The organism is Paenibacillus sp. DP01 (assembly GCF_044784315.1).
In the GTDB taxonomy this organism is placed as follows: Bacteria; Bacillota; Bacilli; order Paenibacillales; family Paenibacillaceae; genus Paenibacillus; species Paenibacillus polymyxa.
Genome location: NZ_CP173059.1, coordinates 3,244,045 through 3,359,387, shown reverse-complemented (window position 1 = coordinate 3,359,387; position 115,343 = coordinate 3,244,045). Strand labels below are relative to the sequence as shown.

The following is a 115,343-nucleotide window of genomic DNA, read 5'->3' as shown; positions in this document are numbered from 1 at the left end:
TGATTCAGGACCCGAAAAACCCGTGGGTGGCTTCAGCAGCCGTAGATCCAACAGATATCGGGCGCGTACAAGTGCGCTATGCATACCAGAAGTTGCATGGGGATAACCCTGAGGAGAAAGTTGTGCTGAAGGCAGTATATGTACAGCGCGAAGAGTTGCCAGATAAGCAAATTTCCACATCCGAGTTGTCTCAATTTGTGAAAGGATGGGGCAAGAGTGAGCAGGGCTACAAGGATTGGATGAAGGAATATGAAACGTCCAAATAAAATGGATGCATAACGCAAATGCAAAGGCGCGCTTCGGCGCGCTTTTATCATAAGCGGGAGTGAGGGGACATTCATGAGTACACAAGTATATACATTGGAGATGAAGAAGATCAGCAAACGGTTTGCTGGTGTAGATGCGCTGAGAGCCGTGGATTTTACGGTGCAGGGTGGCGAAATTCACGCTCTGCTAGGTGCCAACGGGGCAGGGAAGAGCACATTAATGAAAATCTTGTCAGGTGCGTATCGTTTCGATCAGGGAGCGATCGTTGTGGATGGCAAGGAGCTGATTATTCGTTCACCGTGGGAAGCCAAAAGAGCCGGAATTCACTGCGTGTATCAAGAAGTCGATTCGGCACTTGTGCCTCAGTTAACCGTCGCGGAAAATATTGTAATGGACGATTTGTCTGTACCTGATGGTCGATGGTGGGCTGCACCAGCGTCCATGCGCAGGCGAGCACGTGAGGCATTAGCGCGTCTGGAGGTTGATATAGATGTACGACGATACGTGTCAGAATTGACGTTGGCAGAAAAGCAGCTTGTACTCATCGCACGGATTTTGACACAGCAGGCGAATACTATCATTTTTGACGAGCCAACGGCACCGCTGAGCGAGGAAGAAACGAGGCGTTTGTTCCGCACCATTCATACCCTCAAGGATGAGGGAGTAGCATGTATTCTCATTACGCACCGATTGCCGGAGGTCATCGCGCACAGTGACCGTATTACGGTGATGCGTGATGGTGAGCGCGTGTTCTCGGGACCTGCTTCTGATTTAAATGTAGGCGACATTATCACGTATATGCTTGGGAAAACATTTGATGAGGAATTTCCGAAAACAGAGGTACCTATTGGTGAAACGGTATTGGAAGCAAAAGGACTCCGTAAGGGATTGCGGGTTCACGGCGTTGATTTGCAGGTCAGACGTGGCGAAATTCTGTCTATTGTGGGTTTGGTCGGTGCGGGCAAGACGGAACTGTCACGACTTCTTACGGGGGCAGACAAGCCTGATGTGGGGGAGCTGACCTTCAAGGGGCGCTTCATTCGTATGCGTGAGCCAGCGGACGCGGTAGCTCAAGGAATTGTGTCCATACCCGAGGAGCGGCGTAAGCAGGGGGTCTTGATTGAGGAGAGCGTGGAACGAAACCTTAGTCTTCCGCTCTTGGGCAAGCTGAGTGTCCTGGGTTTCATCAGTCGGCATAAAGAACGTAATAACGGTAATGGGGTTGTCGCCTCTCTTGGTATTAAGACGCCTTCACTGCGCCAGAATGTTAAGTATTTGAGCGGTGGGAATCAGCAAAAGGTTGCGATAGGAAAATGGCTTCATTCCGGTGCGGATGTATTCGTTTTTGACGAGCCAACCAAGGGTGTGGATATAGGGGCAAAAAGCGATATTTTCCGTATCATCGGAGAATTGGCTGCACAAGGAAAAGCAATCATTTATCTTACCTGTGAATTCGCGGAAGGTATAGGCATTGGTGATCGGATAGCAGTCATGTATGACGGTAAAATAATAAGGGAATTTGCGCGAGGCGAAGTCGAACAGGAACAGCTTCTGTTGTACGCCAGCGGTGGTGAAGAGGTGCATTCATGAAGGAAAAATGGTTAAATGTCTCGTTTCGTTACGGTGCTGTAGTTGTCATTATAGGTGTGTTGGCGTTTTTCTCAGCCACATGACCTTATTTCTGGACGTATGATAATTTGATGGATATTCTTGGCTCCATTGCGATTGTGACTTTCGTGGCCATTGGTGTGACTTTATCACTTATTGTAGACGGTTTTGACCTGTCGGTTGGTGCAACGGTATCCTTGACGACGGTCGTCTCAGCCTCGTTGATGGTCTGGTATGAACAGCCTGTTGCAGTGGTTATTATTGTATCTCTGATTGTTGGAGCTTTGGTTGGGCTGTTGAATTCACTTTTGATTATTAAACTGCGTATCCCCGATTTGCTCGCAACTCTAGCCATTATGTATATCGTTAGCGGGATTCACCAAACATACGCACAAGGCTATACCATCTACAATCATATGCAGTTTCCTGATGGCAGCAAGGCGCCAGGCGAGATATCTCCAGCATTTCTTTTACTGGGGCAGGGTAAATGGTTGGGTATCCCGATTTCGGTTATTTTACTGTTGCTAGCTGTGGCAGCGGTGCATGTTTTCTTGACCTACACAAAGCACGGGCGTCAAATGTATGTAACTGGCGGGAATGAGGAGGCTGCTCGTCTGTCAGGTATACGGGTAAAAAAGGTCCGTACACTGGCCTATATTGCTTCAGGCATATTTGCGGCAATTGCCGGTATTTTATATGCCTCGCGTGTAGGCTCGGGTCAAATTGACGCTGGCTCTCCCTTACTTATGGAGGCGGTAGCTGCAGTATTCGTCGGTTTTTCAGTGTTTGGTGCGGGTAAACCCAATGTTATTGGTACATTTATTGGTGCAGTGTTAATCGGCGTATTAGTTAATGGACTGACCATGATGAATGTGCAATATTTTGCCCATGACATTGTCAAAGGAGTAGTGCTGGTGCTTGCGCTGGCTGTTACTTTTTACGTACTGAACCGTCGTCGTACTTGAAATTGTCTGTCGACTGTATTACTATAAACCTTGTTCCACGCAAGAAGGGTGCCATAAAACGCCAGTTTCGGCCTATATGGCGGTGGTTAGGTATATTCTATGTATATTTAACGACGAAACGGAAACAGATGATAACATTATGGAAGGCAGTATGCCGCCCGGGTTATTTTATACAGGCGACTTCATTATCGGTGGAGCACACCGATAACCTTAATGCTGGACTACACTTGAATTGGGAGGTGAATATGTTGAATAAAACGGATTTGATCAATCAGGTTTCTGAGAGCACTGAATTGTCCAAAAAGGACGTAACCAAAGCAATCGATGCAGTATTTGAAGCGATCGCTGGAGCACTGCAAAACGGAGACAAGGTACAACTGGTAGGTTTCGGGAACTTTGAGGTTCGTGAACGTTCCGCACGTAAAGGACGTAACCCGCAAACAGGAGAAGAAATCGAAATCCCTGCGAGCAAAATTCCGGCATTCAAACCGGGTAAAGCGCTCAAAGACGGAATTAAATAAGATTTCTTACATATTCCCAATGCGCTGAAAGGACCGTGAATTTGATTCACGGCCTTTTCTTTTTGTCCTATTTACTTTGTGGTAGAGGTGCTATGGACTGAAGAAGAGGAAGGTGTCTTGCCGTTTCGCGAGGCATAAGCAATCAGCACCAGGGGTTTACCTGTCAGCTCGGCAAATTCATGTTCCAGCCGTTGAAGCTGCTCTATCTGAGCAGGACTGAGATTGGCGGGACGATAGTTTTCCATCCGATCCGTTCCTTTCGTTAATAGATGGGACTGCACAGATAGTATGGCACAGGAAGCACTAATTGTTGCAGGCAGCGTGGGAAGCAGGTAGTTGACAAAACAAGCTTAAATCTCCATCATAAAAATATAGCTTCGGCTCTCAGGGAGGAAAAGGACATGGAAGATAATGTGACGGGCAGCAGTGAGTACGTCGTAATTAAAGCAAAAAGCAATGGATGCCAGGTTTTTGGTCTGACGAGAGGTCAGGATACACGCCTGCATCACTCAGAAAAATTGGACAAGGGCGAGGTGATGATCGTTCAATTTACGGATCATACTTCTGCCATCAAAATTCGCGGCAAGGCCGTGGTGATGACCAAGCACGGTGTTGTAGATACGGAGGAGTAAAATGCAGGCATAGCCTGCTTTTTTTTGTTGTACAATGAGAGTGAGGACCTTTACCGTAGCAAACCCACATTATGGGGTAGGGGTCAGGGGAGGCTCTGATGAAACCTTGGATTGTACTCGGTGGTTCCATTCTCATAACCACCGCAGCAGCAATATTGCTGCCGTCCTTACAGATGCTGGACTCGGGTACCGCAGCAGTTCGTGAAACACAGGCGACAATTTCGCCCCAGCAACGAGTACTGCTGACGGATGACAATCTGGTAGACACACTGAATGAGCTTCCATTAACCACACCGATTACAAGTGTAAGCTGGGAACATTCAGTCCTGACCATCGATGTTAAGCTGTCCAAGGAAGAAACCACACCACTGGAGATTTATCAAAACATGGCGGAGCTTGCCGCCTTTAGCTTTTACGGAACGACGAATGTACGGCAATTGCTGTTGCGGGTGGTGACGCAGGACGAATGGTCAGGAGAACGCCATTTGCTGCTGGCATCCGATATACGCCGGAACGAGTGGACGAACGAGGCATTGGAACAACTTAGAAATCGGGAAGGCGCTGAACTGCCAGAAGATTTGAAATCTCGTTTCCGCATTACAGTAACGCCTATGTGGCAAAACAGGTTTAGCGGTGTATATACAAACTAGATGTTTCTACCGCTGGACCTACAGTACTTTAGTCGCGAATCATTTTAAATTGTGATATAATATAAGGCATTGCAATTATTTGAGTATACCAGAAAGTCATGGCTCGGAGGCTTAGGATGAAACCGTATCGCGTACCTCAATTAGCAAGGAAATATGTGGAATACGACATGATTCAACAACATACGGAAATGCCGGCTTTTCCTGACAGCCGTACCCGTTTGCTGTTTGAGTTTTTGAACCGGAATGCGCAAGGGCTGCATGCCAGTGAGGATGAACTGTACGCTTTGGTTACATCACTTGTGCAGATGGGACTGGATACGCATGATATGATTGATACTTTATCCGGTATACGAAGTCCGGAAGAGATGCGTTCCAGACAGCTGAAAGTGTTAGCCGGTGACTACTTCAGTAGCCGTTTTTATCAGCTACTCGCAATGGCAGGCCGAATCGAGGCTATTTCGAAGCTGAGTGATGCTGTATGTGAAGTGAACGCAGGGAAAATGAGCTTGTACTGGGAGATGAAGCATTTTCGATTGAATGCCGCTCAGTATTTATCTCAGATGGTTTGCTTCAAACAGGAGCTTTTTTTATCATTGACTTCCCTTATTGCAGAACAGGATCAGGAAGTCTGGAAGCAGCTTCTTAATGAATTCGCTGTCTGTGAAACGCTGGTGGAGGAATGGGAGAAACGGGCAGAACCAGACAAGTCCCGTTTCGGATATATGTTCTGGCATATTTACGGTAACGGAGACCAGCATGAGCAGGCACTGCTTTCAGAGGGTGGTACTGAAACAGCAGTTTGGCGTAAGCTTATGCTGAAATACAAAGCCGAGGATGCGATACTGGACAAGCTTCGCACGGCTGTTACACACATCCGGCAGACCCTGTCAGATGAACAAAACACGGGGATTGAGGAATTTGAATGCATGCTTGAGCCTTTCCTGAAGCTGCTAAACAGTTCGCACCCGGTTGTGAGGGAAGGTTAGGTGAACGTCATGGGATCAAGCGACACCAAGCCGAAAGAGCAATTCGTTCATGGCGTGTTTGAAAGTATAGCCGGTAAATACGATTTGATGAACGATATACTGAGCTTTCGCAGACATAAGGCTTGGCGGAAATTTACAATGAAAAAAATGAACATGCATCACGGCGATACGGCAATCGACCTTTGTTGTGGGACATGTGACTGGACGCTTGCGATGGCGCGTGCAAGTGAAAGTGGTCACATCGTAGGATTGGATTTTAGCCAGAACATGCTAAATGTTGGCGAGCGCAAGATTACATCAGAATCCCGCGAAAAGCAAATCAAGCTTGTACGAGGCAACGCGATGGATCTACCTTTTGAAGACAATTCATTTGATTATGCGACGATTGGTTTCGGTCTACGCAATGTACCTGATCTGCGCCGCGTGTTGCAGGAAATGCAACGAGTCGTCAAACCTGGTGGGCAGGTTGTATGTCTAGAGTTGTCCAAACCTACTTGGCAGCCGTTCAAGGGAATTTACTACGCATATTTTCAGCACATCTTGCCCATGCTCGGCAAATTGTTCGCCAAACGTTATGAGCAGTACAAATGGCTCCCTGATTCGTTGGCGCTTTTTCCAGGAAGGGATGAACTGGCTGACATCTTTCGTGAAGTCGGATTGAAGGATGTTCAGGCTCATTCTCTCACCGGAGGCATTGCGGCATTGCATATTGGAATCAAGGAGAGTCAGCATGTTTAAGAAAATTGCCATTTTTTTGGAAATGATTAAAATTGAACATACTTTATTTGCGCTCCCATTTGCATTTATGGGGGCTGTATTGGGGTCAGTTGTCGTGACGGACAACCTTCCCTCATGGCCGCAGATCGGTTGGATCTTGCTGGCTATGGTTGGCGCACGTAGCGCAGCCTTCGGCTTCAATCGTATGATTGACCGTGTGATTGACGGGAAAAATCCGCGTACAGCAGGACGCGCTATTCCGGCAGGGCTGCTCAAATCGAGCGAAGTGGTGATTTTCATCATCGTTAGCTTGTTGTTGTTATTTTGGGCCTCATTCAAGTTAAGTCCGCTGGCGTTCAAGCTGTTCCCGCTGGCCTTTTTTATGCTTGTTTTTTACTCTTACACCAAGCGTTTTACTTGGCTGTGCCACTTTGTACTCGGTTTGACCATTGGTTTGGCGCCGCTAGGCGCGTGGGTTGCAGTGACGGGACAAATGGATTTAACTGCTATCGTACTTTATCTCACGATTGCATTTTGGACCGCTGGCTTTGATGTTATTTATGCTTGTCAGGATATTGATTTTGACCAGAGCGAAGGGGTTTATTCTATTCCTGCCCGTTTTGGTGTAGCAGGTGCTCTGAACATCGCCCGTGTGTTCCATGTCATTACGGCGATCGGATTTATTGTGCTGTTCTTTATCGCAGATTTAAGCTGGTGGTATCTGGCGGGCATGATTATTTCATACATTATTTTATTTTATGAGCACTATATCGTATCTCCAAAAGATTTGAGTCGTTTGCAGACAGCATTCTTTACTATGAACGGTGTACTTAGCATTGTCGTATTTGCTTTTACACTGATTGATTTGGTGGTGCGTCAATACTAATGAATAATCAGGTGAGCAACCATCAAGGCAAACGAATCGTTATTGGCATTACAGGTGCGAGCGGAAGCATTTATGGTGTACGACTAGTAGAGACACTGCTGGACTTGCAGTATACAGTTCACCTGATTGTTTCTAATGCTGGCTGGCGGGTATTGAAAGAGGAGCTGGGCTGGAATGTGACCGACCGGGAAGGAGCTTTGAATGAACAATTCGGAGGCCGTCCCGGTTCTCTTGTATACCATCCGTTCACAGATATTGGAGCTTCAATAGCGAGTGGCTCTTATTTAGTAGATGCCATGATTATCATGCCGTGCTCGATGGGGACGTTGTCAGCGGTAGCCCACGGTTCGTCTGATAATCTCATGGCACGTGCAGCAGATGTGATGATGAAGGAAGGTCGTCCGCTAATCCTTGTGCCTCGTGAGACACCGCTGCATGCTATTCATTTGGAAAATATGCTTAAGCTTGCGAGACTCGGCGTCAAAATGATTCCGGCCATGCCAGCTTTTTATTTTCATCCAAAGACGCTGGATGATATTGTACTGTTCCTCGTAGGCAAAGTATTAGACAGCTTGCGTATAGAACATCAACTGTTTACGAGATGGGGGGATTCCGATGCCGATACCGGACACCAAGACAATCACAATCGGAAAAATTAAATATACAAACGCCTGGCCTATTTTTCATTACTTTAATCCTTCAGAGCTTCTCCATTCGGCGGAGATGGTTTCCAAAGTTCCGGCTGAATTGAATCGAGGCATGCTGAAAGGGAGTTTGGATATGAGTGCGATGTCCTCCTTTGCGTATGCATCAGGTGCTGAGGAAATGCTGCTGTTGCCCGATTTATCCGTTAGTGCAGACGGTCCAGTCCAATCCATTTTACTATTTTCACGCAAGCCGCTAAATGAAATCATTAACGGCACCATTGCACTGACGAATACTTCAGCCACATCGGTGAACTTGTTGAAAATTTTGATGCAAAAGGCATGGGAAGGTCAGCCTACTTACTTTGATTGTGAACCGGATCTTGATTTGATGCTGAAACAGGCAGATGCAGGGCTGCTGATTGGAGATCACGCGATCAAGGCTTCCTGGCGAAGTGAGGGCCTGTACGTAACCGACCTCGGGGAAGAGTGGAAACGCTGGACGGGCTATAGTATGACCTTTGCTGTATGGGCAGTTCGACGTGCTGTTGCTGCTCAGAATCCCGCTGCAGTGGCTGAAATTGCGAGTGCGTTCCGCGTAAGCAAACAGCGTAGTCTGTCTGACCTGACACCTGTTATTTCTGAAGCTTGCAAGGAAATTGGAGGTTCAGAAGATTATTGGGAGCGCTACTTTACGAATCTGTGTTATGATTTTGGAGAGAAGCAACAACAAGGTTTAGAGCTTTATTTTAAGTATGCATATGAACTGGGGCTGCTTGACCGACGAGTGAAGCCGCTTCTCTGGAGTGACAATACGCTGACACGGGTGAAAGAATGAAACGATTGGATTTGTTCGGTTTATTAAAAAAGGATATGAACTTCATAGAAGAAGAGCTGTACCGCAGCATTGACAGTAGGGAGCCGTTGATTAATGATACGTCGCTTCATCTACTTAAAGCAGGGGGCAAGCGTTTGCGTCCCGTATTTGTATTGCTGGGGGGCAAGTTTGGAGAATATGATCTGGACAAGCTCAAGCGCATAGCGGTACCTCTGGAACTGATTCATTCTGCCTCTCTCGTTCACGATGATGTGATTGACGATGCGGAAATGAGACGCGGCCAACCCACCGTGAAGTCCAAATGGGACAATCGGGTGGCTATGTACACCGGAGACTACATATATGCACGCGCACTATCTATTGCTGCTGGGCTGCCGAATCCTGATATTCACCGAGTGCTGTCTAAGGCGTTGGTGCAGATGTCGATTGGTGAAATGGAACAAATACGTGATTTTTTTAATGTGGATCAGAGTGTACGCAATTACTTGCTTCGCATACGGCGCAAAACAGCATTGTTGATTGCGGTCAGCTGCCAGTTGGGAGCTATGGCTGCAGGAGCACGGGAAAGAGTCAACTCACTGTTGTACAGCTATGGCTATAACGTAGGTATGGCTTTTCAAATTCAGGATGATTTGCTTGATCTGTGTGGAACAGAAAAAAAGATCGGCAAGCCGCCAGGCAGTGATATGAGACAGGGCAATATTACACTTCCGGTCATTTATGCGCTTGAACAACCCGAACTGCGGAATGATCTGCTGGCTGAAATTCGGCGAATTCAGGATGGGGACGGGCAAGGAGACGCCCGTAAAGCGGTGGATATGATCAAAAAAAGTGAAGGAATCACTAAAGCTGAAATTCTCGCCGACCGATATATTAATAAAGCGCTGAACGCGCTGGACTTACTACCAGATGTCAAAACAAAAAAGACGCTGCGCGATATTGCTCATTTTGTAACACGCCGTTCCTACTAAAGTTGTATTTTAGGTTTGCTGTGACAAAATACTTTAACCGTTTCCAATCTTTCTGTTACAATACAGATTAGTACTGTATAAATACATTAGATTGGATTGGGAGTGAGCCGATGGATCGTACGTTTTTGATGGTTAAACCGGATGGTGTACAACGCGGACTGATTGGACGTATTGTCAGTCGTTTGGAAGACAAGGGCTTCAAAATGGCGGCTGGCAAGCTTGTGCAGGTATCTAGAGAACAAGCAGAGCGGCATTATGCGGAGCATGTGGGCAAGCCTTTTTTTGAAGAGCTTGTAGGCTTTATCACATCAGGACCTGTATTTGCCATGGTTTGGGAAGGGGATAACATTGTTACGCTTTCCCGCTTGCTGATTGGTAAAACACAAGTAACAGAGGCTCTTCCGGGCACCATTCGTGGAGACTTTGCTGCACATACACCGTTTAACCTCATTCATGGTTCAGATTCACCGGAGAGCGCAGAGCGCGAGATTGCAAATTTTTTCACACCAGAAGAATTGGTTCGGTATGAAAAAACTGTAGCGACCTGGGTGTAAGTTTAATTACGTATGAAGAAGGATGGTAGCATGACGGATCTGGAACTGGGTCAGACGGACCCCGATTACACAGCGTTTATCCGCAAAATCAAGGACAGCACAGGTATTGATCTTGCACAATACAAAGAAGCACAGATGAAAAGGCGGTTAACGACGCTTCGCAACAAAAACGGGTTTCCCAGTTTTGTTTCTTTTTATGATGCCATGATGAAGGAAAAACCTCTATTCTATGAATTCTTGGATCGTATGACGATCAATGTTTCCGAGTTTTGGCGAAATCCCAATCGGTGGGAAGTGCTACGGGATATCATTTTGCCACAGCTGCTTGTAGGAAAGCAGAAGCTTAAGCTGTGGAGTGCGGCCTGCTCGACTGGTGAAGAGCCCTATAGCCTGGCTATGGTTCTCGACGGTAAAGGAATTTTAGGAAATTGCTCTATTACAGCTTCCGACATTGATGATGGTGCATTGGCTAAAGCCAAGGAAGGTAAATATTTGGAGCGTTCGCTCAAGGATGTGCCTGAGCAGGTAGCTAGCAAATATTTTAAACCAGATGGTGCCATGTATCGGATTGATGACCGTCTAAAACAGGCTGTGAAATTTCAAAAGCAAAACTTGCTGCTGGATCGGTTTGAGGATGGGTATGATCTCATTATCTGTCGAAATGTTATGATTTATTTTACAGAAGAGGCCAAACATGCGTTGTATCAAAAGTTTGCTGCCAGCCTTCGTCCCGGCGGTGTTTTATTTGTCGGCAGTACCGAGCAAATCTTTTCTCCTAACCAATATGGGCTGGAATCGACTGAAACCTTTTTTTATCGCAAAAAAGCATAAGCCTGTACATATCATCCATCGTTTCGTAGGAACTTATTTCTATTCTTAAGTAATGGATGGTTGGCTTATCAACAGTGCACGTCCTTTAGCTCTTCTGGCTGAGGGACGTGTTTTTTTGTTTATCTGCCTCAGACGTGGCTTTTCTTGTCAAAGAAAGGTGCGTATACTATAATGAAGCACAGTTAAAGATTTTAGCGATGCACAGTTTAACAGTTTAAAGGGGGAACGCGTCATGAGTTTACGTTATTTAACCGCGGGGGAAACGCATGGTCCCCAGCTAACTGCCATTGTAGAGGGTATGCCGAGTAATTTGAAATTGGATTTTGAAGAATTGAATTTTCAGTTGCACCGTCGTCAGAAAGGATATGGACGGGGGCGGCGTATGCAGATTGAAAAAGATACGGCGAAGATTGCTGGTGGCGTACGTCACGGATATACCACAGGTGCACCAATTGCACTAGTTGTGGAAAATAACGATTGGAAGCACTGGCAGAATATTATGAATATTGAGCCTATTGAAGGCAGTGATGAAGAAAAGCGTCGGGTTCATCGGCCGCGTCCGGGTCATGCGGATTTGAATGGCGGAATGAAATACAACCTGAAGGATCTTCGTAACGTGTTGGAACGCTCCAGTGCACGGGAAACAGCAATTCGTGTGGCATGTGGCGGGTTGGCTCGTCAATTGCTGGCTGAGTTCGGGATCAAGGTGGCAGGTCAGGTCATCCGCATTGGTGAAATCGAAGCTCCTTATCGCGATTTGCCGATTGATGAACTGATTGCCGTAACAGAAGCTTCTTCGGTAAGAGTAACCGATCCAGAAACGGAGAAGAAAATGGAAGCCTACATTGACCTGATCAAGCAAGAAGGTGACTCCGTCGGTGGTGTAGTGGAATGTATCGTGGAAGGTGTTCCGATTGGTCTGGGCAGTCATGTACAGTATGATCGGAAGTTGGATGCACGTATCGCACAAGGCGTCATGTCGATCAATGCATTTAAAGGTGTGGAAATCGGCATTGGGTTTGAAGCAGGAGAATTGCGCGGTTCACAGGTGCATGACGAGATTTTATATGATGAGGAACGTGGATATCACCGTCGTACGAATCGTTTGGGTGGTTTTGAGGGTGGCATGACCAACGGAATGCCAGTGGTGGTTCGTGGCGTTATGAAGCCAATTCCCACACTTTATAAGCCGCTGCAAAGCGTCGACATTGATACGAAAGAAGCGTTCACTGCACAGGTTGAGCGTTCGGATGCATGTGCGGTACCAGCGGCAAGCGTAGTCATGGAGCATGTGGTAGCTTGGGAGATAGCCAAAGCTTTACTAGAGAAATTCGGCGGGGATTCAATTGAAGAAATCCGCGCGAATATTGCATCCTATGAACAACAACTGGAGCAATACTAAGATGAGTACGCTGACGGTACAGCTTGGCGAACGTTCTTATCCTATTCTTATCGGACGTGGGTTGCTGCATCAAGCCGGAGAGTCGTTGAAGGAACGAGGAATTGCACAAAAAAGCCCATTATTGATTGTTTCAGACGAAAATGTAGCGGGATTCTACTTGGCAACATTGGAAAGCAATCTTCAAGAGGCGGGGTACAAAACGGTATCATTTGTCGTTAAGCCAGGTGAAACATCCAAGTCGCTTGCTGTATTTGAGCGGGGTATAACAGCAGCCATTGAGGGCGGTTTGGATCGCAATTCAGCTGTTATCGCTCTTGGTGGTGGTGTGGTGGGTGATTTGGCTGGATTTGTGGCGGCATCTTTTATGAGAGGCATCAAGTTCGTACAGGTTCCAACTACTATCCTTGCCCATGACAGCAGCGTGGGTGGTAAGGTCGGCATCAATCATCCTTTGGCGAAAAATATGATAGGAGCCTTTCATCAACCGGAACTCGTACTGTATGACGTAGATACGTTGTCAACATTACCTCCTCGCGAGGTATCTGCAGGGCTTGCTGAAATGATCAAGCATGGCTTGATCTGGGATGCTGATTTTGCTCAGTGGTGCCGTGAACATTCGACGGATTTGCTCGGACTGGATGCGACGGCACTGGAGTACGGGCTGGAGAAGGGATGCTCCATTAAAGCCGAAATTGTGTCGCGTGATGAACGAGAAAATGATTTGCGCGCTATTTTAAACTTAGGCCATACGATTGGGCATGCGATTGAAGCGATTGCGGGATATGGTGAGTTTTTACACGGGGAAGCCATTTCTATTGGTATGGTTGGCTCGGCACTACTGGGTGTGAAGCTGGGGGCTGATCCTTCTTTGGTAAACGAAACGAAGGATATGCTGTCATCGCTGCGCTTACCGACTTCTCTTCCGTCACATCTCGATACAGATCAACTGCTCGAAGCGATGATGCATGACAAAAAATTCAAAGAAGGCAGTATTACTTTCGTTGTCCCACGCAGTATTGGGCGTGTGGAGGTTGTGAAGGATATTTCCGTCTCTTACATCCGGGAAGTCATTGAACAGTTAAAAGAGGAGGCGTAACGATGTACAATCGTGGAATTCGTGGCGCGACGACCGTGACGAATAATGAAGCAAACGAAATTTTGGAAGCAACAAGCCAACTACTGGAGGAAATCGTATCCTACAATGAAATTCAGCCGGAGGATATTAGTAATGTATGGATAACGGTGACCCATGACCTGGATGCTGCCTTTCCAGCCATGGCCATCCGTCAGCTTGACGGCTGGGACATGGTTCCGCTCATGTGTGCATTAGAAATTCCTGTAGCTGGTAGCTTGCCCAAGTGCATCCGTTTGATGGTACAGGTGAATACCGATAAATCTCAGCGTGAAATGAAACATGTATATTTGAACGGAGCACAGATGTTAAGACCAGATCTGGCTTCCCAAGGGAAATAATCGTCCATTTTTTAAGTTGATGGTTGCCAAAGTAACATTCCATGAGATATAGTGTGTGTAGCAGAGTTGAGTAGAGTAGAGTTAGCCAGAGCAGAGTTGAGATGAGAAGAGTGTAGTCTAGCCAATTCCATATGAGATTACAGAGACCAGCGGTAGCGGGTAAGCTTTTGTCCGTGAAGAGACCTTCTTCATAAAGAGAAGCTTATTTGAGGTAACCTGCGCGGTTATGCAAAAGGGATAAGTGTATGCTTTTCTATTTGCTGTGATCATTTTACATATGGAGCATTCTTATAATTTCAATAACTGACAGCCTCTACCTTACGGGTAGAGGCTTTTTTATTCTCTCCATTGGGTTCTGCGCCAATTTGGAAAGGAAGTGATCTCATGTTAACGCCGCATGTGGAGCAAGTGATAGCGATGGCGAATGAATTTAACCTGATTCCTGTGTACAAAAAAGTGCTGGCTGATATGGAGACGCCGATTCGGATTTTCCGTCGGTATGCTGAGCGGGACCGTGCCTTTCTGCTGGAGAGTGTAGAGGGAGGCGAGCAGTGGGCGCGACATTCCTTCATCGGAACAGACCCATTTCTGATGGTCTCAGGTAAAAAAGGTCGATTGATTTTGGAACAACACGGTAAACGGCAAATATTAAGTGACAAGCCGATTGAAGCGCTCAAAGCATTACTTCGTAAATACCGTAGTCCGAAACTGAAAGACATGCCTCCATTTACAGGCGGGGCTATCGGATTTTTTGGATATGACCTGCTTCAATACTACGAAAAGCTGCCAGAGCACTCGGTAGATGATTTGAATATGGATGATATTCGTTTTATGTTTTGCGATCAAGTCATTGTCTTTGATCATGTGAAACAGCAAATTTTGCTGGTTGGCAATGTTCATATAGGTGAAGGGTTCCGCGAGGAGGACATTCGTGCTGCTTATGCAGATGTGGAACGCAAGTTGGAGAACACGGCGCAGTATCTGCGCAAGCAGTCCCCACCAGAGCGATTAGGCTCTGCCTCCATTCCTGATGATGTGGAACTGGGTGAGATCCAATCCAATGTGACAAAGGAACAATTTATATCAAACGTGGAGCAGGCAAAGGAGTATATCCGCTCCGGTGATATTTTTCAGGTTGTACTGTCCCAGCGTTTTCACATCGATACAGAGGCCTCTCCACTACAGGTATACCGCGTGCTGCGCACGATGAACCCGTCGCCATATATGTATTATCTGAAAATGGATGACGAGATCATCGTAGGCACTTCGCCGGAGGCACTCGTCAAGGTGGAAAACGGCCGTGTAGAGACCCGACCGATTGCAGGAACGAGACCGCGTGGCGTAACGGAAACCGAAGATGCGGCGCTTGCTGAAGAATTGTTGAAGGATGAAAAAGAACGTGCAGAGCATCTGATGTTGGTAGATCTGGGAAGAAATGATCTGGGACGTGTATCCCAGTTTGGCACCGTAAAATGCGATACATTCATGGAGATTGAACGCTATTCCCACGTGATGCACATTGTATCGAATGTGTCGGGCGAACTGCGTGAGGACAAAGATTTCTTCGATGCTTTCCTGTCTTGCCTGCCGGCCGGCACCGTATCCGGAGCTCCAAAGCTACGGGCGATGGAGATTATTGCTGAGCTGGAGCGGGAAGCACGCGGAACCTATGCAGGAGCAATTGGATATTTGGGCTTCTCAGGCAATATGGATGCTTGCATTACGATTCGCACAATTGTGTTTAAAAAGAACCGGGCCTATGTCCAGGCAGGGGCTGGAATTGTGTGGGACTCGGTACCGGAAAGCGAGTATCAGGAGACGGTGAACAAAGCAAAGGCACTGCTCAAAGCAATCCGCACGGCGGAAGCGATGTTTCCAGCAACGACACAGCCTTACAACAGCGTCATCAACCAAGATTATTTGTACACTCCGTAACACAAAAATCTGATTCTGAGGAGGAGACGACAATGGAACGACATGACATGATACAAGTAGGGTTAAGCCGGATCATTGAAGGACAGCATCTTTCGCGTACGGAGGCCCGTAGCGTGATGGAACAGATTATGAGTGGGAGTGCTACACAGGCGCAAATCGGCGGGCTCCTGACGGCTCTTCGCCTCAAGGGAGAGACGGTAGATGAAATCACCGGTTTTGCCGAAGCAATGCGCAATTACGCTAGTCCAGTGCAAGCTGGGGAGGGGAACAGTCGTCTACTGGATACATGCGGCACCGGGGGTTCGGGTATTCACAAGTTTAATATTTCCACCATTTCCGCTATTATCGCGGCTTCGGTTTCTGTACGGGTAGCCAAGCACGGCAACCGCTCTGCAAGTGGCCGTGCCGGGAGCGCTGATGTCCTGGAGGCACTCGGAGTCAACATTCATTTGACAAGTGATCAGGCTCGCTCGTGTCTGGACCGCATCGGGATCTGCTTTTTATTCGCACAGCTGTATCATCCGTCTATGAAGCATGCCGCAGCACCGCGCCGCGAGCTAGGTGTGCGGACGGTATTCAATATGCTCGGTCCATTGACGAATCCGGCTGGTGCGGATCGGCAGTTGCTGGGTATTTATGATGCTGGCAAAACGGAAGTGATTGCCGAGGTATTGAACCAGCTTGGCTCCAAACGAGCCATGGTCGTCAGCAGTTTGGATGGGCTAGATGAAATTAGTATTTCGGCCGCCACACGAGTATCCGAGCTCAAGGACGGCAAGGTTCACACGTTCGAGCTTCATCCGTCCGATCTGGGCTTGCAGACACATTCTCTCGATCAGGTGTTGGGCGGCGATGCACAGGTTAACGCAGAGATCATACGGCGAATTTTGAACGGAGAGCATGGAGCTTATCGTGATGTTGTGCTAGCGAATGCAGGAGCGTGTATTTATGTCTCAGGCGCAGCAGCTACCTTAACAGACGGAGTAGCGCGAGCGGCAGAAGCCATCGACTCTGGATTGGCTCTTTCCAAGCTGGATCAATTAATACAGGCAACGGGGGAATATCAATATGTATCTTGATAAAATTGTGGTGACGAAGCGACAAGAAGTGGAGCAGCTTAAGCAGCATTTTGAGATTAATAAAGCCGAACGCTTAATTGCAGATTTACCTGTGACGAGAGGATTTGAAAATGCGATCGCTAGCGGACGCAACCGTCCGCTCGGGCTGATTGCTGAAGTAAAGAAGGCTTCTCCGTCCAAAGGGTTGATTCGACCCAATTTCCATCCGGTGGATATTGCGCGTGCATATGAGGGAGCAGGAGCCGATTGCATTTCTGTACTGACAGATATTACGTATTTTCAGGGGAGTCCTGAATATTTACAGCAAATTCGCGATCAAGTGAAAATTCCGCTGCTGCGAAAAGATTTTATCATTGATGAACGGCAAATCTATGAAGCTCGTCTATTGGGAGCGGATGCGGTACTGTTGATTGCCGCGATATTGGAACCCCATGTTTTAGGGTCATTCTTGCAAATCGCCAAGGATCTTGGGCTGGATGCGTTGGTAGAGGTGCATGACAGTGAGGAACTTAAAGCAGTGCTGGATCTGGGTACAGCGACCTTAGTTGGTGTGAACAATCGCAATCTTCGGACATTTGAGACCCGTCTCCAGACGACAGAGGAGCTGATCTCACTGATCCCAAAAGGGGTTACATTCATCAGCGAAAGCGGCATTGCAGGACCGGAAGATGTTAAGTATCTGCATTCGGTAGGTGCGCACGGCATTCTTGTAGGGGAGCATCTGATGCGTAAGGAAGATGTAGGACAGGCTGTAGTCGAATTGATGGACGGGGTTAAAGCATGAACAAAACGGGCGTAAAAATTTGTGGACTTCAAAGCGTTGAAGTGCTAAAATCTATGGTAAACTTACCGGTCGATTATATAGGTTTTGTGTTTGCTGACAGCAAGCGCCGGATTGACGGCGCACATGCTGGAGAGTTGCTTCGCGTATTGGATGAATGGGCCTCGGGCAGCAGACCGCGCAGCGTGGGCGTATTTGTGAACCCTGACGATGCACTGTTAAACGATGTGATGGAGAAAGCACCATTGGATGTCATTCAGTTGCATGGACAGGAGAGTCCGCAGCGTTGCCGGGAGCTTAAGGAACATTTCGGCATACAGGTATTCAAGGCTTGGTCTGTGCACAATCAAGAGCAGACGGTGAAGGGCCAGGCAGAACGCCGGGCGGACGAACTGGAGGCCTACGTTGGGACGATTGATGCTTTACTGCTGGATACCTATGATCCCCTGTATGGTGGCGGTTCTGGAAAAACGTTTGCGTGGGATCGAATTCCCGCCTATCAGGCTTGGACTCATCAACACGGAATCCCTCTGTTTGTAGCTGGGGGGCTGACTGCCGATAACGCAGAAAAACTGATTAGCGAGTATCATCCCGACGGGCTGGATGTTTCCAGCGGTGTAGAGACGAACGGAGTCAAGGACATTGCAAAAATCACAGCATTCGTAGAAAGGGTGAAGCAGGCATGACACAATTACCTGATAACAACGGACGTTTTGGAACATTTGGCGGACGTTTTGTACCGGAAACGTTGATGAACGCACTGATTGAATTGGAGGAATCCTACCGAAAATACGCGGATGATCCTGAATTTAAGGCAGAGTTGAACGGACTCCTGAAAGACTATTCGGGTCGGGAAACGCCGCTTTATCATGCGGAGCGTCTGAGTCAACATCTGGGCGGGGCTAAAATTTACTTGAAGCGCGAGGATTTAAACCATACTGGCGCCCACAAAATTAATAATGCATTGGCTCAGGGATTGCTGGCGAAGCGTATGGGAAAACAGAAGGTCATTGCCGAAACAGGTGCAGGACAGCATGGTGTCGCAACGGCTACCGTAGCTGCATTGCTCGGATTGGAATGCAAAGTGTTTATGGGCGAAGAGGATACGGTTCGCCAGCAGTTGAACGTATTTCGGATGCAGCTTTTGGGTGCGGAAGTGATTCCGGTGACATCGGGTACACGTACACTTAAGGATGCCGGGAATGAAGCTTTACGTTATTGGGTGAGCCATGTTCATGACACGTTCTATATTTTGGGTTCGGCTGTCGGTCCGCATCCGTATCCGATGATGGTGCGGGATTTCCAGCGTGTGATAGGCGATGAAACACGCCGTCAGATCTTGGAGAAGGAAGGCAGACTTCCGGATGTTGTTGTGGCAGCGATCGGTGGCGGAAGCAATGCTATCGGTATGTTTTATCCTTTCATAGAGGATCAAGGTGTTGCTTTGATTGGCGTGGAGGCTGCTGGTAAAGGCGTCGAGACGGAATTCCATGCAGCTACCATGAGCAAGGGGACGCAAGGAGTCTTCCAAGGCTCTATGAGTTATCTGCTTCAGGATGAGTACGGACAAGTGCAACCTGCGCATTCCATCTCGGCTGGACTGGATTATCCAGGTGTTGGACCGGAGCATTCATACCTAAAAGATATTGAGCGGGCCCAATATGTCCCGATTACTGATCAGGAAGCGCTGGATGCACTTCAGCTCCTTTGCCGTACCGAAGGAATACTGCCTGCATTAGAGTCGGCACATGCCGTTGCACAGGTCGCCAAGCTGGCACCTACGTTGACTTCAGATGATATTATCGTTATTTGTTTGTCTGGGCGTGGGGATAAAGATGTGGACTCCATTATCAAGTATTTAGGGGGAAATCCGTCATGAACTTAATTGATCAGGCGTTTGAACGCCTTAAACATGAAGGCAAAACGGCATTAATTCCTTTTCTGACGGTAGGCGACCCGGATGTGGATACCACGATAGAGATCATTCGGCAGTTAGAGTCAGCCGGAGCCGATATATTGGAACTAGGCGTACCTTATTCGGACCCGTTGGCTGACGGCCCTGTGATTCAGCGTGCGTCTGAACGTGCACTGAAACGGCAAATTTCAATCCGCACCTGTATGGAGACAGCGTCTCTGGCTAGGGCGGCAGGTTCAAGCCTGCCTTTTATTCTGTTCACGTATTATAATCCTGTATTGCAAATGGGGATGGATGCTTTCTTTGCAGGCTTGCAGGAGCACGGTATCAGTGGTCTGATTATTCCGGATCTTCCGCTTGAAGAAGCAGAGGAGCTGGGAGGACGGGCAGCAGAGGTAGGTGTGCATCTGATTCCGCTGGTAGCCCCAACGTCTGAACAACGGATCGAACGAATTGCCCGTCAGGCCCGAGGATTTGTGTACTGTGTATCTTCGCTGGGTGTAACCGGAGAAAGAGCTTCTTTTTTTGAAGGTATAGAGGGCTTTATCGCGCAGGTCAAACGGCATACGGATGTTCCGGTGGCGATAGGCTTTGGTATTTCAAATCGTGAGCAGGTTGTCCGGTTTTCAGACATTTGCGATGGAGTTGTGGTTGGCAGTGCCATTGTGCGACAGGTGGAGGAAGCCATTCCATTGCTGGAGGATTCTGCACGCAGAGAAGAAGGGCTTTTGCAAATTCGCGATTTTGTGGCACAATTAAAGCAGTAATGGGTGTCAAATATAAAATATTTAATTTAGTTCTGATTGGATAGAGGAGGAAGGGGCATGCAGCCTAAACCGCATATTGTACATTTGCCAGTATATCAGCCCGGTAAACCGATTGAGGATGTGAAACGTGAGCTGGGACTCGATGAAGTAATCAAGCTCGCCTCAAACGAGAATCCGTATGGCAGCTCTCCCAAAGTGTTGCAGGCCATTCAGCAGGAGTTTGCTAACATCAGTGTATATCCTGACGGAAGTGCAGTTGCTCTGACACAGGCACTAGCTAAACGGACGGGATTAAAAGAAGAACAATTTATCTATGGCTGTGGCTCTGACGAAATTATTGCGTTGATTACGCGTGCATTCCTCCTTCCAGGGGAAGAAAGCATCATGGCTGATCAGACATTTTCCGTCTATAAAAGTAACGTGGAAATTGAGGGAGCAGTTGCAGTTGAGGTGCCTTTGCGTGACGGTGTACATGATTTGGATGCCATGCTGTCTCATATCAATGACCGTACAAAAATTATTTGGATCTGTAATCCAAATAATCCGACGGGAACGATTGTACCCGAAGCTGAGCTGATTGCGTTTCTGAACCAAGTGCCAAAGCATATCATGGTGGTGCTGGATGAAGCCTACGCTGAGTTTGTAATAGATCGTTCGTATCCAGACGGCATTCGCTTGTTGTCAGCTTATGAAAATTTGGTTGTACTGCGTACCTTCTCCAAAATCTATGGTCTGGCTTCGCTACGTATCGGATATGGTATGGGAGCCGAGGCAACCATTCGCTTGATCAATCAGGTTCGTGAGCCATTTAATACTTCACGGGTAGCACAGGCTGCGGCCATTGCTGCCTTGGAAGATCAGGAATTTGTTCAGGAATGTCGGGATCGTAATGCAGAGGGTAGAGCTTATTTGCAAAATGAGCTGAAGCGTTTGGGGCTGGAGTCTTTCCCGGCACATGGTAATTTTATTATGCTGGACGTACGTCGTCCATCCGGTGAGGTATTTCAGGAGTTGCTTCGTAAAGGTGTGATTATTCGCGCAGGTCATCACAAATATCCGACATATATTAGGGTGTCGGTTGGATCACAGCCGCAAAATGAGTTGTTTATTCGTGCGCTGGAACAGGTCCTGGGGGCGGAAGCGGCGAAAGTACGCCTATAATTTCCGCAGATGGGATTTGATAATAGATGAAGATTGCCATTTTCGGCGTGGGACTGATTGGCGGGTCCCTCGCACTTTGTTTTAGAGGGAAGCCGGATATTACTGTGGTCGGTCATGCTCATCTTCCTGAACTGATAGAACCGATGCTAAGCCGTGGTGTCGTGGACACCGCGACTCTTTCGGTTGAAGAGGCGGTCAAGGATGCCGATTTTATTTTTTTATGCGTTCCGGTTGGTTTACTGGAGCATTATCTCGAATTGTTAAGCAAGTTACCGCTTAAAGCGGGGTGTATTATTACCGACGTAGGTAGCACGAAATCGGCGATTGCCAAAAAGGCATCAGAAATATCTTTGCACAATGCTTACTTTATCGGGGGTCATCCGATGGCTGGCTCGGAGCGTTCCGGTGTCAGGGCCGCTTCTGCGTTGTTGTTTGAAAATGCATATTATGTGCTTTCCCCTGCAGAGGGTGTGCCTGAGGAAGCTTACAGTTCGCTGGAGCGTTTGTTGAAATATACCGGTGCTCATGTTGTGCGTGTCCAACCTGATATGCATGACGATATTGTCGGTGCGATTAGCCATCTTCCACATATTATTGCAGCAGCGCTGGTGAATCAGGTACGAAAGCACAATGATGAAAATCCGTTGTACCGTACATTGGCTGCTGGTGGGTTTCGTGATATTACACGGATAGCCTCTAGTGATCCGGTTGTGTGGCGGGACATTTTGCTGAGTAATCGTGATGTTTTACTGGGCCTGTTAGAAGAATGGAATGGGCAGATTGAGCGTTTTACTCATTTGCTGAGAACACAAGACGGAGAGGGAATTGCTGACGAATTTTTGACAGCAGGGCATTTCCGTAGTGAACTGCCAGAGCGTCGTAAAGGAGTTATTGTCTCTACGTTTGATCTGTATATTGATGTACCGGACACCCCAGGGATTATCGGAAGAATTGCAATGGAACTAGGAAATCACAGCATTAATCTGAGCAATATGCGAATCATTGAAAGTCGGGAGGATGTTCCTGGCATCATGAGGCTTTCCTTCCGTCAAGAGCAGGACTGGGAGCGTGCCAAAACCTTACTGGATTCGATGGGTTATAAAGTGGTTGTATAGAAGGAAAGTATGAGTGTTCAATAAGGAGGTAGACCGCTCCGCGATTCATTTGATCTTACGATCGCTGTTGCCTGCAGATTTTCTGAATATATGTACAAAGGGGAAAATCCGCAGGCAAAGGCGAACGCTGCGCTTCTCCAGATTCAAATGAATCGCTCCGCTACGGACCGTCTTAAAAGCATCATACTTTCTGGAGTGAAGTAGTAAGAAAAGATTTAAAGCGGGCGAAGGTTCTCTTCCCGCTTTTTTGTTATTTGAAGAGCCGATGGAATAGTCCTTTACTACTTATTAATAAAGAAAAAAAAGACCACCCGGGTAAAGCCCCGGGTGGTAGCTACTTTTAGTAAAGTAGCTGAGTAGGATAGGAGTGGAGAGAAACCATACTGTACTTTTATTATATGTATACGTTTTCATTTTGTCAATATTTTTTTTAAAGCGTTTTCTTTTTGTTTAATTATCCTTATTGGTGCTCTAAATGAAACACTTTGATTGGATTTGTCATTTATCTTGAATAAACTTAAAATCCATTGAAAAGCGGTTTAAATGAATTAGCTGCCAGCGTTAGGGAGCCTTTGTTGGAAATCGTGGGGATTTTGGACTTTTTTACTGGCGGCCATTTTGTGGTACAATGGGTAAGTCCATTTTGGATATTGAATATTGTTGGGGATAGCACCGTTAATGTTGGCACTACATAGGGTAAGAAAATAACAAATGTTCCATGATGCTGTTTCATCCATTTGCGCAGAGGGCGCAACTTTTTTTGGCCTGTTCGGTATATATAGACAGAATCGGACGGGAAAACAGCACATGTATGGGCGAGGAGGGTCTCACTCGGATGATGACAGATTCCCAGATGATTCAGGAAATCAAACAAGGTAATGTTGAGGTTTATTCAGAATTAATGAGGCGGCACCAACGTAAAATTTTAGCTTTTGTTTATCATATGCTGAAAAGTTCGAACCTGGAAATGATTGCTGAGGACTTATGCTCGGAGACGTTTTATAAAGCGTATCGGAGCCTGCATTCTTTTCGCGAGGTAGATGCATCGTTCTCCACTTGGCTATATACAATTGCACGCAATACGGTGCTAAGTGAGCTTCGCAAGCACCGTAGTGGTCAGGTTCCATTGGAAGAGAGCGGTTATGTACCGGTAGCTCCATCGGATGTAATTCCGGAGCAGGCTGTTCTTCGCGGTGAGAAGGTAGAGATGGTTCGTGAAGCAATCAACAGATTGCCTGAGAAGCAGCGATCTGCGCTGATTTTGCGTGAATATGAGCAATTAGATTATCAGGAGATTGCGACTATTTTAGGACAGACGGTCAGTGCGGTGAAGTCATTGCTTTTCCGGGCAAGAACCAGTGTGAAGACGCAGTTGGAGCCTTATTTTTTTGAGCCTCTCTATGAGGAAAACGAAGGGATGAGCAGCCAATGAAATCCAGGGACGCTGAGGATTTGTTCGCTACAGGCAAAAATGTATCGAAACAAGACTCGGAGCGCAGACGGGCCAAAAGCTCGTCTGCCGGGTGGGAGCATGGTTCGGAAGAGAATGATTGGAATTTGTCAAAAGAAAGTCGATCGGCTATTCGTGATATTTCCTTTGAAATAACAGATGATAAGCTAGAGGCAATGAATCGTAGAGTCATGGATCGAATTTATGAAGAATCACCGTGGCTTGTTCCGGGCGAGCATCGACGTGCGCGTGTGAACCCAGCAGCCCGTAAGTATATGTCTGTATGGATCGCCGGCTTCTTGGCCGTATTTTTGTGCAGCTTTTTGTTTTTGAACTGGAATGGAAGCTCCTCTCAGGAAAATCCCCCCCAAGCGGCTCCTGTCATGGACACGGGTATTTTACCGACAGGCCTGCTGGAAACTACAAGTACATCTCCACAGTATCAATACCACATTAAAGATGTGAATAGTGGCATTATGGATCCGCTGGTTGCAAGCATTGTTCCTACTTACCCGCAATACTGGATGTTGTTGTCTGTATTGGCACTTGCGCTTGCTTTATTTTCTCTGGGCTGGATCCATCGGACGAGAAGAGTTAGAAATTAGCTGGCAGATGGGCTCCATATAAAATTCATTATATGCCTGAATAACACAACAGCGGAGGACTGACACAATGCTTATTGGCTTGATCAGACATGGATTGACGGATTGGAATGCGGTAGGTAAAATCCAGGGGCACAGTGATATTCCGTTGAATGAGGAAGGGCGTCGGCAGGCACGCTTGCTGGCAGAACGATTGAAGGAAGAGCCTTATCAATGGAACGGGCTTATTACCAGTAGTCTCTCCAGAGCGAAAGAGACGGGGGATATTATTGCCTCTGCCCTGCATTTGCCATTGCTGGAACCTGATGATCGACTAAGAGAACGTGCTTATGGTCAGGTCGAGGGGATGACACAGGCCGAACGTGAAGAGAAGTGGGGAGTTGACTGGCATCTGCTGGATTTAGGGCAGGAAAGCGATGCAGATCTTCAGCTTCGTGCGATAGCTTTTATGGAGGCTCTTTGGACGGAAAATCGGGACAAGAATCTGTTGATCGTTTCCCACGGCGGTTTTTTGGCTAATTTGTATAAGGCTCTGTATCAGGAAAAATTTACAGAACGAATTGGCAATTTGTCACTAAGTGTACTCCAGCGTGAGGATGCGGACTGGGAACCGCTTTTATATAATTGCACGAAGCATTTGCAAGAGAAAAAGTGACTGCAACTCCAATACTTTGTGAAAGACCACGGCTTCTACTCATCGTAGAGTCGTGGTCTTTTTGTTTTTTAATTATACCTTTGCAAAAAAAGAGGTTTAGAGTCTGAAGATTCCGTCAAAGCTGTGGGTACAACAGGTAAGAATCATTTCCGGATGACAGTCCAGTGACGAGGCGATGGAACAATGAATCTGGCGGATATGCTGACATTTGCGGATATTGTGCATTTGAACAGAATCGCAGTGTATTACGATTGTGACTGCAAACCTAATTCCAAGCATGAGTTGATCCAAGGGATTTTGACAAAGCTCGGCAGTAGTAGTTTTTTTGAGACGCAGGTCAAGGAGCTGAGGTTGTCAGAGGTAAGGTTTTTGAATGCGCTATTGTTCGATGACCGACCTTATTTCAGTATGGAGGAATTGATTGCGATTGCCAAACAGTCTGTCGAGCAGGACGGAGATGTTGGTGAGCGACCACGAGATATTGTGACCCGTCTACGTTCTAGCGGCTGGTTGTTCAATGGTTCAACGCACAATACGAGATATTTGTACCAAATTCCTTCGGATATGAAGGAGCGCTTTCGGCGTGTTATGGTACATGACTTTCAAAACGGAATGATCCGGGTAAGCGAACCGTCGTCGTACCGGGATGAAGGGCATCTACTGGCGGAGGATTTACGGCTTTTCCTTCAATATATGAGGCAGCATGAGGTTCTGCTTAATCCTGAGGGAGCTTGGTACCGTCGCAATCAGCAGCAGCTAATGGAGCATTTGCACATTGCGGAGCCGTTATTGGGTAAAGGAGGATGGCGTTTTGGCTATGGTTCCTCTTTTAAGTTTTATCCGGATCGAATGGCATTACTGTATGATTACGCCCGGCACTCCAAGTATATTGAGGAGAAGGGAGACAGGGTTGAGCTGACCGCAAAAGGGGAGGCACAACAGGAACTCGCAATTGAGGATGAAATGATACAGCTATTCAGGTTTTGGTTAAGATTGTATAAAGGAGCCGTACCCAATCTGCTTTCACTAGTCTACTGGATTGGAGAATGTGCCAGGCCATGGACTTCCTCAGAGTCGCTTTTTGTGCATATCGGCCCACTGATCCGACCGTTTTACTATGATACCTCCCGTTCGGTCTTTGATCAGAGGATTATACGAATGATGCTTCACTTGGGTATGCTTCGACAAGGTGAGCATCCGACAGGACCCTCTGTACAAATGACGGCCTGGGGGCAGATGTTGGCGGGAGAGTGCCGTCTTGGGCGAAACGACTCGGGTGTACAGCTCCATTGACAAGCAGTACACATGTTGATAGAATTTCACCCAAAATATGAGAGGGTGAAGTTGATGCTAATTCACTACAACGGAAACTTGCCACAACTCCATTCATCTGTCTATGTGGCAGAAGGAGCAAAAATTGTCGGAAAAGTAACGATCGGCCAAGATTCCTCCGTATGGTTTAATGCCGTACTGCGCGGGGATATGGCGCCTATCATTATCGGTGAACGCTGCAATATTCAGGACGGTGTCGTGGGACATGTGAACACGAATCAACCCTTGTTGCTGGCGGATGATATTTCGGTAGGACATGCTGCCATTATCCACGGTTGTACGATAGGCAAAGGCACTTTAATTGGTATGGGGGCCATTGTACTCAACGGAGCGGAGCTTGGTGAATATGCTTTAATAGGAGCAGGGTCGGTCGTTACGGAAAATACCAAAATACCACCCTATACTCTTTCTATCGGTACACCTGCCAAAGTGGTGCGCGAATTGACAGATGCAGATTTACAGCGGATGTCACGAACGACACTCAGCTATGTGGCGAAAGGAAAAGAATATAGGATCTCTTAAACTCATGTTGGAGGTGCATCCTATGGATAAAATGAAGGTTACTTATGAGGTAATGTTGGGCCTGTCTGCTGAGATGGTTTTGGACGAGGCATTACGTAAACACCGGAGTGAAAAACTCTACAAGGATATTGATGAGGCGTTAGCCTCCGGAGATGAAGTAGCTTTTCGTCATCTTACGGATGAGCTGAAAGCAATGAGTTAGAACGCTTTTGGTAAGCTTAAGGTGGTCATTTTGACCAAGCGCCAGTTCGAGATTATATCATCAAACCTGACTGTAACGGCGGTCAGGTTTTTTTGATACGCTTGGATATGATATAGTCATTGTAGGATAGTGCCTGTACAAGGCAACTGTCGTATGAACGGAGGATGAAGGACGTGTCGTTATCTTATTTGTGGAGCCGGTCGTTCTTGACGAGCCGGCCCTTTTTGTGGCTGCTGTTCTGGTGTAATTTAGTTGGAACGGTGTATGGGTACATATGGTATGGCGGACAGCTGGAATATACACTGAATTATCACCCGGCGTGGCAGATTGTATTTGTGCCTGATAGTCCGACGGCCAGCCTATTTTTTACGATTTCTATTGCGTTTTTGCTCTATCCTCCGCATCTCAAAAGCTTGAAGGTCATTCGTCAGATCATGGAATCGTTGGCTATCGTTACAAGTGTAAAGTATGGCATTTGGGCTTCGGCTATTATTTTGTGGGGAGTTGCGCAGGGGGGGCCTATGGTGTGGCAGGATTGGATGCTGATAGCATCTCACACAGCAATGGCGGTCGAAGCGTTACTGTTTATACGGTTTTTTAGCTGCAAATGGATTGCTTTATGCTTAGCCGCACTTTGGACATTGTTAAATGATACGATGGATTATACCTATGGCATATACCCTTATCTTCCCAGGACGCTAACGGATGATGTGACGCAAGTGCGTACTTTTACCTACATGCTGACCCTTGTTAGTATTGTAGCGGCATGGCTTGCCATGCTAGCACGCAATCGAAAGGTATCGTCTTATCGTGAACTAGCTTGAATCTTTTGAATGGAGAAATAGAGATGCATATCGTTATAAATCAGAAGGAATATGTATTCCAAAAAGGCATCCGTGATGATCACAAAATAAAAGCAAGTTTTAATTATTTAGCAAAACAGAGTTTTGGTTTTGATTTTGAAACCTGGTTTCAATTGGGGGATTGCAAACTACAGGAATCAAGGTTTGAGTCGGTTTTTAGTAGAGCAAGCGCTGAAAGATTGGCATGGCAATTGTGATGGTATCTATCTGTTTGGAAATGATAGTGTGAAGGATTTTTATCCTAGATTGGGCTTCGCTTCGGCACCTGAGTATCAATGTAGTCGGAAGGCACCTACCAGCAACCTAAACATAAAGATTGATCAATTAAATATGGAAGAAATGCCGGATTTGCAGTTGTTGAAAATGAAGAGTGCTGACTTCAATCCGTATTCACTTTTTTCTGCGGAAAACAATGAGTGGTTAGTTTTATTTTATAGTACGTTATTTTTTAAAGACAAGTTTTGGCACATACCTCAATACGATACGATTGTTGTTGCAGGTTTCGAAGGAGATACGATGAACTGTTACGATATTTTTGGAGCGGGCGACATTCCTTATACTACACTGTTTTATATGACTAAGCACCCAAACAGATGTAATGAAAATCCACTTATGTTTCCTGTTTTGTCCAGAGCATAGCCGGTTTCGAATGATTCACCTAAAGCCAGTTCTAGTCCCGTTAACCTTGCCATACAGTAAGGTGAGGAGGGATGTCCCATGATTAGGGGTCGGGGGGTTCGTATTACGTTACGCTTGGTTTCGAGTATTGTGTTATCCATGGTCCTGCTGTTGTCCGTCTGCGTCCCTCCAGGTATGGCAGAAGCGCGCGATCAGTCAAAACCCGAAGGTAATAGCAAGGAAATTGAAGAACTGGATCATGCAGCTGCGACACTGTACCGTGACGTAATGGACGGGAATATTGAAAAAGCGCGCGCGGATGTAGCCGAGGTGAGCAGATGGTTCAGCACTGGACAGGTGCAGGCAGCGCTATCTGTAGAGGCCATTCATGCTCTATCCGGTAGCATCCTGGAGGTGCAGCAAGCTACACAGTCGGTTCAAGCATCCCCGGATGAGTGGGTGAAGGCAGCGGCCAATTTACGGCTTGCGACAGATGCGATTGCACACCCACGCCAGCCCTTATGGCAGCAGTATTATAAGATTTTAAGAGAAGATGTTAGCGGTTTGAATAACCAGTTTGCAAAAGGGAACATGAAGGGATTCAAAGCTGGTACCGAAGTGCTGGAAGACCACTATGAAACGATTCGTACAGCAGCATTGATCCATGGCAGAACAACCGAGGTCGTGCGGACTGATTCCTGGATTTCCTACGTCAAAGGATTGGGGGATCAGCAAAATGCAGATGCCTCAGCGATTAGAGGAGCACTGGACCAGGGCAACCCGACGTTGAATGCCTTGTTTGGACGTGAAAAAGACGCTACCGCACTGGCACCATTTATCCCGCGTGAGAGTGAGCGCCGGGCTGAATTGGCTATCGGCATGATTGTGCTGTTGGCGCTGGCCTATGCAGGTTATCGTAAATATCGGGCTGGTTTCACTGGGTAATGATGAAAGTTTGAACATTCGCATCGCTGGCTGTGGAGCCATTCATAGATGTCAGCCCATTGCCCGGATTACCGGGCTATTCCTCTTTGAACCCCTCGCCATGTACATCATGCACATCCTGAATGATGATAAACGCCCGTGGATCAACTGATTTAACAATTTGATGCAGTCGTCTTATTTCCTGACGGGACACGACACAATAGGCAACATGCTTGGCCTGTTTGGAAAATGCACCTACAGCCGGAATAATGGTAACTCCGCGATCCATGTCCCTGGTAATAATATCTGCGATATCCATCGTGTGGTCGCTGATAATCATAAAGGCTCTGGCAGAGTACGCCCCTTCTTGTATAAAATCAATAATCTTGGACGCGATGAACACAGCCACTAATGTATATAGAATTTTTTCTTTGGGTATGTAAAGTAGTGAAGCACCGATAATGACAATATCAATGACCAGCAGAATCCTTCCCATACTCCAGCCAAACTTCCGGTTTAAAATACGAGCGATAATATCAGAGCCTCCAGTAGTGCCGCCAAAGCGGAACACAATACCTAACCCGGCCCCAAGCGTAACCCCCGCATATAATGAAGAAAGTATAAAATCGTGTTCAGTCTGAAAGGTCCCCATCCATCCGAGATGAATCATTTTTTCAAACAACCACAAAAAGAATGTGAGCGACCCGATACCAACCCCCGTGTATATAATCTGCTTGCCCCCAAGCATTTTCCATCCAATCAAAAATAATGGAATGTTCAGTAACAAAGTGGAGAGAGAAGGTGAAATCGAAAAAGCATAATTTAGCAGCAGGGTGATCCCTGTAATACCGCCTTCCATCAGTTTACTGGGTATAATAAAATAAAGCAGACCGAATGCATAGATGGCGGTGCCAAATACGATGGGCAAAATCAATTTAAGCTGTTCCATAGACTTGGATATTTTCATATGATCCCTCACAGTAGCAGTTTAAGGCTGTGCGACTACATACAATTTTTTTGCTAAATCGCAGACCCTTATGTTTAGTATACCTTTTTGCGGCATCTTTAAAAGACAGATGACTGCAAGTTGGTATCGCTAGTTCACAATTAAAAAAAATTTGTTTTAAAATGTGCTTTACGATAACATATGAATAAACCTGCACATGGGGGGATTGCGTGTTTCATGGAAAAATCGTTAGATGAAATTCAACGTGAGGTAGACCAGTATATCTCTCAATTTAAGGAAGGGTATTTCAGTCCTTTGGCCATGTTGGCCCGGATGTCCGAGGAAGTCGGTGAACTGGCAAGGGAGGTCAATCACTCCTTTGGTGAGAAGCCGAAAAAAACGGATGAGGCGGACAATTCCATTGAGCTGGAACTGGGGGATATTTTGTTCATCACTGTTTGCTTTGCGAACTCACTGGGTATCAATTTGACTGAGGCACATGATAAGGTTATGCATAAATTTAACACGCGTGACGCGAATCGCTGGACCAAAAAGGACACCGATTAGGCGTTTTGTACATATGCTGTACCAAACCGGTTACCCGGAGGTGCAGTGTCATGAAGGCGGAGGAATACGTTCAGAAAGCTTATCAGTGCATTTTGCAGAACGATTTTGAGCAGGCGGTGGAATGGTTTGAAAAAGCGATTTCAGCCCAGCCTGATCATGCGGAGCATTATTTCCGTTGCTCGGTTACCTATGCTCGCAGTGGACGATTGGAGCAGGCCCTGGCATATGCAGAGCATGCGGTCCGTCTCGCTCCACAGCAGGATGAATATGTTCTCCATCTGCATGCGCAGGAAGCCAGGCAGTATACAGAAAAAGCCAGAAAAATGCTGGAGGTCGACAGAGCTACGCCACAGATGCGCCAGGATGCGATTTTGCTGCTCGAACGGGCAATTTCCCTTGATCCGTTATGTGGTGACGCATTTTTACTGCTCGCTTTGATTTATGACGAATTGAATGAATATAAGCTGGCTGTGCAGGCTGCTCGTGAGGCTGCAGCGCTGTTTCCTCATAATGTGCAGCTTGCCAACCTCATGAAGAAATTATGCCAGCAGATGAATGAACAAATCTAGCACAAATGGATGCATAAGGAGTTGTAGGGATATGTCAGAACCAATAAAAGTGGCTGTCGTTGGAGCAGCAGGACGTATGGGCCGTGAGGTGGTCAAATTGGTTCTTCAGGATGAGGAACTACAGCTTGTAGCCGCAGTGAACAGAACACACGCCGGCAGTGATGCCGGCCTTCTCGTCGGACTACCGGAAGCTGGTATCGCTATTATGGAGGATGTAGAGCAGGCTTTACTGGAGAGTCGAGCCGATGTCATGGTTGACTTTACGGGGCCGCGTTTTGCGTACGCACATACAGCGCTTGCTATTAAGCATGGAGTTCGTCCAGTTATCGGTACGACAGGGTTTACTCCTGAACAAATTGATGAACTGGACAAGCAGTGTCGTGAGCAACAAATTGGTGGTCTGATTGCGCCCAACTTTTCGATCGGCGTCATTTTGATGATGCGGTTTGCGGCTCAGGCAGCGAAGTATTTCCCACATCTGGAAATCATCGAATATCATGGTGACCAAAAATTGGACGCGCCCTCAGGTACAGCCATTAAGACTGCTGAACTGATCGCCGAGCAGCGTCAGGAGCTACGACAAGGCAACCCGGAAGAGGAAGAAACGCTAGAAGGATCGCGTGGCGGTTATTATCAAGGCTTCCGCATTCACAGTGTCCGTCTTCCCGGTGTGTTCGCACAGCAAGAAGTCATATTTGGAGGATTTGGACAATCTCTGAAAATTCGTCAGGATTCATATGAACGGGCTGGATACATGCCTGGTGTTAAAATCGGTATCCAGAAGGTAATGGAGCAGCCGGGGCTTGTATATGGTTTTGAACATTACATTGATTAAGAATATACGAATGAATTGATGAATGGAATTATAGAATGAGGCAGGAGGAATTTCGAATGTTAAAGATTGCATTTATAGCGCATGATCGCAAAAAGGATGAAATGGTTAATTTTATTACGGCATATGAGCATGTTTTTACAGATCACCAATTATATTCAACAGGTACAACAGGTCAGCGCATTATGGAGCAAACCAAGCTTCAAATTCACCGCTTCATGTCTGGGCCGCTTGGTGGAGATCAGCAAATCGGGGCTATGGTTGCGCAAAATGACATGGACTTGATTATATTTTTGCGTGATCCACTCATGGCACAGCCGCATGAGCCGGACATTAGCGCATTATTACGTCTGTGTGATGTACAGGGGATTCCTTTGGCAACCAACGTTGCAACTGCTGAAATACTGGTTAAAGCGTTGGATCGTGGCGATTTTGCTTGGCGTGAGCTGGTACATAAATATAAACCGGGCATTGACCAGCAGGGTGATGTAAAATGACGCTGGACATCCTGATTTTCGGAGCCCATGCCGACGATGCAGAAATAGGAATGGGAGGCACGATTGCCAAGCATACAGCCGCTGGGTTAAAGGTGGGGGTGTGCGATTTGACACGGGCTGAAATGTCATCTAATGGTGATGTGGATACTCGTATGGCAGAAGCTGAACACGCTTCAAAAGTGCTCGGGCTGGCTGTGCGGACGAATTTGGGTCTGCCTGATCGTGGGTTATATGTAACTCCTGAACATGTAGCTGCAGTTACAGCAGAAATCAGACGCCATGCACCAAAAATTGTATTTGCTCCTTATTGGGAGGATCGGCATCCGGATCATGTCATGTGCAGCAAGCTAGTAGAGGAAGCTGTGTTTAACGCCAAGTTGAGACGCTTTATGCCAGAAAGTCCTGCGGTACAGGTAGAGCAATTATATTTTTACTTTATTAATGATATCGGCAGAACGGACTTGATCGTGGACATTACCGAGCATTATGAAGCCAAGGAACAGTCGTTGTTGAGTTATGTTTCGCAATTTCAGGCAGCGCCTGGGAAGGATACGGTATCCACACCACTGAATCAGGGGTATGTGGAACGTGTAAAAGCTCGGGACTCGTTGTTGGGTCAACGTAAACTGATTTCATATGCAGAAGGATTTGCGTCCAAAACGCCATATCTGGTTAAGCTATTCAAATAAGGACTATATACTTACGCATGTTGTAGAATGCTGAAATACATGGGCATACGAGTGATTATGGATGGACGGAAGGAGGCAGCTTAGCTTGAATGACAAACTGAAAATTGGGATTACCTGTTATCCGTCGCTGGGTGGCTCTGGCGTTGTGGCTACAGAGCTGGGCAAGTTGCTGGCAGAAAAAGGGCATGAGGTTCATTTTATTGCCAATAGCATTCCGTTCAGATTAGGCGGGGCGTTCCAGAAGAATATTTTTTATCATGAAGTTGAGGTTAACGATTATTACGTGTTTAGATATCCGCCATATGATTTGTCGCTAGCGACAAAAATGGCCCAGGTGGCTCAAATGAAGAATTTGGATGTACTCCATGTCCATTATGCTGTTCCGCATGCAGTATGCGCATATTTGGCGAAGGAAATGGTGGGCGATCATTTGAAAGTGGTTACCACCCTGCACGGTACAGATATTACAGTGTTGGCACAGGATGAATCATTAAAGGATCTGATTCGACTGGCTATTAACAAAAGTGACGCTGTGACAGCCGTCTCCAAAGATTTGATTCGGGAGACGATTGATGCGTTGGAAATAACACGACCTATTGATTTGACTTACAACTTTGTAGATAAACGAGTATATTATCCACGAGATGCTGCTGCGCTTAGGAGAGATTTTGCCCAACCGCACGAAAAAATTATGATGCATATTTCCAATTTCCGTCCTGTCAAAAGGGTGGGAGATGTGCTGGATATATTCGACAGAGTGCAACAAAAGGTACCTGCGAAGCTACTGTTGGTGGGAGAAGGACCGGATCTTCCGAAAATTCGTTGTAAAATCGAAAGTTTAGGCTTACAGGACAAAGTCTTCTTTTTAGGTAAGCAGGATCAAATCGCAGAAGTGATTTCTATGGCAGATGTGCTGTTGCTTCCGTCGGAGAAAGAAAGTTTTGGTCTAGTTGCGCTGGAAGCCATGGCTTGTGGAGTGCCAACAATCGGTTCTCAGGCAGGAGGAGTACCTGAACTCGTTGTACATGGAAGTACGGGGTATCTGGCTGAAATCGGTAATACAGAGGCGATGGCAGAATATGCTGTAGAACTGTTGTCCGATGAAGCAATGGCGGAACGTTTCCGTGAAGCGTGCCTGACACGCGCACGTACCGTATTCTGTGATAAGCTGATTACTCGTCAATATGAAGAGATTTATTACCGTGTGTTGGGACGCGAGGTGCCGGATCTTAAACCGATCAGCGTTTAAGGGGGCGGACTCGCGTCCGTTTTTTTATTGAATACTTGCAAAGGGGGAAACCCTGTGAATACAAATACTTGGCAACATGCTGACCCAGAGATGGCTCTTCACGGCAGAGAGGTCATACATACACTAACCACAGCAGGCCACGAAGCTTATTGGGTCGGTGGCTGTGTGCGGGATGAGCTATTAGGACGTGCTATTCATGATATGGATCTGACCACCTCGGCTGAACCTGAAGAGGTCTTAGCGCTATTCCCTAATGTTATTCCGACAGGAATCCAGCATGGGACGGTAACGGTCATGCAGGATGGTCATGCGTTCGAGGTGACCACTTTTCGTACGGAAAGCGGTTATACCGATCACCGCCGTCCGACGGAAGTATCCTTTGTGAAGGACATCCGTGAGGATCTGATGCGGCGCGATTTTACGATGAACGCAATCGCGATGGCTGAACATGGGGAGCGAGTGGACCCGTTTGGAGGGGAAGCAGATTTGCGAGCCTCTCTCGTTCGTTGTGTGGGACGAGCTGAGGAACGTTTTGAGGAGGACGGGCTGCGAATGCTGCGCTGCATCCGTTTTGCCTCTGTATTTCGGTTCCGAGTGGCCTACAATACTTGGAAAGGTATGACTCGTCGCAGAGAGGGACTTAGATACATAGCCATGGAACGGGTGCGAGTCGAGTTAGAAAAGATGCTAGCGGGACCTGATCCATTACGTGGGCTGGAGATGCTGGGTCGTAGTGGATTGCTGGGCTGTACGAAGGTTCCGGTTCCCTGGGAACAATGTGACGCACAGGCGCTCCAGGAGATCGTGCAGCTGCCAGCAGAGCTGCGGTGGGGTTTGCTCCTTATGTCTTGTAGACTTAGCTCAGAGGCAGCGGACGAGCTTTTAAGAGCTTGGACTTTCTCCAACGCTGTACGTCTACGTTTGGTTCATTTATTGGAATGGGAGACTGAGCTCATCAGTCATGCTGTTGCCCTAGCTGGCAACTCAGTTTCGAGGGATCCTGATCGTATCAACGATGAGGAATTACGTCGTAGCTGGATTCGATTGTTAATTAAGCTGGGAAAGGACACAGCTTCAGACTGGCTGGAGCTTCACAAGACACTGCCTTCTTCGTTCCGTGGATTACCGCCATGGGTAGAAAAGCATGTGAAGAAAATTGCCGAACTGGCAAACTCGTGGACTCAGCAGGCAGGAGTCGTTCGGATCAAGGATTTAAATATTACTGGAAATGAACTGGTTCAGGCAATGAATCGACCAGGTGGACCTTGGCTGGGACAGATGATGGAACGGCTTTTACAAGCGGTCGCTTGCGGAGATATCCCGAATGAAACAGAAACATTGCTTCAGGAAGTGAAACGGGTGATGAGTAGTGAATAATCATGAAAGATTGTTAGGCATACTGGAGGAAGGTTCATCCGATTACGTATCCGGGGAGGAGATTAGCCGACGACTGTCGGTTAGTCGTACAGCGGTATGGAAGCAGATCAACAAACTGCGTGAGCTGGGTTATAATATCGATGCCTCCTCACGTCGGGGCTATCGGCTGATCTCTCAGCCAGACCGGCTGGAAGTCTCCAAATTGGCAGGTATGTTAACCACTCAATCGTTTGGTCAGCGTATCGTTATTCTGGACTCAACAGTATCCACTCAGCAGGATGCAATGCGTTTGGCAGAAGAGGGTGCGCTGGAGGGAACGTTAGTGCTTGCGGAGGAACAAACGGCAGGTCGGGGACGTCTGGGGCGGAAATGGTATTCCCCTCGCGGCAAAGGTATCTGGATGAGCATTGTATTGCGCCCCACCCAGCCCTTGGCCTTTACCCCCCAGCTAACGCTGTTAACAGGCGTGGCGGTGTGTAGGGCTATTCGCCGACTGACGGGTGTAGAGGCAGGCATCAAATGGCCCAACGATCTGCTGATTCATGGTCGCAAGGTATCCGGTATTCTGCTGGAATCTGCAACAGAGGATCAACGGGTTCGGTACTGCATTGCAGGGATTGGCATTGACGTTAATTTGAATGTAGAAGATTACCCGGAAGAGTTATCCCATGTAGGGACATCTTTGAAAATAGAGGCAGGGCTTGAAATTGACCGTACTGCGCTGATTGCTGCTGTTTTGGAAGAAATGGAGCAGCTAAGCAAGCTATATGCCGATCAGGGGTTCCAGCCTATAGCCATGCTGTGGGAGGCGTTATCCGTGACGATGAACCGCAGCGTACGGGCACATACGGGACAAGGGATGGCGGTAGAAGGTACAGCGGTTGGCTTGGACCCTTCAGGAGCACTTGTAATTGAAACGGACCACGGTGAGCGAATCCAGGTCATATCAGGGGATATACATTTGTAGAAGCGACCCTAGCTGAGCATACGACCACAATCTTTCTGTTTCCTGTGTAAAACTTCACGTGAAAAAGCTGATATTTTTTGTTATACTGTGCAGGAGGCGGCATCGGACGGTCCGAGCTGCACTCCAAGGGCACATGCTCTACTTTAGTAAGTTTGTAAGACCATCATAACTTCATTTGAAGGTTACGTTGGATTCTGCTCTGAGCCGAACAGGACCGAGACAGAAGGGACGATCTCAAAATGAGTGTCTTTTTTGGCTGTTCGGACCTTTTGATGACGCAGATGTACAGGCGTTCATAAAAGGTTATTTTTTGTGCCAAAAAAAGATGGAAGGGAGCCATTCACAATGGCAGGAAAACAAGCACTGAATATTGTAAAAATGAAAAAAATGAAGCAAGAGGGCATTCCGCTCAGTATGCTGACCGCCTATGATTATCCATCGGCAAAAATAGCCGAGGAGGCGGGAATTGATATCATTCTCGTGGGTGATTCGCTGGGTAACGTAGTTCTTGGTTACGATTCGACCATCCCAGTGACCCTGGATGATATGGTGTACCATTCCCGGACAGTGGCAAGAGGCGCCGAGCATACGTTCATCGTAGCGGACATGCCTTTTATGACATATCACGGCAGCATATCTGAAAGTCTTCAAGGCATCCGTCGTCTGATGCAGGAAGGACATGCGCATGCTGTTAAATTGGAGGGCGGAGCTGAAATTGCCGATGTCGTAAAAGCGACTGTTCAGGCAGGTGTACCTGTGCTAGGACATATCGGACTTACTCCGCAATCGGTTAATCAGATTGGCGGTTATCGCATTCAAGGTAAGGACGAAGCAGACGCACGCCGCTTAATGGCTGATGCCAAGGCGTTAGAGCAGGCGGGTGCCTTTGGTATTGTACTGGAATTGGTGACTGAGGAAGTGGCAACGGCGATCTCTAAAGAACTTTCCATTCCAACCATTGGAATCGGTGCAGGACGTGGATGTGACGGTCAGGTACTTGTTTATCACGATCTAATTCAATATGCATCGCCATATTTCAGTAAACGTTTTGTTAAAACCTATGCCGATGTAGGCGGCTTGATCCGCAGCAGCATTGAGCAGTATGTGAGCGATGTGAAAGGGCGGGCATTCCCGGCCGCAGAGCATGTGTTCAGCGCGGATGATCGCGTTGTGGAGTCCCTGGAGTCCTTGTACGGTCAGGCAAAAGGACAAGCGCAGGAACAAGCTAAGGAAAAGGTGGAATCACAGTCATGATCATCGTAAGAGAAGTGGCTCAACTGCGTAAGGTTATTGCCGAGCGTCGGCAGCTTGGGGCCAATGGAGCAAAAATGCTACACGATTCTGCCTCTGTACAACAACATAAAGTCGGCTTTGTACCAACAATGGGATACCTGCACGAAGGGCACGCGAGCTTGATGCAAAAGGCGCGTGAAATGGCAGATACGGTCGTGCTTAGTATTTTCGTTAATCCAATTCAATTTGGACCTACCGAGGATTTGGACAGCTATCCTCGCGATGAAGCTCGTGATCTGGAAGTAGCACGGCGCGAAGGCGTGGATATTGTCTTTTTGCCGACTGTAGCAGAAATGTATCCACAGCCAACTCAAACCAAAATTCGCGTATCCGCTTTGACAGACCGCTTGTGCGGCGCTTCCCGTCCTGGCCATTTTGATGGTGTGACTACAGTGGTAGCCAAGCTGTTTAACATGGTAGGTCCTGATTTGGCCTTCTTTGGCATGAAGGATGCGCAACAGGTTGCTGTGCTTCAACAAATGGTGACTGATCTTAATATGAATGTGACCCTCATACCTTGTCCTATCGTTAGAGAGGCCGATGGTTTGGCCCTTAGCTCCCGTAATGTCTATTTAAGTGCGGAACAGCGAGAGCAGGCGTTAGTGCTGTCCCAGTCACTGCGCAAGGTGCAAGAAGTGAGCGAAGATATTGTACAGAACACCATTACGATTGAGCAGTTGCATCAAATGGTGAAGTCGACCATTACCTCATCTCCTTTGGCAGATATTGACTATATTGAAATATTAACATTTCCTGGCCTGGAGCCCCTTCGCCCTGAGCAGCGCCTATGTGATGTGCAAGAAGACGTCATTGTTGCGCTGGCTGTAAAATTTGGGAATACCCGACTGATTGATAATATAAGAATACAGAAAGTGGAGGTACTTTCCCATGTTTAGAACTATGATGAAATCAAAAATTCACCGCGCGACGGTTACCGAAGCTAACCTGAACTACGTGGGAAGTATTACCATAGATGAGGATTTAATGGAGACATCGGATCTACTGGAGAATGAAAAGGTTCAAATTGTAAACAATAATAATGGAGCTCGACTTGAAACCTATGTGATCCCCGGACCGCGTGGGAGCGGCGTGATTTGTCTCAACGGTGCGGCAGCCCGTCTGGTCCAGCCCGGTGATACAGTCATTATTATTTCCTATGCTTCCATGTCAAATGAAGAGGCCAAAACATACAAACCAACTGTGGTATTTGTGGATGAACATAATAAACCAGCCCAAACGATGAACAAGGAAGTACATGCAACGATCATGTAATGAATGGGAATGCGGATGAAACCCGTCTTTTAAGCGAAAAATGTGAGTGTATTAATCCATCTTTCGTAAGGGCGGGATGCACATGTTCCAGCATGTATTCGCAGAAATGAACAGCATGTTAGATGATATCGTGAAGCATTACCCATCAGCCCAGGGCCCCCGCAGACAGGAGCTGCTACAGCACTGGAGTCTGCTGCGGAGAATGAGTGACGGAATTATGGATGAGTGGCTGGCCTTTGAGGAAAAAATGGTTTACCTGCGTGCAGCAGGATTTTCTGCAGAGGCCGACATGTCTGACGCTGAGCTGCCTGAAAAGGAGCTACCGGCATTTAACAGGGGGCAGGGGTATTATCGCTTACTTATGTACCCGGAGGCAATCCAGCAATTTGAGCAGGTGCTACAGCATTTTCCGAACAGCTGGCAGAGTCACATGTATATGGGAATGGCTCATTTTCAACTGGATGATCCAGCAGAGGCTATAAGCCAGTTTCAAAAGGTGCTGCACCTGACTGAACAGCCAGGGCTAAAAGCGGTCATCTATAATGCGCTGGGTTGTTTGATGGCAAAGCAGGCTGACGTAAAAGAGGCGCAAAAATATTTTGCTCTCGCGCATCAGTTCGATCCAACGTTGCCCGAGCCACTGCACAATATGCAAGCCTGTTTGTCCGGTGTCGAAAAGCTTCGCTACGACAGCTCCATGTTGACCTGGATGTAGTTGTCAGACACCGAGTAAGACGATGCATGCCCACCTCCTTAGGCGGCGTGTGCATCGTCTTTTTTGGCTGTCTTAATTTCCAAACAGGCAATCTTCTGCTATGCTATTATACAGAGTTATTATTATTGTATGTGTCATAAGAAAGGATTAAGCTCGAATGAAATTTGCGGTATTGGATTTTGAAACGACAGGCACCCAGTCCGCGGATGACATCATTCAAGTCGGACTTGCAATTATAGATCATGATAACAGCATTTCCCGTGTTTACGGCTCTTATGTAAACCCTGGCAGATCTATTCCACCTTTTATCACCGGATTGACCGGAATTACAGACGATGACGTCAAGGATGCACCTGCACTCGAAGAAATGATGATGGAGCTCGTGCCTATGCTGGACGATGTCGTACTCGTCGGTCATAACGTGGCGTTTGATTTTAATTTTTTGCAAAGCGCTTTGGACCGGTGTGGATATTTACCTTTTAGCGGTAGGATTTTGGATACGATGGATTTTCTGAAAATTATGTTTCCATCGTTAACTTCTTATCAGTTAGGTTTTGTTTCCTCAGAGTTTGGGCTGGCGCATGACCGCCCTCATCAAGCAGACAGCGACGCGTTGGCTACGGCTGAGGTGTTTTTAAAGTGTCTGGGTGAGCTTCAAGCACTGCCTCTGATAACGATACAGCGGCTTAGCGATTTGTTCGCAGAGGAAGACAGCGACCTGGGTTGGTTTCTTGACGGCATACGAGAAGAGAAAGAGCTAGATCCTATTCAGGATTTGGAGAAACATCAGTTTTTTCGTCAGCTTGCGCTTAAAGTGGAAGATTGGACTGAACTGGCTGCTCCACGCAGAGAAGATGATCCGAATCCACTGTCAGGCGTTTCCTTTGAGCAGTATATGGATGATGTACGGGACAATTTGCGTTCATCCTTGAGCCAATATGAGGAGCGCGAGGCGCAGATACAAATGATTGAGGGTGTAAATCAAGCCCTGAGTCAAGATAAGCATTTGTTGATTGAGGCGGGTACAGGAACAGGGAAGTCCCTGGGCTATTTGCTTCCGTCACTGTATCACAGTGTAAAATATGGGCAGAGGGTCACCGTAAGCACGCATACCATTAATCTGCAGGAGCAATTGCGAGAGCGTGATATTCCGATGCTGACCAAAGTGATTCCGTTCCCGTTCCGGGCTGCCATCTTTAAGGGACGGGGGCATTATTTGTGTCTGCGTAAGTTTGAACATAAAATAAACAGAAGAGACTTCGCGACACCAAAGGAAGACTTGATTACAGCTGCTCAAATGATTGTCTGGCTGACTCTGACAGAAACCGGTGATGATGAGGAACTAAACCTGAGCAACCGTGGAGGGGATTTTTGGGAAACGGTTGCTAGTGATTCCGAGTCCTGTCTTGGTCGTTCTTGTCCATGGTTCCGCAAATGCTACTATCATCGTGCACGTCATGAAGCTGGAACAGCGGATGTGGTTATAACGAATCACTCCAAGCTGTTCACCGACGTCAAAGCAAGTCATCAGTTGCTGCCTAGCTATGAACACTTGGTGATTGATGAGGCACATCATCTAGAGGAAGTAGCTGGTAAGCACCTGGGCATGCATATGAAATATTTCACACTCGTGCATACGCTGACTCGATTGTTCAAGGACAGCAAGAATGGGCAATTGCCTTCGTTACGTCAGCAGTTGGCAAAGTCGGGGCATGAGAAGTCGACGGAATGGGCCTCGGTCATTGATCAGTTGTACCCACTTGTGTTAGAGGTTAAGGAAACTTGGGACCTACTAAGCGATAAGCTGTTTGGCATGTTACCAGAGCGAACTGATGCCACACCAGGTGAAACGGGGCAATTTTCTTCGCGTCTCAAACCGTCAGCCAAGCCTGCAAAGTGGGATCAGGCGGCGGCATTGGAAAATCAGCTTTATGTAACATTGAGCGAAATTTTGCGCAAGGGCGACAAGCTGATGCTGGATGTCAAGGAAGAACATGACGATTATGCGGCGGATAGTCTCATTACAGATATCACGGGTCTGCTTAAGGATTTGGCGGGGATTAGGGAAAATTTGCGCTTCTTTATACGACTCGATGATGAAACAACCGTATATTGGCTTGAAGCGAGTGGACAATTCCGTAGTAAATCATTGCAATTTTATGCGGTGCCCGTCGATGTGAGCCGCCAGTTGAAAGAAATGTTTTTTGACAAAAAAAGAAGTATTATTCTGACATCTGCTACTTTATCGGTAGATAAATCGTTTCAGTACATGACCGATCAACTCGGCTTGCAGGAGGCCGCAGATCAAGGACGATTAATGACGTCACAGCTCCCATCACCCTTTAATTACAGGGATCAGGTGTTGCTGGTCATTCCGCGAGATTTTCCGAGTGTGAAGGGCAGTGTAGGAGATGCACATTTTGTAGAGATGCTCGTTAGCTCTCTAGGAGCGACTGCCCAGGCGACGCGGGGGAGAATGCTCGTTCTGTTTACTTCCTATCGGATGCTCCGGCAAGTGTATGAGCCGCTCAAAGAGGCGTTAGCGTCCAGCGATATTACCGTGTTAGGACAAGGTGTGGACAGTGGGAGTCGCAGCAAGCTAACCCGCCGTTTTCAGGAAGCGAAAGCTTCTGTATTGCTGGGAACCAGTAGCTTCTGGGAAGGCGTCGATATTCCAGGGAAAGCTTTGACTTGTCTGGCTATCGTTCGCTTGCCGTTTCAACCGCCTAACCACCCGTTACTGGAGGCCAAAAGCGAGTTGCTCCAGCAGCAGAAGAAGAATCCATTTATGAAGCTGTCTGTACCACAAGCAGTTATTCGCTTCAAACAGGGTTTTGGGCGATTGGTACGTACAGCGAGCGACCACGGAGTCGTCATCGTTTACGATACGCGTGTGATCGAATCCTATTATGGAAAGCACTTTTTGTACTCGTTACCGGGACCAAAAATGGAGCATATGCCATCGGAGCAAATGGTGCCCCGCATCGCCGAATGGCTCCAATCCGCCCCGGAGACAGAGGCACAACGGACGGACACTTAAAGTCCGTTACAATTAGGGGGAGCAAGTATGAAATCAGATAAAATTTCAGAGGCTGTCGTACGGAGATTACCCGTATATTTACGTTATCTGAATGCACTGCACAAACGGGAGGTGGCTACGGTCTCTTCTCAAGAGCTGGGACAGAGGTTAGATTTGAATCCGGCCCAAATTCGTAAAGATCTTGCCTATTTTGGCGATTTTGGTCGGAAGGGCATCGGTTACGATGTTTCTTATCTAATTGAGAAAATACGCCATATCCTGAAAATCGACCAGCAAATTAATGTAGTATTGGTCGGAGCAGGTAATCTGGGTCAAGCCCTATCGAACTATAATGCTTATTTAAAAGACAATATGAAGATTGTGGCGGTTTTTGATGCGTTCCCGGATAAGGTTGGGACCAGAATCAATACTTTGGTCGTACAGCCGATGGATGAACTGGAAGCGACTGTGAAAGAAAAAAATATACGAATCGGGATTATTACTGTACCTGATTTTGAGGCACAGCACGTAGCTGATAGGCTGATTGAGAGTGGAATTGGAGCGATTTTGAACTTTGCACCTATCATTCTCAAGGCACCGGCTAACATTCGGATACATGCCACAGACTTTACAACTGATTTGCTTAGCCTCGCTTATTATCTGGAGGACGGAAAGGAAGAAGCACAATATGACAGTGAATAAATGGATGATTAAAAACGGCTCGTTTGCCGTGAATGGACCCGAGGCTGGGGTAATCCATGGTTTTATGATTGTGGAGGATAGCCGTATTACTTACATTGGCGAGACTTTGCCTGCGGGTGAGGAAGAGACAGAAGCAATCGACGGCAAGGGGTTATTGTTTTTACCTGGTCTGATCAATACTCATGGTCATGCGGCGATGTCTCTGCTGCGAGGGTATGGAGATGATTTGGCACTTCAAGTGTGGCTTCAGGAAAAAATGTGGCCTATGGAAGCCAAGTTTACATCTACGGATGTGTACTGGGGAACTTCTTTGTCAGTGCTGGAAATGCTGAAAGGTGGAACCACGACTTTCCTGGATATGTACGATCATATGGATGAGGTGGCTCGTGTAGCTGAAGAGTCGGGCATTCGTGCAAGCTTGATGCGTGGAGCCATTGGACTCTGTTCAGAAGAAGAACAGCGGATCAAGCTAGCTGAGGCCGTGACTTTTGCGCGTAACTGGCATGGAAAAGCAGACGGACGTATCACAACAATGATGTCTCCTCATGCCCCATACACATGCCCGCCTGCGTTTATTGAGAAATTTGTTCAAGCAGCACATGATCTCGATTTACCATTGCATACGCACATGTCCGAGACGATCGCCGAAGTTGAACAAAACGTACGCGACTACGGCTTGCGTCCAGTTGCACACTTAGATAAGCTTGGCTTTTTCTCCCGTCCTTCACTTGTTGCCCACGGCGTTCACTTGAACGACGAAGAAATAGCTTTGTTAGCGGAACGAGGTGTGGCGGTATCGCATAATCCAGGCAGCAACTTGAAGCTGGCAAGTGGTGTAGCTAGAGTGCCTGAATTGCTGCGTGCAGGAGTTACTGTTTCACTCGGAACAGATGGTCCTGCCAGCAATAATAACCTGGATATGTTCGAGGAAATGCGTCTGGCGGCACTCATTCACAAGGGAGTATCTGGCGACCCAACGGCAGTTCCTGCAAATGAAGCACTACGTCTGGCAACAGAGTATGGTGCAAAGTCGATTGGTTTAAAAGAGGTAGGAGCGCTGGCAGCAGGCAATAAGGCTGACTTTATCGCGCTAGATCTGGATCAGGCCCATTTCTTGCCGCGTACAGATCTTATTTCTCATGCCGTATACTCTGCAAGTGCCAAAGACGTGGCTCATGTGTGGGTAGACGGTCGTCAGGTTGTGAAAAATGGCGAATGCCTGACGATGGACGAGGAACGTATCAAACATGAGGCACAAGCCGCCTTTGAAGGGCTGCTGTCGCGCTAATTTAGGTGTCACATCCCCTTAGAGAGGAAGCACAGGTTTGAAAAATAAGAAGAAATGGATAGCGGTCGCCATTTTGGCCGTAATACTGATCCTGGTCAGCATTTTCTGGTATTATTCGTATGTTACTCAAGACCAGGTGGCTGAGAAAAATGCCGCTATCATGAAGGCCAAGCAATCAGGTGGTCTGGTTAGCACGACTCAGACATGGAAGTCTGTGTGGGATCAGATATATTGGGTAGTTCAAGGAAAAAACGCACAGAATGAAAATATAATGGTATGGGTTCCTTTTCAAAAAATGGAGGGGAAACCTAACATACCTGCGGCAGATCCAAGCGGTGTTCATACCGAGCTGATGAAAAACGGAGTCGACGAGCAAAAAATGACAGCGATAATTCAGCAGCAACTTCCAAATGCAAAAATTGTAAGGCTCCAACCGAGTGTGTTCAATGGCGAATATGTATGGCAACTGTTTTACGATGATGAAAGCCATCACAACTATACCTTTTACCGTTTCTCAGATGGAGCATCGACGGGGATAAAGTATACTTTGCCTAATTACTAGCGCGATGTTAAGAGTGTGGATCGGTGGCTTGGGAGTACCCAAGAAGCGTTAGGAGCGCTGCGTAGTCCATTTGATCTTACGATCGCTTCGCTTCTGCAGATTCAAGTGTTCCACTCCGCTGGCTGACAGCTATGGGGCCACTCCAAATAACTTTTATACTCAGTCTATATAGCTTGGAATGATTGAAAGTATTAGAAAAAGACGCAAATACGATTTAATTCGTATTTGCGTCTTTTTACTTAATGCTCCGCAAAGCTGGACTAAAAGCCAGAAGCATCTTTTTGCCTTATCACAACTCCTCCACACATTGCCTTCGATATTAGATTTACGTTATGATATACTATATTTTATAAGTGATAGACAAAAATGATAGATAAATGAGTTGCTGATCATTATAAGATCATGCAATTTGGTTGTTTGTTGACATTCGTCCCGTTTCTTCTGGGTTTTACATTTTGAGAGGAGGATGTTGTTTGAAATTGCGTGCAGTTCCTATTGTGGTGGCGGCCGTTTTGGCAGCCTTGTTAATGTTTGGAGGATGGTTCATTTACCGGCAGGTTACAATGCAAAGTCCTCTGGAAAAACTGGTATCTCAATATCCAGGCGTGACAAGCGCTCAAATAGATATTAAACAGGATCAGGTGGTATTGAAACTAGATCTCAAACCGCAGGCGGATGTGGCCGGATTAGTCGATGTGGTTAAGCAAAAAGGGCAATCCATCATTGGCAGCCGCACCATTAAGCTGGATATCGCAGATCGTTCCAATTCAGCACTGAATCAATGGTGGTCTGAGGCTATGTTTCCTGTAGCCGAAGCGATGGAAAATAAAAAGTATACTCAAATTTCATCTACAGTTGAGCAGATGAAAAAGAAAAAGACAGGTATCAAGGCTGATACCGATATGGATTCGAACAATGTCTATATCCGACTCAGCGAAGGCAATGCGACGAAGTTTATCGTTTTGCCACGTCAATCTCAGCAAATGGGGGTATGGCCTAATGCCTAGATGGATCAAGGAAATATTAATCGGTATTGTGCCGGTGGCCATTATATTTCTCGTTTTTATTGGGGTGAATATTATCCCTCTTCTTGTTGCGGGCGTGATGCTCAGTGGCTTGTTAATGCTCATGCATGCTCGTGGCGGCTTGGCCGTAGGTGCCGGGCAAGAGCGCAAACGTAAAAAAAATGGTCCGGACAAGCTGACTTTTGAGGAAATTGGTGGACAAGAAAGCGCTAAACAGGAATTGCGTGAAGCCTTGGATTTTTTGAATCGTCATGATGAAATTTCCAAGTTTGGCATTCGTCCATTGAAAGGCGTTTTGCTTACAGGCCCTCCGGGAACAGGGAAAACGCTGATGGCGAAAGCAGCTGCACACTATACCAATTCAGTGTTTGTTGCAGCTTCAGGCAGTGAATTTGTTGAAATGTACGTAGGTGTTGGTGCAGGTCGTGTCCGTGAGTTGTTTCGGGAGGCTCGCACTCGTGCAGCCAAGGAAAAGAAAGAAAATGCAATCATTTTTATTGACGAGATTGATGTTATTGGCGGTAAGCGTGAGGGTGGACAGCAACGAGAATATGATCAGACTTTGAATCAGTTGCTGACAGAAATGGATGGCATTTATTCGGCAGATACGCCACGGATATTGCTCATTGCGGCAACAAACCGTAAAGAAATGCTGGACAGCGCCTTAACGCGTCCAGGACGTTTTGACCGTCATATTCAAGTAGACTTACCTGATAAAAAGGGTCGTCTTCATATCCTTAAAATTCATGCCAAAAACAAACCGATCCAGGAAGATGCTAATTTGGACAAAATTGCAGAGGAGTCTTACGGTTTTTCCGGTGCACAGTTGGAGAGCGTCATGAATGAAGCGGCTATCTATGCAATGAGACAGGATCGGCAAATGATTGCGCAAAGTCATCTGTCCATGGCGATTGACAAGGTGATGATGGGCGAAAAAACAGACCGAGAATCGACATTCGAAGAGAAAAAACGTGTAGCGATTCACGAGCTGGGACATGCTATTATGGCTGAAATCGTCCGTCCTGGTAGTGTAAGTCAAGTAGCGCTCAGCCCGCGTGGGAAAGCGCTCGGTTACGTGCGTCACAACCCACAGCAAGAGCATTATTTATATACCAAGCAGTACCTGGAGGAGCAAATTATGATCTCGCTTGCAGGTGCTACAGCAGAAGAAATGTACTACGGCGGTCGAAGTACTGGTTCAAGTAATGATTTTGAGCAGGCACTGAACATCGTTCATACGATGATGACTTCCGGTTTAACTTCTCTTGGGATTATTAACATGGAAATGGTTACAAAAGAGGAACTCATGCGGGAAAATGGCGAGATTATGAATGACCTGCATAACCGCACTTTGGAGTTGTTGGAAAAGCATCGTCCTGTGTTCGACAATTCTCTTGACATCTTGATGAAGGAAGAAACGCTGTCCGGAGATCAATTTAGATGTCAATTTAGTGAAAATGCTTTATTACCAGCATAATTTTTTATGCTGGTTATTTTTTTTTACTTTTAGTCCGTGCTAAGATATTATTATCTATTGGGACATAAACATGTATTTTTCGACAAAGAAGGATACAATATATGAGAGTGACCAGGAAAGGGTGGAGTTAAGAACCATGCAATTTAAAAAAATCGGCGTCATTGGCGGCGGCACCATGGGACAAGGTATTTCTGAAATGCTTGCGTCCAAAGGAATCGATGTGCTGCTAGTAGAGCAGACACCAGAAAAACTAGACTACGCTTATAATATGATTGAAACAAGTCTAGATAAGCAACTGGAAAAGTGGGCAATTACCCAAGCAGAGAAAAAACTGATTTTATCTCGTATTGAAAAAGTATCCCATCTGGCGGAGCTCGCTAGCTGTGATATGGTCATTGAAACCATTACAGAGAATCTGGATGAGAAGAAAGTTGTTTTCCAAGAGCTGGATCATGTATGTCCAAGCAACATCATCCTTGCAAGTAATACATCCACGCTGAGCCTGACCGAGCTTGCCAGCTCGACCAAGTATCCAGAGCGTGTTATTGGTATGCACTTTATTTATCCAGTATCCCGTATTGATCTTGTAGAAATTATTCGTGGTTTGAAAACTTCAGACGATACCTTTGAAAACACGAAAATGTTCGTGGAAGAAATCGTGGAGAAAAAAGGAGTCATGATTTATGAATCTCCTGGCTTTGTAACTAGCCGGATTATCTGTCTGCTGATTAACGAAGCAGCTCATGTACTTCAAGAGGGCGTAGCTTCTGCCGAAGATATCGACGATGCTATGCGTATCGGCTACAACTTCCAAAACGGTCCTTTGGAAATGGCTGACCGCTTTGGTCTGGATTCCGTTTTGGCGGCTCTGGAGCGGATGTTCCGTGAATTTGGCGAACTGAAATACCGTCCGTCCATCGTCCTGAAGAAAATGGTACGTGCAGGTAATCTGGGCGTGAAATCGGGCGAAGGCTTCTTTAAGTATGACAAGGATGGTGACCGGATATGAAAATCCTCGTAATCAACGCAGGGAGTTCTTCCCTGAAATACCAATTGTATGATATGACGGACGAGTCCGTTTTGGCAAAAGGATTGGTAGAGCGCATCGGTATGGACTCTTCGATTCTGACGCATAAACCAACCAATAAGGAAGAATACACTGAAGTTAGCGAAATTTTGGAGCATACTACTGCCATCCGTAAAGTACTGAATGCACTCACAGATGCAGAGCATGGTGTTATCTCCAGCATTAGCGAAATTCAGGCTGTGGGCCATCGTGTGGTTCATGGAGGCGAAATTTTCAAGCAGTCAGCGCTCGTAACTCCTGAAGCGAAGAGTGAAATCCGTCGCTTGTTCGACCTGGCTCCACTGCATAACCCAGCATCCATGATGGGGATTAAAGCGGCTGAATTGAATATGCCAGAAGTACCGCAAGTTGTGGTATTTGATACTTCATTCCATCAAACCATGCCAGAAAAAGCTTATATGTACGCCATACCGAGAGTGTTGTACAATAAGTATAAGGTTCGTCGTTACGGTGCACACGGCACTTCCCATGACTTTGTAAGTAAGGAAGCTGCCAAATTTGTCGGCCGTCCTTTGGAAGACTTGAAGATCATCACTTGCCATATCGGTAATGGTGGTAGTGTAACAGCAGTTCAAGGCGGTTTGTCTGTAGATACTTCCATGGGTATGACTCCACTGGAAGGACTTATGATGGGTACTCGTAGTGGTGATTTGGACCCAGCAATCGTGCCTTATGTCATGAACAAAGAAGAATTGACTGTCAATGAAGTCAATTCCATGCTGAACAAGCATAGTGGACTTCTAGCTATTTCTGGTATCAGCAGTGATATGCGTGAAATCACTGAAGGTATGGAAAAAGGCGAAGCTAATTCTACATTGGCATTTGAAATGTATGAATACCGTCTACGTAAGTATATTGGTTCGTATGCTGCCGCAATGAACGGAGTAGACGTAATTGTATTTACAGCAGGCGTAGGCGAGAACTCCATCGTTCTGCGTAAGAGAGTGTTGGAACAACTGACATTCCTCGGTATCGAGCTGGATGAATCATTGAACGCTATTCGTTCTGGCGAGATTCGCCGGATTACAACTGCAAATTCAAAGGTAGAAGTACTGATCATTCCAACAAACGAAGAACTGGTAATTGCCCGTGACACGTTCCGTCTGGTTCAGTAGTTCGGTCCGTAAGTGTAAACTTTATACATGTGGAACTATGGTTTAAGTACCACATGCACCAAACAGCGAGAGCAAACAGCCTAACCCAAGGGGGAGGGCTGTTTGATTTTCGGTTCAAGGAGAGAGACGGTCATGACAAATAAAAGTACGATTGCCCAAGTGGGTCGCCATGTAGGGGAAACGGTTACAATTGGCGCTTGGGTAAACAATAAGCGGTCTAGCGGTAAAATTCAGTTCCTGCAACTACGTGATGGTAGCGGGTATATTCAAGGGGTTATCGTAAAAAGCGAAGTGTCTGAGGATATTTGGAATGATGCCAAATCCTTGACTCAAGAAAGCTCCCTTTATGTAACTGGAATCGTGCGAGAGGAACCGCGCAGTCAATCGGGCTACGAATTGACGGTTACAGGTATTGAAATCATTCATTTGACCGAAAACTACCCGATTACCCCAAAAGAGCACGGTGTAGATTTCCTGATGGATCATCGCCATTTGTGGCTACGTTCCGCCAAGCAACGTGCGGTTCTGATCATACGGGCGGAAATTATCCGTGCTGTACAGGAATTTTTCAACGGCAACGGTTTTACGAAGGTAGACCCGCCTATTTTGACTCCTTCTTCTGCGGAAGGTACAACTGAGTTGTTCCACATCAAATATTTTGACGAGGATGCTTATTTGACACAAAGCGGACAGCTGTACATGGAAGCTGCGGCAATGGCGCTGGGTAAAGTATATTCCTTTGGTCCAACCTTCCGTGCGGAAAAGTCCAAAACACGTCGTCACCTGATTGAGTTCTGGATGATCGAGCCTGAAATGGCTTTTGTGGATCACGAAGAATCCTTGCGCGTTCAGGAGCAGTTTGTAAGCCATATCGTGCAGTCTGTTCTGAAAAATTGTGCGAAGGAGCTTGAAGCCATCGGACGCGATGTTTCGAAGCTGGAGCAAATTCAAGGCGAGTTCCCGCGGATTACGTACGATGAGGCGATTGCCTTCCTTCAAGGTGAAGGATTCGACATCCCGTGGGGAGAAGACTTCGGTGCTCCTCATGAAACAGCTATTGCCGAAAGATATAACAAGCCTGTGTTCATTACGCATTGGCCGACTCACATTAAAGCATTCTATATGAAACCTGACCCATCCCGCCCAGAGGTTGTTCTGTGTGCTGATATGATCGCTCCTGAAGGTTATGGCGAAATTATCGGGGGTTCCCAACGGATTGATGATCCAGCATTGATGGAAGAACGTTTTAACGAGCATAACCTGGCACGTGAAGCCTACCAATGGTATATGGATCTGCGCACCTATGGTACCGTTCCGCATTCTGGCTTTGGATTGGGACTGGAGCGTACAGTAGCATGGATTTGTGGACTCGATCATGTACGTGAAACGATTCCGTTCCCACGTATGCTGTATCGTTTGTATCCATAATCAATGACAGGATCATTTGATAAGACATCAGCGGCAGATTGGGCGGAGGGAGTAGCCTATGCTATGGAAACCGGAATGGTTCAAATTCCCTACGCTTTGCTCAAGCATTATCGGACGCTTCGGCTGACGGATGGTGAAATGCTGCTACTGATGCAGTTACTTGCATTTAAACAAGCGGAACGTAATGAATTTCCGACATGGGAGCAATTGCAGGCTCGAATTGGGTGCACTGCAAACGAAATCGCGCTTTATTTCAGTAAGCTCATGAAAGAAGGGTTTTTGCGAATAGATTCCGTGGAAGACCGCAGTTCATCCGTCCAATTTGAACGTTATAACTTAGCGGGTCTGTATCGCAAGCTGGCTGAATGTATGATCGCCGAGCGTTCGGAGCAGCACGATGAAGATGACATTTTGTTTGCCGGGAAGCCGGATTTACTGAATGGAGTATCGGAATCTCCACTTACAGAAGAACGAAATTTATTCACAATTTTTGAGAAAGAATTCGGCCGACCATTATCACCGATGGAATATGAGACGATCAGCAGTTGGGTAGATCAGGATCGGTATCCGGAGGAGCTTATTTTGCTGGCCCTGAAGGAAGCGGTGTTTGCTGGGAAGGTACATTTCCGGTATATAGATCGTATTCTGCTAGAGTGGAGCCGAAACCGGGTTCGTAATGCACAGGATGCGAAAGAATATGCCCAGCGATTCCGTGGTGGCGGTCGCAATTAAAGTAGCAAACTGAGCCTTTTAGGTAGTAAATTGATGCGCTATGGCTGTCACATTGAAATGGCGATACATGGACAACGCGGAGTATCGCCTGTGCAACATGTAATGTAGGGCAGAAATTTAAAGTGAGCAAGTAGACTTTAATGATAGAGGACACACCCTTCCGATTTGGAGGGTGTGTCCTTTTTAAATTTTTTTTAGAAATATGCAGGGGAAGAAAAATTCCTGGCGTCTATAGTATTGGGAAGGGGGAGAGCGTCATTGATATAGAGAGAATCATTGAACGAATCCGGTCCGGTGATCGGCAGGCGTTCCGTGAGATCGTAGAGCTGTACAGCAAGCATGTATTTCATGTGGCCTATTCGGTACTGCATGACAGCAAGGAAGCAGAGGATGCCGCGCAGGAGGCGTTCGTTCAGGTGTACAAGTCTCTCCCCCAGTACCGGAACGAAGGGTTTAAAACGTGGCTGAGCCGAATTGCGCTTCATAAAGCGCTGGATATCAAGCGCAAACAAGACAGGCGGCCCGCAGAGCTCATAGACGTGGCACAATCCCTTGTGCAGCTCCCTTCCCCGGATGAAGATGTACTGGCCCGTCTCATCCGTGAAGAGCAAACGGTAGAACTATCACAAAAAATCGCCCAGTTGCCCCAGCAGCATCGAGATATTATTCAAGCTTACTATATGCAGGGCAAAACCTACGATCAAATAGCAGAAGAGACGCAGGTAGCTTTAAAAACGGTAGAGTCCAGACTCTATCGGGCACGACTATGGATTCGGAATCACTGGAAGGAGGAGGAATGGCAATGACTGACCAACAGGATAGACCGTGGATGGAAGGGCAAACGAATGACTGGCATGCATACATTACAGGAACTTGTTCGATAGAGGAATCTACCCGACTGGAAAAGCTCTTGTTGGAAGATGAACAAGCGCTGATGCTATATCTTGTCGCACTGGAGCAATTAGAGCCGACATTGGAAGAACACTCTGCCTGGATGGATACGGAGCGCTTCACAGATCAGGTAATGGCCGTTCTTCCTAATATAGAAGCTGAACCGAGTCAAATTATATTCAAAAAACGTCGTTGGTTTGAAAAACCTGTGTTCCACTATGTTATTGCCGCAAGTCTGACGTTGATCTTGCTATCCAGTGGAGCCTTTGACAAAATGATGCCGCAAACAGGCAATAAGCCGGTTCCTTCAAAAGAACGCGTCTCTTACAGTGAAGAAGTCATGCAAGCTACGACAACCTGGCTCGATAAATTAAAGCCCTAAATAAGTTAAGGGTAAGATGAACAAGTTTAAAATCAACCTTCAGTTGGGAATTTTACCAAGATTCCATAAATAGAAAGGAAGTGTAGCGATGCCTTATACGGAACGAAGCAAGCTATTGGCATTTCTATTGAACATCATTCCGGGTGTAGGACACTATTACTGGACCAGAAAAGCCAATGCGTTTGTCTATACGATTTTGTTTTTCGGATGTCTGGCAGGAGGAATATTTTTGTCAGTGATAGCAAGTGACGGAACGCCTTTTTTTGCTAGTATATTTGTTGCTGCCCTTTTATGGGGACTTAGCATGCTGCATATCGTGATTAGCTTGTTACGTTATGATCCTCGTGCTGTCGCTGCTCCATATCCTCCTCATGCAGGTTCTAATCCATATGGCTTCTACTCTCCAAATGGGTCTTATGGACAGACTGGGTTATCAGGAGAGATACCGGAGGGGGCAACAGACACAGGCACCAATACCACGGGGGGAGGTATGGGATCTGGTCCCGGGTATTATCAACAAGGATACTATGGTATGGCAGGATCACCTGCTTTTCAAAAAGGATCGGATAATGAACGATTTTTTACGATTTTGCTGTCATTCATTCCGGGTTTGGGGCACCTTCATTTGGGGCTGATGCAGCGTGGCTTGTCTTTTCTGTTATCCTTCTTTGGCTTTGGCGCGATCCTCATCTTTATTACTAGCATAACGAACGAATCCGGATTTTTGGCGTTTGCAGGCGTGTTGCCGATTATTTGGCTGTATTGCATGTTTGATGCGGTGCAGCATGTACATCGTAAACAAGCTGGAGACATTCTTCAGGACCGGACTTTGTTTGAGGAACTGGAGCATGGAAGAGTTGAGGGACGTCGTAGTAAAATGCTGGCTACCATTTTATCGGTATTTCCCGGTGCCGGACATATGTATATTGGGTTGCAAAAACGTGGACTACAGCTCATGCTACTGTTTTTAGGATTTATCTATATACTGGACGTGCTGCATCTTTCACTCTTTTTGTTTCTAATCCCGGTGGTCTGGTTTTACAGTTTTTTTGATGCATTGCAGCAGGTAAGCCGTTATGGGCAGGAGCAGCTGATCGACAAGCCTGTGATCGGTATGTTTGCTCAATATCATCGCTGGGTAGGCTTGGGACTGCTTCTGCTAGGTGCATACTACATCCTGATTAACGTACTTGTTCCGACACTGGACCGTCTGTTCCCGGATGGACAAATTTACAATTTAGTTGATATGTATTTAAGAACCATTATTGTCTCCCTTCTATTAATTGGCGGCGGTGTTTGGATGATGATCGGTAATTCCAAATTGAAGCGAGCAAAGGAGAAACGATAGAATGGATACTGAATTTTCAAAGAGTGAGGCTTCCTTTAAGGGAGCCCATCACTCTCAGAGCGACGTGACTGGGGCAATAGGTTTATTGGGTACTTCATCCCATAAGAATGGCACCTCCAAGAGCTCAAACGCTCCAACAGGTGTGTGGAAAGTTGGAAGGCTGTCCATGGGGCTTTTTCTGGTACTGCTGGGCGGCGTAACGTTTGCGTCTAAGTTTTGGGGAGCGGGCATACTGGATCAAGCGTTGACGTGGTGGCCTGTCGTGTTTGTTTTGCTGGGACTGGAGATTTTAATGTATACCGCTTGGAAAGGGACACGTGAGCGCATTCGCTATGATCTGTTCAGTATGTTTATTACGGCGATATTGGTTTTTTGTTGTATCGGATTTGCCTTAGTCAGCTCATTGGGCATCACTCCGCAAGTCAGAGAAATGATGAGTTCGGTTCAGGAAACAAGGACTCTCCCAGACTGGCATGAAAAACTCCCTGCCGGAGTGACCAAGGTGATTGTACAGGGAGAAGATCCCTATGCGGTCAAAATTGACGCAACCACCTCACCGGAGGTGCATGTGTTCGGGAATTATATATATACAGGCAATGAGGATGATTTCAAAGGAACGGAGCTGTATCAGACAAAGCAAATTGGAGACACACTATATGTACTTCTCAGCCAGGTTCCCACACGTTTTATGCAGACACATCATCAGCTGGACGTTACCATTGCTGTGCCTGAGGGAATAGCGGTTACTGTGCGTGACAGTCAGGGGAATGTGATTGAAAAATAGAGAGGGCTTCTAGCTTCAGCTTTACATTTTGTATCATTCACGCGATACTTGTTAGGGAAGCCTGAGTTGCACCATGTGACTGGTTATAAATTGTAGTTGCTTACCAGGCGTAACTTGATGATATGCATTCGAAGCGAATGTAGTCGGAAAAGAGGGGAAAAATGATTTCTTTAAATCCTGACACACTTACAGAGCGTGAAAATTATAAGCTGTTGACCGGGAGTATTATCCCAAGGCCAGTAGCGTTTGTAACGACTTTGAGTAGCGAAGGGGTGCTGAATGGTGCTCCGTTCAGTTATTTTTCCATCGTTGCCGCCGAGCCGCCACTGCTGTCTGTATCCGTACAGCGTGTCGATGGAGTTTCTAAAGATACAGCGCGTAATGCGATGGAGCACAATGCTTTTGTCGTACATATTACAGACGAAGACAATGTGGGGGCAGTGAATGTGACGGCTTCTCGTCTGTCGCCGGAGGAGAGTGAGGTTACACTGGCAGGTCTCACCCCAATAAAGAGTACAAAAATTGCAGTTCCCGGTGTGACTGAAGCGAAAATACGTATGGAATGTATTTTGGAGAAGGTGATACCGCTGGGAGGCAAGGAGGACACACCTGCCTGTGACCTATTAATTGGGCGCGTAGTGCAGTATCATTTATCAGAGGAAGCGTACCAAAATACATATGTGATTGCCAAGGAGTTGCGTCCGGTGAGTCGGTTGGCTGGAAACAACTATGCAAAGCTAGGAGAGCAATTCCCGCTGGAACGTCCCCAATAGGGGACGTTGTTTTTTTTACAACATTGAATAAAAGAATTATCAGGCAACGAAATGTTCAGAGAGGATTGTAGGATTTAGAAGAACAATTGTTTAAAAAGAGTCTCTACTTGGTTGGAGTACCCTGATGAAAAAACATTTGCCATTGCCCTTCATTTAATTTCCAAATTGAACTTCTTAATGATTTAATTCCGGTATCATTTGACTCAGTACAGTATGTTGCATGCACAATTTCTGAAGATAACAACCTTATGTTAAAGTCAGTAAGTATAAATGGTATATTGTTCAATGGAGACCTACTCTTTAAAAAGGTTAATTGCATTGACTTGTCGTACTTTCTACCCGACGAACCATACTCAATATAGTCATAAGCTAATAGTTTTTCAAAATCCTCTCTTCGAGCATGCATTAACTGCTTTTCTAAACTTAATATTATATCTTTTAATTCTTTACTCAACTTATCACCCCAGTTGCCTTTTAATTTGCAGTGATACCTTCATGGGATTAAAAAAGTCCATTTGAGAAAAACAGGTTAGTTTTTAGGTAGCCAGTAGAATAGGTTGCTTTTTTTAAAATAAAAAAGAGAACGTTCCGTGCTTTCGCTAGGTACCGTTCTCAATATTCATTCAATGACCACTTTTACCATTCAATGATACGCATCTTTAATATTTATAATTTATTCATTTTGAAGTTTTCAGTAGCAAGGAGCGATAGGTCGTTTCAAACAGAAATTCAAACGCCTCCAGATGCTTTTTAGCTTCAAACACATCACGACCCCATGCATAAATGCCATGATTACGCAATAAAATGCCTGGAACCTGATCATTCAGCACGTCTGGTACCAGCTTGGCAATTGAGGCGATGTCAGCATAATTTGGCAGTACGGGAATCTGAATGGCGGCATTTTCCTCCCAAATGTTAAAAGCCTTAATGAGCTCGATGCCTTGCACAGGTACAAAGCCCTGCTCACCGTAATATTCGGAAATCAGGTTGTTAAACACGGTATGCACATGAAAAACTGCTCCACAGCCTGTCAGGCGGTAAATTTCGCAATGGATGAGCGTCTCTGCACTTGGCTTGAGGTTTGTGGCTTCTGCTGCTTTCCCGTATTGGTCTACGAACAGAAAATCCTCAGGAGTGCGTTTGGTCTTATCCTTGCCGCTAGCGGTGACTGCAAAATAAAATTGTTCTGGGTGAAAATTACCGATTCGGATCGACAGATTACCGCTTGTACCTGGGAACCAGTTGCGAGAGGCGAATAGCTCCTTGACATCAGCGAGTTCTTCCAGTGAACGGCGTTTTTCCTCAAACGAAATGTCTGCCAAGTTAAAACTCATTACAGTACCCCCTGCTCCTGTTTTTGCTTTAAGTCCTCGATAATATCGTCAAATGTCTCAAAGGGTACATGCGGTACGCCAAGCTCTTGACACTTTAATGTCAGATGTGAGCGGGCGTACACAAGGTCGGCAATTTTGGCTCCTTCAAAATCTGTCAGGCTGTCGCCAATCAAAATCCGTTCGTATTGCTCGGGAGGGTATTGACGAATGACGGTCGTTTTGCACATGCCACAGTCATTCTTACACGGTTCCTCACACCGATGCGGCCACGTGATCTGGATGTGATCCCCGGAAAAATCCGCTCCGTTGCAAAAAATGTGATCCTGCGGGATGCCGAACGGTTCTAGCAATGGATCAATAAAAAAATCAATGCCGCCGCTAGTAACGAAAAATTCAATCTGCTGCTCTCGTACAAAGTCCAAAAAGCGTGCAAAGCCCTGACGTATACCCGCTTGTCCAAGTACATATGAGATAACGTCTTCCTTAAGCTTCGAAGGCATCAAGGCGAACATCGCACCTACGCCTTCACGAATGGACATATGCCCGTTCACGATTTGATGCATGATGGGCTCATAGCCCACAGGCTTAAAATGCTTCATAATAGCGACAATATTATCACTGTTCGTAATGGTCCCGTCAAAATCACAAAAAATGACAGGCTTCTTGGCTGTGCTCATCGTTCGCCTCCCCACGTGTCGAGCGCAGATTGCAACTCAGGATGAGTGCGGGCGTATTGGGCCAGCGGGACATTCTGCTGCACCGCCTCAATCGCCTGCACAAAAGCGCGCCCACCAGCTTCCGTACCCAGTGGATGTCCGTGAATACCGCCCCCGGCGTTAACCACCACATCAGTACCAAAGTCGCGTACAATGAGTGGCACCAGACCGGGGTGTATCCCTGCGGAAGGGACAGGCATGCTGGTCTTCAGCGGTAGAGCAGGGGTGATCAGCTCGTCGCGAATCGCCATGTTTTCCTTACGCGGCATTGTCACTGAGCCATAGGGGGAAGGGAAGAGAACGAGATCAGCACCAGCTAGCCGCATAAGCTGACCAAGCAGGACGGACGCCGATATACCATAATGAGGTGATGGGTATGCAGCACCTGCTAATGAAGGATGGGCTGCAATCGGTACCGAAACCGCGGGATCGCTGCTAAGCTCATGCAGCACATCATAACCATAGGCCAGCACGTTAAATAGTAATGCGTTCGCACCTGCGCCGATAGCCTTGAGGGCTTGCGTCTTGAGCTGCGAGGTTGGACCGGTTAAATTAGCGGCATACAGCAGCTTTTTACCAGTTTCACGTTCAGCCGCTTCGGCAGCTCGGATACAGGCTTCGACACGTTTTTCAATCGGCGTCAGCGCATTTTCAAACAAGATCTCATCGTCCTTAATCAGATCAACGCCGCCGAGAGCCTGACGGGTAAACTGTTCACGCAGTTCGTCCAAATTGAGCCCAATTACGGATTTGAAAATGCTCATGAGCAGAGGCCGATCATACACGCCAAGCTGCTCACGCAAGCCGCTGATACCGAATTTCGGACCTGAAAAAGCAGAGAGGAATGCTTCCGAGAAACCCAGCTTCGTCAGCTTAATTCGGCCGTCCATCGAAATTTTGCCGAAGACCGTAACTAACAATGCGGGAATATCACGGCTGAAATTGACATCCGGGTAAGCGATCGTTAAGTCGGCGTACCGCTCACCGGGACCTCCATCGTGAATATCCACAGATTGAACAGAGCCGAGATGCTTCTGCATCGCATCCCGCTTGGCTTGCGGGAGCTCAGTCCAGCTGCCCACCGTCATGCCGATGGCAATAGATTGGGCCTTTTGCTTAAAATCAGCTTTGTCATCGTATATTCGGTAGGTCGCCAGGCAATAGCTCACTCAATTCCCTCCTTAAGTACAGCTCCCATCTCGCGGGATCGTTCAGCGCAGCGCTGCACCGCCGAAATCACCGTTTCGTAGAAGTCACCTTTGTCCAGTGTTTCCAATGCAGCTACCGTGGAGCCATTAGGAGACATGATTTTATGACGAAGGGCAGAAGGCTCCTCTCCGGTTTGCTGGACCATGCGTGCTGCGCCAAGCGCAGTTTGCACTGTTAGTTCATGCGCTTGTTCAGGAGTCAAGCCACCGCGGATTCCCCCGGCAATCATGGCCTCCATTAAGTAGTAGACATAGGCAGGGCCGCTTCCGGAAATGCCGGTCAGTACATCCATTTTCTCTTCCTCTATAACCGTTACTGTACCTACGGATTCGAACATCGTAAGCACGTTTTTACGTTGAGTTTCGCTGATCTCCTTGGAAAAACTGATGCCTGTGGCTCCCAGTCCAATCGAACTGGATGTGTTGGGCATCGTCCGTGCGATTGGCTGTTTGCGACCAAGCAACGTTTGCATGGTACGAATAGACAACCCGGCGATGACCGAAATGATCAGCTGTTCATCTGACAGAAGGGGACCGAGCTGTCCAAGTGCCCCGGCAGCATCTTTAGGCTTCATGGCAAGCACGATCACTGGAGAATGACGCAGCAGTTCCGTTTTGGCTGCATCCTCAGTTTGGAACAATACTCCGTATTGCTGTTGGAGTTCTTCAAGACGAGCCTGATTACTGCGGTTGATGACGGTAATACCGCCACGTTTAACGACAGAACGATTCGTCATCCCACGAATAATAGCCTCAGCCATTGAACCTGCACCGAAAAACGTAATTTGCTCGTTAATTAACACCTTTGTTTGTGATTCACACATGGATTCATACCTCCAAAGATACGGATTGATTTATGATATTATTCCCTGATTTGTCCAGTACCGTACACGCGGTATTTGGTTGAAGTCAAGGCAGGCAATCCCATAGGGCCGCGGGCATGTAATTTTTGTGTGCTGATTCCGATCTCGGCACCAAATCCAAACTCGAAGCCATCCGTGAAGCGGGTGGATGCATTGTGGTACACGGCTGCCGCGTCCACTTCTTGCAGAAAACGCTCAGCATGAGCTTTATTCTCAGTAACAATACACTCTGAATGCATCGTGCCATACCGTGCAATATGCTCCAGCACTTCGTCCAAATTGTTTACGACTTTTACATTCAAAATGTAATCATTGTACTCGGTGCCATAATCCTCTTCCGTGGCAGAGACAGCCCAAGGAGCTAGTTCTCGTGTCCGTGCACATCCGCGCAGCTCAACCCCAGCATCACGAAAACGTTCAGCCAATCCTGTTAAATGTGCTTGAGCATAATCCGAGTGTACGAGCAGTGTTTCCATCGAGTTGCACACGGACGGTCTTTGTACCTTCGCATTGAGTGTAATCGCTTCGGCCATTTCTACATTCGCTGTAGCGTCCAAGAACGTATGGCATACGCCAGCCCCGGTTTCGATGACAGGCACGGTAGCATTCTGAACAACATTTTGAATGAGTGAACGCCCGCCGCGTGGAATAATCACATCCAGCAAGCCGTTCAAGGTGAGCATTTCGTTGACGGAGGCACGGTCTGAATCTTCAATGAGTTGAAGCGCCTCGCGTGGCACGGCTGTTACGTCTAGCGCCTGCTGGAGCACTTCAATAATCTTGCGGTTGGAGGAAAGGGCAGCCGAACCACCACGCAACACAACCGGATTGCCTGTTTTCAAGCACAGACCCGCAGCATCCACGGTCACATTTGGACGCGCTTCATATATGATGCCGATGACACCCAGCGGTACACGTATTTTCTCAATCCGCAGACCGTTCGGACGTTCAATTTGCTCAAGTGTGTCGCCGACCGGATCAGGTAGTGCCGCAATTTGCCGCAATCCTTCAGCAATAGCTCCAATTCGTTCCTCGGTCAGCTTGAGGCGGTCGAGCAGCGATTCCGACGTTCCCAACTCCCGACCACGTTTTAAGTCCATATGATTCGCTGCAATCAGCTCTTCTGCATGGTTTACTAGAGCTTCAGCCATAGCAAGCAATGCTTCGTTTTTTTGTGCTGTAGTCAGTCGGTTCATAACCCCGGCACTTTTTTTCGCGAGACTTGCTTTGGTTCGTACTTCGCTGAACTGGTTATCCTCTGTTATCGCTGTGTTTGTCGTTAAATCACTCATATTATGGCCTCCCTACATACATAATGTAATCCATTCATCCCTGTGGATCACCTCAAGCCGATGGATGGGACCAATTTTGCCCACAACCTCACCGCTAGGTAAACCTTGTACCATTTTAAGCTGTTCATCATCATAATTGACGATGCCGCGTCCTAATACCTTATTTTCCGGTCCCAGTACCTCAACGACATCTCCAGCATGAAAGCTGCCTTCGACACGTCGTACGCCAACCGGAAGCAGACTATGTCCTCCGTGTACTAACGCTTCTTCGGCCCCTTGGTCTACATGCACCGAGCCCAGAGGGGTGGACATAAAGCCAAGCCATTGTTTTTTCATCGGCAGTGAGGAGAGGTGAGTATCAAAATAAGTGCCCGGTCCGTGTCCTTCGACGGCTGCGTCCAGATCACCATTTTCGCTTACCCGTCCCACATATACAGGCACACCGCCGCGTGTAGCCACTTTGGCAGCCTCGATTTTGGATCGCATGCCGCCAGTTCCTACTGCTGATCCAGAACCTCCGGCTAATGCATAAATCTCCTCTGTAATTTCCTCGATACGTTCAAAACGTACAGCGTTTGGATGTTTGCGCGGGTCAGCCGTATATACGCCATCGGTATCCGTAATGATAATCAAATGCTGGGCTTTGACCAGATTGGCAACTAGTGCAGACAGCATATCATTATCGCCGAATTTCAATTCGTCAATCGATACGGTGTCATTTTCGTTAAAAATCGGGATAACCTGCTGGCGCAGCAGTTCTTCTACAGTCATTCCGGCATTGTTCATCCGTTTGCGGCTCAGAAAGTCACTACGGGTCAGCAGAACCTGCGCGATTACGAGGTCAAAATTTTTAAAAGCCTGCTCATAGGCTTGCATGAGAAGAGCTTGGCCGACGGCAGCTGCTGCTTGCTTTTCATGCAGCAGTTTGGGCCGAAAGGGATACCCAATCTCCCGAAATCCGGCAGCTACAGCACCTGATGTAACCAGCAGCACTTCATGGCCTTTTGCACGAAGCAAGCTGATTTCCCTAGCAAAATAAGCGATGGCTTCCCGATTCAGGCCACCTTCCACTCCAGTCAGGGAGCTACTACCGATTTTAATGACGATACGTGTTGACAAGACGTCCACTTCCTTAATTTTACTCTTTTTAATGCAAAAAAACTTCCATCCTTTGTATGCAAAGGACGAAAGTTTGTGCTTCCGCGGTACCACCTTCATTGATGATTCATGATCATCCCACTTAAAACCTGTTAACGGCAGGGACCGCCTGATTGCGCAGGGCGCTCGGGGATAGGAGTTGGGAGAGAGTCCAGGTAAATTCTTGCAGCCTATCGGAATTTACTCTCTGAACAGGACCGAGCCTCTCTTAATAGTCCCTTCAACGCGCTAAATGATATTGGATACAGAATACCACGAAAAGACTAGGTTTGGCAAAGAAGTTGTAGCTGGAAAATACGGCTTAACCAAACAGGTTTAGCTTGCCAATTCGATCAGCCGCCTCGGCCAGTCGAGCTTCTGAGCTCAGAAGCCCTGCTCGCACATATCCTTCGCCGCCGCTACCGAACCCAATCCCTGGAGCGACAGCTACCTTGACTTCACGCAGTAGCAGATCAGCAAAAGAAGCCGAAGTATAGCCCTGCGGCACAGGCAACCAGCTGAAGAAGGAGCCGCTTGGACGCGTCCCCTTCCAGCCTATTTGACCAAGGGCATCATAAAAAGCGTTGCGGCGTGATTCATAGCGAGCAACCAGCTCGGTTACGCATTCCTGTGAGGACGTCAGAGCTGTCGCCGCTGCTGCCTGAATACCTCCAAACAGGCTTACATAAATATGGTCCTGTAGCAAATTAATCAGCGAGATGATCTTGGCATTACCGAGCGCGAAACCAACACGCCAGCCGGCCATGTTGTATGTTTTGGACAAGGTATAGAACTCAATCCCCACATCCTTAGCCCCCTCGGCCTGTAGGAAGCTTACAGGCCGCTTGCCATCGAATCCAATAGCGCCATAGGCAAAATCACTGGCAACCACAATACCGTTACGTAGCGCAAATTCAACCGTATCCTCGTAAAAGGAGAGTGGGGCAGTTGCCGCAGTGGGATTATTCGGATAATTAAGGAACATTAATTTGGCGCGGCGGCGATCTTCTTCGGCAATGGCTTCATAATCAGGCAGAAAACGGTTCTCTTCCTTTAAGGGGAGAAATGACATTTCCGCTTTAGCCAAGGCTACGCCAGACCAGTAATCCGGGTAGCCGGGATCAGGGACGAGACACACATCGCCGGGATTGAGCAAAACTTGCGGTAGCTGAACCAAGCCTGTTTTTCCGCCAAACAGGATGGCGACCTCGCTTTCCGGGTCAAGCGTTACACCGTAATCCTCCTGATAGCGCTGGACGATGGCTTCTTTGAGAAAGCTGTAGCCGCGGAAAGGAGAATATTTATGATACAGCGGGTTATCCGCTGATTCCTGTAAAGCTTTTACAATATGAGATGGAGTAGGAGTATCCGGGTTTCCCTGTCCGAGATTAATGACATCATGCCCTGCTGCAATTTCACGGTTTACATTTTGTACAAGTGTGGCAAAAAATTGAGTGGGTAACTGTTTCATGACGTCAGCCGAGGGAATAGAAAAATGAGTCATCAATGTACACGACCTTTTGGAATAGTTTAAGAAACAATCTATCACGATTTTACCGAGTTGTATAGGGGGAATTGAGCTTGTATGGTTGCGTAATCCAGACTAATCGGGCTATGATGGGAGAAAATACCGGACAATGGGACACGGGAAGTTCCGGCTCATAGAGAGGATGAAGAACTTTGACGTATCAGGAAGCTCAGCCATTCGGTGTGGCACTTATACAAGCTCATATAGAGATAGGAAATCCTCCCGAAAACCACAATCATATCCGTTCTTTAATGGAACAAGCGGTAAAGGTCGAACATAAGCCAGATCTGATTGTTCTACCGGAAATGTGGAATACAGGTTATGCCTTGGATCGCATTCATGAGCTGGCGGACGAAGAAGGCACGGAGACTCGGGCATGGATAGCGGCATTTGCCGCCACTTATCAAGTGAATGTAGTAGCAGGGTCGATCGCAGAGAAAAAAAGCGACGGTCATGTATACAATACGATGCTCGTTTTTGACCGTACAGGCAAAGAGGTGGCGTCGTATTCTAAAATTCATCTGTTCCGACTTATGGATGAAGAGAAATATTTACAGCCTGGCGAGGAGAAAGTTGTATTCGCACTGGATGGCGGAATACAGGCTGGGGCGTCAATTTGTTACGATATCCGTTTTCCTGAGCTGGCTCGCAGTCTGGCCCTGTCTGGCGCAAATTTGCTGATCGTACCTGCAGAATGGCCTCATCCCCGGCTTCACCACTGGCGTACCCTGCTGACCGCACGGGCTATTGAAAATCAGATGTATGTCATTGCTTGTAACCGGGTAGGTCGTAGTGGAGATACCGATTTCTTCGGGCATTCGCTCATCATTGATCCATGGGGAGAAATGATTGCCGAGGGCGGAGAGCAGGAGGAGATTCTCACAGGCTCAATTGAGTCTGCCTTGGTTCAGGACGTGCGTGGGCGTATTCCAGTGTTTGAAGATCGACGTCCCCAGCTGTATGGCCGATAGTCAGTATAGAAAGGATAATCCATGCTTAAGGAACGCATTGAATTTTTGTGTAAAAAGAAAAACCTATCCCGTAAAGAGTTAGTAGACGGATTAGTTACACCTGCACATTTTGCGAATATATTGGCTGACCGTTACCCGCTCGCTGAGGATTTAGCTGAGCAAATTGCTGAACGTCTAGGCGTACAATCTTCCTACCTATTACGCGCATCGGCAGAGGATGAGGAGACGTTGGCTACAGCGGATACGATTTTCACAGAGCTGTCCAAGCTGGCTAATCCCGCTACGGAAAGCTATGTGGATCAGTTGGAGGATCGCAACGATTCGCTCGTGGTGGAAATGACGACTTATTTGATGAAGGCTGTTTATTTCCAGCAGCTAAATGACCCAACAGCTTATGAATATTTGCATCAAACCTATTTGAATTTTTATTTGGAGAGGTTTGGTCGCTCGGATGAGGTGGAGTTGCCCGCACCACTAAAAAAAGCAATTTTATTTTATAAAATTCAATATTTCCGCTCTAAAAATCATTATTATGATGTACTAAATAACGTTACGCAGCTCATCCGCCTGGTGGATGAGGGAACCGAAAACTGGCTGAATGCGCAAAACATTATGATGGAGGCCTGCATTCAGGTCAAGCAATTTGATCAGGCCAAACAGGTGTTTGAGCAAACAATGCGCAGGGTATATGATGATCGGCTCTTTCACCGTCTGACGGGCCTGTACGTGACTTATAGCGGATATTGCTTTGCTATGGGTTCTGTACAGGAAGCACTGTTAACGTTGTCTATGGCGGAGGCGAATTTGGTCTATTTGGAAAATGCGGCAGATATGCTTACGACGATCCTGAACAATCGGATTATTATGTTGACGTCGATTGGCGAGCTGGATAAGGCCTTGGAGGAAGTAGTGCGTTTTGAAGCATTGGTGAGTCGGGAGAGAGAGGAAATGCAACAAATGATGCTGCCCGTTACGCTGATATACCGTTGTGAGATTGCATTTGCCCGAAAAAACTGGGGACTGCTCTCACAGCATCTGGATCAGCTACGTAAAACTAATCTGACAACGGATCAGCAAATGGGGCTTGATTTTTATGAAAGCCAGCTTGCGCTTGCCCAGGGAAAACAGGATGCTTTTTGGACGCATGCTCTGCAATGTTTGCCTTATTTTGAAACTCTCCAGCATCCAGCGCGGCTTGAGCAACTATATGAAACGCTGGCTGTAGTATCGGAGGACAGTCGTCGCTATAAAGAATCATCAGCGTATTATCGTAAACTGGTCTATCTTTTGCGTAAAAAATAGGCTGAATGCACTCGTTTTTCACAAAACATTCAGATGATCGTGCAAAAGAATGCTCTGAAGTGCGCAAAATTTTGTGCAAACCGCCCCAAAGCTCAAAACTAAACCGACAAAAAACAGTTTAAAGCTGCTGTTTTTTCGGTTTTTTTGTATGCGTCAAAACGTATTGTGGTGTTGGATACCGTCTTCTATACTGAATTCATAAGGTACAACAATACAAAATATGAGGTGCAACCACATGATGAACTTTTTCGGTAAGAAGAAAAAACAGCAGGATGCGATAGAACATGCAGATCAACTGATGAATAAGGGCTTGTCCGGATTATTTATGAAAGGTCTGGTCCCCAAAGAGCATCGGGAACAGATCAACCAGAGCTTAAACTCGGCAAGACAAGCTCAAACGGCGGCTAACGGAGGCTTGGCGATGGCAGCAACTGCGGTTGTGATTTCGGTAACAGATACCGGGAAGCTCGTGAATTTTGATCCGATTGTGGTGCTTGTACTAGATGTGACGGAAGTTAGCGGCAATCGCTACCAAAAAACGCTGGAAACGCTCGTATCTAAGCTGCAAATTCCGCGACCTGGAGATGTGGTGGGTCTGGGTAGCAATCCGGCAAATCCATCAGAGCTGATTTATATGGGGCTGGTGACAGCGTAAATGATTGGCGGGCGTTTCACCATTCTTGCGAGCACATTTTTTTAATAAATGATTGAAAAAGGGGTTTTGGAGAATGAAAGGATTTTTGAGTTTGATCGGGGTACTTCTGGTGTTTGGGGTAGGATTTTCGCCTTTTCTGGCTGAATATTTATGGGATGATCCATTTTTAATTATGGACGCCCCGTGGTATCGGCCGTTAATTTATACAGGCTTTGCGCTTATATTTCTACCGGGTATTTTAGGTTTGTTTTTTGGTGGCGGTAAAGTCAAGAAGGGTGTTCCGGGGGTTGGAATCATTACAAGTGTTCAACAAACAGGGACTTATGTAAACAATCAGCCACAGGTAAAGCTCGGGTTGACCGTAACCAAACAGGGTGAAGACAAATATGATACTGCTTTGACGACGATTATTCCTTTGACCTCCATGGCTCAATTTCAGCCAGGCTCGATTATTCCGTTGATCGTATCTGAAAAAGACAAAATGAAGGTAGGTCTTGACCTGAAAGGTCAGGTGTCGCAAATGGATTTGCAAGCGTTAATGAATGAGCAGATGGTCAAGCAGGGCGTATCGCCTGAGCTGATGGAAATTGCCAAAACCGGTGAACAGGCCTATGCAAAGATAATGGATGTCACACCCATGGGTGAAGCGGGGCCCAATAAAATCAAGCTTCAGTTTACACTGACAATAACGAAAAGCAACGGCGAGACATTTAATGTAACCACGCAGAAGGAAGTTTTTTCTTCCCAACTATCCAAACTGCAGCAGGGAAGTATTATAGAGGTGATATATTCGCCTCAAGATCCTTCGAAACTGGTTATTAAAACACAAGTGAGTGAATCCGACGTGCAGCAAGCATTTGGTTCATCCCGATAAAAAAATTGTTGAATCTGTTTCAGATACAGCCCATAGGTGTATTATAATAGTATCCCGACACCAGGAGGTTGATAACGATGGATAACCAAAGTAGATCCGAACTGGCGAATAGGGATGGCCTGTCACGGCCGAGAGGCTTAAATAGACAGGTTGTCGGAAACAACTTTGAAATGGGCTATGATCAGGATAAAAGTCCACCCCATGTAGGGAGACCCTGATCACAACAAGGCGAGGACAGGCACTTTGGGATCACACAGCACATTGGAACTGAGGTAGGACATTCTTGGATACCAAGACTAGAGACCTTAAGGAAAGAAGTGATGCGGGATGGATAAAGTGGAGTTTCCGAGCAAGTGTAGAGTAATCAGGCGAGGCTGACATGGATTTCAAATGAACATGAAATGTGGTTCGTTGAAGACAGAGGGAAGCACTCGCAACAGTGTAATCGAACCCGTGATCTAAATGCCGTATTGAAAGTATAGGGGCGAAGCCCCAGGACCGTCTTCCTCTCTGGCTTGGGCTGGGGAGGAAGACGGTCCTTTTCACGTTCGATGCTACTTTTGAGAAAGTTGCTTGACCGTTTCTCGGAAGGTATCAATAAAAGCTTCGGCAGCTTTAGACAAATAACGTCCGTTCCGGTAAGCAATCGCCAGGGTACGGCTGGGGGTAGGTTCGGCTAGTGGCAGCAATGCTGGAACAAACTCGCTGCTGGCGGCGCGGGCGATAAAACGGGGAACGAGCGTCACTCCCATACCTGTCGCTACGAGCGATTGGAGTGTCTCCATATTGGTGCTTTCAAACACCACATTAGGTTCAAAGCCTGCCTGATGACACAGATCCATCGTCAGCTTGCGGAAGCCTTGCCCTTTTTTCAGGACGACAAAAGGCTCGTCTTTAAGTTCTTCCATGTGCACTGGCTGCGGCTGATTACCGTTTTTACGCAGGGCTAGGAGATGACCTGGAGGAACAGCGAGATCAATCCACTCTTCACCGATGGGTACATAAGAAAGTGTAGGTTCTACTAGGGGAAGAGAGAGCAGGCTGAGATCGGTATCGCCACTTGCCGTTTTTTTCTCCAAATTCATGGATGAATCTTCGACTAACACGATTTCAATGTCTGGATGAGCCCTTTTGAATACAGGCAGCACATGTGGCAGCAAATGGGAGCCCGTGATAGGCATACTGCCAACGACGACCTTCCCTTTTCTCAACTGAGAGATATCGTCCATTTCCTGCCGGAGCTGTTCCACCGCGTCGACTATTTTTTTTGCCTTTTCCACAAAGCTTGCTCCGGCATGTGTTAATTCCACCGTGCTGGTGTTGCGTTGAAATAACAGTACCCCAAGCTCTTTTTCCAGTTTGGACAATTGCTGGCTCAACGAAGGCTGAGCAATGTGCAGTTTTTCTGCTGCGCGTGAGAAGTTTTTTTCCGCTGCAATTTGCAGGGTGTACTGAAGCTGTCTGAATTCCATCGAATTTTATGCTCCTTATCTTATAAGCTTTTCCTATTACATCATAGACTGATTATACAATAATAAAATTAAATGCCCAATCCTAACGGATCTCATGTGTCACAAGTTTTATATAAGATGAAGCGTTTTTTCACAAATAGAGTCTTTTAATATAGATAATTAATTCCCTTAACATTCTCCTGATAAAACATAATTAATCTTAGTTCTGGTTGTACAAAAAAAGGTCTGGGAGGAAAATGAATGCTAAAATGTTGGGGGATACATACGAAAAAATCGGTAGCTGCACTCCTAGCGACGATGATGCTAACCGTAAGCGGCGGGACAGCGATGGCAGTCGAGAAGGACACGACAATTAAAAATGTAATTATTCTGATTCCAGACGGCATGGCTAATGACGCTACTGCATTGGCTAGATGGTACAAAGGATCATCCTTAACGTTAGACAGCATGGCAAGCGGGATGGTGCGTACACATTCTGCGGATGCACCGATTGCCGATTCTGCTCCGGCGGGTACAGCTTTTGCCACAGGACATAAATCACATACTGGGTATGTAGGCGTTCTTCCAGATGAAGCAACGATGCCCGGACAGCAACCGATTGCAGCAGGTGACGCCAAAAAGCCTGTAGCTTCCATTCTGGAGGCTTCCAAGCTAGCAGGGAAATCAACCGGAATTATTGCTACTTCGGAGATTATGCATGCGACACCAGCTGATTTTACCGCACATTATCCTGACCGCAAAAATTATGATGCACTCAGCATGCAACAAGCCTACAACGGAGTTGACGTTGTGTTAGGTGGAGGCGGCAAGTTTTTGGAGCCAGCAGGGCGTAAGGACGGCCAAGATTTAATTGCTCAAATTAAAGACCAGGGCTATGATTTTGTCACAACACCTGAAGGACTGAAAAATTCGACCTCCAGCAAGCTCTGGGGCAGCTTTTCTCCCGAAGCCCTTGCATATGACCTGGATCGCGATGCATCGAAGGAACCTAGTCTGGCAGAAATGACAACGAAAGCCATTGATGTGTTATCCAAAAATGATAAAGGCTTTTTCTTAATGGTAGAAGGCAGTAAAGTGGATTGGGCTGCACATGCTAATGATCCAACGGGAATTATTAGTGATGTGCTTTCATTTGACGAAGCAGTGAAAGTAGCTCTCGATTACGCCAAGCAAAACCAAAATACTGTCGTCGTAGCAGTGACAGACCACGGAAACGGTGGATTGACGATTGGTAGCAGTGATACAACTAGCAATTATGACAAAACGCCTTTAGCTTCTTTTATAGACCCATTGAAAAAAGCAAAGCTGACGGGTGAAGGCTTGGAAGCCAAGCTGAATGCAGATCGCAGCAATATTAAAGAGGTGCTTTCCACGTATTTTGGCATCACCGATTTGTCAGACGAAGAAGTAAAAACAATTAAAGATGCCAAAGAAGGCAGCATGAACTATGCCGTCGGACCAATTATTAGCAAACGCGCCAATATTGGCTGGACCACAGGTGGACACACAGGAGGCGATGTCGTGTTGTACACGTATACGCCGAACGGAGACCGTCCATCCGGTGTCATCGACAATACAGATGTAAATAAGTATATGACACGTGTACTTGGACTGGATTTGGATACAGTCAGCAAGCAACTGTTTGTTCCTGCAAAAGCCGCTTTTGAAGCTAAAGGAGCCAAGTTTACTGCGGACACGAAAGTCATTACGGTGACCAAAGGCAGTAACAAGCTGGAGCTTCCAGTATACAAAAATATTGCTACACTGAATGGTAAAAATTCTACGCTCAACGGTGTAGTCGTATTTAACGGCGTTGATTATTTTGTACCCCAGCAGGCGATTGATTTGATTCAGTGATAAATAGACCTATCGAGAGAAGCTGTTTCTTCCATAACGGAGGAACAGCTTTTTTTGTGTGTAGAGATGAATATGTAGTTTTTAAGGTGAGAATGAAATTGGTTTTCAGAAAATGGGATTTTTTGTGAAACTAGTCACGTTATATTCTCTCTGATGTTGCTAGAATAATACATGTACGATATAAGCCACTGATGATGTAAAGTCCGGATGGACGAGGGAAGAAGGGATGAGTCACGGACGAATTATTACTGCGTCTGGCTGATGGCAAGGAATGGACGCATACGGAAATGACGGAGCTGCTGACACGTCTGGATAGTGAGCCGACGCTACGAGCACAACTGCGCCAACTGGCAGCTCGCACCAAATTGGAGCGTTATGGCAAAGGTGTTTTTTTACGAGGATTAATTGAATTCTCAAGTATATGTCGTCAGGATTGCATGTACTGTGGGCTGCGTGCTTCGAATAAACAGGCAGACCGTTACCGTTTGCAGCCGGAAGAAATTCTGGCCTGCTGCGCGGAGGGGTATGAACTGGGTTATCGGACCTTTGTTTTGCAAAGTGGGGAAGATTACTGGTTTACGGCTGCCCGGCTGACGAAACTAATTCGGGAAATTAAAAGCCGTTTTGCAGATGTGGCGGTTACATTGTCCATCGGTGAACGGGATGACGAAACTTATGAGCAACTATACGAGGCGGGCGCGGACCGTTTTTTGCTCCGGCATGAGACAGCTTCACCCAATTTGTACGCCAAGCTGCATCCGACGATGACGATCGAAAGCAGGCGTAGCCGGCTGCTGGCTTTGCAACGGATCGGCTTTCAGATCGGGGCTGGATGTATGGTGGGATTGCCGGGACAAACGAATAGTGAATTAGCAGACGATTTGGTCTATCTGCATAGCCTGTCGCCAGATATGATCGGGATTGGCCCCTTTTTACCACATAGCAATACGCCGCTTCGTGAGGCCAGCCAAGGGAGCATGGAAAAGGCACTTGATATCATTTCATTATCCCGGTTGGTCGTTCCAGATGCGCTTATTCCGGCATCCACGGCCATGGGAACGATTCATCCCCAGGGAAGGGAGAAGGCGCTTCAGGCGGGAGCGAATGTGGTGATGCCTAATTTGTCGCCACTGGCGGTGAGGCCTAAGTATGCGATTTATGAGAATAAAATATGTTTGGGCGATGAGTCTGCCCAATGTAGACATTGCTTGGAGCTGCGAATCCGTGGAGCGGGATTTGAAGTTGATATGGGGCGCGGCGATAGTTTGAGAGTGCAACGACAGCTTATGAGACAGGGGACCGTGTGAGAACGTGACGGAAACATTGCAGTAACCATAAATAAGGAGATGGGTATACGTGAGTGGAGTACGGGAGAAAGTGTCGGCAGATTTTATTAATGAAGCAGAGATAATGGCCGCAGTGGAGCAGGGGAAACAAGAGGCAACAAATCGACAACGCATTTTGGAAATTTTAGAAAAGGGTAGAGCCTGCCGCGGGCTGAATGCAAGTGAAGCGGCGGCTCTTTTGCATGTAGATGATCCTGAATTATTGGAAGAGATGTTCAAATCTTCGCGGGCCGTCAAAGAGCAGATTTATGGCAACCGGATTGTGCTGTTCGCTCCTTTATATGTAAGCAACCACTGCGTTAATAACTGCGAATATTGTGGGTATAAGCATACCAATGATAGCTTTACGCGTAGCCGCCTGACCCCGGAGGAATTGGTGGAGGAGGTTAGAGTGCTTCAAGAACTGGGACACAAGCGACTTGTATTAGAAGCGGGGGAAGACCCAGTCCATTGTCCCATAGACTATATTGTCGATTGTCTGCGCCAGATCTATGAGGTCAAGGTAGATAACGGCAGCATTCGGCGGATTAATGTGAATATTGCATCCACAACCGAGGAGGACTATCGGAAGCTGGCAGAGGTAGGTATTGGTACGTATATTTTATTTCAGGAAACGTATCATCGGGAGAGCTATCGCAAATTTCATCTGCAGGGACCCAAACGGGATTATGATTGGCACACCACCGCAATGGATCGGGCCATGCGTGCGGGAATAGATGATGTGGGGATCGGTGTGTTGTATGGCTTGTATGATTTCCGCTATGAAACTGTAGCCATGCTGAAACATGCCGAACACTTGGAAGAAACCTTTGGCTGCGGGCCTCACACGGTCTCGGTTCCACGATTGCGTCCGGCTGAAAATGTAGACCTGGAGCGGTATCCGTACCTGGTCAACGATGATGATTTTATGAAAATTGTATCCGTTCTTCGACTGGCTGTCCCTTATGCTGGGATGATCCTGTCTACGCGCGAGGAGCCGGAATATAGAGACCGTGTCATTGGTTTAGGCGTGTCACAGATTAGTGCTGGATCAGCTACAGGCGTAGGCGCCTATGCAAAACAGGAGACGGAAGATAAGCCTCAATTTGAGGTGGGAGACCATCGCTCTCCATCGGAAATTATTAAAAGTTTGTGCCGTGGCGGATATATGCCAAGCTACTGTACAGCTTGCTACCGTGAGGGACGAACCGGAGATCGCTTCATGGAACTTGCCAAATCCGGACAAATTCACAATGTGTGCCAGCCGAATTCGCTGCTGACCTTCCAAGAATATCTACTGGATTATGGGGATGAGGAAGCACGTGAATTGGGAGCTGCTGCTCTACGTGAAAATCTGGAGCGTATACCACGTGAATCAACGCGCCGTTTGACGCTTGACAGACTTGAACGATTGGAAGCAGGCGAGCGCGATTTGTATTTTTAGCAATTGATAATCATAGCCTTTGAAAATAAAAAGCAGTCGCGTTGGAATCAGCGCGGCTGCTTTTGTATGTCTAGAGAAGAGAATATTAATGACGAGATTTTAAGAATAACTTCCTGCTTCAGCGGCTTGCTCCCAGGCCAGTATAGCAGATGGAAAGCATTCAATAGCCCGGGGGAAGACCCCCTGGACATAAGCGATAAACACACCATAGTTCACAATCGGCACGCCGGCCGCTTTCGTTTCAGACATTCGGTGAAGCATTGTACGCCGATTGAGCATACAGGCACCGCAATGAATAACCAATGCATATTCACTCAAATCATCAGGAAAGCTGGAGCCGGATGCATTCTCAATAATGAGGCGTTTACCTATCGTTTGACGGAGCCAACGTGGAATTTTCACTCGACCAATATCGTCAGATTGGCATTGATGAGTACAGGCTTCGGCAATGAGTACACGGTCTCCGTCCTTGAGACGTTCAATGGCTCTTGCACCTCGCACCAGTTCGTCCAGATCGCCTTTGTGACGGGCAAACAGAATGGAGAAAGAGGTAAGTGGTATATCCTTGGGCGTGTCGGCCGCGACTTTCATAAAGACCTGTGAATCGGTAATGACCAGGCTGGGCTTGCGTCCCAGTCGCTCCAGCGTCAAACGTAGCTCATGCTCTTTGGTCACGACAGCGATGGCATCGCTCTCTAGCGTATCACGGATCGTTTGCTGCTGCGGCAGAATCAATCGGCCCTTTGGCGCAGCTTTATCAATGGGAACCACCAGCACGACCAGATCGCCGGGTGACAACAGGTCACCTACGATACGAAAGCGATCTTCGTTTTGGGGGAGTGTATTTGTGATGGCCTTTTTCAGTTCTGCGTCCCCTCGGAGCACAGATGCACTGAAAGGAATCAGTGCGAGATTCAATTCGGTCTCCAGCGTTGCAGCCATTGGATCTGATTCAGCAAGGGTATCTATTTTATTTAGTACACCAATGACAGGAATCTTTTTGGTGCGTAGCTTCTCGAGCAGCTCGTACTCGAATGGTCCGACTCCAACAGTGGCGTCGATGACCAGCAGAGCCAAGTCTGTACTATTAAGTATTTCTAGCGTTTTGTTGCGGCGCAACTCCCCGATCTCACCCTCATCGTCCAGTCCGGCGGTATCCACCAGAACAATGGGACCCGCAGGAAGTAGCTCCATCGGCTTGAAAACGGGGTCCGTAGTCGTTCCTCCTATAGGTGATACCACAGCGGCGGGCTGGCCGGTCAAGGCGTTCAGAATGCTGGATTTGCCTGCATTTCGGCGACCAAGCAGAACGATATGTGGTCGGTTACTTCTTGGGGTATCATTCATTCCCATGGTGAGTTCCTTCTTCCTGCCCCGGAATTCCGGGCTTGGTTACGGTATAGGGATGGCACAATTGGTCAATCCGCGCACGGGTCAGCTGACCGCGATCCTCTGCAATATCCTCTGGTGTGCGACCCTGTGCAATGGCTGCTGATGCAATGGAAGCAGCTTCATCATAGCCAAGCTCAGCGACCAGCGCTGAGGCCATCACAGCTGAGCTGTGCAGATTAGCAGAGCAGCGTTCCTCCTGTACGATCAGACCGCGCACACACCGTTCCTCGAACAGTTGAACGGCATTGGTGAGAATATGCAGCGATTCGAGCAGCGATTCGGCAATCAACGGCAGGAACGCGTTCAGCTCCAGCTGTCCAGAGGCAGCAGCCATCGTGATAGCCGCATCATTGGCCATCACGCGCATCGCTGTCAATCCGGCCATTTCTGCCATCACCGGATTGACCTTGCCTGGCATAATAGAGGAACCAGCTTGGACTGGGGGCAGCAGGTATTCACCGATACCACCGAAAGGACCAGAGGCTAGCAGACGAAAATCGCTAGATATTTTGAGCAGATTTACCGCGGCGGATTTAAGTAGACCTGACACCTCGACGAAGACATCCATATTTTGAATCGGGTCCATGGGGTGGTCACTACGGCATAGCCCTAATCCAGTCTCGTCCGCCAGCTTTTCGACCATTCGGTAGCTGTAAGCCCGAGGCGCATTCATACCTGTGCCAATCGCCGTGCCTCCAATAGGGATTTCTCGTAGCCGCTCTTCGGCTTTATAGAGGCGCCAACGGTCACGCCCTATAGCTTTTGCGTAGGCGCCAAAGCCTTGCCCGGCCATCATAGGCAGGGCATCCATTAGCTGTGTGCGGCCTAGCTTGAGCAGGTCGGCATATTCTATTTCTTTTTGCTGTAAAGCATTTTGTAACGAAGACATCGTGTCACACAAAGGGCGCAGCAGGCGTATCGCTGCAATTCGTAGCGCCGTCGGATATACATCATTCGTAGATTGGCAGCAGTTCACATCATCCAGCGGATGTACAAGCTCATATTGTCCTGGCTGCCCCCCTAGCTGTACAATGGCCAAATTAGCAATGACCTCATTTACGTTCATATGGGTACTGGTGCCTGCGCCGCCTTGCATGGCATCCACGGTAAACATATCTAGATGCCGTCCTGCGAGTAATTCATCGCAGGCATTTACAATGGCAGAGACCCGGTGGGCAGACAACCGGGTCTGGTCACCATTCACTTGAGCGGCGGTTTTTTTTACCAACACAAGAGCGTGAATCAGATTTCTGTTCACGGGCCTGCCGCTGACTGCAAAATTGTTCATCGCACGTGCGGTATGAATACCGTACAAGGCATCCATAGGAATTTTCATGTCTCCTAGTGCATCCCGTTCGGTCCGCATAACTTTGACCAGAGGAGAAGACGGAGTCATGTTATAGACCCGTCGCCGGAATGCGTGTCATATGCAGCAGCTGACGTGCACTTGCAGCTCGTTTTTCCTCAACCCGGGCATGAACCAGATCTGGTTCGACCAGCTTGAGGGCTTGAGTTGGACATTTTCCAATACAGGCCGGTCCGCCGTCCACACCTTCGCACAAATCACATTTGCTGGCAATCATGCGTTCTTTAGGTTGCAAACGACCCGACACATTGGTGTACAGTCCGTCTTGCACGACCGGCTGCCCGTCTCTGTATTGAGGCACCATGGTAATCGCACCGTAAGGGCAGGCGATCATACAGGTTTTACAGCCAATGCAGCTTTCGCTATTAATAAGAATGCAGCCGTCTGCGTTCGTAATGGAGCCGTTCGGACAGGCATTAGCACATGGAGCATCCTCACAGTGACGACACTGAACAGGTGCAGTGACTCCAAATGATTTGATCACCTGAAGGCGAGGGTGAAAATGAAACTCGTCATCTGGCGAGATAAAAGGGTTCTCCGGCGAATGTGCGATAACACAGGCGATTTCACAGGTGCGACAGCCGATACACTGATCGGGATCAGCTAAAACAAAGCGATTCATACAACTCGACTCCTCTCTAACTAACAGCAAAATATAATTTCTAATGATCATACTTATGTGTTGAGCGTACTAATGAATGGAATAATCGTTATGCCCTTTGACGGGCATATCATTGCTACGGCTCTGCTTGCCGGGTCCACGCTTTTGGAAGGTCGTGTGCAGCAGATGGTGCGATACATGACCTAGCGGCTCACCCAGAAATTCATCGTACAGCTTGATGATAAAAGGATTCTCATGCGATTTGCGCACCTGAGATGCAGCATCATGTCCGTAGATGGACGATTTACGCGCACGATAAGCCTCGATTTTTTGTTTTTCCAACATGAGCTTGGGTTGCCCTCCTCCGCTGATACAGCCGGCTGGACAGCCCATGACCTCAATAAAATGATAATCACATTCACCCGCCTGCACACGATCCAGGAGTTGGTAGGCATGTTGGAGTCCAGCAACGACTGCCACCTTGAGCTGCAGCTCGCCCACCTGTACCTCTGCTACTCGAATGCCTTCCTCGCCACGGACAAAATCCAGCTGGAGCTTGGGTAGCTTCTCATTCGTCAGCAGCTCATAGCCTGTGCGGATGGCAGCTTCCATAACTCCCCCAGTTACCCCAAAAATAGTACCTGCTCCTGAATATTGTCCTAGCGGTGCATCAAATTCTTCATCAGGCAGGTTCATAAAATCAATGCCGTGCTGCTTGATCCAGTATGCCAGCTCACGCGTGGTCAGCACCTCATCCACATCACGATAACCGTCGGATTCCATTTCGGGACGATCGCATTCAAATTGTTTACAGGTACATGGCATGATCGCGACGCTGTAAATATTCGCAGGTTCCACCTCATCCAGCTGTGCACCATAGGTCTTGATCAGCGCTCCCACCATTTGCATTGGCGATTTGCAACTGGATAGATGGTCTAGCAGATCGGGGTATTCAATCTCGGCAAAACGGACCCAAGCTGGACAGCAGGATGTGAACATCGGTAACGGTCCACCCTCGGTTACGCGGCGAATCAGCTCAGTGCCTTCTTCCATGATAGTTACGTCAGCTCCGAAATTCGTATCATATACTCGATCGAAGCCGAGACGACGAAGGGCAGCGGCCATTTTGCCGGGCGTCAGGGTACCAAACGGCATACCAAATTCCTCTGCGAGTGACACGCGAATGGCTGGGGCGCACTGCACGATTCGAAGCTGTCCTGGCTTCTTCATCATGTCAGCTACCTTATTCAGGTTATAGCTATAATAGGCAGCAAATAGCGGTTCGCCGATGTCGGCAGGCATATCGCGTTCACGTATACGTTCCTGTCGTCTGATGGCGGCTGCCTGTGGGGATGAATTTGCCCAATCTGAGGCGTACACGCTGCATATTTGCACACATTGACCGCAAATAACACAGCGGTCTGCGTTCACGGTTTGAGGTTCTCCAGGCAGTCCCTCTATGGCATCTACCGGACAAACACCCGCACAGCGTCTGCATCCAGTGCAGAGCGTTGGGTCAATATGAATGACGGGGTCTGTAGAATCAGACGTCCTCATACAAGGAGGCGAAGAGATCTTGTCTGTTGTTGACATGTTTTTCTACCTTTCTGCGGCTGATTTTGACCTTACAGGCGTGGGAAAAAGACTTCCCGCCGAGGCTCTGGAGGCGAGTCGGATATACCATTGGCCAGCCGTAGCACATGATTTGGACAGGCTTCTACACAAGCAGGCTGTCCGTTCTCTGTTTCCGCGCACAAATCGCATTTGCTTGCCGCAGTGCGGGGAAGCGCGGTTCGATTTGCACGGTGAGTCAGGCCGGACTGCGTGATAACGTGCCCGGCTCGATAGACCGGAGACACCTCGATTGCCCCGAAGGGGCAGGCCAAAACACAGGAGGTGCAGCCGATGCATCGTTCCTCATCAATCATGACTACGCCGTCCTCCTGACGAATGGCCTGCACCGGGCAGGCATGTGCACAGGGGGCATTCTCACAATGCCGGCATTGCACTGGCACGTACGTATCCCCAGCTCGCACCACATACACCTTGGGCACTACAGGCACGCTGACGGTTCCGATCGAAGCGCCTATGCCACTCGCCTGACCGTGAACGGCAAAGCACGCCAGTTCGCAGGCTTTGCAGCCAATACATTGCCCGCCATCCGCAACAACGAAAGAGGAGGCAACAGCACTTGCTCTATTGGCTGAACCCATTCTGCTCGTCGAACGGTTCAGCGTGTTTCGTACGCCGCTCATCTTGTCACCTTGTCAGCTAGAACGGCTTCCTGGACGTTCATCTGTCTGCGAATCTTTTGGTACGATTCATGTACATCACGTTCAGCCTGCGCTTGGTCGGCAATCCGTTCCAACCGGATGGCGCAGTATTTCAATTCTGGGGTTTTGGATACCGGATCGAGAAAATCGGCGGTTAACTCGTTACATGCTCCGACCCACCAGTGATAGGTCATGTAGGTCGCACCTTTCTGCACACGGTCACTGATTTGTGCCCGTGCCATAATGCGTCCCCGACGCGAGGAGATAGCCACAATTTCGCCATCTAGAATGTTTAGATCTGCTCCGTCTTCCGGACTAATCTGAATAAATCCAGGCTCATCAGACAACTGGCGCAATGCACGGCAGTTACCAGTCATAGTACGTACGGAGTAATGGCCTACCTCACGTACTGTAGATAAGACAAGCGGGAATTGTGCATCCGGCTGTTCTTGTGGTGGTCGCCATTCGCAGGCGAATAATCGGCCTTTACCACTAGGTGTGGAAAATTGATTGCCTTTGTACAAATACGGTGTACCTGGATGATCCTCTGTAGGGCATGGCCATTGTACGCCGCCTTGTTCCTCCATTTTCTGATAGCTGGCACCAGCGAATAAGGGACTTAGGCTTCGCATTTCATCCCAAATTTCCTCTGTGTTTGCATAGGACATAGGGTAGCCCATAGCGGTAGCAACCTCGCTAATAATAGCCCAGTCTGGCTTTACATCACCCTGAGGCTCGACGGCCTTGCGGATGCGCTGAAAGCCACGGTCTGCCGAAGAATACACCCCGTCATGCTCGCCCCAAGCGGTAGAAGGGAGGATGACATCCGCATGCAGTGCCGTCTTGTTCATGAAAATATCCTGCACCACGACAAATTCCAATTTTTCCAGCGCTTCACGCAGCTCGGCAGCGTTCGGATCACTCTGTACAGGGTCTTCGCCGAAAATATAATAAGCCTTCAGCTTGTTCTCTTTCAGAATGAGATGCGGTACTTCTGTAAGTGAATATCCTTTTTTACGCGGTAGCTCAACACCCCATGCTTTTTCAAACTTTTTGCGAACTGCGGTGTCAATGACATCCTGGTAACCAGGATACACATTAGGTAATGCACCCATGTCGCAGGAGCCCTGAACATTGTTTTGTCCACGTACAGGTCCAATACCTACATTTGGCTTGCCCAGATTTCCGGTCAGTAGGGCAAGGGAAGCAAGCCCTTTTACCACATCAACAGCCTGTGAAAATTGACATACACCCATTCCGTACAGAATTGTAGCGGTAGGAGCCTTGGCATATTCCCTCATAGCCGCCCGAATGTCAGCCGCCTTGACACCTGTGATGCCTTCTGCATATTCGGGCGTATATTTTTTAATGCTATCTACGTATTCGGCAAAGCCTTCTGTGTTTGCTTCCACATATCTTTTGTCGTACAGCCCTTCATGCACTAGCACATGACCAAAAGCGTTCACCAAAGCCATGTTCGAGCCGCCTTTTAGAGGTAGCCACATATCTGAAATGCGGCCCGTTTCAGTCATGCGTGGATCACATACAATAATTTTGGCACCTCGTTGCTTGGCTGCTACGATGCGTCTTGCGACGATTGGATGCGTTTCGGGCGCGTTGTATCCAAATACGAATATGAGATCAGAGTGTTCAATTTCAGGAATAGAGTTGGACATAGCCCCGTCCCCGAGCGAGTAAGTCAAACCTGCTACAGAAGGGCCGTGGCATACACGAGCGCAATGATCAATATTGTTGGTGCCAATGACTGCCCGCATGAATTTTTGCATAACATAATTGGCTTCATTTCCCGGACCGCGTGCGGAGCCCGTCCCCATGATAGAGTCAGGACCATACTTTTCCTTAATTGCTGACAGTCGTTCGGCAGTATACTGAATGGCTTCATTCCACTCCACTTCCTCCATGACTCCATTTTTGCGAATCATGGGCTTGCGCAAGCGTGCAGTCAGAATCTGTGGATCATTCAGAAAATCCCACCCATAATGTCCTTTCAAACACAATGTTCCTTCATTTGTACGACCATTAGCCGGCTCTGCGCCAATTACCTGTCCTTTGTCCACTAGCAAATGAAGCTGACAACCGCTTCCGCAGTAGGGACATACTGTTAATACCTTGTCTGCCATGAGTGCAGCACCTCTTTTTATATGAAATAGATGAAACTCGTAACATGAAAAAAAGCCAATACAAAAATGCCGCTTCACGCTGCATCCTGTACTGGCTTATCCGCGAGCGAGGAGATAATCTCCTTCCCGCTAATCCAACCGGGGTATGTGTTGTAGTTCAAGAGTAATGATAATATGTCCGTCTCCATGGACGGAGGGGCAGACCTCCCAAGTGTAAGTGAAGGGACTGCCAAGTGTTTTTTCGGCTTCCCTCATAAACTCCTTTTCCAGATAAGGACGAAGGACGTTCCAGTAATCACTGACCTTTTCCACAGCGCCTTCATGAACGAGAATTTCGGACAGATTAGACAAAGTACCCTGGATCTCTACTGTAACTCGGAGTGGTGAGTTGAGAGAAACCTTAACGTTGTCCGGTCCTTTTCCTCGGTAATGCTTGACAATACATACGGCCAGCTTCCTGATGCGCTCACGGTATTCCAATTCGGTATTCAACATCTGGACACTCCGCTTCGAATCAAAATAAAGGCGTACTTGCCGCACATGCCAGACAGCCTCTGTAGCTAATTTAGAAAAGGAAGTAGACGTCCCAACCAAAATGGTCTGCCCAGCACGGCGTATCACTCTTCTATGGTAGAACAGGTTGACCCGGAAAGATGTGAAATTCATTACACCTAACCAAAATTTTACATAGTTTAGATTGGAGATAGGTGTGCTGGGAATTTAGCGAGCGAGGAAATCTACATACTAGCAAATACATTGACCGAGGAAAAGTATGGATGATATAATCAAAAAAGGAAAAATCATTGGGTATTATTGAGCCGTATTTAAATGGGCTTTTCTAAGTGCTAGTTTTGTAAGCGCGTACAATGATTATTTTCCCTACATAACACGGAGGAGGCGATCAATAGATTCATTTTATCCAAATAAGTGTCTTTCTTTTTTTTTTGTTTTTATGCAACCGGTTGCACGATTTACCCACTAAATTTTATCAGGAGGGTGTTAACTTGCTAAGAAAAAAAACAGGGAGTTTTATTTCTTGGTTGATTATATTGTCGCTTTGCTTGAACTTCTTCGGTTTACCTAGTGGTGCTTCGGCCAGTAATACAGATTATACAGCAACCTATATGAATTCCACAGTGAATGCTCTTCCATTGCCAACCGCATCGGCTGCTACTTCTACCGTTAGTGCAACATATGCACCTTTAGCAACACCTACAGCAACTCAAAACGGATTAACGGTTCACTTTAAGAAGCCTTCAAACTGGAATTCAACAATTCGAATCCATTACTGGAATTTGAATCCGTCAACCGTTCCGATTAGTGGGGCGTGGCCAGGAATTCTGATGAAGTCGGACGGAAACGACTGGTATAGCTATACTATTGCCGAGGCGACAGGCTCAAGTCTCATTTTTAATGACAGTAGTGGCAAACAGACGGCCGACTTGTCTCGCAGTGTGAAAGAGGGTTGGTATTACACGGATAATGTATGGTATGATGCCAACCCGGAAACTCCAAAAATTCCGGCGGTTTCCATCTCTCCCGTGCCGAAAACATACGATTCGGCTCAAACGGTAACGCTTTCCAGCACTAACAGTAGCGACAAGATTTATTATACGGTAGACGGTTCGACACCTACGACCTCCTCGACCTTGTATACCACTCCAATTCAGGTTGCTTCCTCTTTGACTATCAAGGCCATCGCCGTCAATTCAATCGGTCAAACCGGAAATGCATCCTCTTTCGATTATGCAATTGACCTGAATGCCGATCTGCAAGCTCCGACAATCACAGCGAATTTGCCTGCCGGGCATTCCGGTTCCTCTGTGACTGTATCCTTCAACCTGAAAGATAACAAGGCGGCAACGACCAAGGCATACTACACGGAGGATGGTACGGAACCGACCACAAGCTCAAAAGTCTACATCCTCGGTAACGCATTGGCCGGATTGACCGGACCATCCATCCTTATCTCCAAGACCACGACATTAAAATTTCTTGTTATAGACGGTGCTGGAAATCAAACCAAACAGAGCTTTGTTTATAATATTGGAGACAAAGGTGATTTTCGGGAAGACACTATTTACTTCGTGATTACTTCCCGGTTCTATGACGGTGATCCAAGCAACAATGTGCACGCATGGGATGATGCCAAGGCGCGTAATCCAGATTCAGACCCTGCTTGGAGAGGAGATTTTAAGGGGCTGATTCAGAAACTCGATTATATCAAAGCCCTCGGATTTAGTGCCATCTGGATTACACCTGTTGTGCAGAATGCCAGCGGTTATGATTATCATGGTTACCATGCTATAAATTTTGCCAAAGTAGACCCAAGGTATGAATCGGCGGGAGCTTCTTATCAGGATTTGATCAATGCGGCCCATGCCAAAGGGCTGAAGGTCATTCAGGACATCGTCGTCAATCATACCGGCAATTTTGGTGAAGAGAATCTGTACCCCATGTTTAGGAAAGATCCGGCTAAACCGGATACCGGTAACAACTTGGTGAAAACTACGGATAAGCTGCCGCCAAACTATGATTCCATGACACCCGATCAGCAGTATCAGGCAAGGCTCGCTCTAATGAAGAATACGGAAACGAACAATAACATTTACCATACAGAGAAAAGTCTTTCCTGGGAATCCTATACTGTTCAGACTGGTCAGATAGCGGGAGATTGCGTGGATTTGAATACAGAAAACCCTGCAGTTAACAAATATTTAATTGATACTTACAATCACTATATAGACATGGGTGTGGACGCTTTCCGTGTCGATACAGTGAAGCATGTGAGCCGGTATATTTTCAATAAATACTATATTCCTGCCTGGAAGACAAGAGGAGGCTCGGATTTCTATGTTTTTGGAGAAGTAGCCACCCGGTACAGAGATGTTTGGAACAGCGGAATTCCAGCGATCTCAACACCATTCTATACTTGGAAGGCTTCAAAATCGTATCCGGGCGATGGGAAAAATGACTATGCCTCTAATAAAATGTCGGTTGAACAAGAGTGGGCGGATAACTCTACTACAGCAGGACAGCCAACCTCGAACAATGCTTTCTTAATCGGCAATACCTATCATACACCTGACTATTCGAGGAAATCGGGCATGGATGTGATTGATTTCCCGATGCATTGGGCATTCAAGACCGCGCATGAAGCCTTTAATATGAGAAGTGGCGACCAATACTATAATGATGCTACGTGGAATGTAACCTATGTCGACTCGCATGACTATGCGCCTGATCAGGCTCCGGAAAATCAAAGATTTGCGGGCACACAAGACACTTGGGCCGAGAATCTCGATCTGATGTTCACCTTCCGCGGAATACCCGCCATCTTCTATGGCTCCGAAATCGAATTTCAAAAGGGGGCAGTCATTGATCCGGGTCCAAACGCACCGCTAAGCAAAACGGGACGGGCTTATTACGGGGATCACATAGAAGGCAGTGTTATGGTACAAGATTATGGCAAATACACAAACGCTACTGGCACGCTTGCGGAATCACTGAACCATCCTCTGGCGAAACATATCAGACAGCTAAATTTAATTAGAAGAGCTGTTCCTGCCTTGCAAAAAGGCCAGTATTCTACAGAGAATGTAACGGGCAATCTTGCGTTTAAAAGAAGATATACCGACAGCGCCAAAGGCATTGACAGTTTTGCGTTGGTCACGATTTCAGGTAATGCAACATTTTCCGGGATTCCGAACGGAACCTATGTGGATGCAGTGACCGGTGATTCCAAAACCGTTACGGATGGCAAAATCACCTTGACTTGCTCCGGTAAAGGAAATGCAAGGGTATATGTATTGAATGGCAGTGGTGGAATTGGAGAAACGGGAACCTATTTGAAGTAAACTGTCAGCGGAGGTTGACGTTGTACGATATGGAGAAACACTGAATCTCAAGGTTTAACAGAAAACTATAATGATATAAAAATAGAGTCATACCAAAGGTCGAAAGGAAAAATAACCCTCGGCCTTTGGTGTGTTAATCTTCCAAGATACATAGCTCTCGGGGCAAATGTTGGTTAGAAAACTAGGGGGATATATTTTTCTATCCTACCAACTTCACTCCCTGCCTCAATATTTTCTCTAGCACACTTATAGGTCAAGACTATCACTTCTATAGATATCATATCTTAGACCAATCAGACACGTCGTGGTATATTGTTGACATCCAAGAGAGAGCCGTACAGCTTCTCTCCACTAGGTTCGAAAAACACAGGGGTGAATATTGATGAGTAAAAAAACCATGTTCGAGAAAATTTGGGATAACCATGTCATCTATCAGGAAGCGGGCAAGCCGAGTATTTTGTACATTGATCTTCACCTCGTACATGAGGTAACTTCGCCGCAGGCGTTTGAAGGACTACGTCTTAGCGGGCGCAAGGTGCGTCGTCCAGAGCTCACGTTTGCCACAATGGATCATAATGTACCGACAAAAGATCGTTACAACATTACGGACCCGATTTCCAAGCAGCAGATTGATACATTAACTCAAAATTGCCGCGATTTCGGTGTCACACTATATGATCTGGATACGGTGGATCAAGGTGTCGTTCACGTTATGGGGCCTGAACTGGGTCTGACTCATCCGGGAAAAACGATTGTGTGTGGTGATAGCCATACCTCCACACACGGGGCGTTCGGAGCGCTCGCTTTTGGTATCGGAACTAGTGAGGTAGAGCACGTATTGGCAACGCAATGTCTCCAGCAAGCAAAAGCAAAAACGATGGAAGTTCGTTTCGTAGGGCGTCGCAAACCTGGTGTGACGGCAAAGGACATGATTTTGGGTGTCATCGCCAAATACGGTACAGATTTCGCTACAGGCTATGTTATTGAGTACACAGGTGAGTCCATCCGCGAGTTGAGCATGGAAGAGCGCATGACAGTGTGTAACATGTCCATTGAAGGCGGAGCCAGAGCAGGTATGATTGCACCGGACGAAACGACCTTCAACTACTTGCGTGGACGCGAGCATGTGCCGCAAGGAGCTGCTTTTGAGCAAGCAGTTGCTGAGTGGAAAGCACTTGTCACCGATGAAGGCGCCGAGTTTGATGTTGTGCTGGAGTTTGACGTAGATGCTTTGATACCGCAAGTAACCTGGGGCACCAGTCCGGGTATGGGGACTGATATTTCCTCAACCGTACCCATTCCGGCAGAATTGCCGACAGAAAACGAACGTAAAGCAGCTGAAAAAGCGCTTGAATATATGGATTTGAAGCCAGGTACACCGATCACGGATATTGCGATTGACTACGTGTTTATCGGCTCCTGTACCAACGGTCGGATTGAAGATTTGCGCGCTGCGGCCGAGGTAGCCAAAGGCTACAAGGTTTCTGACAAAGTCACGGCAATCGTCGTACCAGGTTCGGGTCGTGTGAAGATTCAGGCTGAAGAAGAAGGACTGGACGTCATTTTTCAAGAAGCAGGATTTGAATGGCGCGAAGCGGGTTGCAGCATGTGTCTTGCGATGAATCCAGATGTGCTTCAACCGGGACAGCGTTGTGCGTCAACTTCTAATCGCAACTTTGAAGGTCGTCAGGGACGCGGAGGACGTACTCACCTTGTATCTCCAGCAATGGCAGCCGCTGCGGCGATTCATGGACATTTTGTTGATGTACGGGATTGGAAATTCAAGCAGGAAGAAGTTGTCCGCTAGGATACGGAGGAGGAATTAACGATGGAAGCTTTCACAACTTTAAAAGGAATTGTAGCGCCTGTGGATCGGGTGAACGTGGATACGGATGCTATTATTCCTAAGCAATTTTTGAAACGAATCGAGCGCACAGGCTTTGGGCAGTTTTTGTTCTATGAGTGGCGGTTTGATGAAGCGGGCAATATTAATCCTGAATTTGAACCGAACAAGCCTCGTTATGCAGGGGCATCTGTTCTGATCTCTCGCGCCAACTTTGGTTGCGGCTCCTCCCGTGAGCATGCGCCGTGGGCAATCATGGACTATGGGTTCCGTTGTGTAATCGCACCGTCTTTTGCAGATATCTTCTATAATAACTGTTTTAAAAACGGTATTTTGCCGATCAAGCTGTCTGAAGAGCAAGTAGAGGAATTGTTCCAGCGCACGGCGAAGCATGATAATTACCAATTAAACGTAGATCTGAATGAAAAAACGATCACTGACGATTACGGTCTGCGTATTGAATTTGATCTGGATGAACATCGCCGTCAATTCCTGCTGCAAGGCTTGGATGATATTGGCTTGACCCTCCAGCATGAGTCTGAAATTCTGGCTTATGAGCAAAAACGTGCTGCGAAACAAGGAGCATAATGTTCATCTCCAGTCCAGCTTCATTATGAAGAAATATAGTTGATTTATTTGATAGACAAACAGCCCGTACTGGCAACTCTTTTGCCTGCGGGCTTTTATCATGTTTAGAAAATAAATTGGTAAATAAGGGGTTGACGGTTCGACTCATCATGGTATTGTAAATGTAAAATGGTTGAAGGACTATGTCTGTAAGTAGCACAAAAAATACATATATAAGTTAGGGGAATGAGGATGAAGAAATATGGTTGGGTGATACTAGCGGCTATTTTGATTTGGTTGTGGCCGTCCTCCCCTCATGTGAATGCGGCTGGAGCAGAATTGTTTTTGGATGGCAAAAGGGTGGAAGCGCCTGCAGATGCCAAGCCTGAAATGGTCAATGGTAAAGTCATGGTACCGCTCAGGGTGGTTGGGGAGCAGCTTGGATATCAGTTTAAGTGGGAACCTCAAGCCTATAAAATTTCAATACAAAAAAACAGTACCGATATGTCTATGTATGTAGGCCGTACATCGGCTGATGTGAACGGAAAAACAGTTAGTTTGGATGCACCACCTGTGCTGCGAGGCAGCTCGACCATGGTTCCATTGCGTTTTGTTGGGGAGCAAATGGGGTTAAAGGTGGATTGGAATAATGAAAATAAATCCGTAAATCTCAGTCAGAAGACTGCAACTCAACAAGCGAATAAACAGTCTCAATCCCAACAACCGTCGCAAACGTCAACACAGAGTCCAAAAAGCACAAATAAAACGTCTACAGCCACAGCGACGACAATAAATCCAGTTGAAGCAGACAAGCATACGGAAGTCGTACCATCAACATCCAAGGAGCAAAATGTAGAACAGACCACTGCAAATGCGGTGCTTGTACAAAACATTTCTTTTGAGAGTGAAACGCTAAAGATTTCTCTGAACAAAGATCTAACTCCTAAAGTATCCAAAATGACGGGACCTGACCGTATAGTTGTAGATTTACCGGAGGCTTCACTGTCGGCAGATCTTCTCCAGTTGTTCCCGGTTCGCAAGGATGGCACGCGGGCGTTGACAATTAGTGACAGTGAGGATGTACAGGAAATCAGATTTGCTCCTGCAGATGGAACAAAAGGAGGAGCACGTATTGTCATTGCTTTGAATCAGACACGTGATTACGATCTTTCGACTAATGGCGTAGGCGATATCACCCTTCAGTTGCGTGAACGTAGTGTGAATCCAGAGATAGTAGCACCAACGTATGTCGAAGGACGGCGAATCGTCGTAATTGATCCAGGACATGGTGGTAAGGACCCTGGAGCAGGCAGTGTGACTGGACGACATGAGAAGGAATTTACATTGGCTGTAGCGTTAAAGGTCCAGCAGCTTGCCCAAAATGATCCTGACATTCAAATTGTATTGACTCGCAATGGAGATACGTATCCTACACTGGATGAACGGCCACAGCTCGCTAATAATCAACAGGCCAGCGTGTTTGTTTCCATTCATGGTAACAGTATGCCGACCTCCAATAACGGAAAAGCTAATGGGTCTGAAACCTATTATGCACGTCAGGAAAGTTTAAGCCTGGCCACGATCATGCATAAGCATCTTGTAGCAGCAACTGAGTTTAAGGATAACGGCATTAAGGTGGCAAACCATGTGGTGACAAGAAAATCACAAATGCCTGCTGTACTGTTGGAATGTGGCTACCTTAGTAATCCGTCTAATGAAGCGGCCATGTTCACAGAAGAAACACAGCAGAAGATTGCCGAAGGTATTGTCGATGGCCTGAAGGAGTACCTTGGAACAGGCACAGGAATAACTGAAACATTCAACTAAGAAGGCGTGCAATAAAAGCTATTTTTTCACCTTTTGATGGAAATTCATGAGGGTGAAAAGTAGCTTTTTTATTTTACGGACCGTGACTTTTGACGGGAAGCGAATGGTCCATATTTTTAGTCAAAATTCGACAAAAATAGTTCTTTGGCACGTATATTTCTGTTATGATGGAATATATTCGCAACTTTTGGTGTGAGATAACGTCTATAAGGTTGTCTGATATTACATAAGCGCGTATATCAGGTCGCCGCACCGGAGCATGTGGCAAAAAAATTATGAATGGAAGGGTGACGAATGAAGAAATTTGGTTTTTTGTTGTTATTATTTGTCTTCATGTGGGCGGTTCCGGGTTATGGACATGCGGCTTCGAGTGGAACACAAATCTATCTCGACGATCAACAGTTAAGTGTCCCTAGTGGTGCTAAGGCACAAGTAATTGGCGGAAGTACGATGGTTCCGCTACGCGTAATTTCTGAAAATTTGGGATATGACGTGACATGGAAGCAGCAGGCGCGAACCATAACGATTGAGAAGGACAGTACCTCGATCCGAATGATAATCGGAAGTAAGACGGCGACTGTCAATGGAAGCGACATTAGTCTGGATGCTTCGCCTCTGCTGCGTTCCAATTATGCCCTTGTACCGCTTCGTTTTATCGGCGAGCAAATGGGACTGGACGTAAAATGGGACAGCAGCTCCAAGTCCGTAAAATTATATACCCGCAGTAGTGGGTCTGGAAACGGGGAATTTACACCTCCCAAGTCCGGAAATAACAGTACAGGTACAGGAAGTGTAACTGCGCCAACCAATAATGCCAGTTCAGGTGTGACACAGGTGCAGGGAGTCAGTTTCAGCCAAAACCGTTTAACGATCACAACAGCAAGTGCCGTCAAGCCGAAAGCGTTTACGATGACAGGCCCCGATCGGGTAGTGGTAGATTTGCCAGCGACTGCGTTTGCAGACAATTTCGGAGATCAGCAGAAGCTGGATAGCAACTTAAATGGTTCGTTGGACATTGAGAATGAAGCGGATGTGTCCGGTATCCGATATGCTTTATTCCAAAAGGAACCATCAACGGTGCGCGTTGTTATTGATTTGAAACATGCCATGAATTATACCGCATATAATGATGGATCGAATCGTGTTATCGTCGATCTGGCCTCCAAGGATTCAGTGAATACAACGCCAGATGCAACGTTACCGGATGGGTCACAGCCTGATGACACACAGACATCCCCGGTTAACAGCAATGGTAAAAAGGTCGTTGTTATTGATGCTGGACATGGAGCAAAAGATTCCGGGGCAGTTGGTATTTCGAGAAAAAATTATGAAAAGACCTTCAACCTGGCGATGGCCCTGAAAGTAGAAAGCATATTAAAACAAAACCCCAAACTTGAGGTTGTGTTAACACGTAGCGATGATACATTTTTGGAGCTTAAACAGCGCGTAAAAGTGGCTGAAAATCTTAAAGCCAACGTGTTTGTGTCCATTCATGCTAACAGTAGCGGTAGCTCAGCTTCCAACGGCACAGAGACGTATTACCAGCGTAGTGCAAGCAAAGCGTTCGCCAACGTTATGCATAAGTACTTTGCTCCTGCGACGGGTCTGACAGACCGAGGCATTCGTTATGGGAATTTCCATGTAATTCGGGAAACGACGATGCCAGCTGTTTTGCTTGAAGTAGGATATCTGAGTAATGCAAAAGAGGAAGCAACACTGTTTGATGAAGATTTTCAAAACCGGGTGGCTCAAGGGATTGCAGATGGAATCACAGAGTATCTCGACGTAAAATAAATCTTCAACAAATCGCTTGCCAACGTCAAGTAAGGAGGGGGACAGACATATGAACAAAAAAATCGTAATTGCAGGTCTGCTGGCACTGTTTGCCATTGCAGGTGCAGGGTGTGCCTCTAAGCAAACATCGGCTCCTGCGACTCCATCTCAGGAAACACAAACTTCAGCTGCACAAAATAGTACACCCGAACAGACGACCCCTGATCCATCAGCTCAGTCTGCTGAAAATAATGGAGCGAGTCAAACACCTGCATCTCCGTCGACGGAGCCTACAAAGACCAAGACAGACACGGAAAAGTCAGGAGATCGTCAAACACAGCAGATCACGGTGTACTACACGGATACACAAGAGAACGGCTTAAAAGAACAGAAAAAGGAAATTACCTATCCAAGCGAGCTGGAAAAATTCCAAAAAGCGTTTGAAGCTCTACAAAAGAGCGGTGATTCTGCTCTGGTTCCATTGTGGTCCGAGAAAATTACCGTGCATAAGATCAAATTGGATAACGGTGCATTGACCTTTGATATTTCCCTGCCGGATGAGGCTCGATTGGGAGCTGGCGGTGAGGAATTGGCTATCGATGCCTTGAAGCAAACGATGTTCCAATTCAAGGAAGTCAAAACGCTGGATTTGCTCGTAGATGGTCAATCTCTAGAGTCCTTAATGGGACATGTAGATTTGGAGCATCCTATGAGCCGCTAATCGATCAGACTGTATGAAAATTTCTTGGGAATTTACACACTTTTCACGTGCAATCTGTGACAGATAATGATAATATAGGAGTGTATTTCTCGCCTATGCAGGCAGTCATGCACAAATAGTATTCGTTTCTTTCCGGATGATTATTTAGAGTGACCGTCTTGATGCGGGCTATCCCGTATCAAGACGTTTTTTTTGCTAGGAGGTAGGATTTCCGTGAATGCAGCAACCGCACGTCATATATTGGACACCATCGGTACGATGTTTCCGGATGCCCATTGTGAGCTGAACCATGACAATGCTTTTGAATTAACGATTGCCGTGTTATTGTCTGCTCAATGCTCCGATCAGATGGTCAATAAAGTAACGGCAGACCTGTTTCAAAAATACAAGTCACCTGAGGATTATTTGGCAGTTCCTCTTGAGGAACTGGAGCAGGATATTCGTAGAATCGGCTTGTACCGAAACAAGGCCAAGCATATTCATAACCTCTGCCGGATTTTAATAGACCAGTACGGGGGAGAGATACCTTCGGAGCATGATCAGCTGGTCAAGCTACCTGGTGTTGGCCGCAAGACGGCTAATGTTGTAGTATCTACTGCCTTTGATGTACCAGCTATTGCGGTAGATACGCATGTAGAGCGCGTTTCCAAACGGCTCGGCTTTGCAGGGTGGGATGATTCAGTGCTTGAGGTGGAAAAAAAGCTGATGAAAAGGGTACCTAGGGATGAATGGTCTGTGACCCATCACCGACTCATTTTTTTCGGACGCTACCATTGCAAAGCTCAAAACCCTCAATGTCAGGTATGTCCATTGCTTGATGTGTGCAGGGAAGGCAAGAAACGTATGAAAACGTCTCTTATCAGAAAAGATAAGAAACGTAGAGCTTAAAGACCCGAATGACCTATAAAGGTAATAGAGGGTTTAACCATTTATGTGTAGAAAAGGATGAAGAGTAATGAAGTGCATTTCGGTATATACAGACAATTTTGAGGCGTTCTCCGATATTTTTGAGCAAATTGTAACAACAGAGTTTGCTGAAAACGAAGAGCGCGAGCTAGAGGGAATCACAGTTAGTCATTCTGGTGATGTACCCGAGCATTACTTGGAGCGTATGTCACAAAAGCCAGAAGTGGTTGTAATGAAGGATAAATCCCGTGGGATTACGATTTTACAGCATGGTCAAGTATTTGAAATTTTGCTGCCAGTGCTTGAGACTGCAGCTAATTAAGTGCAATTTGCGGACGACATGCGTTGCATGTTCCAGTGTAGGCGGCTCGGCTGGTCTAACCAGCCTGTAGACGCATATTAACACAAACCTTGAAGAACGTCATAAAACGCTGGATATGGACGATTTCACATGTTTAAATATGAAATCTTCAATTACATTTTCAGAGGAGTTTCTTAAATGAGCATTTATGATTATTCAGCCATTGCGATGAACGGCAAGGAGATTGTCCTTAGTGATTATAAAGATAAAGTAGTGTTGATTGTAAATACGGCCAGCCAGTGCGGATTTACATTTCAATATCAGGATTTGCAGCGTCTATATGATCAATTTAAGGATAGAGGCTTGGTGATTCTCGGTTTTCCATGCAATCAATTTGCCGATCAAGAGCCGGATTCCAATGAAAGTGTGCAAACATTTTGTACTCTGAATTATGGTGTCGCGTTCCCTATGTTTCAAAAGGTGAATGTACGTGATGAGCAGGCTCACCCGTTGTTTACATATCTTGCTTCGTCGTTGCCCTTTGAGGGCTTTGATGAAACGCATTCGGTTGCCAAAATACTTATTCCTTTAATTCATGAGCGTCATCCTGAGTACTTACCAGGAGATTCGATCAAATGGAATTTCACGAAATTCCTGATTGATCGGAACGGGAAAGTGATCAAACGATTTGAAGCAACGACTGACCCTCTGGATATGGAAGAATATATTGAAGCATTACTGTAATGATCTGTTTTGGATAATAAACTTATGGTTTCCATTTACAAGAACAGCGTTCCCGAAAGCCAGGTACAGGCAGGGAGCGCTTTTTTAGTTTTTTTAATGTGATGATTCTCACAGTGGCTTAGGAATGCTACAATATAGCTATTTGGTGCAGATAAGACAAGGAGTGAAACCGTAGCTTATGATGCAAACGATTACAGGAGATGCGGAAAAGTGGTTGAGTACGATAGAACAAATACAGGATACCTTGCGTAAAGCGGGGGATGAAACGGGAGCGAAGGCAGTAGGGGATTTGCTGGAAAAAGCGCATGCACAAGAGCTGACCATTGCCTTTTGCGGACACTTTTCAGCAGGTAAATCGAGCTTGATTAACAGCCTGTGCGGTAAAACCGTGCTGCCATCTGGACCGGTACCTACGAGTGCTAATGTAGTGTCCATCCGTCATGGACGTTCGAGAGCGCTTATTCATCCAGCCCGATCGGCAGAAAACCCGGAGCCGGAAATCGTGGAAGCTTCCCTATCTGAACTTGCTGAGTATTGTAAAAATGGTGGGGCCTATGAATCCGTTGAAGTATGGGAGGATATCCCGATATTATCTGGCGGAGGAGTGCTGCTGGATACCCCCGGCGTAGATTCCACAGACCACGGACACGCGATGGCGACGCATTCAGCTTTACATTGGGCTGATATTGTTTTTTATGTGATGGACTACAATCATGTCCAATCTGAAAATAATTTGTCCTTTGCCAAAAGTTTGTCGGATTGGGGCAAGCCGTTATATTTGATCATCAATCAAATCGATAAGCACCGAGAGCGGGAGCTATCATTTTCACGTTATCGTAATGAGGTGGAAAGCAGCTTTCATGCCTGGCAGGTACATTACACGGACATCCTGTTTACTTCCTTGAAGGAGCAAAATCACCCCTGGAACCAGTGGGAACAGTTGACGTGCTTAATTCCGAAACTGCTGGAGCGCAAAGCTGAGCTTTTGGCTTATAGTTTAGTGTCCTCTATGCACCATTTGGTAGATCAGCATGTGGAGACAGTGCAGGCTGCTGAAGAAGAGGAACTGAACGTACTGCTCAAAGAAGCAGGTGGAGAAGAAGCCATTTTGCGCCTGGACATAGAGCAGAAAACCTTGCAGCAAGAAGATGAACACTGGAGGATGCTTCCAGAACAGGAGCATAAACGGCTGCGTCAAGAGCTGGATCATCTATTAGAACACGCTCACCTCACGCCTGCGGAGCTACGTGAAGCGGCTGGCGAATATTTAGAGAGCCGTAAGCCGGGCTTTAAAACAGGGTTATGGTTTGCCGGAGGCAAGACAGAGCGAGAAAAGGAGCGCCGTTTGGATCGGCTGGCAGAGATGCTGGCTGATCAGGTGGAGGGACAGCTGTTGCCACATGTGCGTGAGTTACTGAGGTCATGGGGAGAAGGTCAAGGTTTGTGGACCGCTGCGATGGAGCAGGAGCTGGATGACATCCGCCCTGTAATGGATCGGCAACTGGTAGAGCAGACAGTAAAGGAAAATGCTTTGTCTCCTGAGTACACGTTGAACTATTGCAAGGACCTACGCGCTGCTGTGACCGCTGATTGCCGCCGTAAGGCGTTGGCGCTGGTAGATCGCCTGCTGGCCCAGCTTGCGGTTCGAGTCAACTCCCACCGTGAGGCTCTCGCGGATGCGCGCACAGCGTTGCTGGCGCAGGCGGACGCGGCGGGCCGCTACAGCACTCGCGTGCAAGCCTCAGCTTCGCACGCCGACCTGCTGCGTAGCTTGCTGCCGCAGGCTTCCGCGCCTGGCGGGTTGCCCCGAGTGGGCACGCCTGCTCCTGCGGCTGAGACCGCCGCTGCTGCCCCGACAGATACGGCATCAACAGGTGCCGTGCGTCCAGACATTGCTGGCTCGCGCAACGGATCGGTGCGGTCACAAGCAAGCACGACTACAGCGCGGTCTGCCGCCGGGGGCCGCCGTACGCGACTGGATGCAGCAGCGACACGATTGAAGGCCGCCGCTGCATTAATAAGCCCGTACCCTGCCATGCAAGCGGCTGTTCGGGATTTACATGCGCGTGCCGCTGCACTGGAGGGCGGGCGCTTTACATTGGCGCTATTCGGAGCGTTCAGCGCCGGGAAGTCCAGCTTTGCCAACGCTTTGTTAGGCGAAGCGGTGTTGCCCGTATCGCCGCATCCGACGACAGCGGCGATTAACCGCATTATGGCGCCTACAAGTCATGAGCGCCATGCCACGGCTGACGTCTACATGAAATCAGTGGACGCATTACGGGAAGATCTTAAATACTCTTTTCGGTTATTAGGATTGGGAGAGCCAGCGTCCGTGGGCTGGCAAGAAGCCGTAAATGCGTTATCACCGGAAGGCATTCATCCTGCGGGAAGGCCTCATTACAGTTTTTTGAAGGCTGCAGCAGCTGGATGGGAAGAAGCTGAAAGCTTGCTGGGAAAAGAGCTTGAGGTGAATCTAGAGCAATATCGAGATTTTGTTGCATCCGAGCGCAAGTCATGCTTCGTCGAGCATATCGACCTTTATTATGATTGCGCTTTGACTCGTCAGGGCATCGTGCTAGTAGATACGCCAGGTGCCGATTCTGTGAATGCGCGGCACACGGGCGTAACTTTCAATTATATGAAGCATGCAGACGCCCTTGTATTTGTGACATATTATAATCATGCGTTTACACAAGGGGACCGACAGTTCTTGAATCAATTGGGCCGAGTCAAAGAGACATTGGCGCTGGATCAGACATTTTTTATTGTCAACGCATCTGATTTGGCTTCTTCTGAAGAAGAATTACATTCTGTGACTCAGCATGTACAGGAACAACTTCAAGCGAACGGAATCCGCAAGCCGCGTATTTATCCGCTTTCCAGCATGCTGGCGTTGGAAGCAGCCGAGCGGGGAGAGGTTTCGCTGCGTTCAGTTTCACGGTTTGATGCGTTTGAAGATGATTTTTCGGCATTTGCAGCCGAAGAGCTGGCAGGTTTGTCCATTGCAGCTGCTATGCAGGAGCTGGGACGGCTGCGGAACCGAATAGAACAACATGCTGCTGATGCTCGGTACAGCGCTGAAGAGCGAGAGATCCGAATAGAGCAATTAAATCGAATCCGTAGGGAGCTGGAGGAGGTGCTCCTTGGTTCGACTGGTAGCAATGGTGGATCTGTGTTGTCGGACGAAACCGATGAACTGCTGTATCATGTACGTCAAAGGTTAGCCTACCGAACGGGTGAATTTATGGCAGAAGCGTTTCATCCATCTGTTCTGCGTGAAGGAGTAGGTGATCTTCGTTCGGCTTTTGCATCTTGTGGTCGTGAACTGATGCGATTGATCGAACTGGAGCTGTCTCAGGAATTGCTAGCAACCACACTCAGACTGGAAAAAACCGGGCAAGCTTTAGTGCGTAAGGCTATCCAACAGTGCGTAGATCACATGAACCATCAGTTGAATGGATTAGATTGTACAGTTCCTGAATTCAGAGAATGGGCTGTTCCCGAACTGATGGATATTTCCTTGCAGGAGTCCATTCAGTGGAAGGATTATTGGAATAGCTTTAAAAATCCAAAGCTATTTTTTGAAGGGACGGGGCGTGCGAATTTACAAACTAGACTGGAGCCCATATTACGCCAGCTAATCGGGGAAGCTGTGGATCAGCAGCGAGAACGATTGTCTTCTTTTTACGTTGCTATGATGCAAGAGGAACAAACGTGGCAGAAAGCACAGCTACGAGAGGAAATGCAGGAGACTACTCGTGGCATGGAGCATGCACTTAAGGGCGGTGAGGAGCCACAAGTTTGGGAAGAGCTTGCTGGTCAGCTCGCGAATTTAGAGTCCATATAAATATGTTCACGATTGCTTTAAGGTCAGGACACCGGGTTGCGGGACAATCCGGTGTTTTGAGCATACTTCAAAAAGAAAGGAAAACTGAGGAAATAGCCATATTCAATGATAAGAAAGCGATTTAATTTGTCTAATCACCTACCAATTGGGAACCTGCCTGAAAACGGCCCATTATCCTCTTTGCCGCCTTGGAACCCGGATGGTAAACTTCACTAAGCCATATAACAACGTCGTGCAACTAATGGAGGGACTTGACATGGAAGTGCTCAGGCAACTGCAAGTTTTTTTTCGAGAGAGGAGACATTATCTATTTCTTTCCATTCTATGCCTTGCGATAGCGACGGCCTTGGGACTGGTGTATCCGAACCTGCTCCAACGGCTCATTGATAACGCTATCATTCCCGGCGACTTCGAGAAAGTTCCGGTTCTGGCTCTGACTGTACTGGGAGTCGTGATCATCAAAGGGTTTATGCAATTTTTACATGGTTTTTTTGGTGGACGGCTAGGTAACTACTTGGCGTATCGACTTCGCAATGCCTGTTACGAAAAGCTGCAATTTCTATCCTTCAGATATTATGACACTGCAAAAACGGGGGATCTTATGTCCCGTCTGACTGGTGATTTGGAGGCGATCCGCAACTTTATCGGGTTTGGCTTTGCGCAACTCCTCAATGTGCTACTGATGGTCGTATTCGGCTCTATCATGATGCTGTATATTAATTGGCAGCTCACCCTCTTTACGATGATCAGCATGCCATTGCTACTCTTCGTCACATTCAAATTTGAATCACGGATTCATCCCACCTTTCAGGAAATGCGAATTGCTCTCAGCGCCCTGACAACAGCGGTACAAGAAAATATTACAGGTGTGCGAACCGTTAAATCTTTTGCTCGCGAATCCTATGAAGTTGAAAAATTCTCCGTACGTAATGAGCAGTACAAGAGCAACCAGATTCAGGCTGCTTCCTTATGGAGTCGATTTTTCCCCGCGATGGAACTGATTGCCTCGGTCAGTGTGGTTCTTCTCCTGGGGATGGGTGGATATCTGGTTATACAGAAGTCAATGACCTTGGGGCAACTCGTCGCCTTCTTTAGCTTAATTTGGTATATTATCGGTCCCATCTGGAGCATTGGCTTTCATATCAATAACTATACGCAGTCCAAAGCTTCCGGTGAAAGGGTTTTGGAGTTGCTAAACCAGTCTGTAGATGTAACTGATGAAGCTAATGCACTTACACTCAACGCCGATCAGGTGAAGGGACATGTGACGTTTGAACATGTTACCTTTGCTTACGGAAATAAGCTACCTGCTGTTGTTGACATCAATCTGGATGCGCCACCGGGATCGGTCATTGGGATTTTAGGAGGAACAGGGTCCGGGAAGTCGACCATAATTCAACTACTCATGCGAGCCTATAATGTGAATGCAGGCAGCATCAAGCTGGATGGGACGGATATACGTCATTTGAAAATTCGTGATTTACGTGCTCAAATTTCTTCCGTGTTTCAGGAGACGTTTCTGTTCTCGTCCTCCATACGCAACAATATTGCATATGGATTAAGTCATGTCAGTATGGATGACATCATACGCGTTTCCAAGCTGGCTCAGGCGCATGAATTCATCACTGAATTACCGCTGGGCTACGATACTGTCGTTGGTGAACGTGGATTGGGACTGTCTGGAGGGCAAAAACAACGGATCGCCATTGCGCGTGCACTACTCAAAAATCCAAAAATTCTGGTTCTGGATGATGCTACCAGTGCGGTCGACATGGAGACGGAGCATGAAATTCAGTCCGGTTTTCAAGAGGTTATGCGTGGACGCACAACGTTTATTATAGCTCACCGAATCTCCTCGCTTCGTCATGCCAATGAAATTGTGGTGCTTGAGGAAGGACGAATCGTCCAACGTGGAACACATGAACAGCTCATTGCTACTCCAGGTCCATACCAAGATGTGTATCATATTCAATACGCCGATTACATAGCGGAGGCTCCAGGCGGTGTATCCGAAGGACAGGTGAGACCATGAATATTCCAGTAGAAAAAGCCAAACCGTTAAAGAAGCCGACCAATGAGCGCTTTGTCTATCAAGATGATGAGATTATTGATAAACCGTTTAACTGGGCGGAATTCAAACGTTTGCTAGCATACATGAAACCTTATGCCCGTCAGATTCTGCCGATTCTTCTGGTCATGATGATTCTAGGCACGATTACTAAGCTGACGGTTCCATATTTGATCAGTCTGGCTATTGACAAGGCCATTGCTCCTGCATCGCCTGCACTACCTAGCGTAAAGTTATTGTTGCTCATCACGGGTGCCGTGCTCTTGTTATATTTAATCCAATGGGCAGCCAGCACGTACCGTATTAAATTCACCAATATTATTGGTCAGCGGGTTATTTACGATTTGCGTGAAGATTTGTTCAAGCATATTCAGAAGCTTTCCTTCAACTTTTTTGATAAAAGACCAGCGGGTTCTGTATTAGTACGTGTAACGAATGACATTAACTCGCTACAGGATTTATTTACGAATGGTGCAGTGAACGTCCTGATTGACTGCGTACAGCTTTTCGGAATTATTGTCATTTTGCTGCTTATTAACTGGAAGCTCGGTTTGGCAGTGATTGTGACTGTTCCGATCATGTTTTTGATTTCGACCAAGCTGCGAGTACGCATCCGTCGCGCCTGGCAAGAAGTACGCATGAAGAACTCGCGTATCAATTCTCATTTGAATGAATCTATTCAGGGAATTCGTGTGACACAAGCGTATACGCAGGAGCAGGAAAACATGGCTTATTTCGACGATATGAACAGCTCCAGTAAAAAATCGTGGGATAAGGCTTCTGCCATGAATCAGGTCTTTGGCCCACTTATTGATATTACCGGAGGATTAGGTACGCTTGTGCTGTTCTGGTTTGGAGCGCATTTAATTCAGACAGATCAGCTGACGGTGGGTTTGCTGGTTGCATTTGCCAACTATGTAGGGAACTTTTGGGAGCCGATTAATCGGCTAGGTCAAATGTATAATCAGCTACTGGTTGCGATGGCTTCGTCAGAAAGAATTTTTGAATTCATGGATGAACAGCCGAATATTGCAAACAAACCAGGAGCAAAAGCCTTGCCGCCTATTCGGGGTGATATTCAATTTGATAAAGTCATTTTTGAATATGAAAAGGGACGTCAGGCGCTTAAAGGTATTAATCTTTCTGTCAAGGCAGGTCAATCTATAGCGCTTGTAGGTCATACTGGATCAGGTAAAAGTACAATTATTAATTTGCTCAGCCGTTTTTATGACATTACGTCAGGGCGACTTACTATTGACGGTTATGATGTGCGAGATGTCACAGTGGAGAGCTTACGCAGCCAGATTAGCATCGTGCTTCAGGATACATTTATTTTTTCGGGAACGATACGTGATAATATCCGATTTGGCCGTTTGGATGCAACGGATGAGGAGATTGAAGCGGCTGCGAAGGCGGTCAATGCTCATGAATTTATTGTTCATTTGCCAGATGGCTATGAAACAGAGGTAGAGGAGCGTGGGGGGATGCTGTCCATGGGTCAGCGCCAGCTCTTATCCTTTGCCCGTGCCTTACTGGCTAATCCGCGAATTCTTATTCTGGATGAGGCCACAGCCAGCATTGATACAGAAACGGAGTTGAAAATTCAGGAGGCCCTTCAGGTTCTATTGAAAGGCAGAACTTCTTTTATGGTCGCTCACCGTTTGTCCACCATCCGGAATGCTGATCATATCGTTGTACTGGACCATGGGGAGATCCAAGAAAGTGGTAATCATGAACAATTGATGAAAAAACATGGAATATATCGGGGGCTGGTGGAAGCACAGTTCAGATTTTTGTAAAAAAAAGATCAAAAAATCGCGTTTTTTGTAAATTAAAATGCCGAGCACTATTGCATTCTTGGAGCTAAACCCTGAAAATAAAGATGAAAAGAGATCAGAGCAATATCGTCAGAGGGGGAAGAGTTCAAGATGTGGGGTGCTCCTTTTTCTGCCAAGGCTAAGAAGATGCTACTGCTGGGTAGCGGCGAATTGGGAAAAGAAGTCATTATTGAAGCTCAGCGGCTTGGCGTGGAATGTATTGCTGTAGATCGCTATGAGCTGGCTCCAGCAATGCAGGTGGCCCATCGCTCTCACTGTCTGGATATGCAGGATGCTGAGGCGTTGAAGGCACTAATTCGCAAGGAACAGCCCGACATAATTGTACCTGAAATCGAAGCTATTGCTACGGGTGCTTTGGAAGAATTAGAGCAAGAGGGATTTCACGTAGTACCAACGGCACGGGCCGCTCGTCTTACGATGGACCGTGAGGGTATCCGCAGGTTGGCTGCCGAGAAATTACAGCTTCCGACTGCTGCCTACCGTTTTGCAGATGATTTTGAGCAGTTACGGTCGGCGGTTCAAGAGCTGGGCACGCCATGCGTGGTCAAACCCTTAATGAGTTCGTCGGGTAAAGGGCAGTCTGTATGCCGGACACTCGAAGACGCAGAATCCTGCTGGAATACGGCGCTGGAAGGCGCACGTGCCAAAACGACACGTGTCATTGTTGAAGCTTTTGTCCCGTTTGAGAGCGAAATCACCTTATTGACCGTCAGATCGGAATCAGGCACGACTTTTTGCCCACCGATTGGCCACATTCAAAAAGATGGGGATTATGTCGAATCCTGGCAGCCTCATGGCATGACGGACAAGCAGCTTTCGGAGGCGCAGGACATTGCCCGTACGATTACGGATGAACTGGGTGGTTACGGATTGTTTGGCGTAGAACTGTTTTTAACGGCTGATAGCGTCATATTCAGTGAAGTATCCCCGCGTCCGCATGATACAGGTATGGTGACCATGATTACGCAGGATTTGTCTGAATTTGCGCTTCATGTACGGGCAATTCTCGGATTCCCGGTGCCATCCGTCACGCTGCTTACACCAGGAGCTTCAGCTACCTTAAAGGCAGAAGTGGCTACGCGCGATTTCGCAATAAGCGGTCTGCATGATGCACTATTGCTACCCCGGACACAGGTGCGAGTGTTCGGGAAGCCTGAAACCAAGCCGGGACGCCGGATGGCTGTAGCGCTTAGCGCTGCAGAAGATGTGGAAACAGCACGGAAGACAGCCAAAGAAGCTGCCAATATGCTGAAAGTGGAGGTAAATCATGTCTAACAGTGTGATGATTCCAGTACTGACAATTCGTTCCGTAGAGCTTGGCGATTGTGAAGCCGTAACTGGACTACTCAGAGAAGTCGGATACCCGATGACTTGTGGTGTTATGAAAGAAGTTATGGGAACAGCGCAGGAGGACAGTCAAGCGAATATGATGGTTGCAGAAATGGATGGTCGTGTAGTCGGAGTAATCGGCATGCATACGGCTCAAAGCCTGGCCTATCCTGATCCTGCTGTACAAATCACCATGCTGGTCGTGAGCGGGGAGTATCGCGGCGAAGGCATTGGCAAGCGGTTGGTTGCTTGTGGTGAGGAGTGGGGGCGTGCGCAAGGATGCTATCATTTATTCATTACTGGAGCGAATAACCGCATCAAACAAGTAGAGGCCCGTGCTTTCTACAACCGAATCGGCTTTGAGAAGCAAGGCTACCGTTTCAGCAAAAAGCTTAGATAATCAGCTTGCAACAAACAATCTAATACTTAAAGCCTCACTATTTTTAACTTCGTCCTGTTCGCCATTGCCGAGCAGGACTATTTTTTTTCCAACTTTTATACCATTGATGATGCTATAAAACATGATATACTGCTAGAGTAAAGATTACAAAGTTGTAACCTGAGACGTTCACACCAAGGCACTTATACAACAAGGAGATGACGAAATGAAGAATATGTTGAAAAAAACACTGGTGATGGGAAGCCTAAGCGCCATTTTATCCGCAGGATTCATCGTTCCGGCATCAGCTTCACCAGCTGACGATTTATCTGCTCAATTACAACAGTGGTTTCAAAATAACGGATACACAGTCAATATGTCCAACGGGACGACGACAATAACAAAGACGGTCATTAAGGATTATTCTGAAAAGGACAAGGCTAAAACAAAAACAGCAAATCCTTCTTCTGGCAAGCAAACGACGAATCAGGGTAACCAAAAGGCTTCAAAGTCTGTTAACAAGCAACAGACCCAAACACAAAACACCAATTCAGGTGCAGGTCAGTCTACAGATTCTAATGCACAACTCAGCAAGTCTCAATTTGCAGCTGAGGTTGTAAAGCTTGTAAACAATGAGCGCAGTCAAAAAGGTCTGAAGCCCCTCACATCTAATGCGAAGCTTACAGAAGTAGCCTTAGCGAAGGCGAAGGACATGAGCACGAACAATTACTTTTCCCATACATCTCCGACTTACGGTTCACCCTTTGATATGATGAAAAAATTCGGTGTAACTTATACGTATGCGGGTGAGAATATTGCAATGGGACAAAAAACACCACAAGAAGTGATGAAGGCCTGGATGAATAGCCAGGGACATCGTGAAAATATCTTGAAGGCAGAATATACACAAATCGGTGTGGCTTACTACAATGGATATTGGGTACAAGAGTTCACACGTAACTAAGTTGATAGAGAAAACGTTCTAAACGTCATTTCTGTTTATAAAAAGATAGTGACGTACGTAATGTAAAGACCCGCTGACAACGTTCAGCGGGTCTTTTTATGTCGCTCATGTCACTTCAGGCATAAACCATTGCTCTATACCAGAAAAGACATAAGGGACGTGCTTATAGTATGATGACAGTAAGCTGAATGGATAACAGACTACTTTTGGAAAGCTAGGTGAACAAATGAGCTACGAAATCGTGCATGAAGGTGCTTTTGCTATGCTTAAGGTGCAGTTGAACCCCGGAGAAACCATTAAAGCAGAAATGGGAGCGATGGTTTCCATGTCTTCCAGTGTAGATATAAAGGGGACGGTAGACGGTGGGCTGTTACGTGGCTTAGGCAGAATGCTGAGCGGAGAAAAATTCTTTTTTCAAGAGCTGAGAGCAGCTCGGGGACCCGCTGAAGTACTGCTAGCCCCTGCAAGCATAGGTGATGTACAAGCAGTGGAACTGGATGGCACGTACAGGCTGTTGGTCCAAAAGGACGGTTTTTTGGCCTGTACGGAAGGGATTGAGGTTAGTACCAAAATGCAAAACCTGATGAAAGGTTTATTCTCCGGTGAAGGTTTTTTTATTGTAGAAATCAGTGGCCGCGGCACAGTATTCCTATCCTCGTATGGAGCCATTCACCCCATTTATATCGCGCCAGGAGAGGAGCGTATTATTGATAATGCTCATCTAGTGGCATGGCCGGATTATATGGATTATAGAATTGAAAAGGCATCTAAAGGCTGGTTGTCCAGCGTAACGAGTGGGGAAGCTCTTGTATGTCGTTTTCGCGGTGAAGGAACGGTACTGATTCAAAGCCGAAATCCGGGTAGTTTTGGACAATGGATTAGAAGTTTCATCCCTGATAGCAAATAGTTTCTTTCGTCTGACTGCTGATGATAAGAAGGGCTATTCGCACAAAAAGTATGATAAAAGGATGGGAGTTTTCCATCCTTTTTTAGTATGTTTATGGAAATTTATAAGGGATACTAAACCTCGATTTTCACCTGAACCAGAACGGTTTATTTGCAAAATGACAGGAGAAGCTTTATGTTTATTTCACTAAGCTATCAGGAGGGAACACGAGTGAATTCATCAAAATGGATTTGGCGGTCTGTCGGTTCCGTTTCCATTGCCGCCACACTGCTATTATTGTACGGATTTATTGCAGCAGTACGAAGTATCACGGCTCCAGAGCCATTGGTAAGTACTCAACCTGTACAATCCGGTTCATCGCAGACACAAACTGCACCATCGGCTACTGCTCAAACGGGAGAGTTGCGCGTAGCTGCCATTGGCGATTCGCTAGCCAAAGGAACGGGGGATGACTCCGGAAGTGGTTTTGTGCGCCGGTCGGTGACTTTGTTAAATAATCAGGAAGGACATAAAGCTCAGCTCATAAATAATCTGGGGATTAATGGACTGACGACTCAAGGACTATTAACCAAGCTGGATGAGCCTGGTGTGTCTTATGTACTGAAGAAGGCTAATGTGATTATAGTTTCGATTGGCGGTAATGATTTATTTCAGGGCGCGCAGGCGGCTCAAACCGGCAAAGAGCCACCTACACTCAGTGGTTTGCGCAAAGCTCTGCCTGATGCAGCCAAACGTTTGCAAAAGGTGCTGACAAAGGTAGGAAAAATCAATCCGAATGCTAAAATTGTCTATGTTGGATTGTATAATCCATTCAGTGATCTGCAGGAAATGAAAATTCCCGGTAATCTTGTGGTAACCGAATGGAATATGGCGGCCATGGCAATTACCAACCAAAACAGTAACATGACGCTGGTTCCAACTTTCGATTTATTCGAGCAAAATTTGCCCGTCTATTTATCATCCGATCATTTTCATCCCAACGGACAGGGCTATCAGGCCATCGCTGAACGTATCGCACAAGGGTTTGCTGTTACCGCGACGAAGGATACCGATCATGTAAATCCTAAACAACAGTCTACAAATAGCCAACCTGCAGAAGCGAAAAAGGGAGGGAACAAGTAATGAGCATCCAATCTGCTGACAAGACCGAGGCTGGCGTGACCCAAGATTCGACATCCACAGATGCAGTGTCCAGTCTTCACTCCTCCAATCAGGTTGGTAGCGCAGACAGAGACAGCAGCAATAATGAAATCGTGCTCTCTGTTCAGCATGTTAAGAAACGTATTAAACGCAAAATGATCATTCATGATGTAACATTCGACGTTCGCGCAGGTGAAATTTTCGGATTTCTCGGCCCCAATGGAGCTGGAAAAACGACGACTATTCGTATGCTGGTCGATTTAATTAAGCCTACTGAAGGGACAATAACCGTATGCGGTCATAATGTAAATCGTGACCCTGAGCAGGCTTTACGGCATGTTGGTTCTATTGTGGAAAATCCAGAGGTGTACAGCTACCTAACAGGATGGGAAAATTTAGAGCATTTTGCCCGGATGCAGCCTGGTGTAGATGAACAGCGCATTCGCGAGGTGGTTGAGTTGGTTCGGCTCGATCGTCGCATCCATGATAAGGTAAGTACATATTCACTGGGGATGCGTCAGCGTCTTGGCATAGCTCAAGCCTTGCTCGGCAGACCGAAGCTACTCATTTTGGATGAGCCGACGAACGGACTAGACCCCAAGGGAATCAAAGAGATGAGAGCTTTTATCCGTTTGTTAGCGGCCGAAGGCATGGCTGTATTTGTTTCCAGCCATTTGCTTAGCGAGATCCAGCTGCTATGTAATCGTGTGGCAATTATAAGTCGGGGCAAGGTGCTAGCTGTTGGTGGGGTACGGGAACTGGTTGAAACTCACTCGCACATGGCTGTCTGGCAGCTGGAGCCCCGCGATCAGGGCCTTGCCCTATTGCAAAATTCTCCGTATGTGCAAATCATTACGAACGCCGATGAATTAATTGATGACAGCATTGTTGCAGGTAGCGGAGTCGATGCTATTTTTACAGAAATGGACGAAGAGCATATTGCGGAGCTGGTCGCACACATGACAGCTTCCGGTATTTCCGTTAAAGGTGTAACCAAAATCAATCCTACACTGGAGCAACTATTCCTGAAAATGACGGAAGGTGAGATACTTGAATAATATTTTACCGCTCGTACAAAATGAAACCCTGAAAATTATCAAGAAGAAACGATTTTATGTCATTTTACTTGTTTTGCTTGTGCTTGTGCCGATTTTTACGTACGCTCAGATGAAAGTGGCAGAAAACAATCGCGAAAAATTCGGTAACGATTGGCGTCTGGAACTGCGTCAGGCCATTACTGATAACCAAAACTCGCTCGGCAGCGATAGGGTTCCCGAGGAATGGAAGACCTACCGCCGGGTCTTTGTGCAACAGATGCAATATTATCTGGAAAATGACGTGAATCCTAATGAGCCGAGTGGCGTCACTTTTACCAGAGAGTTTATGGATAATTCCATAAATCTGTTCGTTCCGTTGTTGATCATGGCTATTGCTTCGGACCTGGTTTCAGGAGAACGGACAACAGGCACGATAAAAATGTTGCTAACTCGGCCGGTCAGGCGGTGGAAAATACTGCTGAGCAAGCTGCTGACACTGTATATGTTCGTTTCGCTCATCATTTTGGCCGTATTTGTCATAAGTTATCTCATATCAGGCTTGTTTTTTGGTTTTCGTGGTTTTAATGTTCCGGTATTTACCGGCTTTCAAATTGTTGGATCGACGGTGGATTTGTCTGCTGTACATGCCATTCCACAATGGCATTACCTGATGCTGCAAGCCGGATTGATTTGGTTTGTCAGTCTTGTGGTTGCTTCATTAGCCTTTATGGTATCTGTTCTGGTACGTAGTACAGCAGCAAGTATTGTGGTCATGATGGCTGCGCTCATTTCGGGCACTATACTGACCAACATGGCTTCATCATGGCAAAGCGCCAAATATTTATTTATGGTTAACCTCGGATTAACCGATTATTTATCTGGAAGCCCTGCCCCGATTGAGGGAATGACCCTGCCATTTTCTTTAGTTGTACTGGGCATTTGGGGGGCTGCGGCGTTGATTGTTTCATTCGCCGTCTTTACGAAACGGGATATATTGAATTAAAATGGACAAGGTAAAAGAAAACATCTGTTTGCATTTTTGGTGAAAACCATCAAGAATAAGGCAAAACACGGTTATGATTAGACAAAGGGGGAGCATGAATGGTCGACAAAATCGACTTGTCTGCGGGAGCTTCCGGTACACAGAACGGAGCTTCAGAATATGGCGCGGACGACATTCAAGTGCTCGAAGGGCTTGTGGCAGTTCGCAAACGGCCGGGCATGTACATCGGGAGCACCAGTTCTTCGGGACTGCATCATTTGGTATGGGAAATTGTAGACAACGCGGTGGATGAACATCTTGCCAAGTTTTGCTCTCGCATTGATATCACAATGCATAAGGACGGTTCTGTAACAGTATCAGACAACGGGCGCGGTATTCCTACGGGAATGCACAAAATGGGAATCCCTACGCCTCAAGTTGTATTCACCATTTTGCACGCCGGAGGTAAGTTTGGCGGTTCGGGATATAAAAAGTCCGGGGGTCTGCATGGGGTAGGTGCGTCTGTAACGAACGCTCTTTCGGAATGGCTTGAAGTGGAAATCTACCGGGACGGCAAGATTCACCGTCAGCGGTTTGAATATTGGCAGGACAAGAAGGGCGTGGAGCATGTCGGTGAACCGACCACAGGCCTTGAAGTGCTGGGCAATACTAACAAGACGGGTTCGAAAATTACATTTAAACCGGATATTCGCGTTTTTCAGTCAGGAATTCATTTTAACTATGATACGCTGGCTGAGCGTCTTCAGGAAATTGCTTTTCTGAATTCCGGCCTTCGTATTCAGCTTAAAGACGAACGCAGCGGAAAGTCAGATGAATATTTTTATGAGGGTGGAGCAAGTCAGTTTGTTTCTTTTTTGAATGAGGGCAAGGATGTACTGCATGATGTCATTCATTTTAATGCCGAGAAAGAAGACATTGAAGTGGAGATTGCCATCCAATACAATGCCGGCTACACAGAGACGATTGCTTCGTTCGTTAACTCCATTCCGACACGTGGCGGGGGTACGCATGAAACAGGCTTCAAAACCGCTTACACTCGTATCATGAACGACTATGCACGCAAAACAGCGATGTTGAAGGAAAAGGATAAAAACCTGGAGGGCAACGATCTACGTGAAGGTATGATGGCTGTAATCAGTGTCAAGATGGCCGAGGTTGAATTTGTCGGTCAGACAAAAGATCAGCTGGGTAGTGCTTCGGCGCGGAGTACAGTGGATGCCATCGTGTCTGAACAAATGCAGCGCTTTTTGGAGGAAAATCCACAGATAGCGCAAACCTTGATCAGAAAGGCAGTTCAAGCGTCCAAAGCGCGTGAAGCTGCACGTAAGGCTCGGGACGAAATGCGTTCTGGCAAGAAACGTAGTGAAAGTTCTAATTTGAATGGCAAACTGTCGCCTGCGCAGTCTAAAGATTTTACACGTAATGAGTTATTTATCGTGGAAGGCGATTCGGCTGGAGGATCGGCCAAACAGGGACGGGATTCCAAAATTCAGGCGATTTTGCCACTAAAGGGCAAGCCGATGAATCCGGAAAAATCAAAGTTGGCGGATATTATGAAAAATGATGAGTACCGTGCTATTACGGCAGCGATTGGCGCGGGGGTAGGAACAGAGTTCACGCTGGAAGACAGCAATTATTCCAAAATCATCATTATGACCGATGCAGATACGGATGGCGCGCACATTCAAGTACTGTTGTTGACGTTCTTTTATCGGTATATGAAAGAACTCATTGATGCAGGACGCATATTTATTGCTCAGCCGCCATTGTATAAAATAACCCGCAAGTCGGGTAAGCTCGAAACAGTTCGTTATGCCTGGACTGACGAGCAGCTTGATAATTACTTAAAAGAGTTTGGACGGAATTTCGAGCTTCAACGTTATAAAGGACTCGGGGAGATGAACCCTGATCAGTTATGGGAAACGACAATGAATCCCGAGTCACGCACCCTGTTGCGCGTTCAGATTGAGGATGCTGCCAAAGCTGAACGCCGTGTGTCCACATTGATGGGTGATAAGGTGGATCCGCGTAAGCGCTGGATCGTGGAAAACGTGGATTTCACGGAATACGTAGAGTAGTGCTATTAAATGAGGTGTAGACATGAGCTTATCGGAGCAATTTTTGCCAGCTTATCTGGAGGAAATGGTCGGTGACCGCTTTGGCCGATATTCCAAATATATAATTCAGGATCGGGCAATACCTGATGTACGGGATGGATTAAAGCCCGTACAACGCCGGATTCTGTACGCGATGTACGATTCGGGTAATACCCCGGAAAAAGCGTATCGTAAATCCGCCAAAACCGTTGGGGACGTTATGGGTAATTACCATCCTCACGGTGATTCATCTATTTACGATGGGATGGTACGGATGGCGCAGCCTTGGAAAATGAGCCACGTACTGGTGGATGGCCACGGCAACTGGGGTTCTCAGGACGACGATCCTGCGGCAGCTATGCGTTACACGGAGGCACGTTTGTCTCCGATTGCAATGGAAATGCTACGTGATATCGAAAAACGTACGGTTTTGTTCAAGGATAACTTTGATAACTCGGCAAAGGAACCCGTCGTGCTGCCCTCCCGTTATCCTAATCTGTTGGTAAACGGATCTAGCGGGATTTCAGCGGGGTTTGCAACGGAAATTCCAACTCATAGCTTGCGTGAGGTGATTGACGCCACCATCGCAGTGATGGAAAAGCCGCAGATCGAACTGGAAGAGATTATGACCTTTATAAAAGGCCCAGATTTTCCGACTGGCGGACTCATTATGGGTGGCGAAGGCATCAAGGATGCATACAGAACAGGCAAAGGACGCATTTATATCCGTTCCAAAACGGAAATTCAGTCTTTGCGTGGAGGCAAGCAGCAACTGGTTATTACAGAGATTCCATACCAGGTTGTTAAATCCAGGCTCGTAACCGCTATGGAGAACATCCGTCTGGAGAAAAAGGTAGAAGGGATTGCCGAAGTTCGTGACGAGAGTGGACGAAATGGCCTGCGTATTGTTGTCGAGCTGAAGAAGGAAGCGGATGCGGAAGGTATTTTGGCATATCTGCTGAAAAAAACCGATCTCCAGGTGGCTTATAACTTCAATATGGTAGCCATCGTAAACAAAGCGCCGCACCAGCTTGGACTAAAATCCATTTTAGAAGCGTATATTGCTCACCAGCGTGAAGTTGTCACAAATCGCATTAAGTTTGAGCTGGAAAAGGCGGAGGACCGCGCACATGTACTGGAAGGTTTGGTCAAGGCGCTGAACATTCTGGATGAAGTCATCGCGGCTATTAAAGCTTCCAAAAATCGTCAGGATGCACAAAATAATTTGCAATGGATGTTTGGCTTTAGTGAACGGCAGGCGGATTCCATTTTGACTCTGCAATTGTACCGTCTTACGAATCTTGAAATTACCACCCTCGAAAAAGAACTTGCTGACATTCAGAAGAAAATTACTCAATACCGTTCTATTCTGGAAAGTGACCGCAAGCTGATCAGTCTGATCCGCAAAGAGTTGCTGGAAATTCGTGAAAAGTACGGCATTGACCGTCGTTCGGAAATACAGGGTGAAGTAGAAGAGATTAAGGTAAATCTGGAGGTCATGGTTGCGGCAGAGGATGTATTGCTAACTCTCTCGAAAGATGGCTATGTGAAACGTACGAGTATGCTGTCGTTCACTCGTTCTGGCGGGGATCGTTCAAATTCCGGAGTTAAAGAAGGGGACTACATTACTCAGTTCCTTGACGTGAATACACTCGATGTGCTGCTCGTCTTCACCCAGCGTGGACAATACTTTTTGCTGCCTGTGCATCAGATACCGGAGTATAAGTGGAAAGAGCCGGGCACTCCAATCGTCAATGTCATTTCGCTATCGAAGGAAGATCGTATCGTAAGTGTTATTCCGATCAAAAATATAGAGGAAATCGGCAAAAGCCTGGTGTTTGTAACAAAGAAAGGGCAAGTCAAACGAACGGAACTTACAGAATATGCCACAAAGCGTTCCAGTGCTGTAGCAGCCTGCAAGGTGGCTGGCGACGATGAGATATTATCAGTAACATTAAGCGACAATAGCAAAGATATTATGTTGATTACCCGTGCGGGGATGAGCATACGCTTCAAGGAGCAAGAGGTTAATGCCATGGGCCGCGTTTCAGCGGGGGTCAAAGGTATACAACTGGCGGAAGGCGATGAAATTGTTGCAGCACTATGGGTAGAAGAAGACGAAGGAGAGGTGCTGGTACTAACCGAATCCGGTTATGGTAAGCGTACGCTTCTGCTGGATTATCCTTCTCAGGGAAGAGGCGGTAAAGGAATCAGCACCTTCGAATTCAAGGAAGGCAAGCGGGTGCGTTCGAACGGAACTCGAATTGTGGCTGCCTTCTACTGTCGTGAAGCTGTTCAATTATTTGTCATCACATCAGAAGGACAGACGATGTCCTTCCTTTCGGAAAAAGCTCCTTTAACCGATCGCAAGGATACAGGCAAACTGCTGGCTCCGGTGGAGAAGAAGGACGAAATTGTAAATGTGCTGCCGCGTAGTGAGCCTCAGAGTTCGCAGACAGTAGAATAATTGTAAAGTCAAGCGTTTTTTAGCTCGAAAAAGAGGGGTCCTCACGTGCCATTCCAGCACGAATGAGGACCTTTTTGCCGTCATGCTGTCGAACCTTGACCTGTCTCCAAATCCGAAGTGAGACTTCCTTCCCCTTTTCATTTGATGCTCCAAAAACGGCAGGAAACTGAGGGGAAATGGCGAAAATTTAATGTGATGAAATACAATCCGGACGGTGGCCCATATGGTAACTTTGATGCTTTTACTGACCCTGTTATTCAAAGGAGTGAGGCAAAATGCAAACGACCGAATTTGCAAAAATCTGGTCCAGAATGGCTAAGGATTACAAGGTTCATATGGAGCAGCAACTAGCTCCATCACTAACGGAGGCTCAACTCACGGTGCTGGAGGTTCTGAACGAATACGGACGCATGAAGCCGTCTCAACTAATCCCATATCTCGCCACCACACCTGCGGCAGTTACGATGCTATTGGACCGGATGGAGCGGAATCGACTGGTCACCCGGTTCAGAGACGTAAAGGACCG

Annotated in this window: 108 protein-coding genes and 1 pseudogene (2 of these 109 only partly in view); 91 read left to right on the top strand and 18 right to left on the bottom strand. The window is 47.0% G+C overall.

What is annotated here, in order from left to right:
* The 4 genes and pseudogenes from ACH59B_RS14770 to ACH59B_RS14755 all read left to right on the top strand — a co-directional run.
* Positions 1-266 carry the 3' end of a sugar ABC transporter substrate-binding protein gene (locus tag ACH59B_RS14770; RefSeq protein ID WP_017427541.1) on the top strand. Its footprint begins 850 nt before the window's first position, so the window shows 266 of its 1,116 coding nt (coding positions 851-1,116); its start codon lies beyond the left edge, outside the window; it ends in the stop codon at positions 264-266.
* Positions 267-339: 73 nt separating this feature from the next.
* Complete coding sequence (locus tag ACH59B_RS14765) at positions 340-1,857, top strand: sugar ABC transporter ATP-binding protein (protein WP_016822217.1); 1,518 nt, start codon at positions 340-342, stop codon at positions 1,855-1,857.
* Positions 1,854-2,840: pseudogene (locus tag ACH59B_RS14760) on the top strand (ABC transporter permease). Before ACH59B_RS14765 ends, ACH59B_RS14760 begins: the two are co-directional and overlap by 4 nt.
* A gap of 248 nt (positions 2,841-3,088) precedes the next feature.
* On the top strand, positions 3,089-3,361 hold the full coding sequence (locus tag ACH59B_RS14755; RefSeq protein ID WP_014599981.1) for an HU family DNA-binding protein: 273 nt from the start codon (positions 3,089-3,091) through the stop codon (positions 3,359-3,361).
* A 71-nt stretch (positions 3,362-3,432) separates the two neighbouring features.
* On the opposite strand, the gene ACH59B_RS14750 is transcribed toward ACH59B_RS14755, so the two are convergent.
* Positions 3,433-3,606, bottom strand: coding sequence for a hypothetical protein (locus tag ACH59B_RS14750; protein ID WP_186290444.1), 174 nt, complete (start codon positions 3,604-3,606; stop codon positions 3,433-3,435).
* A 156-nt stretch (positions 3,607-3,762) separates the two neighbouring features.
* On the opposite strand from ACH59B_RS14750, the gene mtrB reads away from it, so the two are divergent.
* The 30 genes from mtrB (at position 3,763) to ACH59B_RS14600 (ending at position 29,887) form a co-directional block, all read left to right on the top strand.
* Positions 3,763-3,993 (top strand): trp RNA-binding attenuation protein MtrB, encoded by a 231-nt coding sequence (mtrB, locus tag ACH59B_RS14745; RefSeq protein ID WP_013371682.1) that lies wholly within the window; start codon positions 3,763-3,765, stop codon positions 3,991-3,993.
* 98 nt (positions 3,994-4,091) lie between these two features.
* Positions 4,092-4,643, top strand: a complete 552-nt coding sequence (locus tag ACH59B_RS14740; RefSeq protein WP_016822214.1) for a hypothetical protein — start codon at positions 4,092-4,094, stop codon at positions 4,641-4,643.
* A 116-nt stretch (positions 4,644-4,759) separates the two neighbouring features.
* Entirely contained in the window at positions 4,760-5,629 is an 870-nt protein-coding gene (locus tag ACH59B_RS14735; protein ID WP_404301934.1) for a heptaprenyl diphosphate synthase component 1, read from the top strand.
* Between the two features lie 9 nt (positions 5,630-5,638).
* A complete protein-coding gene (locus ACH59B_RS14730) occupies positions 5,639-6,367 on the top strand; it encodes a demethylmenaquinone methyltransferase (protein WP_017427546.1) in 729 nt (242 codons plus the stop codon).
* Complete coding sequence (locus ACH59B_RS14725; protein WP_016822211.1) at positions 6,360-7,232, top strand: UbiA-like polyprenyltransferase; 873 nt, start codon at positions 6,360-6,362, stop codon at positions 7,230-7,232. The genes ACH59B_RS14730 and ACH59B_RS14725 overlap by 8 nt, the downstream gene beginning before the upstream one ends.
* Entirely contained in the window at positions 7,232-7,891 is a 660-nt protein-coding gene (locus ACH59B_RS14720; RefSeq protein ID WP_016822210.1) for a UbiX family flavin prenyltransferase, read from the top strand. The genes ACH59B_RS14725 and ACH59B_RS14720 overlap by 1 nt, the downstream gene beginning before the upstream one ends.
* Positions 7,848-8,714: a menaquinone biosynthetic enzyme MqnA/MqnD family protein gene (locus tag ACH59B_RS14715; protein ID WP_107733425.1), complete on the top strand. Its 867-nt coding sequence runs from the start codon at positions 7,848-7,850 to the stop codon at positions 8,712-8,714. Before ACH59B_RS14720 ends, ACH59B_RS14715 begins: the two co-directional genes overlap by 44 nt.
* The gene (locus tag ACH59B_RS14710) at positions 8,711-9,685 is read left to right on the top strand and encodes a polyprenyl synthetase family protein (protein WP_107733426.1); all 975 of its coding nucleotides are present in this window, start codon (positions 8,711-8,713) and stop codon (positions 9,683-9,685) included. Before ACH59B_RS14715 ends, ACH59B_RS14710 begins: the two co-directional genes overlap by 4 nt.
* Before the next feature lie 110 nt (positions 9,686-9,795).
* The gene (ndk, locus tag ACH59B_RS14705) at positions 9,796-10,239 is read left to right on the top strand and encodes a nucleoside-diphosphate kinase (protein ID WP_013371674.1); all 444 of its coding nucleotides are present in this window, start codon (positions 9,796-9,798) and stop codon (positions 10,237-10,239) included.
* Positions 10,240-10,269: 30 nt separating this feature from the next.
* Positions 10,270-11,070 (top strand): protein-glutamate O-methyltransferase CheR, encoded by an 801-nt coding sequence (locus tag ACH59B_RS14700; RefSeq protein ID WP_013371673.1) that lies wholly within the window; start codon positions 10,270-10,272, stop codon positions 11,068-11,070.
* A gap of 232 nt (positions 11,071-11,302) precedes the next feature.
* Positions 11,303-12,472 carry a chorismate synthase gene (gene aroC / locus ACH59B_RS14695; RefSeq protein WP_019687864.1) on the top strand — a complete coding sequence of 390 codons (1,170 nt, stop codon included), beginning with the start codon at positions 11,303-11,305 and terminating at the stop codon, positions 12,470-12,472.
* Between the two features lies 1 nt (position 12,473).
* Positions 12,474-13,568 carry a 3-dehydroquinate synthase gene (gene aroB, locus ACH59B_RS14690; RefSeq protein WP_117289641.1) on the top strand — a complete coding sequence of 365 codons (1,095 nt, stop codon included), beginning with the start codon at positions 12,474-12,476 and terminating at the stop codon, positions 13,566-13,568.
* A 2-nt stretch (positions 13,569-13,570) separates the two neighbouring features.
* Positions 13,571-13,945: a chorismate mutase gene (aroH, locus tag ACH59B_RS14685; protein ID WP_016822205.1), complete on the top strand. Its 375-nt coding sequence runs from the start codon at positions 13,571-13,573 to the stop codon at positions 13,943-13,945.
* A gap of 384 nt (positions 13,946-14,329) precedes the next feature.
* Positions 14,330-15,880 carry an anthranilate synthase component I gene (gene trpE, locus ACH59B_RS14680; RefSeq protein WP_016822204.1) on the top strand — a complete coding sequence of 517 codons (1,551 nt, stop codon included), beginning with the start codon at positions 14,330-14,332 and terminating at the stop codon, positions 15,878-15,880.
* Positions 15,881-15,912: 32 nt separating this feature from the next.
* Entirely contained in the window at positions 15,913-16,959 is a 1,047-nt protein-coding gene (gene trpD, locus ACH59B_RS14675) for an anthranilate phosphoribosyltransferase (RefSeq protein ID WP_126666179.1), read from the top strand.
* Entirely contained in the window at positions 16,949-17,743 is a 795-nt protein-coding gene (gene trpC / locus ACH59B_RS14670; protein ID WP_404301928.1) for an indole-3-glycerol phosphate synthase TrpC, read from the top strand. The genes trpD and trpC overlap by 11 nt, the downstream gene beginning before the upstream one ends.
* Complete coding sequence (locus tag ACH59B_RS14665; protein ID WP_016822201.1) at positions 17,740-18,426, top strand: phosphoribosylanthranilate isomerase; 687 nt, start codon at positions 17,740-17,742, stop codon at positions 18,424-18,426. Before trpC ends, ACH59B_RS14665 begins: the two co-directional genes overlap by 4 nt.
* Positions 18,423-19,619, top strand: a complete 1,197-nt coding sequence (gene trpB / locus ACH59B_RS14660; protein ID WP_016822200.1) for a tryptophan synthase subunit beta — start codon at positions 18,423-18,425, stop codon at positions 19,617-19,619. Before ACH59B_RS14665 ends, trpB begins: the two co-directional genes overlap by 4 nt.
* Complete coding sequence (gene trpA, locus ACH59B_RS14655; RefSeq protein WP_016822199.1) at positions 19,616-20,422, top strand: tryptophan synthase subunit alpha; 807 nt, start codon at positions 19,616-19,618, stop codon at positions 20,420-20,422. The genes trpB and trpA overlap by 4 nt, the downstream gene beginning before the upstream one ends.
* A gap of 57 nt (positions 20,423-20,479) precedes the next feature.
* Positions 20,480-21,583: a histidinol-phosphate transaminase gene (gene hisC / locus ACH59B_RS14650; protein ID WP_017427553.1), complete on the top strand. Its 1,104-nt coding sequence runs from the start codon at positions 20,480-20,482 to the stop codon at positions 21,581-21,583.
* Positions 21,584-21,609: 26 nt separating this feature from the next.
* Positions 21,610-22,698 (top strand): prephenate dehydrogenase, encoded by a 1,089-nt coding sequence (locus ACH59B_RS14645; protein ID WP_090890180.1) that lies wholly within the window; start codon positions 21,610-21,612, stop codon positions 22,696-22,698.
* Between the two features lie 835 nt (positions 22,699-23,533).
* Positions 23,534-24,130, top strand: a complete 597-nt coding sequence (locus tag ACH59B_RS14640; protein WP_013310707.1) for an RNA polymerase sigma factor — start codon at positions 23,534-23,536, stop codon at positions 24,128-24,130.
* Positions 24,127-24,753 carry a hypothetical protein gene (locus tag ACH59B_RS14635; protein ID WP_013371659.1) on the top strand — a complete coding sequence of 209 codons (627 nt, stop codon included), beginning with the start codon at positions 24,127-24,129 and terminating at the stop codon, positions 24,751-24,753. Before ACH59B_RS14640 ends, ACH59B_RS14635 begins: the two co-directional genes overlap by 4 nt.
* 67 nt (positions 24,754-24,820) lie before the next feature.
* The gene (locus tag ACH59B_RS14630) at positions 24,821-25,405 is read left to right on the top strand and encodes a histidine phosphatase family protein (protein ID WP_031461663.1); all 585 of its coding nucleotides are present in this window, start codon (positions 24,821-24,823) and stop codon (positions 25,403-25,405) included.
* Positions 25,406-25,588: 183 nt separating this feature from the next.
* Positions 25,589-26,698, top strand: a complete 1,110-nt coding sequence (locus ACH59B_RS14625; RefSeq protein WP_031461662.1) for a hypothetical protein — start codon at positions 25,589-25,591, stop codon at positions 26,696-26,698.
* A gap of 54 nt (positions 26,699-26,752) precedes the next feature.
* Positions 26,753-27,259 carry a gamma carbonic anhydrase family protein gene (locus ACH59B_RS14620; protein ID WP_016822194.1) on the top strand — a complete coding sequence of 169 codons (507 nt, stop codon included), beginning with the start codon at positions 26,753-26,755 and terminating at the stop codon, positions 27,257-27,259.
* Between the two features lie 22 nt (positions 27,260-27,281).
* Positions 27,282-27,461, top strand: a complete 180-nt coding sequence (locus ACH59B_RS14615) for an IDEAL domain-containing protein (protein ID WP_013371655.1) — start codon at positions 27,282-27,284, stop codon at positions 27,459-27,461.
* Between the two features lie 173 nt (positions 27,462-27,634).
* On the top strand, positions 27,635-28,285 hold the full coding sequence (locus ACH59B_RS14610; RefSeq protein WP_031461661.1) for a DUF1405 domain-containing protein: 651 nt from the start codon (positions 27,635-27,637) through the stop codon (positions 28,283-28,285).
* A gap of 129 nt (positions 28,286-28,414) precedes the next feature.
* Complete coding sequence (locus tag ACH59B_RS14605) at positions 28,415-28,963, top strand: GNAT family N-acetyltransferase (protein WP_260846309.1); 549 nt, start codon at positions 28,415-28,417, stop codon at positions 28,961-28,963.
* Positions 28,964-29,041: 78 nt separating this feature from the next.
* A complete protein-coding gene (locus ACH59B_RS14600; protein WP_031461659.1) occupies positions 29,042-29,887 on the top strand; it encodes a sporulation protein YpjB in 846 nt (281 codons plus the stop codon).
* A gap of 76 nt (positions 29,888-29,963) precedes the next feature.
* Here ACH59B_RS14600 and ACH59B_RS14595 read toward each other — a convergent pair whose 3' ends face one another.
* Positions 29,964-30,833 (bottom strand): YitT family protein, encoded by an 870-nt coding sequence (locus ACH59B_RS14595; RefSeq protein WP_016822189.1) that lies wholly within the window; start codon positions 30,831-30,833, stop codon positions 29,964-29,966.
* Positions 30,834-31,049: 216 nt separating this feature from the next.
* Here ACH59B_RS14595 and ACH59B_RS14590 point away from each other — a divergent pair, with 216 nt between their 5' ends.
* From ACH59B_RS14590 to ACH59B_RS14460, 27 genes are all read left to right on the top strand, one after another.
* Positions 31,050-31,379, top strand: a complete 330-nt coding sequence (locus ACH59B_RS14590) for a nucleotide pyrophosphohydrolase (RefSeq protein ID WP_007430805.1) — start codon at positions 31,050-31,052, stop codon at positions 31,377-31,379.
* A 50-nt stretch (positions 31,380-31,429) separates the two neighbouring features.
* A complete protein-coding gene (locus ACH59B_RS14585; protein WP_016822188.1) occupies positions 31,430-31,948 on the top strand; it encodes a tetratricopeptide repeat protein in 519 nt (172 codons plus the stop codon).
* Positions 31,949-31,979: 31 nt separating this feature from the next.
* Entirely contained in the window at positions 31,980-32,783 is an 804-nt protein-coding gene (gene dapB, locus ACH59B_RS14580) for a 4-hydroxy-tetrahydrodipicolinate reductase (RefSeq protein ID WP_016822187.1), read from the top strand.
* Between the two features lie 56 nt (positions 32,784-32,839).
* Positions 32,840-33,277 (top strand): methylglyoxal synthase, encoded by a 438-nt coding sequence (gene mgsA, locus ACH59B_RS14575; protein WP_013371648.1) that lies wholly within the window; start codon positions 32,840-32,842, stop codon positions 33,275-33,277.
* The gene (gene bshB1 / locus ACH59B_RS14570) at positions 33,274-33,966 is read left to right on the top strand and encodes a bacillithiol biosynthesis deacetylase BshB1 (protein WP_016822186.1); all 693 of its coding nucleotides are present in this window, start codon (positions 33,274-33,276) and stop codon (positions 33,964-33,966) included. The genes mgsA and bshB1 overlap by 4 nt, the downstream gene beginning before the upstream one ends.
* Before the next feature lie 85 nt (positions 33,967-34,051).
* Entirely contained in the window at positions 34,052-35,215 is a 1,164-nt protein-coding gene (gene bshA, locus ACH59B_RS14565; RefSeq protein WP_016822185.1) for an N-acetyl-alpha-D-glucosaminyl L-malate synthase BshA, read from the top strand.
* A gap of 54 nt (positions 35,216-35,269) precedes the next feature.
* Positions 35,270-36,592 (top strand): CCA tRNA nucleotidyltransferase, encoded by a 1,323-nt coding sequence (locus ACH59B_RS14560; protein ID WP_404301921.1) that lies wholly within the window; start codon positions 35,270-35,272, stop codon positions 36,590-36,592.
* On the top strand, positions 36,585-37,559 hold the full coding sequence (locus tag ACH59B_RS14555; protein WP_016822183.1) for a biotin--[acetyl-CoA-carboxylase] ligase: 975 nt from the start codon (positions 36,585-36,587) through the stop codon (positions 37,557-37,559). Before ACH59B_RS14560 ends, ACH59B_RS14555 begins: the two co-directional genes overlap by 8 nt.
* Positions 37,560-37,904: 345 nt before the next feature.
* Entirely contained in the window at positions 37,905-38,813 is a 909-nt protein-coding gene (gene panB, locus ACH59B_RS14550; RefSeq protein WP_016822182.1) for a 3-methyl-2-oxobutanoate hydroxymethyltransferase, read from the top strand.
* Positions 38,810-39,748, top strand: coding sequence for a pantoate--beta-alanine ligase (gene panC / locus ACH59B_RS14545; protein WP_031461658.1), 939 nt, complete (start codon positions 38,810-38,812; stop codon positions 39,746-39,748). The genes panB and panC overlap by 4 nt, the downstream gene beginning before the upstream one ends.
* Entirely contained in the window at positions 39,741-40,124 is a 384-nt protein-coding gene (gene panD, locus ACH59B_RS14540; RefSeq protein ID WP_013371641.1) for an aspartate 1-decarboxylase, read from the top strand. Before panC ends, panD begins: the two co-directional genes overlap by 8 nt.
* Positions 40,125-40,206: 82 nt before the next feature.
* Positions 40,207-40,839: a tetratricopeptide repeat protein gene (locus ACH59B_RS14535; RefSeq protein ID WP_016822180.1), complete on the top strand. Its 633-nt coding sequence runs from the start codon at positions 40,207-40,209 to the stop codon at positions 40,837-40,839.
* Between the two features lie 157 nt (positions 40,840-40,996).
* Positions 40,997-43,879, top strand: a complete 2,883-nt coding sequence (gene dinG / locus ACH59B_RS14530) for an ATP-dependent DNA helicase DinG (RefSeq protein ID WP_031461657.1) — start codon at positions 40,997-40,999, stop codon at positions 43,877-43,879.
* Between the two features lie 27 nt (positions 43,880-43,906).
* Positions 43,907-44,560 carry a redox-sensing transcriptional repressor Rex gene (locus tag ACH59B_RS14525; RefSeq protein WP_016822178.1) on the top strand — a complete coding sequence of 218 codons (654 nt, stop codon included), beginning with the start codon at positions 43,907-43,909 and terminating at the stop codon, positions 44,558-44,560.
* Positions 44,547-45,848: an amidohydrolase gene (locus tag ACH59B_RS14520; protein WP_016822177.1), complete on the top strand. Its 1,302-nt coding sequence runs from the start codon at positions 44,547-44,549 to the stop codon at positions 45,846-45,848. Before ACH59B_RS14525 ends, ACH59B_RS14520 begins: the two co-directional genes overlap by 14 nt.
* Before the next feature lie 37 nt (positions 45,849-45,885).
* Positions 45,886-46,410 (top strand): DUF5590 domain-containing protein, encoded by a 525-nt coding sequence (locus ACH59B_RS14515; RefSeq protein ID WP_019687843.1) that lies wholly within the window; start codon positions 45,886-45,888, stop codon positions 46,408-46,410.
* Between the two features lie 473 nt (positions 46,411-46,883).
* On the top strand, positions 46,884-47,417 hold the full coding sequence (locus ACH59B_RS14510; RefSeq protein ID WP_016822175.1) for a hypothetical protein: 534 nt from the start codon (positions 46,884-46,886) through the stop codon (positions 47,415-47,417).
* A complete protein-coding gene (locus ACH59B_RS14505) occupies positions 47,410-48,912 on the top strand; it encodes an AAA family ATPase (protein ID WP_016822174.1) in 1,503 nt (500 codons plus the stop codon). Before ACH59B_RS14510 ends, ACH59B_RS14505 begins: the two co-directional genes overlap by 8 nt.
* Before the next feature lie 136 nt (positions 48,913-49,048).
* The gene (locus ACH59B_RS14500; protein WP_013371631.1) at positions 49,049-49,921 is read left to right on the top strand and encodes a 3-hydroxyacyl-CoA dehydrogenase family protein; all 873 of its coding nucleotides are present in this window, start codon (positions 49,049-49,051) and stop codon (positions 49,919-49,921) included.
* A complete protein-coding gene (locus ACH59B_RS14495; protein WP_013371630.1) occupies positions 49,918-51,114 on the top strand; it encodes an acetate/propionate family kinase in 1,197 nt (398 codons plus the stop codon). The genes ACH59B_RS14500 and ACH59B_RS14495 overlap by 4 nt, the downstream gene beginning before the upstream one ends.
* A 132-nt stretch (positions 51,115-51,246) precedes the next feature.
* Positions 51,247-52,542 carry an asparagine--tRNA ligase gene (gene asnS / locus ACH59B_RS14490; protein WP_016822173.1) on the top strand — a complete coding sequence of 432 codons (1,296 nt, stop codon included), beginning with the start codon at positions 51,247-51,249 and terminating at the stop codon, positions 52,540-52,542.
* A 3-nt stretch (positions 52,543-52,545) separates the two neighbouring features.
* Entirely contained in the window at positions 52,546-53,274 is a 729-nt protein-coding gene (locus tag ACH59B_RS14485; RefSeq protein WP_016822172.1) for a DnaD domain-containing protein, read from the top strand.
* Positions 53,275-53,414: 140 nt separating this feature from the next.
* A complete protein-coding gene (locus ACH59B_RS14480; RefSeq protein WP_016822171.1) occupies positions 53,415-54,080 on the top strand; it encodes an RNA polymerase sigma factor in 666 nt (221 codons plus the stop codon).
* Positions 54,077-54,547: a hypothetical protein gene (locus ACH59B_RS14475; protein WP_016822170.1), complete on the top strand. Its 471-nt coding sequence runs from the start codon at positions 54,077-54,079 to the stop codon at positions 54,545-54,547. Before ACH59B_RS14480 ends, ACH59B_RS14475 begins: the two co-directional genes overlap by 4 nt.
* A gap of 88 nt (positions 54,548-54,635) precedes the next feature.
* Positions 54,636-55,895, top strand: a complete 1,260-nt coding sequence (locus tag ACH59B_RS14470; RefSeq protein WP_016822169.1) for a hypothetical protein — start codon at positions 54,636-54,638, stop codon at positions 55,893-55,895.
* A gap of 1 nt (position 55,896) precedes the next feature.
* Positions 55,897-56,679, top strand: a complete 783-nt coding sequence (locus ACH59B_RS14465; protein ID WP_016822168.1) for a hypothetical protein — start codon at positions 55,897-55,899, stop codon at positions 56,677-56,679.
* A gap of 161 nt (positions 56,680-56,840) precedes the next feature.
* Entirely contained in the window at positions 56,841-57,452 is a 612-nt protein-coding gene (locus ACH59B_RS14460; protein ID WP_016822167.1) for a flavin reductase family protein, read from the top strand.
* A gap of 103 nt (positions 57,453-57,555) precedes the next feature.
* Here ACH59B_RS14460 and ACH59B_RS14455 read toward each other — a convergent pair whose 3' ends face one another.
* The 8 genes from ACH59B_RS14455 to ACH59B_RS14420 all read right to left on the bottom strand — a co-directional run bounded on the left by ACH59B_RS14455 (position 57,556) and on the right by ACH59B_RS14420 (position 65,506).
* Positions 57,556-57,906, bottom strand: coding sequence for a DUF4440 domain-containing protein (locus tag ACH59B_RS14455; RefSeq protein WP_016822166.1), 351 nt, complete (start codon positions 57,904-57,906; stop codon positions 57,556-57,558).
* Between the two features lie 223 nt (positions 57,907-58,129).
* Entirely contained in the window at positions 58,130-58,786 is a 657-nt protein-coding gene (locus ACH59B_RS14450) for a methylthioribulose 1-phosphate dehydratase (RefSeq protein WP_016822165.1), read from the bottom strand.
* Positions 58,786-59,463, bottom strand: coding sequence for a 2-hydroxy-3-keto-5-methylthiopentenyl-1-phosphate phosphatase (locus ACH59B_RS14445; protein ID WP_404301911.1), 678 nt, complete (start codon positions 59,461-59,463; stop codon positions 58,786-58,788). Before ACH59B_RS14445 ends, ACH59B_RS14450 begins: the two co-directional genes overlap by 1 nt.
* Positions 59,460-60,671: a 2,3-diketo-5-methylthiopentyl-1-phosphate enolase gene (locus tag ACH59B_RS14440; protein ID WP_404301909.1), complete on the bottom strand. Its 1,212-nt coding sequence runs from the start codon at positions 60,669-60,671 to the stop codon at positions 59,460-59,462. Before ACH59B_RS14440 ends, ACH59B_RS14445 begins: the two co-directional genes overlap by 4 nt.
* Positions 60,668-61,534 carry a pyrroline-5-carboxylate reductase gene (gene proC / locus ACH59B_RS14435; RefSeq protein WP_404301907.1) on the bottom strand — a complete coding sequence of 289 codons (867 nt, stop codon included), beginning with the start codon at positions 61,532-61,534 and terminating at the stop codon, positions 60,668-60,670. Before proC ends, ACH59B_RS14440 begins: the two co-directional genes overlap by 4 nt.
* Before the next feature lie 38 nt (positions 61,535-61,572).
* On the bottom strand, positions 61,573-62,865 hold the full coding sequence (locus ACH59B_RS14430) for a glutamate-5-semialdehyde dehydrogenase (RefSeq protein WP_126666199.1): 1,293 nt from the start codon (positions 62,863-62,865) through the stop codon (positions 61,573-61,575).
* 12 nt (positions 62,866-62,877) lie between these two features.
* Positions 62,878-64,083 carry a glutamate 5-kinase gene (gene proB, locus ACH59B_RS14425; protein WP_016822160.1) on the bottom strand — a complete coding sequence of 402 codons (1,206 nt, stop codon included), beginning with the start codon at positions 64,081-64,083 and terminating at the stop codon, positions 62,878-62,880.
* A 241-nt stretch (positions 64,084-64,324) separates the two neighbouring features.
* Positions 64,325-65,506, bottom strand: a complete 1,182-nt coding sequence (locus tag ACH59B_RS14420) for a pyridoxal phosphate-dependent aminotransferase (RefSeq protein ID WP_404301904.1) — start codon at positions 65,504-65,506, stop codon at positions 64,325-64,327.
* A gap of 176 nt (positions 65,507-65,682) precedes the next feature.
* Between ACH59B_RS14420 and ACH59B_RS14415 the strand changes: the two genes are divergently transcribed.
* The 5 genes from ACH59B_RS14415 to ACH59B_RS14395 all read left to right on the top strand — a co-directional run bounded on the left by ACH59B_RS14415 (position 65,683) and on the right by ACH59B_RS14395 (position 69,550).
* Entirely contained in the window at positions 65,683-66,501 is an 819-nt protein-coding gene (locus tag ACH59B_RS14415; RefSeq protein WP_404301902.1) for a carbon-nitrogen family hydrolase, read from the top strand.
* A 21-nt stretch (positions 66,502-66,522) separates the two neighbouring features.
* Positions 66,523-67,803: a helix-turn-helix transcriptional regulator gene (locus ACH59B_RS14410; RefSeq protein ID WP_016822156.1), complete on the top strand. Its 1,281-nt coding sequence runs from the start codon at positions 66,523-66,525 to the stop codon at positions 67,801-67,803.
* 235 nt (positions 67,804-68,038) lie between these two features.
* On the top strand, positions 68,039-68,458 hold the full coding sequence (locus ACH59B_RS14405; RefSeq protein WP_016822155.1) for a hypothetical protein: 420 nt from the start codon (positions 68,039-68,041) through the stop codon (positions 68,456-68,458).
* A gap of 73 nt (positions 68,459-68,531) precedes the next feature.
* Positions 68,532-69,332 (top strand): DUF3592 domain-containing protein, encoded by an 801-nt coding sequence (locus ACH59B_RS14400; protein ID WP_404301899.1) that lies wholly within the window; start codon positions 68,532-68,534, stop codon positions 69,330-69,332.
* Between the two features lie 77 nt (positions 69,333-69,409).
* A complete protein-coding gene (locus ACH59B_RS14395; RefSeq protein WP_016822153.1) occupies positions 69,410-69,550 on the top strand; it encodes a hypothetical protein in 141 nt (46 codons plus the stop codon).
* Between the two features lie 336 nt (positions 69,551-69,886).
* Here the strand turns inward: ACH59B_RS14395 and ACH59B_RS14390 are convergent, their stop codons facing one another.
* Positions 69,887-70,804, bottom strand: coding sequence for a LysR family transcriptional regulator (locus tag ACH59B_RS14390; protein ID WP_016822152.1), 918 nt, complete (start codon positions 70,802-70,804; stop codon positions 69,887-69,889).
* A 240-nt stretch (positions 70,805-71,044) separates the two neighbouring features.
* Between ACH59B_RS14390 and ACH59B_RS14385 the strand changes: the two genes are divergently transcribed.
* The 3 genes from ACH59B_RS14385 to hydG all read left to right on the top strand — a co-directional run bounded on the left by ACH59B_RS14385 (position 71,045) and on the right by hydG (position 75,430).
* On the top strand, positions 71,045-72,661 hold the full coding sequence (locus ACH59B_RS14385) for an alkaline phosphatase (RefSeq protein WP_404301896.1): 1,617 nt from the start codon (positions 71,045-71,047) through the stop codon (positions 72,659-72,661).
* Between the two features lie 254 nt (positions 72,662-72,915).
* On the top strand, positions 72,916-73,968 hold the full coding sequence (gene hydE, locus ACH59B_RS14380; RefSeq protein ID WP_404303971.1) for a [FeFe] hydrogenase H-cluster radical SAM maturase HydE: 1,053 nt from the start codon (positions 72,916-72,918) through the stop codon (positions 73,966-73,968).
* A 49-nt stretch (positions 73,969-74,017) separates the two neighbouring features.
* Entirely contained in the window at positions 74,018-75,430 is a 1,413-nt protein-coding gene (hydG, locus tag ACH59B_RS14375; RefSeq protein WP_031461643.1) for a [FeFe] hydrogenase H-cluster radical SAM maturase HydG, read from the top strand.
* A gap of 99 nt (positions 75,431-75,529) precedes the next feature.
* Here hydG and hydF read toward each other — a convergent pair whose 3' ends face one another.
* The 7 genes from hydF to ACH59B_RS14340 form a co-directional block, all read right to left on the bottom strand.
* A complete protein-coding gene (hydF, locus tag ACH59B_RS14370; protein ID WP_330707620.1) occupies positions 75,530-76,783 on the bottom strand; it encodes a [FeFe] hydrogenase H-cluster maturation GTPase HydF in 1,254 nt (417 codons plus the stop codon).
* The gene (locus ACH59B_RS14365) at positions 76,770-78,218 is read right to left on the bottom strand and encodes an aspartate ammonia-lyase (protein WP_330707621.1); all 1,449 of its coding nucleotides are present in this window, start codon (positions 78,216-78,218) and stop codon (positions 76,770-76,772) included. Before ACH59B_RS14365 ends, hydF begins: the two co-directional genes overlap by 14 nt.
* A 1-nt stretch (position 78,219) precedes the next feature.
* Positions 78,220-78,810 (bottom strand): 4Fe-4S dicluster domain-containing protein, encoded by a 591-nt coding sequence (locus tag ACH59B_RS14360; RefSeq protein WP_016822146.1) that lies wholly within the window; start codon positions 78,808-78,810, stop codon positions 78,220-78,222.
* Positions 78,811-78,879: 69 nt separating this feature from the next.
* Positions 78,880-80,382 carry a [FeFe] hydrogenase, group A gene (locus ACH59B_RS14355; RefSeq protein ID WP_404301892.1) on the bottom strand — a complete coding sequence of 501 codons (1,503 nt, stop codon included), beginning with the start codon at positions 80,380-80,382 and terminating at the stop codon, positions 78,880-78,882.
* A gap of 32 nt (positions 80,383-80,414) precedes the next feature.
* Positions 80,415-81,044, bottom strand: coding sequence for a 4Fe-4S dicluster domain-containing protein (locus ACH59B_RS14350; RefSeq protein ID WP_404301890.1), 630 nt, complete (start codon positions 81,042-81,044; stop codon positions 80,415-80,417).
* Positions 81,041-83,203 (bottom strand): formate dehydrogenase subunit alpha, encoded by a 2,163-nt coding sequence (gene fdhF, locus ACH59B_RS14345; RefSeq protein WP_102999096.1) that lies wholly within the window; start codon positions 83,201-83,203, stop codon positions 81,041-81,043. The genes ACH59B_RS14350 and fdhF overlap by 4 nt, the downstream gene beginning before the upstream one ends.
* Before the next feature lie 129 nt (positions 83,204-83,332).
* Positions 83,333-83,869 carry a hypothetical protein gene (locus tag ACH59B_RS14340; RefSeq protein WP_225164765.1) on the bottom strand — a complete coding sequence of 179 codons (537 nt, stop codon included), beginning with the start codon at positions 83,867-83,869 and terminating at the stop codon, positions 83,333-83,335.
* Between the two features lie 338 nt (positions 83,870-84,207).
* Between ACH59B_RS14340 and ACH59B_RS14335 the strand changes: the two genes are divergently transcribed.
* The 22 genes from ACH59B_RS14335 to ACH59B_RS14230 all read left to right on the top strand — a co-directional run.
* The gene (locus ACH59B_RS14335) at positions 84,208-87,060 is read left to right on the top strand and encodes an alpha-amylase family glycosyl hydrolase (protein ID WP_404301887.1); all 2,853 of its coding nucleotides are present in this window, start codon (positions 84,208-84,210) and stop codon (positions 87,058-87,060) included.
* Between the two features lie 382 nt (positions 87,061-87,442).
* Entirely contained in the window at positions 87,443-88,867 is a 1,425-nt protein-coding gene (gene leuC, locus ACH59B_RS14330) for a 3-isopropylmalate dehydratase large subunit (protein ID WP_017427582.1), read from the top strand.
* Between the two features lie 21 nt (positions 88,868-88,888).
* Positions 88,889-89,491, top strand: a complete 603-nt coding sequence (leuD, locus tag ACH59B_RS14325) for a 3-isopropylmalate dehydratase small subunit (RefSeq protein WP_016822140.1) — start codon at positions 88,889-88,891, stop codon at positions 89,489-89,491.
* 231 nt (positions 89,492-89,722) lie between these two features.
* The gene (locus tag ACH59B_RS14320) at positions 89,723-91,297 is read left to right on the top strand and encodes an N-acetylmuramoyl-L-alanine amidase (RefSeq protein ID WP_404301884.1); all 1,575 of its coding nucleotides are present in this window, start codon (positions 89,723-89,725) and stop codon (positions 91,295-91,297) included.
* A 294-nt stretch (positions 91,298-91,591) separates the two neighbouring features.
* Positions 91,592-93,091: an N-acetylmuramoyl-L-alanine amidase family protein gene (locus ACH59B_RS14315; protein ID WP_017427585.1), complete on the top strand. Its 1,500-nt coding sequence runs from the start codon at positions 91,592-91,594 to the stop codon at positions 93,089-93,091.
* 49 nt (positions 93,092-93,140) lie between these two features.
* Positions 93,141-93,791 (top strand): GerMN domain-containing protein, encoded by a 651-nt coding sequence (locus ACH59B_RS14310; protein ID WP_025365091.1) that lies wholly within the window; start codon positions 93,141-93,143, stop codon positions 93,789-93,791.
* A 213-nt stretch (positions 93,792-94,004) separates the two neighbouring features.
* Entirely contained in the window at positions 94,005-94,679 is a 675-nt protein-coding gene (gene nth / locus ACH59B_RS14305) for an endonuclease III (protein ID WP_025365090.1), read from the top strand.
* 67 nt (positions 94,680-94,746) lie between these two features.
* A complete protein-coding gene (locus ACH59B_RS14300) occupies positions 94,747-95,019 on the top strand; it encodes a hypothetical protein (RefSeq protein ID WP_013310628.1) in 273 nt (90 codons plus the stop codon).
* Positions 95,020-95,196: 177 nt separating this feature from the next.
* A complete protein-coding gene (locus tag ACH59B_RS14295; protein ID WP_019687820.1) occupies positions 95,197-95,742 on the top strand; it encodes a glutathione peroxidase in 546 nt (181 codons plus the stop codon).
* A gap of 178 nt (positions 95,743-95,920) precedes the next feature.
* Complete coding sequence (locus ACH59B_RS14290) at positions 95,921-99,589, top strand: dynamin family protein (protein ID WP_404301880.1); 3,669 nt, start codon at positions 95,921-95,923, stop codon at positions 99,587-99,589.
* 256 nt (positions 99,590-99,845) lie between these two features.
* Positions 99,846-101,621, top strand: a complete 1,776-nt coding sequence (locus ACH59B_RS14285) for an ABC transporter ATP-binding protein (RefSeq protein ID WP_019687817.1) — start codon at positions 99,846-99,848, stop codon at positions 101,619-101,621.
* Entirely contained in the window at positions 101,618-103,456 is a 1,839-nt protein-coding gene (locus ACH59B_RS14280) for an ABC transporter ATP-binding protein (RefSeq protein WP_025365088.1), read from the top strand. The genes ACH59B_RS14285 and ACH59B_RS14280 overlap by 4 nt, the downstream gene beginning before the upstream one ends.
* A 129-nt stretch (positions 103,457-103,585) precedes the next feature.
* Positions 103,586-104,770: a formate-dependent phosphoribosylglycinamide formyltransferase gene (purT, locus tag ACH59B_RS14275; protein ID WP_016822131.1), complete on the top strand. Its 1,185-nt coding sequence runs from the start codon at positions 103,586-103,588 to the stop codon at positions 104,768-104,770.
* The gene (locus ACH59B_RS14270) at positions 104,763-105,224 is read left to right on the top strand and encodes a GNAT family N-acetyltransferase (protein ID WP_016822130.1); all 462 of its coding nucleotides are present in this window, start codon (positions 104,763-104,765) and stop codon (positions 105,222-105,224) included. Before purT ends, ACH59B_RS14270 begins: the two co-directional genes overlap by 8 nt.
* 205 nt (positions 105,225-105,429) lie before the next feature.
* A complete protein-coding gene (locus ACH59B_RS14265) occupies positions 105,430-106,167 on the top strand; it encodes a CAP domain-containing protein (RefSeq protein ID WP_016822129.1) in 738 nt (245 codons plus the stop codon).
* A 226-nt stretch (positions 106,168-106,393) separates the two neighbouring features.
* Positions 106,394-107,074, top strand: coding sequence for a TIGR00266 family protein (locus tag ACH59B_RS14260; RefSeq protein WP_016822128.1), 681 nt, complete (start codon positions 106,394-106,396; stop codon positions 107,072-107,074).
* 174 nt (positions 107,075-107,248) lie between these two features.
* Complete coding sequence (locus tag ACH59B_RS14255) at positions 107,249-108,196, top strand: GDSL-type esterase/lipase family protein (RefSeq protein WP_016822127.1); 948 nt, start codon at positions 107,249-107,251, stop codon at positions 108,194-108,196.
* Positions 108,196-109,272, top strand: a complete 1,077-nt coding sequence (locus ACH59B_RS14250; RefSeq protein ID WP_193191008.1) for an ABC transporter ATP-binding protein — start codon at positions 108,196-108,198, stop codon at positions 109,270-109,272. The genes ACH59B_RS14255 and ACH59B_RS14250 overlap by 1 nt, the downstream gene beginning before the upstream one ends.
* Entirely contained in the window at positions 109,265-110,254 is a 990-nt protein-coding gene (locus tag ACH59B_RS14245) for an ABC transporter permease (RefSeq protein ID WP_016822125.1), read from the top strand. Before ACH59B_RS14250 ends, ACH59B_RS14245 begins: the two co-directional genes overlap by 8 nt.
* Positions 110,255-110,352: 98 nt before the next feature.
* Positions 110,353-112,332 carry a DNA topoisomerase IV subunit B gene (gene parE / locus ACH59B_RS14240; RefSeq protein WP_013371580.1) on the top strand — a complete coding sequence of 660 codons (1,980 nt, stop codon included), beginning with the start codon at positions 110,353-110,355 and terminating at the stop codon, positions 112,330-112,332.
* A 22-nt stretch (positions 112,333-112,354) separates the two neighbouring features.
* A complete protein-coding gene (gene gyrA, locus ACH59B_RS14235) occupies positions 112,355-114,817 on the top strand; it encodes a DNA gyrase subunit A (RefSeq protein ID WP_017427593.1) in 2,463 nt (820 codons plus the stop codon).
* A 275-nt stretch (positions 114,818-115,092) separates the two neighbouring features.
* Positions 115,093-115,343, top strand: the 5' portion of a protein-coding gene (locus tag ACH59B_RS14230; RefSeq protein WP_016822123.1) for a MarR family winged helix-turn-helix transcriptional regulator. It continues 220 nt past the right edge of the window; 251 of the gene's 471 nt are visible here — the first part of the coding sequence; its start codon is at positions 115,093-115,095; its stop codon lies beyond the right edge, outside the window.

Bases quoted from the DNA above. Each gene is read 5' to 3' on its own strand.
- ACH59B_RS14315 (WP_017427585.1), top strand. From the start codon at position 91,592: ATGAAGAAATTTGGTTTTTTGTTGTTATTATTTGTCTTCATGTGGGCG.
- dinG (WP_031461657.1), top strand. From the start codon at position 40,997: ATGAAATTTGCGGTATTGGATTTTGAAACGACAGGCACCCAGTCCGCG.
- ACH59B_RS14590 (WP_007430805.1), top strand. From the start codon at position 31,050: ATGGAAAAATCGTTAGATGAAATTCAACGTGAGGTAGACCAGTATATC.
- ACH59B_RS14260 (WP_016822128.1), top strand. From the start codon at position 106,394: ATGAGCTACGAAATCGTGCATGAAGGTGCTTTTGCTATGCTTAAGGTG.
- trpD (WP_126666179.1), top strand. From the start codon at position 15,913: ATGGAACGACATGACATGATACAAGTAGGGTTAAGCCGGATCATTGAA.
- ACH59B_RS14450 (WP_016822165.1), bottom strand. From the start codon at position 58,786: ATGAGTTTTAACTTGGCAGACATTTCGTTTGAGGAAAAACGCCGTTCA.
- ACH59B_RS14720 (WP_016822210.1), top strand. From the start codon at position 7,232: ATGAATAATCAGGTGAGCAACCATCAAGGCAAACGAATCGTTATTGGC.
- ACH59B_RS14730 (WP_017427546.1), top strand. From the start codon at position 5,639: ATGGGATCAAGCGACACCAAGCCGAAAGAGCAATTCGTTCATGGCGTG.
- leuD (WP_016822140.1), top strand. From the start codon at position 88,889: ATGGAAGCTTTCACAACTTTAAAAGGAATTGTAGCGCCTGTGGATCGG.
- ACH59B_RS14665 (WP_016822201.1), top strand. From the start codon at position 17,740: ATGAACAAAACGGGCGTAAAAATTTGTGGACTTCAAAGCGTTGAAGTG.
- ACH59B_RS14255 (WP_016822127.1), top strand. From the start codon at position 107,249: ATGTTTATTTCACTAAGCTATCAGGAGGGAACACGAGTGAATTCATCA.
- ACH59B_RS14280 (WP_025365088.1), top strand. From the start codon at position 101,618: ATGAATATTCCAGTAGAAAAAGCCAAACCGTTAAAGAAGCCGACCAAT.
- trpE (WP_016822204.1), top strand. From the start codon at position 14,330: ATGTTAACGCCGCATGTGGAGCAAGTGATAGCGATGGCGAATGAATTT.
- ACH59B_RS14250 (WP_193191008.1), top strand. From the start codon at position 108,196: ATGAGCATCCAATCTGCTGACAAGACCGAGGCTGGCGTGACCCAAGAT.
- ACH59B_RS14750 (WP_186290444.1), bottom strand. From the start codon at position 3,606: ATGGAAAACTATCGTCCCGCCAATCTCAGTCCTGCTCAGATAGAGCAG.
- asnS (WP_016822173.1), top strand. From the start codon at position 51,247: ATGACAAATAAAAGTACGATTGCCCAAGTGGGTCGCCATGTAGGGGAA.
- ACH59B_RS14485 (WP_016822172.1), top strand. From the start codon at position 52,546: ATGACAGGATCATTTGATAAGACATCAGCGGCAGATTGGGCGGAGGGA.
- ACH59B_RS14310 (WP_025365091.1), top strand. From the start codon at position 93,141: ATGAACAAAAAAATCGTAATTGCAGGTCTGCTGGCACTGTTTGCCATT.
- ACH59B_RS14400 (WP_404301899.1), top strand. From the start codon at position 68,532: ATGAAAGGATTTTTGAGTTTGATCGGGGTACTTCTGGTGTTTGGGGTA.
- ACH59B_RS14405 (WP_016822155.1), top strand. From the start codon at position 68,039: ATGATGAACTTTTTCGGTAAGAAGAAAAAACAGCAGGATGCGATAGAA.
- panC (WP_031461658.1), top strand. From the start codon at position 38,810: ATGATCATCGTAAGAGAAGTGGCTCAACTGCGTAAGGTTATTGCCGAG.
- ACH59B_RS14465 (WP_016822168.1), top strand. From the start codon at position 55,897: ATGGATACTGAATTTTCAAAGAGTGAGGCTTCCTTTAAGGGAGCCCAT.
- dapB (WP_016822187.1), top strand. From the start codon at position 31,980: ATGTCAGAACCAATAAAAGTGGCTGTCGTTGGAGCAGCAGGACGTATG.
- ACH59B_RS14645 (WP_090890180.1), top strand. From the start codon at position 21,610: ATGAAGATTGCCATTTTCGGCGTGGGACTGATTGGCGGGTCCCTCGCA.
- ACH59B_RS14270 (WP_016822130.1), top strand. From the start codon at position 104,763: ATGTCTAACAGTGTGATGATTCCAGTACTGACAATTCGTTCCGTAGAG.
- bshB1 (WP_016822186.1), top strand. From the start codon at position 33,274: ATGACGCTGGACATCCTGATTTTCGGAGCCCATGCCGACGATGCAGAA.
- trpC (WP_404301928.1), top strand. From the start codon at position 16,949: ATGTATCTTGATAAAATTGTGGTGACGAAGCGACAAGAAGTGGAGCAG.
- proB (WP_016822160.1), bottom strand. From the start codon at position 64,083: ATGAAGGTGGTACCGCGGAAGCACAAACTTTCGTCCTTTGCATACAAA.
- ACH59B_RS14710 (WP_107733426.1), top strand. From the start codon at position 8,711: ATGAAACGATTGGATTTGTTCGGTTTATTAAAAAAGGATATGAACTTC.
- purT (WP_016822131.1), top strand. From the start codon at position 103,586: ATGTGGGGTGCTCCTTTTTCTGCCAAGGCTAAGAAGATGCTACTGCTG.
- ACH59B_RS14500 (WP_013371631.1), top strand. From the start codon at position 49,049: ATGCAATTTAAAAAAATCGGCGTCATTGGCGGCGGCACCATGGGACAA.
- hisC (WP_017427553.1), top strand. From the start codon at position 20,480: ATGCAGCCTAAACCGCATATTGTACATTTGCCAGTATATCAGCCCGGT.
- ACH59B_RS14625 (WP_031461662.1), top strand. From the start codon at position 25,589: ATGAATCTGGCGGATATGCTGACATTTGCGGATATTGTGCATTTGAAC.
- trpB (WP_016822200.1), top strand. From the start codon at position 18,423: ATGACACAATTACCTGATAACAACGGACGTTTTGGAACATTTGGCGGA.
- ACH59B_RS14340 (WP_225164765.1), bottom strand. From the start codon at position 83,869: ATGAATTTCACATCTTTCCGGGTCAACCTGTTCTACCATAGAAGAGTG.
- hydF (WP_330707620.1), bottom strand. From the start codon at position 76,783: ATGGGAATGAATGATACCCCAAGAAGTAACCGACCACATATCGTTCTG.
- proC (WP_404301907.1), bottom strand. From the start codon at position 61,534: ATGTGTGAATCACAAACAAAGGTGTTAATTAACGAGCAAATTACGTTT.
- ACH59B_RS14725 (WP_016822211.1), top strand. From the start codon at position 6,360: ATGTTTAAGAAAATTGCCATTTTTTTGGAAATGATTAAAATTGAACAT.
- ACH59B_RS14620 (WP_016822194.1), top strand. From the start codon at position 26,753: ATGCTAATTCACTACAACGGAAACTTGCCACAACTCCATTCATCTGTC.
- ACH59B_RS14395 (WP_016822153.1), top strand. From the start codon at position 69,410: ATGGATAACCAAAGTAGATCCGAACTGGCGAATAGGGATGGCCTGTCA.
- aroH (WP_016822205.1), top strand. From the start codon at position 13,571: ATGTACAATCGTGGAATTCGTGGCGCGACGACCGTGACGAATAATGAA.
- ACH59B_RS14445 (WP_404301911.1), bottom strand. From the start codon at position 59,463: ATGAGCACAGCCAAGAAGCCTGTCATTTTTTGTGATTTTGACGGGACC.
- ndk (WP_013371674.1), top strand. From the start codon at position 9,796: ATGGATCGTACGTTTTTGATGGTTAAACCGGATGGTGTACAACGCGGA.
- ACH59B_RS14520 (WP_016822177.1), top strand. From the start codon at position 44,547: ATGACAGTGAATAAATGGATGATTAAAAACGGCTCGTTTGCCGTGAAT.
- aroC (WP_019687864.1), top strand. From the start codon at position 11,303: ATGAGTTTACGTTATTTAACCGCGGGGGAAACGCATGGTCCCCAGCTA.
- ACH59B_RS14735 (WP_404301934.1), top strand. From the start codon at position 4,760: ATGAAACCGTATCGCGTACCTCAATTAGCAAGGAAATATGTGGAATAC.
- ACH59B_RS14350 (WP_404301890.1), bottom strand. From the start codon at position 81,044: ATGAGCGGCGTACGAAACACGCTGAACCGTTCGACGAGCAGAATGGGT.
- ACH59B_RS14630 (WP_031461663.1), top strand. From the start codon at position 24,821: ATGCTTATTGGCTTGATCAGACATGGATTGACGGATTGGAATGCGGTA.
- ACH59B_RS14600 (WP_031461659.1), top strand. From the start codon at position 29,042: ATGATTAGGGGTCGGGGGGTTCGTATTACGTTACGCTTGGTTTCGAGT.
- ACH59B_RS14385 (WP_404301896.1), top strand. From the start codon at position 71,045: ATGCTAAAATGTTGGGGGATACATACGAAAAAATCGGTAGCTGCACTC.
- ACH59B_RS14475 (WP_016822170.1), top strand. From the start codon at position 54,077: ATGACTGACCAACAGGATAGACCGTGGATGGAAGGGCAAACGAATGAC.
- mtrB (WP_013371682.1), top strand. From the start codon at position 3,763: ATGGAAGATAATGTGACGGGCAGCAGTGAGTACGTCGTAATTAAAGCA.
- ACH59B_RS14480 (WP_016822171.1), top strand. From the start codon at position 53,415: ATGATAGAGGACACACCCTTCCGATTTGGAGGGTGTGTCCTTTTTAAA.
- ACH59B_RS14740 (WP_016822214.1), top strand. From the start codon at position 4,092: ATGAAACCTTGGATTGTACTCGGTGGTTCCATTCTCATAACCACCGCA.
- trpA (WP_016822199.1), top strand. From the start codon at position 19,616: ATGAACTTAATTGATCAGGCGTTTGAACGCCTTAAACATGAAGGCAAA.
- panD (WP_013371641.1), top strand. From the start codon at position 39,741: ATGTTTAGAACTATGATGAAATCAAAAATTCACCGCGCGACGGTTACC.
- ACH59B_RS14360 (WP_016822146.1), bottom strand. From the start codon at position 78,810: ATGAATCGCTTTGTTTTAGCTGATCCCGATCAGTGTATCGGCTGTCGC.
- ACH59B_RS14355 (WP_404301892.1), bottom strand. From the start codon at position 80,382: ATGTCAACAACAGACAAGATCTCTTCGCCTCCTTGTATGAGGACGTCT.
- fdhF (WP_102999096.1), bottom strand. From the start codon at position 83,203: ATGGCAGACAAGGTATTAACAGTATGTCCCTACTGCGGAAGCGGTTGT.
- ACH59B_RS14295 (WP_019687820.1), top strand. From the start codon at position 95,197: ATGAGCATTTATGATTATTCAGCCATTGCGATGAACGGCAAGGAGATT.
- gyrA (WP_017427593.1), top strand. From the start codon at position 112,355: ATGAGCTTATCGGAGCAATTTTTGCCAGCTTATCTGGAGGAAATGGTC.
- ACH59B_RS14460 (WP_016822167.1), top strand. From the start codon at position 56,841: ATGATTTCTTTAAATCCTGACACACTTACAGAGCGTGAAAATTATAAG.
- ACH59B_RS14290 (WP_404301880.1), top strand. From the start codon at position 95,921: ATGATGCAAACGATTACAGGAGATGCGGAAAAGTGGTTGAGTACGATA.
- parE (WP_013371580.1), top strand. From the start codon at position 110,353: ATGGTCGACAAAATCGACTTGTCTGCGGGAGCTTCCGGTACACAGAAC.
- ACH59B_RS14505 (WP_016822174.1), top strand. From the start codon at position 47,410: ATGCCTAGATGGATCAAGGAAATATTAATCGGTATTGTGCCGGTGGCC.
- ACH59B_RS14495 (WP_013371630.1), top strand. From the start codon at position 49,918: ATGAAAATCCTCGTAATCAACGCAGGGAGTTCTTCCCTGAAATACCAA.
- ACH59B_RS14765 (WP_016822217.1), top strand. From the start codon at position 340: ATGAGTACACAAGTATATACATTGGAGATGAAGAAGATCAGCAAACGG.
- ACH59B_RS14320 (WP_404301884.1), top strand. From the start codon at position 89,723: ATGAAGAAATATGGTTGGGTGATACTAGCGGCTATTTTGATTTGGTTG.
- ACH59B_RS14365 (WP_330707621.1), bottom strand. From the start codon at position 78,218: ATGACTCCGTCTTCTCCTCTGGTCAAAGTTATGCGGACCGAACGGGAT.
- panB (WP_016822182.1), top strand. From the start codon at position 37,905: ATGGCAGGAAAACAAGCACTGAATATTGTAAAAATGAAAAAAATGAAG.
- ACH59B_RS14410 (WP_016822156.1), top strand. From the start codon at position 66,523: ATGCTTAAGGAACGCATTGAATTTTTGTGTAAAAAGAAAAACCTATCC.
- ACH59B_RS14265 (WP_016822129.1), top strand. From the start codon at position 105,430: ATGAAGAATATGTTGAAAAAAACACTGGTGATGGGAAGCCTAAGCGCC.
- leuC (WP_017427582.1), top strand. From the start codon at position 87,443: ATGAGTAAAAAAACCATGTTCGAGAAAATTTGGGATAACCATGTCATC.
- mgsA (WP_013371648.1), top strand. From the start codon at position 32,840: ATGTTAAAGATTGCATTTATAGCGCATGATCGCAAAAAGGATGAAATG.
- ACH59B_RS14635 (WP_013371659.1), top strand. From the start codon at position 24,127: ATGAAATCCAGGGACGCTGAGGATTTGTTCGCTACAGGCAAAAATGTA.
- ACH59B_RS14470 (WP_016822169.1), top strand. From the start codon at position 54,636: ATGCCTTATACGGAACGAAGCAAGCTATTGGCATTTCTATTGAACATC.
- ACH59B_RS14420 (WP_404301904.1), bottom strand. From the start codon at position 65,506: ATGACTCATTTTTCTATTCCCTCGGCTGACGTCATGAAACAGTTACCC.
- ACH59B_RS14640 (WP_013310707.1), top strand. From the start codon at position 23,534: ATGATGACAGATTCCCAGATGATTCAGGAAATCAAACAAGGTAATGTT.
- ACH59B_RS14430 (WP_126666199.1), bottom strand. From the start codon at position 62,865: ATGAGTGATTTAACGACAAACACAGCGATAACAGAGGATAACCAGTTC.
- ACH59B_RS14715 (WP_107733425.1), top strand. From the start codon at position 7,848: ATGCCGATACCGGACACCAAGACAATCACAATCGGAAAAATTAAATAT.
- ACH59B_RS14300 (WP_013310628.1), top strand. From the start codon at position 94,747: ATGAAGTGCATTTCGGTATATACAGACAATTTTGAGGCGTTCTCCGAT.
- ACH59B_RS14700 (WP_013371673.1), top strand. From the start codon at position 10,270: ATGACGGATCTGGAACTGGGTCAGACGGACCCCGATTACACAGCGTTT.
- ACH59B_RS14535 (WP_016822180.1), top strand. From the start codon at position 40,207: ATGTTCCAGCATGTATTCGCAGAAATGAACAGCATGTTAGATGATATC.
- ACH59B_RS14390 (WP_016822152.1), bottom strand. From the start codon at position 70,804: ATGGAATTCAGACAGCTTCAGTACACCCTGCAAATTGCAGCGGAAAAA.
- ACH59B_RS14615 (WP_013371655.1), top strand. From the start codon at position 27,282: ATGGATAAAATGAAGGTTACTTATGAGGTAATGTTGGGCCTGTCTGCT.
- ACH59B_RS14525 (WP_016822178.1), top strand. From the start codon at position 43,907: ATGAAATCAGATAAAATTTCAGAGGCTGTCGTACGGAGATTACCCGTA.
- ACH59B_RS14595 (WP_016822189.1), bottom strand. From the start codon at position 30,833: ATGAAAATATCCAAGTCTATGGAACAGCTTAAATTGATTTTGCCCATC.
- ACH59B_RS14585 (WP_016822188.1), top strand. From the start codon at position 31,430: ATGAAGGCGGAGGAATACGTTCAGAAAGCTTATCAGTGCATTTTGCAG.
- aroB (WP_117289641.1), top strand. From the start codon at position 12,474: ATGAGTACGCTGACGGTACAGCTTGGCGAACGTTCTTATCCTATTCTT.
- ACH59B_RS14285 (WP_019687817.1), top strand. From the start codon at position 99,846: ATGGAAGTGCTCAGGCAACTGCAAGTTTTTTTTCGAGAGAGGAGACAT.